Origin of the sequence: Leptotrichia massiliensis (assembly GCF_900104625.1) — a bacterium.
In the GTDB taxonomy this organism is placed as follows: Bacteria; Fusobacteriota; Fusobacteriia; order Fusobacteriales; family Leptotrichiaceae; genus Leptotrichia; species Leptotrichia massiliensis.
This window is the reverse complement of record NZ_FNVZ01000005.1, coordinates 1,432,665-1,548,007: the sequence shown is the minus strand read 5'-3', so window position 1 is coordinate 1,548,007 and position 115,343 is coordinate 1,432,665. Positions and strand designations below refer to the sequence as shown.

Annotated in this window: 120 protein-coding genes, 3 tRNA genes and 1 CRISPR repeat array (2 of these 124 cut by a window edge); of the genes, 87 read left to right on the top strand and 36 right to left on the bottom strand. The window is 29.1% G+C overall.

Annotation, left to right across the window (positions count from 1 at the left end; translation table 11 throughout):
* The 6 genes in view from BQ5344_RS11420 to cbiB are tightly spaced (at most 40 nt apart) and all read left to right on the top strand, a layout consistent with a single transcriptional unit that may run on beyond the window.
* Positions 1 to 641: the 3' portion of a polyprenyl synthetase family protein gene (locus BQ5344_RS11420; RefSeq protein ID WP_071125408.1), read on the top strand. The gene continues 250 nt to the left of window position 1, outside the view; only the last 641 of its 891 coding nucleotides appear in the window; its start codon lies beyond the left edge, outside the window; its stop codon occupies positions 639 to 641.
* Between the two features lie 40 nt (positions 642 to 681).
* Positions 682 to 1,614, top strand: coding sequence for a YeiH family protein (locus tag BQ5344_RS11415; protein ID WP_083378253.1), 933 nt, complete (start codon positions 682 to 684; stop codon positions 1,612 to 1,614).
* 35 nt (positions 1,615 to 1,649) lie between these two features.
* Positions 1,650 to 2,357 (top strand): hypothetical protein, encoded by a 708-nt coding sequence (locus BQ5344_RS11410; protein ID WP_071125406.1) that lies wholly within the window; start codon positions 1,650 to 1,652, stop codon positions 2,355 to 2,357.
* A gap of 22 nt (positions 2,358 to 2,379) precedes the next feature.
* Positions 2,380 to 3,159, top strand: a complete 780-nt coding sequence (locus tag BQ5344_RS11405) for a purine nucleoside phosphorylase YfiH/LACC1 family protein (RefSeq protein WP_071125405.1) — start codon at positions 2,380 to 2,382, stop codon at positions 3,157 to 3,159.
* Positions 3,160 to 3,190: 31 nt separating this feature from the next.
* A complete protein-coding gene (locus tag BQ5344_RS11400) occupies positions 3,191 to 3,751 on the top strand; it encodes a hypothetical protein (RefSeq protein ID WP_071125404.1) in 561 nt (186 codons plus the stop codon).
* A gap of 32 nt (positions 3,752 to 3,783) precedes the next feature.
* The gene (gene cbiB / locus BQ5344_RS11395) at positions 3,784 to 4,788 is read left to right on the top strand and encodes an adenosylcobinamide-phosphate synthase CbiB (RefSeq protein WP_071125403.1); all 1,005 of its coding nucleotides are present in this window, start codon (positions 3,784 to 3,786) and stop codon (positions 4,786 to 4,788) included.
* 6 nt (positions 4,789 to 4,794) lie between these two features.
* Here the strand turns inward: cbiB and BQ5344_RS11390 are convergent, their stop codons facing one another.
* From BQ5344_RS11390 to tpiA, 13 genes are all read right to left on the bottom strand, one after another.
* Positions 4,795 to 5,196: a hypothetical protein gene (locus tag BQ5344_RS11390; RefSeq protein ID WP_036069928.1), complete on the bottom strand. Its 402-nt coding sequence runs from the start codon at positions 5,194 to 5,196 to the stop codon at positions 4,795 to 4,797.
* A 42-nt stretch (positions 5,197 to 5,238) separates the two neighbouring features.
* Positions 5,239 to 5,607: an AtpZ/AtpI family protein gene (locus tag BQ5344_RS11385; RefSeq protein WP_071125402.1), complete on the bottom strand. Its 369-nt coding sequence runs from the start codon at positions 5,605 to 5,607 to the stop codon at positions 5,239 to 5,241.
* 46 nt (positions 5,608 to 5,653) lie between these two features.
* The gene (locus BQ5344_RS11380; protein WP_071125401.1) at positions 5,654 to 6,394 is read right to left on the bottom strand and encodes a class I SAM-dependent DNA methyltransferase; all 741 of its coding nucleotides are present in this window, start codon (positions 6,392 to 6,394) and stop codon (positions 5,654 to 5,656) included.
* A 134-nt stretch (positions 6,395 to 6,528) separates the two neighbouring features.
* A complete protein-coding gene (locus BQ5344_RS11375; RefSeq protein WP_083378252.1) occupies positions 6,529 to 7,164 on the bottom strand; it encodes a peptidylprolyl isomerase in 636 nt (211 codons plus the stop codon).
* Positions 7,165 to 7,249: 85 nt separating this feature from the next.
* Positions 7,250 to 7,609 (bottom strand): hypothetical protein, encoded by a 360-nt coding sequence (locus BQ5344_RS11370; protein ID WP_021768361.1) that lies wholly within the window; start codon positions 7,607 to 7,609, stop codon positions 7,250 to 7,252.
* 32 nt (positions 7,610 to 7,641) lie between these two features.
* The gene (locus BQ5344_RS11365) at positions 7,642 to 8,562 is read right to left on the bottom strand and encodes a manganese-dependent inorganic pyrophosphatase (RefSeq protein WP_071125400.1); all 921 of its coding nucleotides are present in this window, start codon (positions 8,560 to 8,562) and stop codon (positions 7,642 to 7,644) included.
* Between the two features lie 93 nt (positions 8,563 to 8,655).
* Positions 8,656 to 11,823 carry a UvrD-helicase domain-containing protein gene (locus BQ5344_RS11360; RefSeq protein ID WP_071125556.1) on the bottom strand — a complete coding sequence of 1,056 codons (3,168 nt, stop codon included), beginning with the start codon at positions 11,821 to 11,823 and terminating at the stop codon, positions 8,656 to 8,658.
* On the bottom strand, positions 11,816 to 14,686 hold the full coding sequence (locus BQ5344_RS11355; RefSeq protein WP_071125399.1) for a PD-(D/E)XK nuclease family protein: 2,871 nt from the start codon (positions 14,684 to 14,686) through the stop codon (positions 11,816 to 11,818). Before BQ5344_RS11355 ends, BQ5344_RS11360 begins: the two co-directional genes overlap by 8 nt.
* 308 nt (positions 14,687 to 14,994) lie before the next feature.
* Positions 14,995 to 15,369: direct repeats of the CRISPR family, unit length 36 nt; unit sequence GTTTTAGTCCCCTTCATTTTTGGGGTACTCTAAATC.
* 256 nt (positions 15,370 to 15,625) lie between these two features.
* Entirely contained in the window at positions 15,626 to 19,132 is a 3,507-nt protein-coding gene (cas13a, locus tag BQ5344_RS11350) for a type VI-A CRISPR-associated RNA-guided ribonuclease Cas13a (protein WP_071125398.1), read from the bottom strand.
* A gap of 29 nt (positions 19,133 to 19,161) precedes the next feature.
* Positions 19,162 to 19,578, bottom strand: coding sequence for a type II toxin-antitoxin system HicB family antitoxin (locus BQ5344_RS11345; RefSeq protein ID WP_071125397.1), 417 nt, complete (start codon positions 19,576 to 19,578; stop codon positions 19,162 to 19,164).
* Positions 19,579 to 20,005: 427 nt separating this feature from the next.
* Positions 20,006 to 20,188 carry a type II toxin-antitoxin system HicA family toxin gene (locus BQ5344_RS11340; protein ID WP_071125396.1) on the bottom strand — a complete coding sequence of 61 codons (183 nt, stop codon included), beginning with the start codon at positions 20,186 to 20,188 and terminating at the stop codon, positions 20,006 to 20,008.
* A gap of 239 nt (positions 20,189 to 20,427) precedes the next feature.
* The gene (secG, locus tag BQ5344_RS11335; RefSeq protein ID WP_026749337.1) at positions 20,428 to 20,634 is read right to left on the bottom strand and encodes a preprotein translocase subunit SecG; all 207 of its coding nucleotides are present in this window, start codon (positions 20,632 to 20,634) and stop codon (positions 20,428 to 20,430) included.
* Between the two features lie 65 nt (positions 20,635 to 20,699).
* Positions 20,700 to 21,467 carry a triose-phosphate isomerase gene (gene tpiA, locus BQ5344_RS11330; RefSeq protein ID WP_071125395.1) on the bottom strand — a complete coding sequence of 256 codons (768 nt, stop codon included), beginning with the start codon at positions 21,465 to 21,467 and terminating at the stop codon, positions 20,700 to 20,702.
* Positions 21,468 to 21,649: 182 nt separating this feature from the next.
* Here tpiA and BQ5344_RS11325 point away from each other — a divergent pair, with 182 nt between their 5' ends.
* From BQ5344_RS11325 to BQ5344_RS11300, 6 genes are all read left to right on the top strand, one after another.
* Positions 21,650 to 22,060: a magnetosome magnetite crystal formation protein family gene (locus tag BQ5344_RS11325; RefSeq protein ID WP_021768351.1), complete on the top strand. Its 411-nt coding sequence runs from the start codon at positions 21,650 to 21,652 to the stop codon at positions 22,058 to 22,060.
* Positions 22,061 to 22,174: 114 nt separating this feature from the next.
* A tRNA-Ser gene (locus BQ5344_RS11320) sits at positions 22,175 to 22,261 on the top strand.
* A gap of 18 nt (positions 22,262 to 22,279) precedes the next feature.
* Positions 22,280 to 22,373, top strand: a tRNA-Ser gene (locus BQ5344_RS11315).
* 39 nt (positions 22,374 to 22,412) lie between these two features.
* Positions 22,413 to 22,489, top strand: a tRNA-Arg gene (locus tag BQ5344_RS11310).
* Positions 22,490 to 22,687: 198 nt separating this feature from the next.
* Entirely contained in the window at positions 22,688 to 23,407 is a 720-nt protein-coding gene (locus BQ5344_RS11305; RefSeq protein WP_006804850.1) for a YebC/PmpR family DNA-binding transcriptional regulator, read from the top strand.
* Positions 23,408 to 23,598: 191 nt separating this feature from the next.
* Positions 23,599 to 24,327, top strand: coding sequence for a tRNA1(Val) (adenine(37)-N6)-methyltransferase (locus tag BQ5344_RS11300; protein WP_071125394.1), 729 nt, complete (start codon positions 23,599 to 23,601; stop codon positions 24,325 to 24,327).
* Between the two features lie 428 nt (positions 24,328 to 24,755).
* Here BQ5344_RS11300 and fucO read toward each other — a convergent pair whose 3' ends face one another.
* From fucO to BQ5344_RS11260, 8 genes are all read right to left on the bottom strand, one after another.
* On the bottom strand, positions 24,756 to 25,904 hold the full coding sequence (gene fucO / locus BQ5344_RS11295; protein WP_006804852.1) for a lactaldehyde reductase: 1,149 nt from the start codon (positions 25,902 to 25,904) through the stop codon (positions 24,756 to 24,758).
* 234 nt (positions 25,905 to 26,138) lie between these two features.
* Positions 26,139 to 27,407, bottom strand: a complete 1,269-nt coding sequence (gene murA, locus BQ5344_RS11290; RefSeq protein ID WP_021768347.1) for a UDP-N-acetylglucosamine 1-carboxyvinyltransferase — start codon at positions 27,405 to 27,407, stop codon at positions 26,139 to 26,141.
* Positions 27,400 to 27,996 (bottom strand): DUF1694 domain-containing protein, encoded by a 597-nt coding sequence (locus BQ5344_RS11285; RefSeq protein ID WP_071125393.1) that lies wholly within the window; start codon positions 27,994 to 27,996, stop codon positions 27,400 to 27,402. The genes murA and BQ5344_RS11285 overlap by 8 nt, the downstream gene beginning before the upstream one ends.
* Before the next feature lie 185 nt (positions 27,997 to 28,181).
* Positions 28,182 to 28,601 carry a hypothetical protein gene (locus BQ5344_RS11280; protein ID WP_021768345.1) on the bottom strand — a complete coding sequence of 140 codons (420 nt, stop codon included), beginning with the start codon at positions 28,599 to 28,601 and terminating at the stop codon, positions 28,182 to 28,184.
* A gap of 5 nt (positions 28,602 to 28,606) precedes the next feature.
* The gene (locus BQ5344_RS11275; protein WP_083378250.1) at positions 28,607 to 29,611 is read right to left on the bottom strand and encodes a tyrosine-type recombinase/integrase; all 1,005 of its coding nucleotides are present in this window, start codon (positions 29,609 to 29,611) and stop codon (positions 28,607 to 28,609) included.
* Positions 29,587 to 31,266 carry a DNA repair protein RecN gene (gene recN / locus BQ5344_RS11270; RefSeq protein ID WP_071125392.1) on the bottom strand — a complete coding sequence of 560 codons (1,680 nt, stop codon included), beginning with the start codon at positions 31,264 to 31,266 and terminating at the stop codon, positions 29,587 to 29,589. Before recN ends, BQ5344_RS11275 begins: the two co-directional genes overlap by 25 nt.
* A 61-nt stretch (positions 31,267 to 31,327) precedes the next feature.
* Positions 31,328 to 32,170, bottom strand: a complete 843-nt coding sequence (locus BQ5344_RS11265) for an NAD(+)/NADH kinase (RefSeq protein WP_071125391.1) — start codon at positions 32,168 to 32,170, stop codon at positions 31,328 to 31,330.
* 378 nt (positions 32,171 to 32,548) lie between these two features.
* Positions 32,549 to 33,028, bottom strand: coding sequence for a hypothetical protein (locus BQ5344_RS11260; RefSeq protein WP_021768614.1), 480 nt, complete (start codon positions 33,026 to 33,028; stop codon positions 32,549 to 32,551).
* 398 nt (positions 33,029 to 33,426) lie between these two features.
* Between BQ5344_RS11260 and efeO the strand changes: the two genes are divergently transcribed.
* The 12 genes from efeO (at position 33,427) to BQ5344_RS11200 (ending at position 53,747) form a co-directional block, all read left to right on the top strand.
* Positions 33,427 to 34,308: an iron uptake system protein EfeO gene (efeO, locus tag BQ5344_RS11255; protein ID WP_071125390.1), complete on the top strand. Its 882-nt coding sequence runs from the start codon at positions 33,427 to 33,429 to the stop codon at positions 34,306 to 34,308.
* 127 nt (positions 34,309 to 34,435) lie between these two features.
* Complete coding sequence (efeB, locus tag BQ5344_RS11250; RefSeq protein ID WP_071125389.1) at positions 34,436 to 35,674, top strand: iron uptake transporter deferrochelatase/peroxidase subunit; 1,239 nt, start codon at positions 34,436 to 34,438, stop codon at positions 35,672 to 35,674.
* The gene (locus BQ5344_RS11245; protein ID WP_071125388.1) at positions 35,652 to 37,349 is read left to right on the top strand and encodes an FTR1 family iron permease; all 1,698 of its coding nucleotides are present in this window, start codon (positions 35,652 to 35,654) and stop codon (positions 37,347 to 37,349) included. Before efeB ends, BQ5344_RS11245 begins: the two co-directional genes overlap by 23 nt.
* A 34-nt stretch (positions 37,350 to 37,383) precedes the next feature.
* Positions 37,384 to 38,097 carry a twin-arginine translocase subunit TatC gene (tatC, locus tag BQ5344_RS11240; RefSeq protein ID WP_071125387.1) on the top strand — a complete coding sequence of 238 codons (714 nt, stop codon included), beginning with the start codon at positions 37,384 to 37,386 and terminating at the stop codon, positions 38,095 to 38,097.
* Between the two features lie 2 nt (positions 38,098 to 38,099).
* Entirely contained in the window at positions 38,100 to 38,300 is a 201-nt protein-coding gene (locus BQ5344_RS11235) for a twin-arginine translocase TatA/TatE family subunit (RefSeq protein WP_021769740.1), read from the top strand.
* A gap of 934 nt (positions 38,301 to 39,234) precedes the next feature.
* The gene (locus tag BQ5344_RS11230; protein WP_071125386.1) at positions 39,235 to 43,632 is read left to right on the top strand and encodes a PolC-type DNA polymerase III; all 4,398 of its coding nucleotides are present in this window, start codon (positions 39,235 to 39,237) and stop codon (positions 43,630 to 43,632) included.
* Between the two features lie 267 nt (positions 43,633 to 43,899).
* Positions 43,900 to 45,570 (top strand): formate--tetrahydrofolate ligase, encoded by a 1,671-nt coding sequence (locus tag BQ5344_RS11225; protein ID WP_071125385.1) that lies wholly within the window; start codon positions 43,900 to 43,902, stop codon positions 45,568 to 45,570.
* 15 nt (positions 45,571 to 45,585) lie between these two features.
* A complete protein-coding gene (locus BQ5344_RS11220; protein WP_071125384.1) occupies positions 45,586 to 46,080 on the top strand; it encodes a pyridoxamine 5'-phosphate oxidase family protein in 495 nt (164 codons plus the stop codon).
* A gap of 36 nt (positions 46,081 to 46,116) precedes the next feature.
* On the top strand, positions 46,117 to 48,852 hold the full coding sequence (locus tag BQ5344_RS11215) for an nSTAND3 domain-containing NTPase (RefSeq protein WP_158663027.1): 2,736 nt from the start codon (positions 46,117 to 46,119) through the stop codon (positions 48,850 to 48,852).
* Positions 48,853 to 48,877: 25 nt separating this feature from the next.
* The gene (locus BQ5344_RS11210; protein WP_071125382.1) at positions 48,878 to 50,098 is read left to right on the top strand and encodes a MalY/PatB family protein; all 1,221 of its coding nucleotides are present in this window, start codon (positions 48,878 to 48,880) and stop codon (positions 50,096 to 50,098) included.
* Positions 50,099 to 50,278: 180 nt separating this feature from the next.
* A complete protein-coding gene (locus tag BQ5344_RS11205) occupies positions 50,279 to 51,928 on the top strand; it encodes a L,D-transpeptidase (RefSeq protein WP_071125381.1) in 1,650 nt (549 codons plus the stop codon).
* Positions 51,929 to 51,965: 37 nt separating this feature from the next.
* Complete coding sequence (locus BQ5344_RS11200) at positions 51,966 to 53,747, top strand: L,D-transpeptidase family protein (RefSeq protein ID WP_071125380.1); 1,782 nt, start codon at positions 51,966 to 51,968, stop codon at positions 53,745 to 53,747.
* 124 nt (positions 53,748 to 53,871) lie between these two features.
* Here the strand turns inward: BQ5344_RS11200 and BQ5344_RS11195 are convergent, their stop codons facing one another.
* From BQ5344_RS11195 to BQ5344_RS11160, 10 genes are all read right to left on the bottom strand, one after another.
* Positions 53,872 to 54,921: a site-specific integrase gene (locus BQ5344_RS11195; protein WP_071125379.1), complete on the bottom strand. Its 1,050-nt coding sequence runs from the start codon at positions 54,919 to 54,921 to the stop codon at positions 53,872 to 53,874.
* A gap of 11 nt (positions 54,922 to 54,932) precedes the next feature.
* A complete protein-coding gene (locus BQ5344_RS11190; RefSeq protein WP_205408004.1) occupies positions 54,933 to 55,112 on the bottom strand; it encodes a helix-turn-helix domain-containing protein in 180 nt (59 codons plus the stop codon).
* Complete coding sequence (locus tag BQ5344_RS11185) at positions 55,087 to 55,602, bottom strand: hypothetical protein (RefSeq protein WP_071125378.1); 516 nt, start codon at positions 55,600 to 55,602, stop codon at positions 55,087 to 55,089. Before BQ5344_RS11185 ends, BQ5344_RS11190 begins: the two co-directional genes overlap by 26 nt.
* A 60-nt stretch (positions 55,603 to 55,662) precedes the next feature.
* Positions 55,663 to 56,397, bottom strand: a complete 735-nt coding sequence (bet, locus tag BQ5344_RS11180) for a phage recombination protein Bet (RefSeq protein ID WP_071125377.1) — start codon at positions 56,395 to 56,397, stop codon at positions 55,663 to 55,665.
* Positions 56,398 to 56,409: 12 nt separating this feature from the next.
* Positions 56,410 to 57,330: a DUF1351 domain-containing protein gene (locus BQ5344_RS11175; RefSeq protein WP_071125376.1), complete on the bottom strand. Its 921-nt coding sequence runs from the start codon at positions 57,328 to 57,330 to the stop codon at positions 56,410 to 56,412.
* Between the two features lie 9 nt (positions 57,331 to 57,339).
* Positions 57,340 to 57,987, bottom strand: a complete 648-nt coding sequence (locus tag BQ5344_RS11170) for a YqaJ viral recombinase family protein (RefSeq protein WP_071125375.1) — start codon at positions 57,985 to 57,987, stop codon at positions 57,340 to 57,342.
* A 114-nt stretch (positions 57,988 to 58,101) separates the two neighbouring features.
* Positions 58,102 to 58,236 (bottom strand): hypothetical protein, encoded by a 135-nt coding sequence (locus BQ5344_RS12535; RefSeq protein WP_268872983.1) that lies wholly within the window; start codon positions 58,234 to 58,236, stop codon positions 58,102 to 58,104.
* A gap of 246 nt (positions 58,237 to 58,482) precedes the next feature.
* Complete coding sequence (locus tag BQ5344_RS11165; protein WP_071125374.1) at positions 58,483 to 58,731, bottom strand: hypothetical protein; 249 nt, start codon at positions 58,729 to 58,731, stop codon at positions 58,483 to 58,485.
* 273 nt (positions 58,732 to 59,004) lie between these two features.
* Positions 59,005 to 59,175 carry a hypothetical protein gene (locus BQ5344_RS12235; protein ID WP_158663025.1) on the bottom strand — a complete coding sequence of 57 codons (171 nt, stop codon included), beginning with the start codon at positions 59,173 to 59,175 and terminating at the stop codon, positions 59,005 to 59,007.
* Between the two features lies 1 nt (position 59,176).
* Positions 59,177 to 59,494, bottom strand: a complete 318-nt coding sequence (locus BQ5344_RS11160; protein WP_071125373.1) for a hypothetical protein — start codon at positions 59,492 to 59,494, stop codon at positions 59,177 to 59,179.
* A 171-nt stretch (positions 59,495 to 59,665) separates the two neighbouring features.
* Here BQ5344_RS11160 and BQ5344_RS11155 point away from each other — a divergent pair, with 171 nt between their 5' ends.
* From BQ5344_RS11155 to BQ5344_RS12230, 4 genes are all read left to right on the top strand, one after another.
* The gene (locus BQ5344_RS11155; RefSeq protein WP_235846155.1) at positions 59,666 to 60,100 is read left to right on the top strand and encodes a helix-turn-helix domain-containing protein; all 435 of its coding nucleotides are present in this window, start codon (positions 59,666 to 59,668) and stop codon (positions 60,098 to 60,100) included.
* A gap of 15 nt (positions 60,101 to 60,115) precedes the next feature.
* On the top strand, positions 60,116 to 60,901 hold the full coding sequence (locus BQ5344_RS11150; RefSeq protein WP_071125371.1) for a hypothetical protein: 786 nt from the start codon (positions 60,116 to 60,118) through the stop codon (positions 60,899 to 60,901).
* Between the two features lie 148 nt (positions 60,902 to 61,049).
* Positions 61,050 to 61,277, top strand: a complete 228-nt coding sequence (locus BQ5344_RS11145; RefSeq protein ID WP_071125370.1) for a hypothetical protein — start codon at positions 61,050 to 61,052, stop codon at positions 61,275 to 61,277.
* Positions 61,278 to 61,444: 167 nt separating this feature from the next.
* Positions 61,445 to 61,597 carry a hypothetical protein gene (locus BQ5344_RS12230; protein ID WP_158663024.1) on the top strand — a complete coding sequence of 51 codons (153 nt, stop codon included), beginning with the start codon at positions 61,445 to 61,447 and terminating at the stop codon, positions 61,595 to 61,597.
* Here the strand turns inward: BQ5344_RS12230 and BQ5344_RS11140 are convergent.
* Entirely contained in the window at positions 61,565 to 61,990 is a 426-nt protein-coding gene (locus BQ5344_RS11140) for a hypothetical protein (RefSeq protein ID WP_071125369.1), read from the bottom strand. The two genes, BQ5344_RS12230 and BQ5344_RS11140, sit on opposite strands and share 33 nt — an antisense overlap.
* A 74-nt stretch (positions 61,991 to 62,064) precedes the next feature.
* On the opposite strand from BQ5344_RS11140, the gene BQ5344_RS11135 reads away from it, so the two are divergent.
* From BQ5344_RS11135 to BQ5344_RS10965, 36 genes are all read left to right on the top strand, one after another.
* Complete coding sequence (locus BQ5344_RS11135) at positions 62,065 to 62,271, top strand: hypothetical protein (protein WP_071125368.1); 207 nt, start codon at positions 62,065 to 62,067, stop codon at positions 62,269 to 62,271.
* 88 nt (positions 62,272 to 62,359) lie between these two features.
* The gene (locus BQ5344_RS11130; RefSeq protein ID WP_071125367.1) at positions 62,360 to 63,166 is read left to right on the top strand and encodes a conserved phage C-terminal domain-containing protein; all 807 of its coding nucleotides are present in this window, start codon (positions 62,360 to 62,362) and stop codon (positions 63,164 to 63,166) included.
* Entirely contained in the window at positions 63,081 to 63,818 is a 738-nt protein-coding gene (locus BQ5344_RS11125; protein ID WP_071125366.1) for an ATP-binding protein, read from the top strand. Before BQ5344_RS11130 ends, BQ5344_RS11125 begins: the two co-directional genes overlap by 86 nt.
* Before the next feature lie 8 nt (positions 63,819 to 63,826).
* Positions 63,827 to 64,021 carry a hypothetical protein gene (locus BQ5344_RS11120; RefSeq protein WP_071125365.1) on the top strand — a complete coding sequence of 65 codons (195 nt, stop codon included), beginning with the start codon at positions 63,827 to 63,829 and terminating at the stop codon, positions 64,019 to 64,021.
* Positions 64,022 to 64,051: 30 nt separating this feature from the next.
* Positions 64,052 to 65,116: a nucleoside triphosphate pyrophosphohydrolase family protein gene (locus tag BQ5344_RS11115; RefSeq protein WP_071125364.1), complete on the top strand. Its 1,065-nt coding sequence runs from the start codon at positions 64,052 to 64,054 to the stop codon at positions 65,114 to 65,116.
* Positions 65,116 to 65,607, top strand: a complete 492-nt coding sequence (locus BQ5344_RS11110) for a Holliday junction resolvase RecU (protein WP_071125363.1) — start codon at positions 65,116 to 65,118, stop codon at positions 65,605 to 65,607. Before BQ5344_RS11115 ends, BQ5344_RS11110 begins: the two co-directional genes overlap by 1 nt.
* 9 nt (positions 65,608 to 65,616) lie before the next feature.
* Positions 65,617 to 65,895 (top strand): hypothetical protein, encoded by a 279-nt coding sequence (locus BQ5344_RS11105; protein WP_071125362.1) that lies wholly within the window; start codon positions 65,617 to 65,619, stop codon positions 65,893 to 65,895.
* A gap of 6 nt (positions 65,896 to 65,901) precedes the next feature.
* Positions 65,902 to 66,687 (top strand): putative HNHc nuclease, encoded by a 786-nt coding sequence (locus BQ5344_RS11100; RefSeq protein ID WP_083378248.1) that lies wholly within the window; start codon positions 65,902 to 65,904, stop codon positions 66,685 to 66,687.
* Positions 66,684 to 66,914, top strand: a complete 231-nt coding sequence (locus BQ5344_RS11095; protein ID WP_071125360.1) for a hypothetical protein — start codon at positions 66,684 to 66,686, stop codon at positions 66,912 to 66,914. Before BQ5344_RS11100 ends, BQ5344_RS11095 begins: the two co-directional genes overlap by 4 nt.
* Before the next feature lie 48 nt (positions 66,915 to 66,962).
* Entirely contained in the window at positions 66,963 to 67,187 is a 225-nt protein-coding gene (locus tag BQ5344_RS11090) for a hypothetical protein (protein WP_071125359.1), read from the top strand.
* A gap of 59 nt (positions 67,188 to 67,246) precedes the next feature.
* Positions 67,247 to 67,414 carry a hypothetical protein gene (locus BQ5344_RS12225; RefSeq protein ID WP_158663023.1) on the top strand — a complete coding sequence of 56 codons (168 nt, stop codon included), beginning with the start codon at positions 67,247 to 67,249 and terminating at the stop codon, positions 67,412 to 67,414.
* 164 nt (positions 67,415 to 67,578) lie between these two features.
* A complete protein-coding gene (locus tag BQ5344_RS11085) occupies positions 67,579 to 68,088 on the top strand; it encodes a ParB/Srx family N-terminal domain-containing protein (RefSeq protein ID WP_071125553.1) in 510 nt (169 codons plus the stop codon).
* Positions 68,069 to 68,737, top strand: a complete 669-nt coding sequence (locus BQ5344_RS11080) for a Mom family adenine methylcarbamoylation protein (RefSeq protein WP_071125358.1) — start codon at positions 68,069 to 68,071, stop codon at positions 68,735 to 68,737. Before BQ5344_RS11085 ends, BQ5344_RS11080 begins: the two co-directional genes overlap by 20 nt.
* Before the next feature lie 13 nt (positions 68,738 to 68,750).
* Positions 68,751 to 69,482 carry a hypothetical protein gene (locus BQ5344_RS11075; RefSeq protein ID WP_071125357.1) on the top strand — a complete coding sequence of 244 codons (732 nt, stop codon included), beginning with the start codon at positions 68,751 to 68,753 and terminating at the stop codon, positions 69,480 to 69,482.
* A complete protein-coding gene (locus tag BQ5344_RS11070) occupies positions 69,475 to 69,873 on the top strand; it encodes a hypothetical protein (protein WP_071125356.1) in 399 nt (132 codons plus the stop codon). The genes BQ5344_RS11075 and BQ5344_RS11070 overlap by 8 nt, the downstream gene beginning before the upstream one ends.
* A 3-nt stretch (positions 69,874 to 69,876) precedes the next feature.
* Positions 69,877 to 70,134, top strand: a complete 258-nt coding sequence (locus BQ5344_RS11065) for a hypothetical protein (protein WP_071125355.1) — start codon at positions 69,877 to 69,879, stop codon at positions 70,132 to 70,134.
* Between the two features lie 2 nt (positions 70,135 to 70,136).
* Positions 70,137 to 71,453, top strand: a complete 1,317-nt coding sequence (locus tag BQ5344_RS11060) for a PBSX family phage terminase large subunit (RefSeq protein WP_071125354.1) — start codon at positions 70,137 to 70,139, stop codon at positions 71,451 to 71,453.
* Between the two features lie 10 nt (positions 71,454 to 71,463).
* The gene (locus BQ5344_RS11055) at positions 71,464 to 72,711 is read left to right on the top strand and encodes a phage portal protein (protein ID WP_071125353.1); all 1,248 of its coding nucleotides are present in this window, start codon (positions 71,464 to 71,466) and stop codon (positions 72,709 to 72,711) included.
* Positions 72,712 to 72,714: 3 nt separating this feature from the next.
* Positions 72,715 to 73,449 (top strand): phage minor head protein, encoded by a 735-nt coding sequence (locus BQ5344_RS11050; RefSeq protein WP_071125352.1) that lies wholly within the window; start codon positions 72,715 to 72,717, stop codon positions 73,447 to 73,449.
* Positions 73,450 to 73,458: 9 nt separating this feature from the next.
* The gene (locus BQ5344_RS11045; protein WP_071125351.1) at positions 73,459 to 75,201 is read left to right on the top strand and encodes a phage major capsid protein; all 1,743 of its coding nucleotides are present in this window, start codon (positions 73,459 to 73,461) and stop codon (positions 75,199 to 75,201) included.
* Positions 75,202 to 75,211: 10 nt separating this feature from the next.
* Positions 75,212 to 75,784 (top strand): hypothetical protein, encoded by a 573-nt coding sequence (locus BQ5344_RS11040; RefSeq protein ID WP_071125350.1) that lies wholly within the window; start codon positions 75,212 to 75,214, stop codon positions 75,782 to 75,784.
* Positions 75,785 to 76,231 carry a hypothetical protein gene (locus BQ5344_RS11035; protein WP_071125349.1) on the top strand — a complete coding sequence of 149 codons (447 nt, stop codon included), beginning with the start codon at positions 75,785 to 75,787 and terminating at the stop codon, positions 76,229 to 76,231.
* An 8-nt stretch (positions 76,232 to 76,239) separates the two neighbouring features.
* On the top strand, positions 76,240 to 76,593 hold the full coding sequence (locus tag BQ5344_RS11030; RefSeq protein ID WP_071125348.1) for a hypothetical protein: 354 nt from the start codon (positions 76,240 to 76,242) through the stop codon (positions 76,591 to 76,593).
* Positions 76,580 to 77,089: a phage neck terminator protein gene (locus BQ5344_RS11025; RefSeq protein WP_071125347.1), complete on the top strand. Its 510-nt coding sequence runs from the start codon at positions 76,580 to 76,582 to the stop codon at positions 77,087 to 77,089. The genes BQ5344_RS11030 and BQ5344_RS11025 overlap by 14 nt, the downstream gene beginning before the upstream one ends.
* The gene (locus BQ5344_RS11020; protein ID WP_071125346.1) at positions 77,082 to 78,257 is read left to right on the top strand and encodes a hypothetical protein; all 1,176 of its coding nucleotides are present in this window, start codon (positions 77,082 to 77,084) and stop codon (positions 78,255 to 78,257) included. Before BQ5344_RS11025 ends, BQ5344_RS11020 begins: the two co-directional genes overlap by 8 nt.
* Before the next feature lie 14 nt (positions 78,258 to 78,271).
* The gene (locus BQ5344_RS11015) at positions 78,272 to 78,688 is read left to right on the top strand and encodes a hypothetical protein (protein ID WP_071125345.1); all 417 of its coding nucleotides are present in this window, start codon (positions 78,272 to 78,274) and stop codon (positions 78,686 to 78,688) included.
* A 22-nt stretch (positions 78,689 to 78,710) separates the two neighbouring features.
* Positions 78,711 to 79,055, top strand: a complete 345-nt coding sequence (locus tag BQ5344_RS11010; protein WP_071125344.1) for a hypothetical protein — start codon at positions 78,711 to 78,713, stop codon at positions 79,053 to 79,055.
* Between the two features lie 108 nt (positions 79,056 to 79,163).
* Positions 79,164 to 81,575, top strand: a complete 2,412-nt coding sequence (locus BQ5344_RS11005) for a phage tail tape measure protein (RefSeq protein ID WP_071125343.1) — start codon at positions 79,164 to 79,166, stop codon at positions 81,573 to 81,575.
* Positions 81,575 to 82,159, top strand: a complete 585-nt coding sequence (locus BQ5344_RS11000; protein WP_071125342.1) for a phage baseplate protein — start codon at positions 81,575 to 81,577, stop codon at positions 82,157 to 82,159. Before BQ5344_RS11005 ends, BQ5344_RS11000 begins: the two co-directional genes overlap by 1 nt.
* Positions 82,156 to 82,530: a phage baseplate plug family protein gene (locus tag BQ5344_RS10995; RefSeq protein WP_071125341.1), complete on the top strand. Its 375-nt coding sequence runs from the start codon at positions 82,156 to 82,158 to the stop codon at positions 82,528 to 82,530. The genes BQ5344_RS11000 and BQ5344_RS10995 overlap by 4 nt, the downstream gene beginning before the upstream one ends.
* A 1-nt stretch (position 82,531) precedes the next feature.
* The gene (locus BQ5344_RS10990; protein WP_071125340.1) at positions 82,532 to 83,566 is read left to right on the top strand and encodes a hypothetical protein; all 1,035 of its coding nucleotides are present in this window, start codon (positions 82,532 to 82,534) and stop codon (positions 83,564 to 83,566) included.
* Positions 83,514 to 83,984, top strand: coding sequence for a hypothetical protein (locus BQ5344_RS10985; RefSeq protein ID WP_071125339.1), 471 nt, complete (start codon positions 83,514 to 83,516; stop codon positions 83,982 to 83,984). Before BQ5344_RS10990 ends, BQ5344_RS10985 begins: the two co-directional genes overlap by 53 nt.
* 9 nt (positions 83,985 to 83,993) lie before the next feature.
* The gene (locus tag BQ5344_RS10980; protein ID WP_071125338.1) at positions 83,994 to 84,350 is read left to right on the top strand and encodes a contractile injection system sheath initiator; all 357 of its coding nucleotides are present in this window, start codon (positions 83,994 to 83,996) and stop codon (positions 84,348 to 84,350) included.
* A 1-nt stretch (position 84,351) separates the two neighbouring features.
* Entirely contained in the window at positions 84,352 to 85,470 is a 1,119-nt protein-coding gene (locus tag BQ5344_RS10975) for a baseplate J/gp47 family protein (RefSeq protein WP_071125337.1), read from the top strand.
* Positions 85,463 to 86,122 (top strand): hypothetical protein, encoded by a 660-nt coding sequence (locus BQ5344_RS10970; protein ID WP_071125336.1) that lies wholly within the window; start codon positions 85,463 to 85,465, stop codon positions 86,120 to 86,122. Before BQ5344_RS10975 ends, BQ5344_RS10970 begins: the two co-directional genes overlap by 8 nt.
* A 2-nt stretch (positions 86,123 to 86,124) precedes the next feature.
* Entirely contained in the window at positions 86,125 to 87,102 is a 978-nt protein-coding gene (locus BQ5344_RS10965) for a hypothetical protein (RefSeq protein ID WP_071125335.1), read from the top strand.
* A gap of 7 nt (positions 87,103 to 87,109) precedes the next feature.
* Here the strand turns inward: BQ5344_RS10965 and BQ5344_RS10960 are convergent, their stop codons facing one another.
* Positions 87,110 to 87,490, bottom strand: a complete 381-nt coding sequence (locus BQ5344_RS10960) for a hypothetical protein (protein WP_158663022.1) — start codon at positions 87,488 to 87,490, stop codon at positions 87,110 to 87,112.
* Between BQ5344_RS10960 and BQ5344_RS10955 the strand changes: the two genes are divergently transcribed.
* The 7 genes from BQ5344_RS10955 (at position 87,491) to BQ5344_RS10920 (ending at position 92,189) form a co-directional block, all read left to right on the top strand.
* Positions 87,491 to 88,426: a tyrosine-type recombinase/integrase gene (locus BQ5344_RS10955; protein WP_071125333.1), complete on the top strand. Its 936-nt coding sequence runs from the start codon at positions 87,491 to 87,493 to the stop codon at positions 88,424 to 88,426.
* Between the two features lie 243 nt (positions 88,427 to 88,669).
* Positions 88,670 to 89,248, top strand: coding sequence for a hypothetical protein (locus BQ5344_RS10950; RefSeq protein WP_071125332.1), 579 nt, complete (start codon positions 88,670 to 88,672; stop codon positions 89,246 to 89,248).
* Positions 89,249 to 89,785 (top strand): glycoside hydrolase family 108 protein, encoded by a 537-nt coding sequence (locus tag BQ5344_RS10945; RefSeq protein ID WP_071125331.1) that lies wholly within the window; start codon positions 89,249 to 89,251, stop codon positions 89,783 to 89,785.
* Between the two features lies 1 nt (position 89,786).
* Positions 89,787 to 90,368, top strand: a complete 582-nt coding sequence (locus BQ5344_RS10940) for an N-acetylmuramoyl-L-alanine amidase (protein ID WP_071125330.1) — start codon at positions 89,787 to 89,789, stop codon at positions 90,366 to 90,368.
* Between the two features lies 1 nt (position 90,369).
* A complete protein-coding gene (locus tag BQ5344_RS10935; RefSeq protein ID WP_071125329.1) occupies positions 90,370 to 90,768 on the top strand; it encodes a hypothetical protein in 399 nt (132 codons plus the stop codon).
* A 289-nt stretch (positions 90,769 to 91,057) separates the two neighbouring features.
* Entirely contained in the window at positions 91,058 to 91,603 is a 546-nt protein-coding gene (locus BQ5344_RS10925; protein WP_158663021.1) for a hypothetical protein, read from the top strand.
* Positions 91,604 to 91,988: 385 nt separating this feature from the next.
* Positions 91,989 to 92,189 carry a hypothetical protein gene (locus BQ5344_RS10920; protein WP_071125326.1) on the top strand — a complete coding sequence of 67 codons (201 nt, stop codon included), beginning with the start codon at positions 91,989 to 91,991 and terminating at the stop codon, positions 92,187 to 92,189.
* A gap of 69 nt (positions 92,190 to 92,258) precedes the next feature.
* Here BQ5344_RS10920 and BQ5344_RS12220 read toward each other — a convergent pair whose 3' ends face one another.
* Positions 92,259 to 92,411 (bottom strand): hypothetical protein, encoded by a 153-nt coding sequence (locus tag BQ5344_RS12220; protein ID WP_158663020.1) that lies wholly within the window; start codon positions 92,409 to 92,411, stop codon positions 92,259 to 92,261.
* Positions 92,412 to 92,783: 372 nt separating this feature from the next.
* Here BQ5344_RS12220 and BQ5344_RS10915 point away from each other — a divergent pair, with 372 nt between their 5' ends.
* Positions 92,784 to 93,503, top strand: coding sequence for a queuosine precursor transporter (locus tag BQ5344_RS10915; protein ID WP_083378245.1), 720 nt, complete (start codon positions 92,784 to 92,786; stop codon positions 93,501 to 93,503).
* A 15-nt stretch (positions 93,504 to 93,518) separates the two neighbouring features.
* Positions 93,519 to 94,223 (top strand): radical SAM protein, encoded by a 705-nt coding sequence (locus BQ5344_RS10910; RefSeq protein ID WP_071125325.1) that lies wholly within the window; start codon positions 93,519 to 93,521, stop codon positions 94,221 to 94,223.
* A 10-nt stretch (positions 94,224 to 94,233) separates the two neighbouring features.
* Here the strand turns inward: BQ5344_RS10910 and BQ5344_RS10905 are convergent, their stop codons facing one another.
* Both BQ5344_RS10905 and BQ5344_RS10900 read right to left on the bottom strand, forming a co-directional pair.
* Positions 94,234 to 94,617, bottom strand: coding sequence for a hypothetical protein (locus BQ5344_RS10905; protein ID WP_071125324.1), 384 nt, complete (start codon positions 94,615 to 94,617; stop codon positions 94,234 to 94,236).
* Between the two features lie 772 nt (positions 94,618 to 95,389).
* The gene (locus tag BQ5344_RS10900) at positions 95,390 to 96,682 is read right to left on the bottom strand and encodes an OmpP1/FadL family transporter (protein WP_071125323.1); all 1,293 of its coding nucleotides are present in this window, start codon (positions 96,680 to 96,682) and stop codon (positions 95,390 to 95,392) included.
* A gap of 662 nt (positions 96,683 to 97,344) precedes the next feature.
* Here BQ5344_RS10900 and BQ5344_RS10895 point away from each other — a divergent pair.
* The 14 genes from BQ5344_RS10895 to BQ5344_RS10835 all read left to right on the top strand — a co-directional run.
* Positions 97,345 to 98,562, top strand: coding sequence for an NRAMP family divalent metal transporter (locus BQ5344_RS10895; RefSeq protein ID WP_071125322.1), 1,218 nt, complete (start codon positions 97,345 to 97,347; stop codon positions 98,560 to 98,562).
* 21 nt (positions 98,563 to 98,583) lie between these two features.
* Positions 98,584 to 99,330, top strand: coding sequence for a 5-oxoprolinase subunit PxpB (gene pxpB / locus BQ5344_RS10890; protein ID WP_205408003.1), 747 nt, complete (start codon positions 98,584 to 98,586; stop codon positions 99,328 to 99,330).
* On the top strand, positions 99,330 to 100,334 hold the full coding sequence (locus BQ5344_RS10885; protein WP_021770007.1) for a 5-oxoprolinase subunit C family protein: 1,005 nt from the start codon (positions 99,330 to 99,332) through the stop codon (positions 100,332 to 100,334). Before pxpB ends, BQ5344_RS10885 begins: the two co-directional genes overlap by 1 nt.
* 95 nt (positions 100,335 to 100,429) lie before the next feature.
* A complete protein-coding gene (accB, locus tag BQ5344_RS10880) occupies positions 100,430 to 100,846 on the top strand; it encodes an acetyl-CoA carboxylase biotin carboxyl carrier protein (RefSeq protein WP_021770008.1) in 417 nt (138 codons plus the stop codon).
* A 276-nt stretch (positions 100,847 to 101,122) separates the two neighbouring features.
* A complete protein-coding gene (locus tag BQ5344_RS10875) occupies positions 101,123 to 105,721 on the top strand; it encodes a translocation/assembly module TamB domain-containing protein (protein ID WP_071125321.1) in 4,599 nt (1,532 codons plus the stop codon).
* A gap of 8 nt (positions 105,722 to 105,729) precedes the next feature.
* Positions 105,730 to 108,057, top strand: coding sequence for a BamA/OMP85 family outer membrane protein (locus BQ5344_RS10870; RefSeq protein WP_071125320.1), 2,328 nt, complete (start codon positions 105,730 to 105,732; stop codon positions 108,055 to 108,057).
* A gap of 118 nt (positions 108,058 to 108,175) precedes the next feature.
* A complete protein-coding gene (gene lpxD / locus BQ5344_RS10865) occupies positions 108,176 to 109,192 on the top strand; it encodes a UDP-3-O-(3-hydroxymyristoyl)glucosamine N-acyltransferase (protein ID WP_071125319.1) in 1,017 nt (338 codons plus the stop codon).
* Positions 109,193 to 109,318: 126 nt separating this feature from the next.
* Complete coding sequence (locus BQ5344_RS10860) at positions 109,319 to 109,963, top strand: DUF4878 domain-containing protein (protein ID WP_071125318.1); 645 nt, start codon at positions 109,319 to 109,321, stop codon at positions 109,961 to 109,963.
* Positions 109,964 to 110,140: 177 nt separating this feature from the next.
* Positions 110,141 to 110,305, top strand: a complete 165-nt coding sequence (locus tag BQ5344_RS12315) for a hypothetical protein (RefSeq protein WP_162840186.1) — start codon at positions 110,141 to 110,143, stop codon at positions 110,303 to 110,305.
* Positions 110,305 to 110,892, top strand: a complete 588-nt coding sequence (locus tag BQ5344_RS10855) for an N-acetyltransferase (protein ID WP_071125317.1) — start codon at positions 110,305 to 110,307, stop codon at positions 110,890 to 110,892. The genes BQ5344_RS12315 and BQ5344_RS10855 overlap by 1 nt, the downstream gene beginning before the upstream one ends.
* A gap of 235 nt (positions 110,893 to 111,127) precedes the next feature.
* Complete coding sequence (locus BQ5344_RS10850) at positions 111,128 to 112,066, top strand: Hsp33 family molecular chaperone HslO (RefSeq protein ID WP_071125316.1); 939 nt, start codon at positions 111,128 to 111,130, stop codon at positions 112,064 to 112,066.
* A 254-nt stretch (positions 112,067 to 112,320) separates the two neighbouring features.
* On the top strand, positions 112,321 to 113,247 hold the full coding sequence (locus BQ5344_RS10845; RefSeq protein WP_071125315.1) for a D-alanine--D-alanine ligase: 927 nt from the start codon (positions 112,321 to 112,323) through the stop codon (positions 113,245 to 113,247).
* 57 nt (positions 113,248 to 113,304) lie between these two features.
* Entirely contained in the window at positions 113,305 to 113,784 is a 480-nt protein-coding gene (locus BQ5344_RS10840; protein ID WP_071125314.1) for an S-ribosylhomocysteine lyase, read from the top strand.
* A gap of 63 nt (positions 113,785 to 113,847) precedes the next feature.
* Positions 113,848 to 115,343, top strand: partial view of an AIPR family protein gene (locus BQ5344_RS10835; protein ID WP_071125313.1) — the 5' portion only. 289 nt of this gene lie beyond the right edge of the window; only the first 1,496 of its 1,785 coding nucleotides appear in the window; the start codon lies at positions 113,848 to 113,850; the stop codon falls past the right edge of the window.

Sequence of the window (115,343 nt, the reverse complement as noted above, 5' to 3'; positions counted from 1 at the left end):
CACTCGTTCATGATGATTTGCCGGCGATGGACAATGATGATTACAGACGCGGTAAACTTACAGTTCATAAAAAATACAATGAAGCAATCGGAGTTCTTGTGGGAGATGTTCTTTTAACAGAAGCCTTTGGAATAATTGCAAATTCTAAAAGTTTAGGAGATAAAAATAAGGTTGAAATTATTTCAAAATTGTCTGAATATGCAGGATTTTTTGGAATGGTCGGAGGTCAGTTTGTGGATATGGAGTCTGAAAATAAGAAAGTGGAAATTGACACATTAAAGTATATTCACGCTCATAAGACTGGGAAATTGCTGACTGCTGCAATAGAATTGCCGATGATTGCTTTGGATATTGAAGGTAAAAAGCGTGAAAAAATGGTAGAATATTCAAAATTATTAGGAATTGCCTTTCAGATTAAGGATGATATTTTGGATATTGAAGGCAATTTTGAGGAAATTGGTAAAAAATCCAATGATGTCCAAAATGAAAAGACGACTTATCCTAGTATTTTTGGACTTGAAAAAAGCAAAAAATTACTTCAGGAATACTTGGAAAAAGCAAAAAAGATTATTGAAGATGAGTTTGAGGGCAATCAATTATTTTTGGAATTAACTGATTATTTTGGGAATAGAAAAAAATAATAAAAGACTTTTGACGATTTTTTAGAAATTAGGGGTGAAAATGAATAAAAAAATTATATTTTATGTGGGGTGCTTAATTGCGTTAATATTTCCATTAATTAAAAGTGTTCATGCGTTTGCTTCGGGAATATCTCTTCTTATGGGAATTATTCTAGCAAGTTTTAGTTTAATTCTGGTTCCGAAAAATTTAGGAAAAATACGAAAATTTACATTAAATTCAGCTGTTGTATTTTTTGGATTTGGACTTAGCATAAGCAAGGTTGTTGCTGTTGGTAGCAAAGGAATTTTTCAGACTGCAATCAGTTTAATTTTAGTGATAAGTATTGGTTTAATTTTGGCAAAAATTTTTAAAATGGAAAAAAAATTATCACAATTAATTGTGTTTGGAACTGCAATTTGTGGTGGAAGTGCCATTGCAGCAACTTCTCCAGTAATTGAGGCTTCTGATGAGGATATTGCCTTGTCTACGGGGATAGTATTTATTTTAAACACAGTTGCATTGTTTCTTTTTGCATTTTTTATAAATTATTTTAAGTTAAATGCTGAACAAACTGGAATATGGACTGCATTAAGCATACACGATACAAGTTCAGTAGTATCAGCTGCAGCTTTTCACAGCACAGAAGCCTTGAAAATAGCCACAATTATGAAACTTACAAGAACACTTTGGATTATTCCGATAGTTATTGTTCTTAGCTTTTTAAATAAATCTGAAAATAAGAAGATTAAATTTCCGATTTTTATATTATTTTTCATTTTAGCTTCAATTGTTGCAACAATAATAAATTTGCCAGCAATTTATAGTTTGCTTACTCAAATAGGAAAAATGATGCTGTCCCTTGCACTTTATATGATTGGAACTTCATTAAATATTCAGACTATTAAAAAAATGACTGGGAAAAATCTTTTGTATGGTGTTACTCTCTGGATTTTTTCGATAATTTCAGGGTATATGATAATGATGTTTTTGTAAAAAGATCAAAAATAATTACAAGGAAATGAGGTACTATGAAAATAAAAAAATTAGTGATGACATTATTAGTGACATTATCTTTACAAATGTTTGGGTTTGAGTCTAAATTGGACTACAATGTTACAAGAAGTGAAAACTATAAAATTTCTGAACAAAAAATGAAAAAAGAGTCTTTAGAAGTAAAAAAAGGTTTTGAAGCGGACAATAAAAAATACAAAAATAAAGTAAAAGCCATTATTAAAAACTTTATAGAAAATGCGATATCAAAGCAATCATTTAGTGGAGATGAAATATTCGGTGCTCAGGCAATGAAACAAATGATGGTTAGTATGTTAGAAAAAAGTATTGAGCATCAAAAAAATAAAATAGAAGAAATTAGATTTTTTAATGATGAAGAAGGACAAGTTACTCAAAAAGTAAAAGTTTTTGGTAGTAAAGAGAGTGATTCAAAATTTGAAAATGAATATGAAGTTTTTAAACTTATTTTAAAAAAACTACAATATAAAGATGCAGACGATATGATGGCTCAAATGAAAAAAATGGAGAAAAAAGAAGCTTTTTCTAAAATTATGGATGCTATAAGTAGAGTTATAGAAGATGAATTAAAAAAAGAAGAAAATTATATGGAAATGACTATAACTGTTGGTATGCATAAAGTAAATAATACTTGGCATGTAAAAAATCTAGATGAACAAATAAAGATGGTGGAAGCGGTGTTGTCAAATTTAGAAAACAGTATGTAAAAAATAGGTAAGGATGATAACTATGTTTATAGAAAAGAAAAATTATTTTTATATTGAAGAGTTTGAAAAATATGGTATTACAGCGGTCTATACAAAAAAAATCGCTGGAAATATGTCTGATTATTGCCCAATTGAAAATCAAATAGAAGGTATCCAGAAAAAAAATCGTGAAAAGTTGCTAGAAGAGTTGAATTTAACAGATAAACAAGAAGTGATGGCATTTCAGACACATTCTAACAATGTCAAAATTATTGATAAAGATACAACAAAATATTATTATGAAAAAGAGGAAGATATTGATGGATTTCTGACAAAAAGGAAAGATATTACAATTTTTACATTTTATGCGGATTGTTTGCCGATTTTTGTATACGATAAGGAAAATCAGGTTATAGGAGTGTGGCATTCAGGATGGCCGGGGACATTTAAAGAAATGATGAAGTCAGGGCTTTTAGAAATGCAGAAAAATTATGGGACGCAAGTTGAGAATGTAGTAATGGCATTAGGAATTGGAATTGGTCAGAAGGACTACGAAGTTGGAAATGAATTTTATGATAAGTTTGTCGAAAAATTTGGGAAAAGTAACAGAGAAATTGTGGAAAAATCATTTTGGTTTAATGATAAAACAGAAAAATATCATTTTGACAATACAAAATTTAATGAACTTATGGCACTCAAACTTGGGATAAAACAGAAAAATTTGATTGTAGCAACTGAAAGTACATTTGATGAGAAATTTCATTCTTATAGAAGGGAAGGCAAAAATGCTGGAAGGGCTACGGCTATGATTAGTTTTAAATAAAAAAACAACAAAAAAGAAAGGAAATGAAATTATGAGAAAAGTTTTATTTTTAATATTTTTAGTAGTGGGAACAATAGGTTTTTCTTCTAATTGTAATTGGTATGAAAACAATACAGGATATGCAAATAAAATGGTAGAATTAGTAAAAACTGCAAAATTAACAAATAAAATTTATTGTGATATAGAAAAAAATAAAATGGTATATGAAACAGTAGACAAAGAAAACGTAAGTTCTTTGGAAATCGGGTTAGTTTATAATAAAGGGGGAAGTAAAGCAGATATTACGTATATTGAAATTGCTGATTATATTGATAAATTTGAAAATGATGTAAACAAATTATACCCTTGGAAAAACTTAACAGAATTAGAATACAGCAATTCTCCAGAATATTATAAATATAGAATGTATATTTATAGTCCAGAAAATAAAGAAGAATTTATGGCTTACCTGATTGTTTATGATACAATAAATGGAGAATGGAAACGTTTTTACAGTAAAGATTTTTGGAATAAAAATGATGAAAATGATGCGGGAATGATAGAAATTATGGAAAAAATAGGGACAAAAGCAACAGACGATATAGCTTATTAAAAAAATAATTTTAAATAAAATAGGAGATAATAATGAATTTTTTAATAAAAATATGGATTGCATTTATTTTGGACTTGATTTTTGGAGATCCAGAAAAAATTACACATCCAGTCCAGATTATTGGTAAAATGATTACATTTTTAGAGAAAAAATTATATGGGAAAAAGGGAAGCTTTGTTGGTGGAGCAGTTTTAGGTATTTTAGTAGTTATAAGTACATTTTTAGTAATGTACGGATTTGTCAAATTAACAAAAATTGTAAAAGTTCTGCAGATTTTTGAAATTTATTTGATGTATACGATATTTTCAGTAAAATCATTGGCTCGTGAAGGAAAAAGGGTTTATAAGATTTTAAAATTAGGAAATCTGAAAGTGGCAAGGGAAAAATTGTCTTATTTGGTTTCAAGAGATACTGAAAAGATGGATAAAGTTATGATTATTAGAAGTACAATGGAAACAATTTCTGAAAATATGGTGGATGGCGTGATTGCACCGATGTTTTATATGTTTGTAGGTGGACTTCCACTTGCAATGGCCTATAAGGCAATAAATACACTTGATTCAATGGTTGGGTACAAAAATGAGAAATATGCAAAGTTTGGTACATTTTCAGCAAAATTAGACGATGTGGTAAACTTTATTCCAGCTAGAATTTCTGGGATTTTTATAACAGCAGCAAGCTATATTTTAAGATACAATTACAAAAATGCATGGAAAATATTTAAAAGAGATAGAAAAAATCATGCGAGTCCAAATTCAGGACATTCAGAAAGTGCAGTAGCGGGAGCATTGGGAGTTCAGTTTGGTGGAAAAGTTTCATATTTTGGGAAAGAAGTGGAAAAGCCCACAATAGGAGATAAGATAAAGGAATTTAGATTAGAAGATATTAAAAAAAATATATTATTGATGTATGTTACAAGTTTTGTAGCGATATTCTGTTTTTCTATAATACATTTACTTATAAACGGTATGTTTAATGGTGTTTTTAATTCAGTTGCATATTTTGTAACATATTTTTTTGTAAATATGCTGTTTTAAAGTAAATTATTTTTTTTGTATAAATAATTTTTTAGTCCAATGATATAAAAAATATGAAATTTTAAAATTTAATGCTCCAATTCCAGTTGCCAGAATATTTGTTAAAACATGATTTTCAAAATATTTCTGGCTTACTTTTCCAACAATAAACATTCCCACACAAAATATTATCATTCTTTTCAAATATTCAAAATTTCCACGCAATTTTCCCTTGTCTTGAAAATATAAAATGTTGTGTACTCCAGTCACAAGTAAATTTATATTTATAGTAGAAATTATGGCACCAATCAAGTACCCAAAATAAAGCTCGACACAGTTAAAAATTATTCCTAAAATAGAAAGTAGTATCATTGTAAAAATAGAAATGATGTATGCTTTTTTTATTTCTTCTGGCATCTTTTCAAACATTTTTCTTTTTTCCCTTTCTAAAATCATTTTTGAAATTTTTAGTTATTTTATGTTATTTACTTGTTTTATAAGCGACCAGTATCCAGAAATAGCTCCGATTATTAAGAAAATAATTAAAACAAGTGGTTGATCGGTTTTAAAAAGATATTTTTTCAAAAGCAAATAAAATCCTAACATAAGCAATATCGGTAATGCTAGAATATAAACCATATTTGTTGCAAGTGCAAAATACTTCATTAATTTGTTGTTTTTTCTATTTCGTAATTCTTTTTCGTTGTTATGTCTACCCAACTTCTTTTCTATTTCAAAAAGTCTCTGTTTTCGCTTTTCTTCTTCTAGTTGTGCAATTTTGACTTCTTCAGTTATTTCATTTTCTAAAGTTTCTTTTTCCTTTTCCTTTTCAAGTTCCATAAAATTACTTCCTTTTTAAATTTTTATCAATTTGATTTAACGATAATTACAATTTTTTTAGTACAAAAAATATTCTACTTTCTCCAAATTCAGGATTAGAAGCAGTATCAAATATTTCAAAACCATTATTTTGAACAGTTTCCACAATCCACTCAGGCTCATAAATAAATTTATGCTGAACTTCGTTATATTTTCTAAATAAATTATCATTTTCATTCTCACGGATAAATAAATCAATTTCGATCAAATGTTTATTTTCACTTAATTGCTCATGTCGCCAAATACTTGTATATTCAGGCTCTTCGTCTAGAAAAATATCATTTTCAAATATTTCCTCAAAAATATCCACCGTCACAGCATCAAAAATCAAATAACCATCTTTTTTCAAATTTTGGTTAGATTTTTCAATAAATTTTAAAAATTCTTTTTCATTTTTTAAATAATTTACTGTGTCAAAATTACAAATAATATAATCAACTTCTTGAATTTCATTCTTTTTATTTATATTATCATAATTTATAATATTTTCTTTTACTAATTTGTAATTATTTACTAAATTATTTTTTAATAATTTTTTTTCAGATATTTCCAACATTTTTTTGGATAAATCTACTCCAACTACAGAAAATCCATCTTTTAAGAACCGCCATAAAAATTCTCCAGTTCCACATCCCAAATCCAAGACAGTTCCTTTTTTTTTAATAAACATTTTCAAAAATTCATACCATTTATCGTAATCTACATGTTTCATAAAAATATCATAAATTTCGGCAAATTCCTTATGCATTGGTTTCCTCATTTCTTTAATTTAAGTTATGTAATATTATATCATTTTTACTGGGAGTTGTGAACTAAGTTTACAAGTTTTACAAGTAATACAAAAAAGAAAAACTCCCAACCATAAATTGAGAGTTTTTTTGCTTACTTATTTTCAGGTTTTTGTAGTTTAGATTCCCATTCAATAACTTCTTCTGGGAAATAATCTAGAAATTTATCAACTTTTTTTCCTTTAATGTCGATGTTTAATATTTTATCATCTTGTCGTAAAGTTCTTAATATACTTAAATCTTCACGATTTTTTGTTCCACCGATAATTGTGTGTTTTCCATTTAAGTTTGGCATTGCTTGCATAGTTATAAAAAATTGGCTGCTGTTTGTGTTTGGGCCTGAATTTGCCATTGCCAATATTCCTTCAACATCAAAAGTAAGCCACTTTGTAAATTCATCTGATAGAAAATACCCAGCAGTACCAGTTCCATTTCCAGAAGGATCCCCACCTTGAACAAGTGCATTTGGAACAACTCTAAAGAAAGTTAATCCATTGTAGAAATCATTTTTTGCTAAAAATACAAAGCTTGCAACGTTTTTGGGAGCAGCTTCAGGATATAGATAAAATGAAATCTCTCCTTTTGTTGTTTTTATTACTGCTTCCAATTGAAAACCTTGCATTGCCTTTTCAAATTTTTTTTCTTCTTTTGATTTTTTTCCTTTAGCATTTACAACAGTTGCCATTAACAACATCAAAATACTAACCAATATTACCATTTTTTTCTTCATAAACATTCCTCGCTTTACATTAAGTTATAATTTTAGTCAAAATATAAAAATTTATTACTCAAATAAATTGTACCAAATTATATAACTATTTATTGTACAATCGTTTTACGTGCATTATCATTTCTTCAATTTCCATTTTGCCATTAAAATCAAATTCCAGAATTCTAAAATCAATATCTTCAATTTCCATATTGTATTTTAAAAGCTCCTTTTCTTCCATAATATTATCATAAATAACAAGTACAGAAAATTGGTTTCCAAAGCCATCCACAAGCTCTAGCGTGTTAATTACACGATTTTTTTTCATATTAAGAGAATTTCTTATTATTTCATTCGCTGTCTTTTTACTTCTAACTTCCTTATAAAGTTCAGAAATTATTGGAGGCAGTTTTATTGCAAATAATATTTTTAATTCTTCTCTTTTCTTAAATTTTACTATTGCCATTTTTCAAATCCTTATTTTTTATTTTTATAAATTTACCCTTGAATTGCTTTTGTCAATGGCGGAATAATTTGTTTCTTTCTTGAAACAACACCTTTCAAAGTTACTAAGTTGCTGTCGACTTTTTCTCCAAATGCTTTTTCAATAATATCATTTCCATCTCCTGAAACTAGAGCCACAGAATCATTTGATAAAATATTTGTAATTGCAAACGTAAAGAATTTTAATCCTTCTTTTGTAATAATATTATCAATTTCAGCAAGTAATTTTTCTTTTCTTTCCAAAACTTCTGCTTCATTTACAGTATTAACTTGTGCAACACCGATTTTTGCACCATCAATTTCAAAGATTTTCATATCCATATTTAACAGTTCTGCTTCAGATTTATCTCCAAGTGCAGTTCCAGCCTTTAACATTTCAAGCCCATACTCATCCGCATTTACTCCAGCGATTTCAGCCAGTTCCTTACCAGCCTTCACATCACATTCTGTACAAGTTGGCGATTTGAACAATAATGTATCTGAAATAATGGCGCTTAACATAAGTCCCGCAGTTTCCTTACTTGGTACAAGATTGTTTTCCTTAAATAATTTTAAGATAATTGTCGCAGTACATCCAACAGGCTCTAATCTTGCATATAAAGGCTCATCCACATTGAAGTTTGAAATTCTGTGATGATCAATTAGTTCCAGAACTTTTGCTTCTTCAAATCCTTCAGCAGTTTGAGTTCTCTCATTGTGATCTACCAGAATTATTTCTTTTCCAGCCACATTTTCCACTAATTCAGGCTTTTCAACTTTAAAATAGTTCAAGGCATACTTAGTTTCCTCATTAATTTCCCCAAGTCTTACAGCCTTAACATCTTTTCCTAATTTATTTTTCAGTTCCGCATAAGTAATTGCTGAACAAATTGTATCTGTATCTGGATTTTTGTGTCCAAAAACTAATATTGACATATTTTTTCCTCCTAAATTTTAATCATTTCATATTATTATAACCTATTAATCTTATTTTTGAAATAGAAAAATCCGTTTTTTTCAAAAATCACTTTAAACTTCTAACAATTGAACATCAATTTCATAATCTGCCGAAACTTTTTTGCTTAAAATATCCCTATATTCATTAATCTGTTCCTGATATTTCTCATTTGTTTCAGGCTCAAATCCAGTCTTATAATCATAAATATAGATTTTCTTGTTATTTTCATCAATGTTAATTCTATCAATGATACGTTTTTTCCCTTCAGAATCATAAATTTCAAATTCTGTATAAACTTTGTATTTCTCATCATAAATATCGCTATTTTTTTCAATGAATTTTTCCATTCTGACAATTAATTCTTCTACAATCTTTTTCCCAAGCATATTTCCATATCGGCTCAAAAGTGCAGATTTTGCAATTAATTTATCATTTTCCAGATTATTTGAAATATGTTCAAAGTAGTAGTGCATTGCAAGCCCTTTTTTACGTTTAAACTCATTTTCCAATGTATTTGAAGATTTTTTTACAACAAATTTATCATCATCAAAATACGTTTCAAATAAATTATTGCTCACTTTTACATCTGAAGTATCTGTTGTTTCTTCAGGAATTTCCGATTCTACAATTTCACCTATTTCATATCTGTTTTCATCTTCATAAACATCAACCACTCTTTTCACTAAAGAATCAGCATATCGTTTGTCTTTTGTTATTTCAGCGTCAAATAATAATATCAGATTTTTTTTAGCACGAGTCAATGCAACATAATCATTGTTAATTTCTTCCATCATTTCTTTTTGAGAATTATTATCTCTCATTTCACTCAATTCATTCTCAAACATTTTTTTATTATAATCTGTAAAAAGCACAATAAATTTTTTTACAATATTAAATTTTTCATCAAAATCTAAATAGCTTTTAAAATTATCTTTATCTGTACGCCCCTTATTTGTTTCTCTTTTATAATAAAATACCGTATCAAATTCTAATCCTTTTGAAGCATGAATCGTCAGCAAATTTATCGCATTTATATCCTTGCTGCTAACCTGTTTCAAATTTTCCTTTTCTTCTTCGGCAAATGTTATAAATTCATATAAATTACTGTATTTTTTCAAAATGTTAAAAAATATAAAAATGTTTTTCAAATCACTGTTTGTTGAATAAAATTTTGTTATTTCAAATTTCTCAACAAGTTTTCTTGAAAAATTTTCTTTTTGATATTTATCATTTAAGTTTATTGACAAGACTTTCAAATCCCTAATTTTATTGATAATTTCCTCAAAAATTAGTCCATTTCTTTCTAAAGTATTAACTTTTTTATATTCTAAAAGTTTTTCTTTTATCTTATCATCTTTTTGAATATTAATAAACTCTTCAAAGCTATTTATTTTAGAATTTCCGGCAATATACTTCATAATCTCATTTTTATTTTCTAGCAGATATTTTACATGGCTATTTAATCCACCAACTAAGTCACTTCTCACAAATTCTAACAAATATTTAAAATTATCAAATGCAAAAAATTTAATTAGTTGATACATTGGAACAATAGGCTTGTACTCCAAAATAGTTGCCTTACTTTCAAGTGTATACGGAATTTTTGCCTCATTCAACGCTGTCGCAATTTCTTTTAAATGAATATTTTTACGACAGATAATTGCACTCTTTCCCAGATTTTTTATTTGACCATCTTTTATCATGTCAATAATTTTTGTATAAATTTTTTCTTTGTCTTCCTTTGTATCTTGAATAAAATATCCAAAATATCCTCTTTGATACTCTTCATCTTCCCTATAGCCAGAATCTGTATAATTCCAATTAGAATCATAGCCATTAAATATTTTATTAACATTCTCGATAATTTGCTTGTAACTTCTATACGATTTATCTAGAGTTTGAATATTTCCTTGAATCATTGTTTCTAATTTTTCAAATAATTCCTTTTCTCCACCACGCCAATTATAAATGCTCTGTTTTTCATCACCAACACAAATAATATTTTCCGAAGTATTCATCATTAATTTCAAAATTTTCCACTGCAAAATGCTCGTATCTTGAAATTCATCAATCATGATTGTGTCTATTTTCCCGCCGATTAATTCAAGAAATTCTTCTGTAACTTTATCATTTTCCACAAATTTTAGTTCTTTATTGAAAATAAATTCATACGTGTACACCAAAATATCGTTGTAAGTAAATCTTTTTGAAGAAATTTTGATTTTTTGAGCAATATTAAATATAATTTGAGCAATATTTTTTAATTTTTTGTCTAATGGCAGTACTTCCGTCAAATAGATGTATTTAGATAATCTTTCTTTAAGTTGCTCTTTACTTTTTTCAACACTTTCTCTCTCTGCTGACATATCTATTTTTTTAGTATCGTTTACAACCGCCTTTTTCCAATATGTCTCGTCCTCTTTAATCATTATTAATAGATCTTTATTTTGTTGAACCAATTCTAATTTTTCTTTTAATTTTTCATTTTCATTAAACTCTTGATTTTTTAAAACTTTTGTATATTCAAGAAAAAAAGTTTCATATTCTTTTTTATAGATGCTTTTACTTTCTTTTTTATTAGAGGCCTCTTCTAATGTTTCTACAATATCATCTAAACTATTTAAAAAATTATACGATACTTTTTCTGTATTTTCTTCTATTTTATTTAAGTCCCCTGCCAAAACAAATTTTGGATGCATTTCCAATATTTCTTCAATAATTTTTATATAGACTGCGATATTTTTTTTCTCTTTTTTTTCATCAAAAATAAATTTGAATTTTTGAAAAACTTCTTCATTTTCAATTATTTTTATCAAAACTTTTGAATAAAATTCATCTGTTTCCTTCTCAAAAATCTCATAATTGTAAATATTAAAATACGGTGCTATCGCATTTTTAAAGATTTGGTTAGTAAAACGGTCAATGGTAGAAATCCGAATGTCCTCTTTATTTTTTATCATTTCAAAATAAATATTTTGTAATTCTTTTTTATTCAAATTATCAAATTTATAAATTTCTTTTAAATTTTTTTCTAATTCTGTGCTATTTCCTTTATCAAAAGCGATTTGATATAAAAAATCAAAAATTCTCTCTTTAATTTCAGCTGTAGCTTTTTTTGTAAAAGTCATTACAACTATGTTTTTGTAATTAACACCTCGTATCAGATTAGCTATAAACTCTAGCGATAGTCTGTATGTTTTTCCAGTTCCTGCACTAGCTTTCAAAATTATATTATTCATCATCGCTTAATTCATCCTCCCCTCTACAAATATTTATGTATTCTTTGTAAAGATAATTTTTTTGGTTTTTGATATTACCTAAATCATAAAATTCTTCATTTCGATATTTATAAATCACATCTTCAACATCTTTTGAAGTTAGTATTTTATCATCCGATCTCTCGTCTGGCACTAACTTACCTTCCCAAGTATCTACAATAATTTTTTCAATATTTTCATTATTGTCATTTTCTAGCATTAATGAATAATAATCCAGCTGTTCCATTGCTTTATAAACTTTATCAGTTTTATAACCCTTTTGTCCATCTCTCAATTTCCCTGACTTATAATCAAATAAGTAATTTTTATTACTCGTTTTTATATGCAAATCTGTAACTCCATTAATAGACACATTTTCAAACAGTTCTTTTTCTGAAGATAATTTTATTCTTTCCTCAAAGTAAATTTCAATATCGTTTTCTGTTTCCAGTTTCTTAATTAATTCATCAAAATATTTTTCTGCTGATTTTAAAATTTCCTCAAACGACACTTTTTTATAAAACTCCAAATATTCTTTAGGAACTTTATAATCAAATGAATTAAGCACTTTTTCCAAAATTTCTGCCAGCTGGTTTCTATCAATTTTGAAAGTTTTATTCTCCAAGTCTGCTTTGTTTTTCATAACGACATTTTCATAAAAAGAGTGAATTATTGTTCCAAATATTTTAACATTTATTTCATCTTCAATCTCTTCAACTTCCTGCTCTCCAATTGATTTTTTCAGATAATATCCGTACTCACAGTCTCTCATTTCTTGAAATGAATAATACCCCAATTTCAATTTTTCATTTTTTATTTTATTAAGATCTTTTTCCAGTTTTGACGGAATAAAATCTCCAATTTCCCTTTTTTCCCATTTTTCTTTTCTATCTTTTAAAAAATATTTTTTTACAAAATAAAGTTCTTCAGCCTCGCTTATTTCACCTTTTATAACTCCAATTCCATACTTCAGTTTCAATTCCTCGATAACACTTGCTGAATCAATATTGTTTTCCAAGTCTTTAATATAGGCTAAATATACATTTTTTGCACTAAGTATATTTTGGTAAATTTTAAACATTCCAATCAGCTTCTTGTCATCACTTGTTGGAAGTCCCATTTTTGAACGTTGAATTTTTGAGAATAAAAAATTATTCATTTTTATTTTTGGAAATGAATCCTGTAAATTTAAAATAATTATATTTTCCTTGGTTGTTTCTGAAATATTTTCAAATGAGTTTATTGCAAATCTGTTTTCCAAATCTTCTTCTGCACTGTCCTCCAAATTCAGTCCAATCGATTTTTTATCCAAATATTTCAAAAATAATTTCAACAAATTGGCTGAAATATTTTCGTTAAAAAATTTATCCCACAAATTATCAAAGCTAAAATCTTCTAACACGAGCATTTCGGATAAAGCTTCAAAGTATTTATCTTTCACATTTTTATCTTCTTTTACTTTCCTTTCGTTATTTAGATAGATTTTTTCCAAATAATCGCTATATTCCGCCAATGTCGTGTATTCATAAATCTTTTCCAGCTCTTTGACAAATTCAATAATTTTACTGATAGCAGTCATTCTTTGCTTATAAATTTCTTTAAATTTCGCTTTTTGAGTTTCTTTTTCCAATTTTTTCAAATCTTCTTGATTAATTCGTTCCAATTCCTCTCGTGAAATGTATTTATAATCTTTTGAAACCAAATCTTGAAAAATCTGATAGCTTTCTTTCAAATTAAAAATATTAAGTAAATCATTGGATTTGTATGCGTCATAAAAGTCTTTCGTTCTAAACAGAAACAGTTTTTCCTTGTCTTTTCTATCGATTTCCCTCAGATTGTCTAGCAAATTGTAAATTAAATTCAGTATTTTGTATATTTTCGTATCTTTCATAGTTATTTCTAAATTTGAAGAAATTTTTTTCTGTTTTAAAAGCTGATAATCACTTTTTACCTCTTCAGAATTTTCCTTAGCCTCAAAAATTCTATAATTTTCTCTCGCATCTTCATTTTTCTTACTTGCCTTTTTACTATCCTTCTCAACTTGTTCTAATTTTTTCACTAATCCTAATAATTCTCCAAATTTACTGCTAAATTCATGAATTTCCACATTTATATTTTTTGACTCAAAAATCTCTCTTGCGGGCAATGAAAAACTGTCCTTTATTTTCAACTTTTCCTCATTAAAATCATTTTCCGAAAGCTGCAAAATATTTTCAACAGTAATCCCTCTATTTTCAATTTCTCCAATTAACTCCTTTTCAAATGGAGTAATTTTAACTTTATTCACAAAGCAAATTTTAGAAAATTTATTCAAAAAATTGTCCGAAATATTTTCTACATTTCTAAGCATATACGGCAAAATAAGCCCTTTCTGGTGCACAACTTTTTTCATCTCATTATCAATCTCAACCAAAGTTCCAAAAGTTTCAACTTGCCATTTCTCCAGCTCAATTTTTTCCAAATCAATCTTATATTCCTGCAATTCTGCAAATAAATTGTAGTAATTATAGGCAACATCAATAATATCATAATAATTATTAACCTTCATATCCCTTTTCAGCTTCTCAGTCAAAGCATTGTAAAACAGCACAACCTGTTTCTCTTCTTTTACCACAATTTTATCAGTAACAAATACATTCTCATAAAAATCATAACTATTCATCATCTTAAAATTCTGAAAAATCCCTAATTCCTGCTGTATTTCCTCATTCTGTAAAAATTCCCTTTTTATCTCAAAAAACGAAGCCATATTTTCAAAGACAAAAAGCGTATTTTCATTCTTTTCAAACTCTTTAAACAATATATTCTTTAAATCAGAGCCAATCCCTTTATAACTAATTTTCATAATATTCTTTCTCCTTAAATTGAAGATTTATTATTATTATAACATTTTTTCTAAAAAATTGTAAAAGCATACCAAAATCATCTAAAAAGTTAAAAAATCAATTTTTATAAACTTCTATATCTGTTTTTATTGTGCAACTTCTAAATTACAAAACAATTTTAGCACGTATTAAATACGGGAAAAATACTTATTTAAAAAATTTTTTATTGAAAAGTTAAACAAAAAAGAGCTGTAAAGCTCTTTATTAAAATCAATATTTTTATTTTGTTAACAAACTTAGACAACATTAAATTTAGAAACCTATATATATTTCAGTACTTTTCATTTTTGGGGTAGTCTAAATCAAGACTCGAGGATGTCAAATTGAATTCCTAGTGTTTTAGTCCCCTTCATTTTTGGGGTACTCTAAATCATTATAAAACAATATAATGGTAGAGTTGTTGAGTTTTAGTCCCCTTCATTTTTGGGGTACTCTAAATCAAATTAGCTCCTTACATGGAGAGAGATATTGAGTTTTAGTCCCCTTCATTTTTGGGGTACTCTAAATCAAAATATTTTAATAGAGAAAAATTTTTCTCGGGTTTTAGTCCCCTTCATTTTTGGGGTACTCTAAATCTTAAGGTCCTTTGATAATGTTAGTTCTTATTGTTTTAGTCCCCTTCATTTTTGGGGTACTCTAAATCCCATCGAATTATGGGATAATATTTTATATTTTATTTACTTGTTTATTTAGAGTGTGTCTGAAAAAATTAAATGTATTTTAATAGTTTCCAGACACACTCTAGCGATTTAGATTACCCCGTTAATTTATTTTATCATATTTTTTTGATAATGCAAACTAATATTCCAAAATTTTTGCTTCTTTTCTTATGATTTTTTCTCTGATACTTATTTCTCCGGATATGATTTTCTTTTTTGAACTAAATTACTTTACATTTTTTAGTTTTCAGATTTTTTTTCTTTCATTTTATACTCAAACATAACTTTCACAAGTTTACACAATTCTTTTGAATTTCTATAGGTTTTTATCGGTTCTTTCTTTTTATCATTATCTTTTAGTTTCAGTTTTTTCAAATGTACAACTTCTTCTGATTTTAAACTTTCTATTCTTATCTTTTTATCCTTTTCTATCTTAAATGTTACCACAAAACCATATTCTTTCAATATATCCACTATTGATTTCATAATTGCATTTTTAAGTTTTCTGTCATAAGAAAGTAGTTTTCTTAGATTTTCCAACATTTCTAAAAGTGAAATTTCAGCATTCGGAATATAGTTAAAATGTGCTATATAATTTCTTATATACAAATCTTTTTTCTCTTTTTTTAATTCTTTTACTTTTTTATCAGAATAGATACTTATTTTTTCTGTATCGTCTTTATATAATTCTTTATAAAAATTTATATACTTTTCAACAATCTGCCCATTTTTATATTTTACATTCTTGCTATTATCAAAATTAAATATTTCTTCAATATACTGATTTTCAGGAAATTCACCTTTTAATCTAAATCTTAGATCCCTTTCCCAAATTGAAGTATATCCTACAAGCCTATGAAGTATTCTTAATAGTAAACTTTGCAATAAATTTAATTCATTAAATTCAACTTTATTTTTCAAATGAGTATATTGCTGTATATTTCTGATTGCCTTCTCATATTTTTTATAATCTTCATCAGTAAATTTTTCATCTTTTCTAGGTCTTGCATATTTTCTATGTAAATTTTCCTGGGTTGTATGATTTTCTTCTATTTCATTTTTTTTCTTACTGTAATTTTTTAATTCTTCAATACTTATTTTGTACTTTGCCTCATCAGATATTTTCTCAAGTAAATTTAACATCCCGTATTTTTTTATATTATAAAAAGCTCTATGCTTTATAATATTTTCTCCATCAAAATATATTTTATTTGTGTCAAATTTCTTCAATTCTTTATTATCTTTTACCTTATTTCCATTAAAATCTAAAAACTTCCCAATTTCATCCGCTTCTAATTCAAAATCTTCTGTTACTCTATTATTATCTAAGTTTAAAAGATTTATAAGTTCAAGTTGATCTGAAAAAGCCTCTTCTTTATTTGCACTCTGATATTTTTCAAGACTTCCTTTCAAATTAGTCAATTCTTTATGATTAAGTAATTTTAGAATTAGATAAAACATATTCAATCTTTCAGTGTATTTTAATATCTTTCCTAATTTTATCTCTCTTACAAATTCATTTATTTCATATGGAATTTCAATATTATTATTTTGTTCATATTTTTTCAAGAATTTATCAAACTCTTGTTTTTTTTCTGCTAAAGAAGTATTTGTTTCTTCATCGCTTCCAATATATATAAGGCTTAATCTTCCGTTATTTGCTAAGTAAGTCATAAATCCTTTTAAAAATATTTTTTGTATAAAGTCAATATATGTATCTTTTTCCTCTTCATCCTGATTTCCAGCATTAATCATATAAAGGCTTTGTATATTTGCAAGATATTCTTTAGGAGTTTTTTCTTGAAGATTTTCAAATTTTTGAAGTTTATAAAATCCAGTTTTTAAATTTCTTTTATCATTTTTATTTAACTCAATTATTTCTTTGGTTATCTCAAAAAAATTCCCATTATTGCTCATAAAATAATTTAAAAATTCACCATAATAAATATTTTTTAAAAGATATATCTGAGCATCTGTAATTTCTTTAGTTTTATTATCATCATTTGTTTTCGGAGTTTTCCAATAAATACCTAGACTATTTTTTAAATCATCTATCCTGCTGTACAATTTTGTAAATGACGGAACAAATGGAATATTTTTATTAACAAACTCAAATCGTGTTCTATTTAAATAATTTAATATTTTATATTTTTCCAAATATCTAAATACATTTGCACTATTTAACTGCTTAAATATCTTCAATTTCAATTTTTTCTCATTTATTTCATCGTGAAACATTTTTTTTGAAATTTGAGAAGGAACTATATTTTTAAATGTAAATATATCTTTCCCTTCTAATTCCAAATTAAAATGCACAATCCCATGTCTAATACTGCTAATAGCTTCATCAATATTTGAAAAAAAATCTTCAATTTCCTTTTTGCTATTCATATTAAAATCATAACTATAGAACATTTTTAAATTTTTTTTCACTTCATTTTGTTTATTATTATCATATAATTTATCAATTTCTCCAGAAATATATTTTTCTTCGCCCTTATTATTTTTTACAGTCTTTCCTCTCATTCTTCCTGTAATATCATTCTCATTTTCAGTTTCAAGAATATTTCTCAATGAAAAATATGCAGTAGAAGAAACCCCAATTATATTTCGTAAAAATGCTTCATTTTGTCTATTCCCAACAATAAAATCACTTGTCGCAATTTCTCCATCCTGTAAATAAAAACTGTATTTTCCACAATTTCTTACATAAGTATCCAATTTATTTAGTAATTTATTTTCTATTAATTTTTTTAAACTCTGATATTCAAATATTCTTTTCACTTTATCATTACTTATATTACTTGGTTTTTTATACACATAATTTTTCAGAAGTTTACTCATTTCAATTTCTACAAAATGACAAAAAACATATTTTATATTTTCATCATTAAGTTTCTCTTTATTCAAATAATATTTATAAAATACTTGAGATTTTTTTAATTCGCTTACATTTGGAACTTTCTCAATTAATTCTTTCATATTATTTACATTCTGTATTTCTTCATAAATAATTGTTGCAAAATTTTCTTTATCATTTTTTCTTCCAATTATTTTGTGATAGCATTCCCTTATTTTATATTTTTCATGTTTTTTTGAATTTTCTATTAAAAAAAATAAATTCTCAATATCTTCTTTTTTGTATAATTTATCAAATGCTTCTTGTATATTATTTATATAATCATTACGTTTTGCTGAGTCTTTGTAATAATTGTAAAAAATGTTTCTTTTGCTTTTTCCTTCAACTTTTTTTATATTATTTTCATTAATCTTTTGATAATTAGCTTTATTTTCTTCAAGTGAATATTTTAAAGAATTTATCTTATCCAATTTTTTCTCAAAATCGTTTCTAAATATTTCTAATTCTTCAGAATTTATATCTTCATTTAACAGTATTTTCTTTAAAACCAAAAAATTATTTTTGTTTTTTAAATCATATTCTGAAATATCTTCTTCAGAATAATTTTTATTCTGTAATTGATTTTTTTCTCTCCTATCCTTTAAATACAGAATACCATCTTTTAAATACAATACTTTATTTGAAAAAAATTCTTTTAAATTTTCTCTTCTTATTCTATTTTCTTCTTCACTTGCATTATCAGGATTTTTTATATACGTATCAAGTCTTATAGTTAAAAGTTCTGACAATCTTTCATCAGTCTTATTTTCTTCACTCGTACTTTTTACCAATTTTCCTTCTTTAATATATTTTTTATGTGAAATTCCATCAATTTTTGTGATTTTCATATACAAAAAACCTCCTAATATTTTCTTTACTACTCAATACCTAATTCTTTTTTCAATGCTTTTTGTAAAATTTGTGAAAAATTCAGATTTTTTTCCTGTGCCAATATATCTAACCAAACAGGAATTGTTAAAGTTTTCTTTTTAAGTGCATTTGTAACTTTTGCCACTTCATACACTGGATCAACAGAAATAATATACAAATACTGATTTTCTTTCAATTTTATATCTTCTACTCTTGAAGGTTCAGGAAAATTTTTTCTTACATCCAGTAAATCAGCCAGATGCAAACCCAATGTTTCCCTTAAATTAGAAACAGCTCTCTCCATATTATCTCCAAATGTAGCATAATAATTTATACTTCCATCTTCAAACTTGTCAAAATCAACAAGACAACTATAATAAATTCCATCTTCCTTAGTTATCACTGCTGGATAAAATACATCCATTTTAATTATCTCCAATCTATATCACGTGTTAAACACGTATTTAAAAATATTTATAAAATTTTTTAGCATCTCTGCTAAAATAAAACAATTTTTTCAAATTTTTCTATTCCTTAATCACTCATTGTTAGTGATTCTTTTTTACTTGTACAATTTTTCATTTAATTTCTTCAATTTTTTTAAAATTACATTTTTTTAATACTCCTTACCTAATTACAAATTTTCCTTACTTTTGGGGTTCTCTAAATCCGATATATCCCGGACAAATAATTAAAATTGAGTTTTAGTCCCCTTCATTTTTGAGGTGCTCTAAATCATTTAAAGATGTTCATAATAAGAAATATTTTTGTTTTAGTCCCCTTCATTTTTGGGGTGCTCTAAATCCCATCCAAATTATGGGATAATAATTTTTGATGAAAGCAAGAAGGGACTAGAGTTTAATCCCGACTTGTTTTTCAATACTTTTTAATGTTCCTACAGGTATATCTTTTGAATATGGTACTGTGACCACACCTTTTACACCTGGGATCATCCATTGATAATGACTTCCTTTTATACGTACAACTTTTCCACCTAATTTTCTAAATCTTTTTTCGATTTTTCTATATGACATAAATATCATTCCCTTCTAAAATAACGTTAATAATAACTTCTAATAGAAAGTATTTGAAAATTAGGGAGAGTCGAAAAGTTTTACAAAAAATCATTTTCAACTTATAAATTCATTATAACACGTATTCAACACATTGTCAATAACTTTAAAAAAATTTTTTTAGAAAAAATCACAGCCAATGTTTTCAACTGTGATTTTTATATTTTTATAAAAAATCCAAAAAATTTACTTTTTAAAAATTATCTTACAATTTGGAATAAGATTGCAACAACTAGAAATAATGTTGCAACTACTTCTGTAAATTTTTCAATTCCTTCTTTTTCTTCATCCAATATGTTAGCAGAACTTTTTGCTAAACCTTGGCTTCTGTCTGGCTGTAGTAAAATTACGCTTATCATGATGATTGATAAAATTACTAGAGCTATAATTAATAAATTTTCTAACACGTTATTACTTCCTCCTATAATTTACAAAACAAGAGAATAGCCAATTAATTTTTATTGCAAAATAATTATTTAGCTGCTGTATCTCCGGCTTTTATTATTACAGCGAATTTTTCAGGAATTAAACTTGCTCCTCCTACTAATCCGCCGTCAATGTCTGTTTGAGCGATTAAGTCAGCTGCATTTGCATCGTTCATTGATCCACCATATTGAACTGTTACGTTTTCTGCAACTTCTTTTCCGTATAAATCAGTTAATAATCCTCTGATGAATGCATGAACTTCTTGAGCTTGTTCTGGAGTAGCAGTTTTACCTGTTCCAATTGCCCATACTGGTTCGTAAGCAAGTACAACGTTTGCCATTTCAGCGGCTGTTACGTCTTTTAATCCACCAGTAATTTGAGTTTTTACAACATCGTTAGTAGTTCCAGCTTCTCTTTCTTCCAAAGTTTCTCCGAAACATAAGATTGGTTTTAAATCGTGAGCCAATGCTGATTTTACTTTTTCATTGATGATTTCATCAGTTTCGTGATAATATTCTCTTCTTTCAGAATGTCCTAAAATTACATATTCTACACCTAAATCTTTTAACATCAATGGTGAAACTTCTCCAGTATATGCTCCGCTTTCTTTAGCGTTCATATTTTCAGCAGCGATTTTAATGTTGCTTCCTGCAGTTTCTCTAGTTGCTGTTTCTAGTGCAGTGAAAGGTGCTCCAATTACGATTCCTGCATTTTTCACATCTGCTACTAAAGGTTTTAATTCATTGAAGAATTGTGCAGCCTCTTTTGCAGTTTTGTTCATTTTCCAGTTTCCAGCTACTATTACTTTTCTCATAGTTTCTCCTCCATTATTTATTTAATATTTTACATTTTCTTTTATTTTATCACATATTGCTTTTTTTATCAATGCTAATACACGAATTTTTCAATTTGATTTTTTATATCTTTTATGTTAAAATTCTTTTAAGTAATTAAAGTAAATAAAATCTAAAAATATATTAAGATTAGGAGGAGTATATGGACAATAATATTGGTGAAAAAAAATCAATTGCAGGATTAAGAGCTTATGCTGCAGCTTTTCTTATAAATCTAAGCTTTTTTGCAGGATTTAGAATCGAAGCCGCTTCATTTCCAATAAAATTAAGTTTTTCAATGGGATTTAGCCTATTAATACCAATAATTGCATTAATTCTGGAGCAGGAGAATGGATTTGTAAGAGCCTATGCAAAACAGACATTGGCAGTAACAGTGCTATTGTTAATTTCGACATTTTTAAATATTATTATAGTAGTGGGAAATATCTTATTTTTCGTAATTTTTGTAATATTATCTGTTTTCCAAATTATCGCAACAGTATCATCAGTTTTGAAAAAAGAATTTAAAATTCCTTTTATAGAAAAAATTACGGATTTACTATTTGTAGACTAATAGAAATAAGGGGTGTAGGTTATTTTATACCCCTGTACACAAATTTTAATAAAATTTATGAAAAAGTTATTGACAAATTATAAAAATATATGATATACTAACTGAGTAACGTATGGGTGGATGTCCGAACGGCTAAGGGACCGGTCTTGAAAACCGGCGAAATCGCAAGATGTCTGGGTTCGAATCCCAGTTCACCCGCCATTTAAAATTTATATTTTTGGAGAAGTGGCAGAGAGGCCGAATGCGCTCCCCTGCTAAGGGAGTATCCGGGCTAAAACTTGGATCGAGGGTTCAAATCCCTCCTTCTCCGCCATTTTTTTTTAATAGACGAATTAATTCGATAAAAACAAATGCATCTGTAGCTCAATTGGATAGAGCGTCTGACTACGGATCAGAAGGTTATGGGTTCAACTCCTGTCAGGTGCGCCATTAAATAAATTAACTAAAAATAATAACGATAATCACTCTCAAAATTAAAGTTTTGAGTTTTTTTTTACAAATTTAAAATGAATAATTGCACTATTCAAACTTTAGAATAATTCATTATAAAAAATTCCTTTAATTTCCCCATTGATTAGACTTTTTTTTTATGATATAATTTTCATATAATTAATTTAGGAGGAAAAAATGGGAAGACATGGTACAATAGCAGGGCGTAAGGAAGCACAGGATAAAAAAAGAGCTGCATCATTCACAAAACTTGTTAGACTTATAACAGTGGCAGCAAGAGGCGGAGAAAATCCTGAATTTAACGTAGCCCTAAAACACGCAATCGAAAAAGCAAAAGCGATTAATATGCCTAACGACAATATTAACAGGGCAATCAAGAAAGGAGCAGGAACTGACGGTTCGACAGCTTTTGAAACGTTAAATTACGAAGGATACGGACCAGCAGGAGTTGCTATTATTGTAGAAGCTCTTACTGATAATAAAAATAGAACTGCTTCATCTGTAAAAGTAGCTTTTGATAGAAATGGCGGAAATCTTGGTGTTTCTGGATCAGTTTCGTATATGTTTGGAAGAAAAGGTGAGATTATTATTGAAAAAACTGATGATATTGATGAGGAAGCATTAATGGAAGTAGCACTTGAATCTGGAATGGAAGATATGGAAACTCTGGAAGACAGTTTTTACATCACAACTGAACCATCTAACTTTGATGCAGTAGCAGATGCTTTAAGAAATGCAGGATACACATTGCTGGAAGCAGATATTCAATATTTGCCTTCTATCGAAGTTGATACTCTTGGTGAAGAGGATTTGCAAAAACTTAAAAAATTAATTGACACTCTGGAAAATGACGATGATGTTCAAAAAGTTCATCATAACTATGCTGGAGAATTATAATAAATATTTATGAATTTACAAATTTTAATTGCGGGAATTATTTTCCGCATTTATTTTTTATTTATAAGGAAACTAAATTCATATTTTTTATTATAATAAATTACAATATTAAGATTTTACAAAATTTATTAAATATTCCCTATTTAAATGGGGAATAGTATTAGTATAAAAAGAAAAAGGAGTTACATTTTATGAAAAAAAACGGAGAAGAAACAGTTACCTCAATAAAAAATATGAAAGTTATTCAACGAAATGACTTTCAAAATTTTACACTTGATTCTGTCTTGCTTGCAGACTTTGTAAAAATTAATCGAAAAACTAAAAAAATCCTTGATATTGGGACTGGCTGTGGAATTATCGCTTTACTTCTGGCACAGCGGTCAAAAGCTCGAATTACAGGCATAGAATTACAAGAAACAATGGCAGAAATTGCCATAAGAAATATTAATGGCAATAAATTTGAAAATCAGGTTAAAATAATAAACGAAGATATAAAAAATTATAAAGATATTTTTAACCGTGACGAATTTGACACTATCGTTACAAATCCCCCATATTTTGAATTTACTGGCGATATTTCCCAAACAAACAATTTGGAACAACTGGCAAACGCAAGACATAATATTAATTTAACACTTGAAGAAATAATAAAAATTTCTTCTTACTTATTAAAAAATATGGGAAGTTTCTCAATTGTATTCCGAAGCGAACGTCTAGTAGAAGTTCTATCACTTTTACAAAAATATAATTTAGAGCCAAAACGAATGAAAAACTGCTATACAAAATGGAATGAAAACTCAAAAATTTGCCTTTTAGAAGCAATAAAAGATGCAAAGAAAGGATTTTCTATTGAAATGCCAATTTTTGTTTATGATGAAAATGGAAGAAGAAGTGAATATGTTGAGAATTTGTATAAATAAAAAAATTTTAGAATACATCTTTTAGTATTTAAAAAATTAAATTTAAATATTTTCCTATTTATATTTTTAACAGATTAAAAAATTGAAATTTAAACATAACAATCTTTATATTTAATGTAAAAATGTCGTGATTTTTTTGGAATGAAAATGATTGTTTGAGCGTTAGCGAGTTTCATTTTTATTTCAAAAAAATGCTTAGACAAGCCAGGGATGCAAGGGAAATGGCGACTGATTTCCCTTGCTTTATAAAAAGAAAAAACATAAAAGTTATAGAAAAAATATTTATTAATAATAAACACTTTTTCAAAATCTAAATAAAAATTATTTAGATGGATACTAAGGAGTAGATTTAATTTTTTGAAATTATCAAATACATTTATTATAAAATTTTATCACTATTTTAAATGGAATTTAGTATAATTCAAAAATTATAATAATTTCTTATATAATTCTTTTATGTCTTCTAAATTTGTATCTCGTGGATTTCCACCTGTACAAACGTCATTTAATGCAGATTCAGCAATAAAGTCTAAATCTTTTATATCCATAATTCCTTTTAAGTTGTTTGGAATTCCAACATCGCTTGCTAATTCTCTTACTTTATCAACTGCAGCTTTTCTATATTCTTCTGGTGACATTGTTCTTGTATGTTTTACACCAAATGCTTTTGCGATAGCTTTAAATTTTTCTCCAGTAAATTCAGCATTGTATTCCATTACAGTTGGAAGAATTATTGCATTTGCAATTCCATGTGGAGTACCATAAAATGCTCCTAGCGGATGTGCCATTGAATGTACAATTCCAAGTCCTACATTTGAGAATCCCATTCCAGCTAAATATGAAGCAAGTGCCATTTTTTCACGTCCTTCAGGTTCATTATTTACAGCGCTTCTCAAATATTTTGCAATTAATTCAATGGCTTTTAAATGAAACATATCAGTCATTTCCCAAGCAGCTTTTGTTGTAAATCCTTCAATTGCATGAGTTAAAGCATCTAGTCCAGTTGCAGCAGTAAGTTCTTTTGGCATGCTTGTCATCATTCCAGGATCAACAATTGCTACAATTGGTAAATCATGTGGATCAACGCATACAAATTTTCTGTCTTTTTCAACATCTGTGATTACATAGTTAATTGTAACTTCTGCAGCAGTTCCAGCTGTTGTCGCAACAGCGATAATTGGTACACATTTATTTTTAGTGTCTGCAACACCTTCAAGGCTTCTTACATCAGAAAATTCTGGATTGTTGATAATAATGGCAACTGCTTTTGCAGTATCCATTGGTGAACCTCCACCAATTGCGATAATGTAGTCAGCACCTGCAGATTTGTACTTTTCAACACCATCTTTTACATTTTCAATAGTTGGATTTGGCTGAATATCAGAAAAAACTTCATAAGCTAAATTTTCCTTATCCAGCAAATCTGTAATTTTTGATACTCCACCAAATTCTAAAAGCCCTTTATCTGTACATATAAGCGCTTTTTTGAATTTATTTTTCTTAACTTCCTCTGGGATATGGTTTATTGCTCCAAAACCATGATACGAAATTTCGTTCAAAATAATTCTTTGTGCCATTTTTTTACCTCTTTTCAATTTTTTTTAGTAAATATTTTCATTCTAATTATACTACACTTTTTTCATTTTTCAAGTCCAATATTATATTTATTTTAAATTGAAGTAAAATTTTGCTAAAATAACCATAATTTTTAAATTTGATTTTTATAAAATTTTTTCAAAAATATGTAACAAAGCAACAAAAAAAGTCCTCTAACTTTAAGGACTTTTAATAATTTAAAATATTATATTCTGTTAAACATCTAGTTTGATTCTTTCAATTTGAGCACCAACTGTATTTAATTTTAATTCTAGTTTGTCATATCCTCTGTCAATATGGTAAACTCTATTTACAATAGTTTCACCATCTGCTGCAAGTGCTGCTAAAACCAGTGCCGCTCCCGCTCTCAAGTCTGAAGACATTACTTCTGCACCTGTTAATGGAAGTCCTCCATTTATAAAGGCTATACCATGTTTTATAGTAATATCTGCTCCCATCCGATTAAATTCAGGCACATGCATAAATCTGTTTTCAAACACCGTTTCTTCCATTGAACTTCCACCATTTACAAGAGTTTGCAGCAACATCATTTGAGGTTGCATATCTGTTGGAAATCCAGGATGTGGCAATGTTTTTACTTTTGATGGCTTCAAGTCTTTTGCTTTTCCTATTACAGTTAAAATATCACCGTTTTGTTCAAATTTTACTCCCATAGTTTCCAATTCAGATTTAAATACTCCCAAATCTTCAAGTCTTGCATCTTGTATTTTCAAATCTCCTTCTGTAACTAATGAAGCTATTACATAAGTTCCAGCCTCGATTCTATCTGGCATGATTGAATATTCCACAGCGTGAAGTTCTTCAACACCTTCAATTTCGATATTAGGTGTACCAAGTCCTGTAATTTTAGCTCCCATTTTGTTTAGGAAGTTTCCTAAATCAACAATCTCAGGCTCTCTTGCTGCATTTGAAATAATAGTTTTTCCAGGTGTTTTTACTGCTGCCATCATAATATTCTGTGTAGCTCCAACACTCGGGAAACCTAAAGGTATTTCTGCACCTTTTAAATTATCTGATTTTGCATGAATGTATCCGTGAACTCTTGTAATTTCTGCACCTAACATTTCAAAACCTTTTAAATGTAAATCAACTGGACGTGAACCAATTGCACATCCTCCAGGTAATGAAACTACAGCTTCATCCAAGTTGGCAATCATAGGTCCCATTACTAAAAATGATGCTCTCATCTGTTTTACAATTTCATAACTTGCTTCATTTCTTTTAAAACCATTGTTTATTATTTTATAAGAGTTATCATCTAGTTTTTCAGTCTGCATTCCCAAATCTTCAAGTAATCTCATTGTAACTCTAATATCACGTAAATTTGGTACATTTTTTAAAATATATTCTCCCTTGGCAACAAGTGTTGCAATAATTATTGGTAGTGCTGCATTTTTTGCTCCACTTACTTTAATTATACCATTTAAAGGTGTTTTTCCTTTTATTCTAAATCCATCAACCACGTTTTTTTCCTCCTAATTTTTGACATATTGGACATCTTGATCCAAATAGTTTATCCATAAAAGTTAATTCCTTATAATTTTGAGCATATTCTGGCATTTCTTTTTTTATAATATCCATATGAAAATTGCAAATGGAATTTTCCATTGCCTCATAATATGCGTCTGACAAGTGTTTTAGATGAAACTTTTCTAATTTTGATGTTACCACAATTTCATCACCAGCTTCATGTATAATTGCATCTTTTGCTACTACTACAAGTGCGATTTGTCCTGAGCAGGCTAGATTGTCTATCATTTTATATGATATTTTTTTCTTTTTAGCTATTTCAATATATTTTTTTATATCATTAAAGTTTACATGACGTGAAATAACCATTTTAGCCGCATATTTATTATCCAAAGCTTTTTCTATTTCATAATAAATTCCTTTTTCCTTTATTTCATCAAAAGTAAGAGCTTTTATAATTCGTTCTTTGTATTCTCCAAGAAATAAATTTTTTTCAGCCTGTGCATTTACAGCCCTATCTGTTGCTTCTTCCATACTTTTCATAACGTCATCTGTATTATTTCTATTAACGCTAATAGCCATTTTATTTCTCCAATTCATTTAATATTCAATTTTTAAAAATTTATTACATTTTGTCATTATACTACTTTTTTTTACATTTCTCAACCATTTTTTCTAACTTTTATGTATTTTTAATAAAATAGTCTATAAATGCTATTTTCATTGGACTTATAAGCATGTTTTCAAAAATTTTTTGTATAAAAAAATTAAAAAATTAACATAGTTAATACAAAAACGATTTTAAATATAAGAAATATTTGAACAAATTTAGTTATTTTTGGTATTTCTTCTCTTCCTTCATCTTTTCTTATGGAAAAAAATAAAAGTGAAAAGAAAATAACATATAAAATAGCACCAGCAATAGAAATATTAAATGTATACAAATAAATTACTTCCAGTAAAAGAAAGGCATAAATTTTGAAAGTTGTTCTTTTGCTTGTAAAAAACATATTTATTAAATTATAGTTTGCGTATAGATAAAGCAGTATTAGCATGGTAATTCCCAAATATGGAGTTACTATATCCATTTTTTTTATTACTAAAAATACAAAATATGTAACGATTGTAATTAATAATACTCGCAATTTTTCATCTTTATGTCTTTTTAATTCACGATTGTCTCTCATTTTGTCTAATCATCTCCTAACTTTATGTTATCATAAATCATTTTTAGTTTGGACTTTTCCACATGTGTGTAAATTTCAGTTGTTGTAATGTTGGCGTGTCCTAATATTTCTTGGACAATACGCACATCTGCACCATTTCCAAGTAAAATTGTCGCAAGTGAATGTCTAAAAATATGAGGATAAACATTTTTTTCAATTTTTGCATTTTTTGCAATGGTTTTTAAATCTTTCCAAAACTTTTCCCGTCGAGTATTTGGAAAAATCTTAAAACTTTCGCTCGAATTTTTTAATTTTGGTCTGTAAGTAGCCAAATAGTTTTTTATTTCATTTTCAAGACTGTCATAAATTGGTATTATACGATATTTTGAACCTTTTCCAAGCACTTTTATAAATTCATAGTCCTGATTTTCCACATCTTTTATTTCCAGATTTAAGGTTTCTGAAATTCTTGCTCCAGTTGCAATGAGAATTTTGATAATGAGCTTGTTTTGCATTCCTTCAGGCGTATGAGGACAATTATCGACAATTTGTTTCATTTCCTTTAGTGTTAAAATTTCAGGAAGCCTTTGTTCACGTTTCAAAGTTTTTATCATTCCTGTCGGATCCTTTTCCACGTCTTTATTTAAATAACAAAATTTATAAAATGTCTTTAAGGCTGAAACTTTTCTCAATACCGAATTTCTTCTCAATTTTTCATTCAAATTTTCTATATATTCAAAAATATCCTTTTCTTCAATTTCAGAAAAATTTTTTTGAGCAAACTGAAAAAATTGTAGCAAATCACGATTGTATCCAGTAATAGTATTTTTGGAACTTCCTTTTTCAAATTCAAGAAAATCAAGAAATTCTCTAATTTGCGTTTTATTTTCACGTGATATTTTTTTCTTTTGAACTTTTCTTTTGCTTTTTGAATTATTTTCATTATTTTTTTCTTCTGTTTTGGAAATATGTTCAGTTAAATTTAAATTTTCTTTTGCCATATTTTTTAAATTAATACTTTTTTGTCCCATAGCCCCATTATCTCCTTAGCATGATTAACAGACGCTTCTGTAATGTTGTCTCCTGAAATAATTCTTGCAATTTCCCTTATTCTTTCTTCCGTATTTAATTCCCGTACTTTTGTTTCTGTAAAGTTATTTTCAATTTCCTTTTTGATGAAAAACTGCTGCTGTGCTTTTCCAGCAATTTGTGGAGAATGTGTTACACAGATAATTTGTGTATTTCTCGAAAGTTCCCGTAATTTTTCAGCAACTCTTCTGACAGTTTCTCCAGAAATTCCAGTATCAATTTCATCAAAAATCAGTACAGAAATATTATCAACTGTAGAAAATACGGTTTTAAGAGCTAGCATTATACGTGAAATTTCTCCGCCAGATGCTATTTTGGCAAGTGGCTTAAATGTTTCTCCAACATTTGTTGTAATCATAAATTCTGCATTATTTATTCCATGAGATGTAATTTCTTCTGTCTTTGTAATTTCCACTTTAAATTTTGCATTTTCCATATTTAAGTCGCTCAACTGAATATCAATCGTATTTTGAAGGCTTTCTGAAATTTCCATACGGATTTCACTAAGTTTTTCACTATCAATAAAATATTGATTCACTAGTTCTTTTTTTAGAAGTTTTAAATTTTTTAGTTCCTCATTTTCAAATTCAACAAGTGATAAATCTTTTTCGATTTTGTCCCGATGTTCCAAAATTTCTTTAATTGTAGAGCCATATTTTAATTTTAGCTTATTAATTGCATTAATTCTTTCCACAACTTTTTCCAGCCTGTCATCATCTATTTCAACATCTCCAGCTAGATTATCCACAGAATAGGAAATATCCTCAACTTCATACAAAACTGACTCAATTTTATCATACAGTTCACTATATGATTCAGACAAGTCTGAAAGTTGTTCGAGATTTCTTCTTGCTCTGCCAAGTGCTGTTAAAATCGAAAATTCACCTTCTTTTAGTAACTGTGATGTTTCATCTAACTTTTCACTAATTTTTCCAGCATTAAAAAGTATTTTGTACTCTTCTTCCAGTTCTTCATCCTCATTTTCTTCTAGTTCCAAACTTTCGATTTCATTAAATTGAAATTCTAAAATATCTTTTTTTTCAGCAATTTTGGCTTTTTCATCTTCAATATTTTTTATTTTTGCATTTAATGCTTTTATTTTATTTACATTTTCTCGTATTTTTCTAGAAAGTGCCCTTCCTTCATCATCTAAAAATCTGTCCAAAAGATGTAAATGATACTCATTATTTAGCAAAAACTGATGCTCATGTTGTCCGACTAAATCAATAATATTTACCATAAGTTCCTTTAGTCGAGATAAAGTCAGTCTTGCTCCATTTACTGTTATTTTTGATTTTGCATTTCTATCAAAATGTCTAGTTATAATAAGTTCATCATCATCAATCTCAAACCCAAGTTCATTCAACCTTTTCTTTTGGTTTTCATTTAATTCAAAAATACCTTCTGCAAAAAGGCTTTCTTCACCATTTCTAATCATATCAGTGTGACTTCTTTCACCAATTAATAGTGAAATTCCATCCAAAATAATTGATTTCCCAGCTCCTGTTTCTCCAGTTAATGCAATAAATTTTTCGTTAAATTCCAAATCCAAATTTTTTATTATTGCTAGATTATTTAATCTTAATTCCCTTAGCATTTTTTTCCTTTCACTATTTTATTTTTTATAACTTTATTTTTTGAATTATTCAGATTACTAATTATAATACAGAATCTCCCCATTTTAGTTTTTGTCTTAAGATACTGTAATAATCACTATTTGTAGGTTTTATTATTCGAATTTTTTTCTTTGATAATCTTGCAGATACTAGATCATTTGGCTGTATTTGAAGCCATTGATTTCCATCAATATTTAGATGAACGGCATCATCTCTTGAAGTTGCTTTAAAACTAAGTACTTCACAACCATTTACAATAATTGGACGAGCTGTTAGGCTTTGTGGAGCTAGTGGCGTTATTGAAAGAGCATTTAAACCAGGATGAACGATCGAACCACCTGCTGAAAGTGAATAGGCTGTTGAGCCTGTAGGAGTTGCTACTATTACGCCATCAGCTCTGTACTTGTTTACAAAAATATCATTTGAGTAAACTTCAACCTGTATTAAATGTGCTTCGTGTCCACCTTTAGTTATTACAAGTTCATTTAAAGCATAAAATATATTGTCTTGATACTTTACTTCAAGAAAAGTTCTTTCTTCTACTTTATAATTACCGTTTTCATAGTCTTGTAACATTTTAACTGCATCTTTTGGATTAACTTCCGCAAGATAGCCAAGAGATCCCATATTTATTGCAAGAACTGGAATATCACTTGTAATTGCCTCTTTTGCAGAAATTAGCATTGTTCCATCTCCGCCAAGCGAAATTATTAAGTCAGCTTTCTCCACACCAAAAACTTCTTGAATATCATTTTTTTCCAAATAATCATAAAAATCTTTTAACAATTTTTCATTACCGTATCCATTTTTTATAATTCGTACTTTTTTTACTTTATTTTTTTTATTTAGATTATCATTATTTCCTTTTTTTTCGAAATTTTCCATAATAAAACCTCTTTTTCTATGATTAAAATATTTAAAATTAAATATCAAAAATCAACATTTCAAATTTTTATCTTTGTGAATTATTGTAACATTTTTAAAGATTTTTTTCCATTAATTCTTAAAAAATATTTTTTATTAGATTTATTGAATGTTTTTCTAAATTTTTTAAAACTAATTTAATCAAAAATACCTTCTACATATAAATAAAAAATTATGAGCCAGTACTATAAAAATAAGAACTCATAATTTTATTTAATTTTATAATTTTGAATTTTAAAAAGTAGTAGTCTAATTTTAATAATGTTTGAGAATATGTTAAAATTATATTATACCTTTTGTTTAATAATAGACAAATCTTAAATAAAAAAATTTTTTTAGTTATTTAGAATAAAAATATTCATTTTGTTTATAATTTTTGTGAGAAGGTTTGTAATAAGCTAATTTTTCTCCAAAAAATGTACTTTTCCCTTTTTTCAAATCATTTAAAAGTGATTTTGGATAATTTTTCCCTAAAACATGAATTGTTTTGATTTCAGCATTATTAGGGATTTGAGGATAATCCCAATTTATTTTTTTATCTGGATTTACTTCCATACAAGTTGCATAAATATTTATGTGATCAAGAGTGGAATCCTTATAAAACGTTCTGTAAGTTGAGATAAGGCATTGTTGATTTTTGAGATAGTTCATACTTCCATTTTTCATATCTTGTTCTATATTTTCTGGCAGTTTTTCAAATGGAATTGTTTTTGTAAATAAAATACTATCAGCTTTAAATGATGTACTTTTAGCAAAAATATTAAATGAAACCAAAAATACGCAAAGGATAAATAAAAGTTGTACACTATTTTTCTTCATAATCTCTCTCCTTATTTTATTTATATAAAATTTATTTTAATTTTAAAAAGTATATACATATTTTATCATTTAGTATTCATTTTTTCAATATATTTTCCTTTTATTATCATGTGTGTTATAGAAGGTTTCTAATGTTTTTATAATATATACTCAAACCTATTTAAAATTAAACTTATAAATTTAGGGATTGAGTAAAATAGTTATAACTTTTTCTTTCGGTTTTAAATCCATTTTATTATATAATCAAACTTTTTTAGTTTGAGCAATGTAACTTTAATTTTTTTAAGTCTAGTGTTCAAATAAATCAAAAAATTTTGAAAATCAAATAATTTTGCTTTACAAATAAAAGAATAAAAAGTATAATTATATCATAAATATAAACTAGGAGGAATTTTTTTATGAAAAAAATGGGAATTTTACTAATCATTGGAGCATTAGTGGTGGTAAGCTGCGGGAAAGACGCTGGAGCAAAGGAAACTGGGAAAACTGGAACGACAGCAGGGCAAACTGCTGAACAAGGAAAAGCTGATTTGAGCAAAGAAACTGCTGAATATAAGAAATATGTTGAAGGTCAGATTGACATGCTTTTAAAGGATACAGAAAACTTTGCAAAATTATTGAAGGAAGGGAAATTGGATGAAGCTAAAAAAGTTTATCCATTAATCCGTATGGCTTATGAAAGATCTGAACCTATTGCTGAAAGTTTTGGAGAATCTGATATTAAGATAGATTATCGTCTTGTAGACTTTAAGGAAGAATTTAAAAATGAAGAAGGATGGAAAGGTTTTCATAGAATTGAAAAAATATTATGGGAGCAAAACACTACAAAAGGAACTGAAAAATACGCAGACGATCTTGTAAACGACATTAAGGAGCTAAAGGCAAAAATTGCCACAATTGAAGTAACGCCTGATTTAATGGTTACAGGAGCGATTGACTTGTTAAATGAAGTTTCGACTCAAAAAATTACTGGAGAAGAAGAAGTGTTCTCGCACACTGATTTATACGACTTTAGAGCAAACATCGAAGGAGCTCAGAAAATTTTTGAATTATTCAGACCTAAATTAGAACAAAAAGATGCTAAGCTCGTAACAACTTTAGATACTGAATTTAAAGCTGTAAATGCTCTTCTTGATAAATATATGACTGATGATAAGCATTACAAATTATATACAGAATTGAAGCCTGAGGATACAAAAGCACTAGCAGAAGCAGTTACAAAACTGGGAGAACCTTTATCACAAATGGGAATTGTAATAGATGCAACTCCTAAGAAATAATATACTTATTCGGTAACTAATATGTTTAAGTATTATTAGATAGGGAGTTAATTCCCCCTTGTTAAAATTAACATTTAGATTATCGAATACATCTTAAAATAACTTACAGTATAAAAGAGGTAAAATAATGAGTGACGAAAATGATAAAAAATGGTTTGACAAAAAAATATCACGTCGTGATTTTTTGAAAAAAGCTGGAATGGTAGGAGCTGGAGCCGCAATTGGAGCAAGTGGAGCTAGTGCGATTTTTGCCAACATGTTCAGCGGTAAAGCAAATCAGGTTGTTGGAAATGAAAAGATTTCGTTTTATGGGGAACATCAGTCAGGAATTGCTACTCCTGTTCAAAAAAACGTCTATTTTGCGGTATTAGATTTACATTCTACGGATAGGGAAGAAATAAAGCAGATGTTTAAGGACTGGACAGATTATTCTGAAAAACTTATGAAAGGTGAACTTGTAGCTCCAGAACTTGCAAATCATTTAGTTCCTCCACTGGATACAGGAGAAACAGTGGGATTAAATCCATACCGTTTGACAATAACTTTTGGAATAAGTCCATCTTTTTTGGATAAATTGAAGATGGATAATAAGAAAATGGAAGAATTTAAGGATTTGCCACATTTTCCGAGAGACCAAATAAAGGACAAGTATAAAGGCGGAGATATTTGTATTCAGGCTTGTGCAGATGATGCACAGGTAGCATTTCACGCTGTGAGAAATCTTGTTCGTAAAGGTCGTGCCTTAATTACTTTAAAATGGACTCAAGCTGGTTTTTTACCAATTGGTAATGGAAAAGAAACTCCAAGAAATCTTTTTGGATTTAAAGATGGAACGGAAAATCCGAAAAATGATAATGATTTTAAAAATGTTGTTTGGTATGATAAAGATAATTGGCTGAAAAATGGGACTTTTCTTATTGTAAGACGTATTCAAATGCATCTTGAAACGTGGGATAGAACTAATTTGCAGGAGCAGGAAAATACGTTTGGAAGGTATAAGGAAAGCGGGGCTCCTTTTGGAGAAACAGATGAATTTGCAACAATTGACATAAATAAAAAAGGTCCAGACGGAAAACCAATTCTTCCTATTGATTCACATGTTTATCTTGCCAAAAAAGCTGACGTTAAAATAGCACGCCGTGCCTTTTCTTATTCTAATGGAATAGATGAAGTGAGCGGACAGTTTGACGCAGGACTGCTATTTATATGTTTCCAAAAACATCCTGATCAGTTTATAAAGATTCAGAACAGCTTAGGAAATGAAGATAAACTGAATGAATACATTACTCACATTGGAACAGGAATTTTTGCGTGTTTTGGAGGGATAAAGAAAGGAGAATACATTGGGCAGAAATTATTTGAATAAAATAAATATATTGCTATTTTTGTGTTTTATATTATTCTTCACAAATGTTATCGCAAAGGAAAGTTATAGCAGCCTTTATATAAAAATAACAGATACGACGACTGCAATAAGAAACAATAATCAAAATGAAGCAAAAAAACTTTTTTCCGAAGTAAGAGATGAATTTAAAAAGGTGAAAAATGCTGATTCAGTAAAAGGAAAAAAAGTACAGGAACTTTTAAACAAAGAAAAGTCCACATTGTCAGAAGAGGATCTGAGAGAAGTTACAACAGCACTATTAGCTTTTGAAAAAGAGCAGAATCCTGTTGACGATAATGAGGAAAAGAAAAAATTTCAGTCAAGAATGAATCCTGCTTTAGATGTCCTGGAAAAGGCAATTCAATCTAAAGATGTGGAACTTATGAAAAAAGAATATCTGAAATTTAATGGCGTATGGACAAGAAATGAAAGTTTTATAAGAAGTAGAAGCATTGCTTATTATGGAAAAGTAGAAACTGCAATGTCGTTTTTGAGAAGCTCTATGGAAATGGAGCCATTTGATTATGACAACACAATCAATTCTTTTAATGACTTGAAATCAACAATACGAGACTATTTAGATGGAAAGAAGATAGAAAATAATGTTTCAAGCACAATTACACTAAAAGAAGCTGTAGATATGTTGAAAGATGCGTTGGAAGCCTTTAAAAATGGAAATAAATCTAAAGGTCAGTCAAAAGTGAAAGAGTTTATTCAGGTATGGCCTACGGTTGAAGGCGATGTAAGTACGAGAAATTCGGCTTTATATACAAAAGTGGAAACGCAGACTCCAATAATCATGGTAAAAGGTAGCGAAAAAGAGTATCAGGAACAATTACAAGGATTAATTACAGAATTATCACAAATTGATACAAAAGCACAATATACGTTTATTGATGCAATGTTTATACTTCTTCGTGAAGGTGTGGAAGCACTTCTTATCGTTCTGGCATTGGTAAGCAGTCTAAAAGCTGCAAATCAGAAAAAAGGATTACGTTGGGTGTACGCAGGAGCTGCTGCTGGAATTTTGGCAAGTGTGGTAATAGCATTTGCTCTTCAGGCTTTATTTCCTGCCGTATCTTCAGGAACAAACCGTGAAATTCTGGAAGGATTTGTAGGAATTTTTGCGGTTATAATGATGATTGGGATTGGATTTTGGCTGCATAGTAAATCATCCTTGAAATCTTGGCAAGATTATATTGACAGAAAAATGGATATTGTATTAAGTACAGGAAGTTTTATTTCAATGTTTGTACTTAGTTTTCTTGCGGTATTTAGAGAAGGGGCAGAAACAATATTGTTTTATGTAGGAATTTTACCATTAATTTCATTGCAGAATTTGATTATCGGTATTGTAAGTGCGATATTGATATTAATTATAATTGCACTTGTTTTAATATACGCTTCTTCAAAAATAAAAATACATCAAGTGTTTTTTGTACTTACGTGGACAATTTATTTCCTTGCATTTAAAATGCTTGGAACAAGTATTCACATGCTGCAAGTTGTTGGGATTTTACCGTTGCACGTAGTTCATTTTATACCTACAATGGAAATTTTGGGAATTTATGCAAATATGGAAGTATTTATTAGTCAATTAATTTTAATTGTGATTATCGTGATTGCCGCATTGATAAAAAAGAGAAAAGATAAATAACATTTTAAAAGATAAAGTATCGGAAAGGAATAGAATGGCTAAAATTGACGAACAGACGCTTGTAGAACATTTGAGCGAATTTAGGAAAAGACTCATTGTTACAATTATATTTTTTATTGCGGCTTTTTTAGTAAGTTTGCTATTTTGCTCCGATATTTACAAATTACTGACAGCTTCATTCAAGCAGAAGCTCACAGTTCTTGGGCCTAATGATATTTTGAGCATTTATTTAATGCTGGCTGGAATATGTGCTTTTAGTTTGACATTGCCTTTTACAAGTTATCAGCTATGGGCTTTTATCCGTCCTGCTCTTAAGGAAAAGGAAGCTAAGGCAATTTTATCTTATGTGCCTGCAACTTTTATATTATTTGTTACAGGACTTTCTTTTGGATTTTTTATAGTAACACCTGCGTTATTAAATGTTTTACTGTCTTTTGGCAATGATTTGTTTAATATTCAGCTTACAGCAAATAATTATTTAACATTTGTATTACATACATCATTACCGCTTGCTGTAATATTTGAATTGCCTGTTGCTGTAGCATTTCTAACATCGCTGCATATCTTAACGCCGCAATATTTGATAAAAAATAGGCGATATGGCTATTTTATTTTGCTGGTAGTCGCAGTCGTTCTGACGCCAGCTGATTTTATAAGCGATTTAACGATGGCGGCACCATTGATCTTACTTTATGAAGTGAGTATTTCTGTTTGTAAATATGTCTATAAAAGAAGGAGGGATGATTAAAAATGGGAATTTTTAGAGATATAGGAGCGCCAGGACTAATAGTTCTTATACTTGGGGCATTACTTATTTTCGGACCAAAAAGACTGCCTGAACTGGGAGAATCCATCGGAAAAATGATTCGAGAATTTAAAAAGTCAGTTTCTGGAATTGAGTCAGAAAGTGATGAAACTAAAAATATAGAGGATAAAAAAGAAGATAAATAAAAAATTATTTTTAAAATAAATTAATTAATATAATTTTATAACCAATTTTTTCATTTTACCCAATATAAGGGCATTATTACTGTGTCCTTATATTTTTTTATTTGAGAAAATTGTGTTGCTAAAATTTTGTAAAAATTATATAATAAAGTTACTTTGTAAATTAATTTATTTTCTAAATTTTTTTTTAGATTATTTTAGTTAATAAAGATTTTTCTATTAATTTATATTTTTTTACGTAAAGGGAATTAGTCACCATCCCCTTTTATTTCGCAATATTAGTTATTTCAATTTCTTCAAATTATAACATCTGAAGATTTTGGCGAAAGTGCTACGCACTAATCTCAGCTTGTCTAAGCATTTTTTGAAAACAAAATCGAAACTCGTTGCGTAAAACTTCGCTCACTTTCGCAAATACAGACTAAATTTAATTGTATAAAATAAATTTGCTATAAAAGTTATGGCGAAAGAAACACATAAATGTGTTTAGTCGATTTTATTTCCAAAAAATCACGACACTTTTTAGTTTAATTATAATGGTTAATTTAACTAAAACAAAAATTAGTAAAAATTTTGTCAAAAAAATATTTGTTATGATTTTTCGAGATTTTAATTTTTCAGTAAAAGACAACTTGTTTGAGCTTTTCTATCATATTTAAATTGATAAAACTTTGCGAGATTAAAATAACTTTTGTTAAAAGCGAGTTTTGTCTTTTGCTGTAAAATTGAAATTCGGTAGCGGGAGTGCAGAGGTATGGCGTCTGATACCTCTGCGTTAAAAAAAACTAATATTAAATAAAATACGAAAAAACATTTATTAATCAAAAAAATCTAAAAAAATTTAGAAAATAACTTAGTGAAAAGATTTGAGAGTAGAAGTTGATTTAAAGTTATTTGATAAAAAATAGAAAAAGAAATAGGGGGAATAGATAGAAAAATGAGTACGAAGTATTTGAAGGTTAAGCCATCAGAAGATTTTTTTAGAAAATATGGAATTAAAAATTTTGAGATTGAGTACGTTAATCTTTTTTCTAGGAAAAAGGAGATGGAGATATTTATAAAGGTAAGCAGTCTGGTTGCACATAGTGAGATACAGGACTTGAGGCAGCTGCTTTATAAGAGTTTTGAGAATGGGTTGAAATTGAAGATTAAGATGGATGTTAATCCTGAGCTGATACAGAAGGATGTTGTTGGGTTTGTAAAATTTGCGATTGAGAATTATAAGCATGAGAGCAAGAGGTATCAGTATATTTTTGCAAGTTATGAAGTGGAAAGTCTTGAAAATACGGTGTTTATAAAATTACCATCGCACCATTTGATAGAAGAGGCAAAAAGAACTGAGGCAAAGGAAGAACTTACAAGAAAAATTTATGAATGTATGGACAATTCGATAAAAATTGAGTTTGTAAATGGGGATTTTGAGGAAGTGAAGGCTAAAATTAAGGCTCAAAATGAGTTAAATTCGGTAAAGGCAAGCGAACTCCCAAAGTATGAAAATGTTAGTATGAGCAATGGTAATGGAAATCATTACGGAGGAAACGGAAATTTTAATAACGGAAATAACGGAAACGGTTATTCAAATGGCGGGAATGCTAATGGAGGCAACAATAAAGGTAATTACAAATGGAAAAAAATTCCTGATATAGATGCAATGCCATTTTCTACACTTGATATTTTGAACAATGGTGATGATGTAGCACTAGAAGGAAAAATTTTTAATGTAGATATGAAGGAAACTAAGAATGGGAAGTTAATGTGTGATTTTATGATTACAGATTATACAGATTCTGTTAGTTGTAGAATATTCTTTAATACAGATGAGGATATTCAGGTAAAACTTGGGGAGTGGGTAAAGGTTACTGGAAGTTTTGAGGCAGATATGTATAGTGGGGAAAAATATGTCAGAACTCAAAGAGTGGAAGCTATTGAATCTAAAGATATAAAAAAAGAAGATAATGCTACGAAAAAAAGAATAGAACTTCATGCACATACGAATATGAGTGAAATGAGCGGAGTTATGTCGATTAAGGATTATGCAAAAAGAGCTAAAGAATTTGGGCATAGTGGGATTGCTGTGACAGATTACGGAGTAGTGCATTCATTTCCGTTTGCGTTTAAGGAAGCAAATGAGGATTTTAAAGTTATTTTTGGGATGGAGGCGTATGTAGTCGATGATGAGCAAGACTTGATTACAAATCCTAAGGACAAGATGATTGAAGATGAAATTTATGTTGTATTCGATATTGAAACCACAGGATTTGATCCGTTTAATGACAAGATAATTGAAATTGGGGCTGTAAAAATGCGTGGAAGGGAGATTATTGGAGAATTTTCTGAATTTGTAAATCCTGAAATTCCAATTCCGCCAAAAATAACAGAACTTACAACAATTACTGATGAAATGGTTGCAAATGCTGAAAAAATAGAAACTGTACTTCCAAGATTTCTAGAATTTTGTACTGATACGACAGTAGTCGCCCACAATGCGAAATTTGACGTGGGATTTATCAAGCAAAAAACTATTGAGCAAGGGCTTGAGTATTCTCCGAGCGTAATTGATACATTGCCTTTGGCTAGAACATTGCTTCCTGATTCGAGAGGATATGGACTTGCTAATCTAGTAAAATATTTCCGGATTACGCTTGAAACACACCATAGGGCTGTTGATGATGCAAAGGCTACTGCGGAAGTTTTTCAGAAATTTTTAAATATGATTTTAAGTAAAGGGATTTTGAAATTGATTGAGATTAATACGGATTTACAGCCGAATATTCAAAATTCTGAAACATTGAACACGATGATTTTGGTAAAAAATCAGCCTGGGCTTCGTGACCTGTACGAGCTTGTATCACGTTCCAACATAGAATTTTTTGGAATGAGAAGACCTAGAATACCAAAAACTTTGTTAAACAGCATGAGGGAAAATCTTTTAATTGCAAGTTCGGCTTCGGCTTCTGAAAGAAATAAGGGGGAACTTGTAAATCTTTATTTACGTGGGGCAGAAAAAGACGACATTGAGGAAAAAGCGAGATTTTATGATTATATCGAGATTCACCCACATACAAACTATGCTGACATGGTGAAAAGAACGAGCAAGGAAATTGAAAGTTACGATATAATAAAGGAAATGAACAAGTATTTTTATGAACTTGGAAAAAGTCAGAATAAAATTGTAGTTGCGACAGGAGATACCCATTATCTTGAAGAGCGTGAAGCAATTAACAGGAATGTTCTTCTTTTAGGAAGTGGAACAATGTGGAAAACTGAAACTTCGGAGGGAGTTAGAGGATATGAGTTTTTCAACAGAAAATTGTATTTTAAAACTACTGAAGAAATGTTGGAGGCGTTTGATTATCTGGGAGAAGAAGTGGCTCAGGAAGTCGTTGTGGAAAATACGCATAAAATAAGCGATATGATAGAACAGGTGCGTCCAATTCCAACTGGATTCTATCCGCCGAAAATTGATGGGGCAGAAGATGAAGTAAGGGAAATGACTTACAAGAAACTTGAGGAACTTTATGGGGAAAATATTGATGAAAGCCTGAAGGAAAGAGTGGAAAAGGAGCTTAATTCGATTATTCAAAATGGATTTGCGGTGCTTTATCTGATTGCACAGAAACTTGTGCATAAATCGGTGGACGCAGGTTATCTTGTAGGTTCACGTGGTTCGGTTGGATCTTCAATAGTTGCCTATCTTATGGGAATTACCGAAGTGAACGGACTTTATCCACATTACAGATGTCCTAAATGTAAGCATACGGAATTTATGAACGAGGAAGGAAGTGGAGTTGACTATCCTGACAAAAATTGCCCAGAATGTGGTACAAAGTATATAAAAGATGGACATGCCATCCCATTTGAAGTGTTTATGGGATTTAATGGGGATAAAGTGCCAGATATTGACTTGAACTTTTCTGGAGAATATCAAGGGGAGATTCATAAATATACAGAAGAGCTGTTTGGAAGTGACAATGTCTTTCGTGCTGGAACGATTTCTACACTTGCTGAAAAGAATGCTTTTGGGTATGTGAAAAAGTATCTTGAAGAAGTCGAAGGAACGCCTGAAATAAAGGAGAGAAAAGCAGAAGTTATGAGAATCGCAAAAGGCTGTGAAGGGGCTAGAAAAACAACTGGACAGCATCCTGGTGGAATGATAGTCGTTCCAAAGGACAAGTCAATTTACGATTTCTGTCCAATCCAGCGCCCAGCAAATGATATGAAATCAGCTTCCAAGACAACCCATTTTGATTATCACGTAATGGACGAACAGCTTGTAAAACTGGATATACTGGGACACGACGATCCGACAACGCTTAGAATTTTACAGGATTTGACAGGGGTTGATATTTATACGATTCCGCTTGATGATAAGGAAGTAATGAGTTTATTCAGCGGGACAGAAGCACTTGGTGTAACTCCAGATGAAATCGGCTCTCCGACAGGTACATCAGGAATACCTGAATTTGGAACATCTTTCGTAAAACAGATGTTAGTTGACACACGTCCAAAAACTTTTGCAGAATTAGTCAGAATTTCTGGACTTTCACACGGAACGGACGTTTGGCTGAATAATGCACAGGATTACGTAAGAAGTGGAATTGCAACCTTGAGTCAGATTATCACGGTGCGGGATGACATTATGAATAAGCTGATTGACGATGGACTTGATAAATCATTAGCCTTTTCCATAATGGAATTTGTCAGAAAAGGACAGCCTACTAAAAATCGTGAAAAGTGGCAGGAATATTCTAAAACAATGAAAGAACACGGTGTAGAGCAGTGGTATATTGATTCATGCGAAAAAATAAAATATATGTTCCCGAAAGGGCATGCGGTTGCTTACGTAATGATGGCAGTAAGAATCGCTTATTTTAAAGTGCATTATCCAATCGAATTTTACACAGCTTTCCTAAATAGAAAAGTTGGAGATTTTAAAATGACAGCAATGTTCAGACCAGTAGAAGAATTGAAACGTGCAAAAATGGAAATGGACAGAAAAGGAAACTTAAACGCTAAAGAAAAGCAAGAATTATTTTTATATGAAATTTTAATTGAAATGCACTACCGTAAAATCGAACTGGAACAAATTGACATCTATAAATCAGAAGCAAAACTTTTCACAATACAGGATGGCAAAATTAGAATGCCATTAATCGCAATGGATGGACTAGGAGATGCTGTTGCTGAAAATATTGTTTCTGAACGAAAAGTTGACTTTTTATCAATCGAAGATTTGGTAAAACGTACAAAATTGAATAAAACGATTGTGGAACTGATGAAAGAATATGGATGTTTAAAGGATTTGTCAGCAACAAATCAGCAGACATTATTTTAGAAAATAATACAAAATTATCTCTATTTTCAATATTGACAATTATAAAAAGATATAATATGATGTATTTACGAGAAGATGATGTTATTTAGAATTGTAAATTGGTTTAGAAAAATAGTTTCACTTGTAGAAGTTAAGAACTAATATGAATTTCTAAAGAAAAAGTTATAAAAAATGAACAAATTATAAATGAATATCGGAAAAGTCTTTTAATTAACATGACTTTTTCGATTTTTATATAAATAATAAAAAATACAGGAGGATGTTAGGATGACGGATATTGAAATTGCTCAAAATGCGAAATTGAAAAAAATCGGTGAGATTGCAGAAAGTATTGGACTTACAGAGGATGATTTTGAGACGTACGGGAAGTATAAGGCTAAGGTTAGTTTGGAAGTATTGAAGAAAAATGCAGGGAAAAAAGATGGGAAATTGATTTTGATGACGGCTGTTACTCCTACGCCTCCGGGGGAAGGGAAGTCTACTGTTACTGTTGGATTGACTCAGGCGTTGAACAAGTTTGGGTATAAATCGATTGCGGCACTTAGGGAGCCGTCTTTGGGACCTGTGTTTGGTATGAAAGGTGGAGCTGCCGGTGGTGGAATGTCGCAAGTGGTGCCTATGGAAGAGATAAATTTACATTTTACAGGGGATATTCATGCAATTTCGGCTGCACATAACTTGATTTCTGCGTGTATTGACAATCATATACATTTTGGAAATGAACTTGATATTGATGTGAATAATATTACTTTTAAACGTGTGCTTGATATGAATGACAGAAATTTGAGAAGTATTGTTGTTGGGCTTGGACCAAAAGTGAATGGCGTGCCTCGTGAAAATTCGTTTCAGATAACAGTTGCTTCAGAAATTATGGCGATTTTCTGTCTTGCTGACTCTATTACTGACTTGAAGGAAAGAATTGGGGAAATAGTTTTTGCGTACAACAGAAAAGGAGAAATGCTCAAAGTTAAGCAGCTTAATATTCAAGGAGCAGTAGCGGCACTACTAAAAGATGCGATAAAGCCTAATTTGGTACAGACTTTGGAAAACACGCCTGTATTTATTCATGGTGGGCCTTTTGCAAATATTGCACATGGATGTAATTCGTTGCTGGCTACAAAAATGGCATTGAAATTGTCTGACTATGTGGTTACGGAAGCTGGATTTGCGGCTGATTTGGGGGCTGAGAAATTTTTGGATATAAAAGCTAGGCTTGGGAACTTGGAGCCAAATGTTATTGTAATCGTTGCGACAGTTCGTGCGTTAAAGCATCACGGCGGAGACAAGGATTTGAAGTCGGAAAATATTGAAACATTGACAAAAGGGCTTGTAAACCTTGAAAAACATATTGAAAGCATGCAAAAGTACAATTTGCCAGTTGTTGTGGCAATTAACAAATTTATAACTGATACTGATGCTGAAATTCAAGTGATAAAAGACTTCTGTGCAAAAATGGACGTGGAAGTTGCTAACTGCGAAATCTGGGAAAAAGGTGGAGAAGGTGGAAAAGAGCTTGTGGAAAAAGTTATGAACGCCATTGAAAAGAATGAAAAATCAGATAAAAAATACACTCCACTTTATGATTTGAACTTGTCAATTCAGGAAAAAATTGAAAAAATTGCAAAAGAAATTTACGGAGCAGATGGAGTGAACTTTGCACCAAAAGCACTTAACAATATTAAAAAATACGTAGAAAACGGCTACGACAAATTGCCAATATGTATCTCAAAAACACAAAAATCATTGTCAGACAACCCAAATCTGCTAGGACGACCAACAGGCTTCACAATTACAATCAATGAAGTAAGACTATCAGCTGGAGCAGGATTCTTAGTAGCAATGGCTGGAGAAATTATAGATATGCCGGGATTACCGAGAAAGCCAGCGGCAGAGTTAATTGACATTGATGAAAATGGAGTAATTTCAGGATTATTTTAGAAAAAGGATACAAAAATGGGAAATACAAAAGTAAAAATGCGAAGACGGGACAGAGAAATTACAGACAATGAAAAAATAAAAGAAATTATAAAAGCCTGTGACTGTTGCCGTCTTGGCTTAAATGACAAGGGAAAAGTCTACATTGTACCACTAAATTTTGGCTTTACCGAAGAAAATGGAAACTATACATTTTACTTTCACGGTGCAAGAACAGGGAGAAAACTTGATATAATAAAACAAAATAACTACGTAGGATTTGAACTTGACACAAATCACAAAATTTACACAAAAGGTGATAAAGCCTGTGATTACACTACGAGATTCCAAAGTGTGATTGGAAATGGGAAAGTTGAGATTATTGAAGATTCACAGGAAAAAATGAAGGCACTGCTCGAATTGATGAAACATAATACTGGAAAAACAGAATGGGAGTTTGACGAGCAAATGTTGAAAGCGGTTTGTGTGTTTAAACTTGTGGTTGAGGAGATGAGTTGTAAGCAGCATGAGTGAGTAAAACTTTATATAAGAGATTGAAAGGAATAAAAAGTGGAGAACTTTAATTTAAATAATTTAAGTAGTTATGATTTTGAATTATTGTGTCGAGATATTATGAAGAAAAAGTTAGGGCTAGATACAGAACTTTTTACATTTAAAGCTGGAAAAGATCGTGGAATTGATATTTGTAGTTTAGAAATTGATAGTCCTAAAGTAATGATACAAGCTAAACATTATATAGGATCAAAATTTTCAGATTTAAAAAAAGTAATGAATAATGAAAAAGAAAAGGTTCAAAATATTAATCCCAAAAATTATTATTTGATAACAAGTTTAAAACTTAGTAAAAATAATAAAATAGAAATAATTGAAATTATAGGTGAGAATTTCATGAAAGATATTTCTCACATAATATCTTATGAAGATATAAATAGGTTTTTAGATGACCCTCAAAATATAGATATTTTAAAAAAACATTATAAACTATGGCTTTTTTCTACTAATGTATTTGAGCTAATACAAAGTAGAGATATTTTATTTGATGAAGAAATGTTTATGTGTGAAATTGAAGAGGAGAGTCGTAAATTTGTAAAAACAGATTTTTATGAAAAAATATTAAAAATATTAAATAAAGAAAATTTAGTAATAATTACTGGTAATCCTGGAACTGGAAAAACTACTTTATCTAAGATGTTAGTATTAAATTATATAGCAGAAGGCTATAAAATAAAAATTTCAAGTATTAATGATATTTCAAAAATAAAACAAAGTTTATCGTTAAATAAAGAAGAAAAACAATTAATTTTATTAGATGATTTTTTAGGACAGCATTATTTGGAATTAGATAATAAAAAAATTAAAGAAGTGTATTCAACAGTAAAAAATATTAAAAAAAATTATAAAAATACAAAAATGATTTTAAATAGCAGAATAATAATTTTAAATGAAGCTAAGGAAGAAGAAAATAAATTTAATGATTTTATAACTGAAGAAGAAAACAAAAGAATTTTAGTAGATACCAATGAAATTTCTTATTTAGATAAAGCTAAAATTTTATACAATCATTTATATTTTTCTGGAATGGGAAATGATTTTTTTGAAGAAATAAAAAGAGATGAAAATTATTTTAAAATTATAGAACATAAAAATTATAACCCTCGGATTATTGAATATATGACAATAAATAATAGATTTAAAGAACCTAAAAAATATATAAAAGAGTTTTTGAAAAATTTAGAAAATCCGAGTCAAATTTGGAAAAGTCAGTTTAAAAAAATGAATGAAGAAGATAGAATTTTTTTGTTTACATTATATTCTCTTACAAATTATGGTATAGAAGAAAGAATATTAAAAGATGCAGTCAATAAAAGATTAACAGCTCGAAATAAAGACACTACTTTAAATTTTTTCGAGAAATCATTGAAAAAATTAATAGATTCGCTAATAACAGTAAAATTACATGATAACAGGACTTTAATATCAGTTTTAAATCCTTCTGTTAACGATTTTTTTAAAAATGAATTAAAAAATAACTTAAATGAATGTTCTGATATTATTGAAAATTCAATGTATATAGAGCAGGTGTTAAAAATTTTGACATTTGAAGAAGTAAAAAATACCTCAAAAATAAAAGAACTTATAGAAGAAATATTAATGAATAAGGAATTCTTGGAATTAAAAACAATCTATGATGATAATAATTTTATAGAAGAAGAATATTTAAGAAAAATTATAGAGTATGAAGTAAAAAATAAAGATATAGAAAAAAAGGTAAAAAGACTTATAGTTAAATATAAAAAATTTTTATTTGATTATGAGCTGATAGGAGAAAAATTTTTTGCACTTTATAAATTTTATAATTTAAAAAAAGAATTTTTACTAGTAATTCATAGAGAAAAAGATGAATTTAAAAGATTTTTATTAGATGATATAGAATTAGAAGAGTATATTCAAATTTTAGATTTTCTAAAAAGAGAAAAAATTAATATAGAATTTATAGATATAAAAGATATTATGTTGTCTCATATTGAAAATGAATTAGGAGAAAAAATAGAACAATACATAGAAGAAGAAAGAGAAGAGATTTGGGATTTATTGGATAAAATTTATAACTATAACTGGAATAACGAAGAGCTCCAAAATATTCTAAAAAATAAAGAAGTACAGATTTATTTGAAAAATCAAGAAAAAGAGATTATCTTAAAAATACAAAATGATTTAGAAAAAATAATAAAAAACAATAAAGAAATAGAAGAATTAATTTCAGATGATGATTATAAAAATATGGAAATTTCAATTTCAGATTCTCAAGAAGAATGTATAAAAAATTTAATAGAACATATAAACGAGGTTTGGGGTATAAAAATATCAAAGGATGAAATAGAAGAAAGTATAGCTTACTGTTATAATTTATTTAAAGAATATAGTATAGAGAAAAATGAAATAGAGAATGTATATTGTAGTAATTTTGAGAACTTAAAAAAAATAGATCAGTCTCATTTAGAAGATATTTTTAATTTTTCTTATGAAATATTTAAAGAAAATCAGAAAAATATAATTTTAGAAAAATTTCTTGAAGAACAATTTTATAATTTTAATATAGAAATTGAAGACTTGAAATGTCTAAAATTAATAATCAAAGAATTCAACATAATATTTGAAAAAAAAGATATAAAAAAAGTGGAGATTAGTAAATTCGAAGAATTGTTTAATAAAATATTTAGACAAGAGTTAGAACATAATCAGGAAAAAGAAAAAATTATAGAATTATTTGAAAAAAACTTATAAATTCTAGAATATGAAAGGTTAGAAAATGTCAAAAAAATATGATTTTGAAACAATCCTAAGCAGAAAAGGGCAAGGCTCGTACAAATGGGAGCAGATGTATGAAGTGCTTCCAGAGCTGGAAGACGATATTGTTCCGTTTTCTGTGGCGGATATGGAGTTAAAGATTGCTACTGAGATAACGGGAGGACTGAAAAAGTATATTGATGAAGCGGTTTTGGGGTATTCGGGGACTTATCCGAAATATTATAAGGCTGTTATAGGATGGATGGAGAGAAGGCACGGTTTTAAGGTGAAAAAAGACTGGATTTTGTGTACTCCTGGAGTGGTTTCAGCTATATATGTCGCGATTAAGGCTTTTGCGAAGGAAAATGAAGGTGTGATTACATTTACGCCTGTTTATTATCCGTTTTATAGTGCAATTACTTCAAATAAGAGAAAATTGGTGGATTGTGGATTAGTTGAGAGTAAAAATGAGAATGGCGAAGTCAAGTATTCTATTGATTTTGAAAAATTTGAAGAGTTTGCAAAAGATAAAAATAATAAAATATTGCTTTTGTGCAGTCCTCATAATCCCCTTGGGATTGTGTGGAGCAGGGAAGAATTGGAAAAGATTGGGAAAATTGCGGTTGAGAATGATTTGATTGTGATTTCTGATGAGATTCATTTTGATATTGTGATGGCTGGGCATAAACATACGGTTTTTCAGACTTTATCAGAGGAACTTGCTGAAATTACAATAACGTGTACTGCCCCTACAAAGAGTTTTAATCTAGCTGGATCAGGAATCTCAAATATAATTATCAAAAATGAGAAACTACGTAAAAAATTCAAGGCAGAGATGGAAAAAATGTCGATGCATGTTTTTTCAACATTAGCATATAAGGCATGTGAATTGGCTTATACAGAGTCAGAAGAATGGTTAGATGAATTTTTACTGTTAATTGATAAAAATCAGAAATTGGTAAATAAATTTTTTGAAGAAAGATTTGTAGATTTGAAGGCATCACTAATACAAGGGACTTATTTGCAATGGCTAGATTTTCGGGCATTGGGGCTTAAAAATACAGAACTCAAGGAATTTATGAATAAAAAATCAAAAATATTTTTTAGTGAGGGATATACATTTGGAAAGGCTGGAGATGGATTTGAGAGGGTAAATCTGGCTGTGCCAACGAAATATCTGAAGAAAATGCTGGAAAGGCTTTATGAAGTGTTAAAGGCAGAATTTCCACAATTTTGTAAATAGAATTTGATTTTATATTTTACTTTTTTAGGGATATTATGGTATAATATACGAGAAAACTAAAATTTTCTACTTAAAAAAATTTTAAAAAAGGATGGAGAGATATTAAAATGAAAAAAGTGAGTAACTTTTGGATTGACGAGTGGAAATGTTTTAAAAAGGATGAATATAGGAGGGGAAATTGTGACAAAAAAATTGGATAGTATTATGGAAGCTGGAAAAGAAAAAATTAAAAAATGGAAGAAAATGGAAATAGCAGCACTAGCATTGATTAATACAGTTGTAGCATTTAATGCAAGTGCAGAGCCATTAAATTTACCAAAGGAATATTCTGAAAATATTACGGTAAAAGGGCAGGAAAAAGATGTATTTGATTATGATTTTAATAGCGATGGAATAAATGAAAAAGTCGTTGTAACTTATAATGTAGTCGATAATTTGATAGGAGCAGTTGTTTCAATTTACACAAATCAAGGTGGGAAAGAAATATTAACTTATCAAATAGCTTTTGATAAAAAATTTAATGTTATGGAACTTCAAGCAATGCAACAAATGTTTGATAAAGTGAAGGAATATTATCCTGAATATTCTAAAAATATTCAACCAAATGAAACAAGATATATTACAATTTATGGAGATAATAAAAATAGTGACATAACTTTTGATAAAATGAAGTTTACTAATCATTCGCCAGATAATACGAATAATTTTTTATTTATAAAAAAAGGATCAAGTTTATTAGAAGCACCAAATGGGAATGCTGTGGCACATCTTAGCTTTAGTGAAAAACCTGAAATATTATTTGATATGGTATCAGACGCTGCAAATAACCAAACAAAATGGTATTTTACAGAATTTACAAAAAGAGCCAGTACAAATGTAAGCAGAAAAACTAATAAAGATAAGGATGGAAAGGTTGTTGCCGAAAATCCTACAACTGTTAAAGGGTTCATAGCTGGAAACGAAGATATGGTTTCGCCAAGAGGATTCTATTGGGATAAAATGATAAAAAAAATTGAGATTGTAAATAAATTCATTGATACAGCAATTAAAGGGAAAGAGGCATTATATATTATTACAGAATACAAACCTTTATCGCGTGATAAACCAAGTGAAAAGGATAAATTTGGAAATAAAAATAATCAAAGTATCATAGGTTATGCAAATTCTAAAAAAGAAGGCGAAATTATTAATATTCCTGACCAGACAATTTTTAAAATAATTGGTGAAGAAAATAATATGTTAAAAATTGAAACACCATTTTATGGAGGACCTTACTTTATTGAGAAAAAAGAAGGAACCTATAAACAAGTAGAAAATATAAAAGATGAAGTAAATAAATTTATTGCGATTGATCCACATAGTCAAACTGAAGCACTTTTCCAAAGAAATCCTGAAACTGGGAAATATGAAGTAGTTACATATTCGTATGTAACGACAGGAAAAGATGGGTGGGGTTCTTATGAAACGCCACATGGAGCATTCCTAGTAGCTTTCACAAGACCGTATATGACATTTACAAGACACGCAAGAGAAGGGGATAAAACTCTTCCTGGAAGATCAGACTTAACTATCGGAGGAAGTGCTAGATATGCAGTAAGATTCAGTGGTGGAGGTTATATGCATGGAATTCCTGTAGGACTTAATTTCAGAGGATCAACATTGAATACAGGAACGGCTCATAAAATAGGAACATACAAAGATTCTCACAAATGTGTAAGACACTTTGATGATCAGATTGAATTTATTGTTGGATGGATAAATGCAGACAGTAAAATCAAGGATAGAGATAACACGATACCTGAAGAGCCTGTAATAGCAGTAGTTTTATAAGATAACCTTAAAATAAACAATAAGGAGAAATAAATTTATGATAAATAAAATAAATTTACAAAAAATAAAATTTTCAATAGTAGCATTGATAATACTTTCTGTAATATCAACTAATACTTTTTCAGCACCAAAAGAAGCAAAAAAATTAGAATGGAAGCAGATTTCGCTCGAACCTGACTTAGATGGAGATGGAGTTAAGGATAAAATAGATGTGGATTATGCAGTAGAAGGAAATAATGTGTATTTAAAATTTACTCCATATGTATTTAATGAAAAAGCTAAATTTACAAAAGGAAAAAGTGTAGAAAAAACAATAACTAAATCTGAATTTGAAGCAAAACTTGATACCTTTATAAAAGGATTTATAGCCGAATATCCTAAAAAAGGCGGAGTACCGTCTGCACAAAATCAAAAAACACAGACTCCAAAACCAGAGAAAAAACAAGAAATAGTATTACCAGCAAAAGAGACTAAAACTAACGAAACAGACAAAAAACCTGTTTCGCAAAAAAAAAATACAGAGGATTCTAAAGGAAATCAGAAAAACAGCCCAGCCGTAGAAAATAATAAGCCAGAAGAAATTTTAAAACAATCTAATATGGAAAAGGCTCAAAATTCTGTAATTGAAAAAAAAGAAGATGAACCTAAAGAAAAAGAAATAAAAGAGACAGTAGAAGAACGTAAAAATACAAATTCATTGAGAGGGCAGTATTCATATGTTAAGGAATTTAATAGTCAAAGACCAAAAAATTTGACATTTAATTTTCAATATGATAAGCATTCTCCAAGAGAAATGGATGAGTTTGTATTTGTAAAAACAGCGACAAGCATAAGAAAAGAACCAAATTCTAATGCTAAAGCCATAAAGTCAGCAGCATATTCTCATAAATACAGAACAACAGGAATTGTTAAAACTAATACTGGAAATAAATCAGATGAATGGTATGAAGTATTTTTTGATAATCAGCTTGGGTATATTCCAAAATCAGCTGTTGAAAAACGTGAATTTGACTGGAACGATATGATGAAAAAAGTTGATAAAACAAATAAATTTATAAAAAATGCAGTTTCATCAAATAAAAAATTATACGTTTTAGATAACTATATACCTCTTGGCGGAAGCAAGTCAGGAAATAGAGATAAATTTGGAAACCGTCCAAATCAAAGTGAATATGGATACACTGATAAGAGTTTTAAAGACTACATAAACATTCCAGATAGAACAATTATGGTTATAGAAGAGGAGACAGATAAATACATAAAAGTAAAAATAGATGCTTATGATAATGGCGTTTATTATTTAAAGCCTGCTGCAAGAAAATATTTAAAAGATGCGGGAATTAACGGAGAAATAACAAGATTTATCTATGTTGACAGAGGCAGTCAGAATGAAATGGTTATAGAAAAAGCTGGAGATAACTGGAATGTAGTAACTTCTTCATTCGTAACAACTGGAAAAGATGCTGGAAACTCATTTGCTACACCTTACGGAACTTTTTTAATCGCTTATTCTAAACCTGTAATGCAATATACAGGCTCAGATAATAAGACAGTTGTAGGAGATGCAAAAAATGCCGTAAGATTTAGTGGTGGAGGTTACATGCACAGTATACCATCGGTTTTTGAACCAAAAAACACAAGAGAACAAAGAAAAGCTGCAACAGCTAAAAAAATAGGAACTTATCCAGAATCTCATAAATGTATAAGACATTATGATGATCAGATTAAGTTTATCTATGAATGGTTAGGAAATTCGACACCTGGACATTCAGAAGGATTTAGAGTGCCTAGTGTTCCTACAGTTATGTTAGTTAAATAATAAATTAAAAATTAATTCAGATGTTTGGGATATTCCATTAAAAATGAATATCCCTTTTATTTTAGAGAACTATACAACTTTTTTATTTTACTAAAAGGGGTAAAAAAGGGGCAGAATTGAATTTTTAAATTTTGTTCAAAATATCTATCATTCTTTTATTTTCTTCTTCATACAAGTGAGCATAGGTATTTAATGTCATTTTGATGTCCTCGTGTCCAAGCCTTTTGGAAATGGCTAAAATATTTACACCTTTCTGAATTAAAAAACTTGCGTGAGAGTGCCTTAAATCGTGCATTCTTATTTTTTTAACTTTAGATAGCTCTATATATTCAAGAAACCTTTTTCTAGCATATCCTCTTCCAAAATCAAACAATCTTTGGCTGTTTGCTGGCTTATAAATTCTATTTATTTGTTTTTTTAATAATTCAAGTGTTTTATTTGTAAGTGCAATTTTACGAATGCTACTCTCTGTTTTTGTCTTTGTTATAATATCTCCATTAAAACTTCTTGAAACTGTTTTATTAATATTTAATTTCTTATTTTCAAAATCCACATCTTTAATATTCAAAGCTATTGCTTCGCCAACTCTCATACCTGTCCAGAATAGCAGTGAAAAAAACACAACATCCTGTATATCCTCTATAATTGATATAAACTTTTGAAACTCTTCCAAACTCCAAATGGAAAACTCCCTAGTATTTTTTCTTGAACCAATCGTTTTTACTTTAGACATAGGATTAGATTCAAGATTGTAATATTTTACTGCAAAATTAAAAACACATTTCGCTTGGCTTTCAATAATTCTAAGGGTATTTTTGGAAAGGTTTTTTCCCAGAAGTTCATTTTGAAAGTTCCTGATGTGGTTTGTATTTATCTCGTTCATCAAAATATTTCCAAAAGTAGGCAGTATATAATTATTCATTAACTGTATTTTTCTAATAATTGTACTGTCTTTTACTTTTAGTCTGCAATCTTCCAAGTAAATTTCCCACATAGTTTTAAATGTTATATTTGAATTTGAAGCAAGTTTGTTTAAAAATTCTTGTTCCCACAATACTGCTTCTTTTTTTGTATTAAAACCGCTTTTCCTTTTTCTAATTGCTTTTCCTGTGGAATCAACAGTTCTTATTTCAACTTTCCATTTTTTATCATTCTTTTCTTTATAAACGGACATACGAATACCTCCTAAGCAATTTTGTAGCGTTCATTGAAATATTCAATTGCCACTTTTCCACGTTGCACACGTATTCCTTTTTGTTTCAATTCTTCATTTAACTCCCTAATCACTTTATATGCTTGGCTTAAACTTACTTCTAGTATTTTCATAATATCACTAGCATTATAAAAATATTTTTTTATCTTCATTATCCCTCTTTTCGTGCCATTCAAGGCTACATTTTTTCATATATTCTGCATATTCTTGTGCTTCTTCTTTTGTTTCGAAGTAATTGCCTGACTTATATATAGCGTCATCTCCTTCCACAAAAGTCTCAACTGTCTGTTCGACTTCAAAAAGAAAGTCGATGTAATAAAAATATCCTCCTCGTTCCGCTCTCCAACGTTTCTTAATACCATATTTTTCATTTATTACTCTTACTTTTTCTTTCAAAAGTTCTATATCAGAAGTTGGTACAGCGAATGGGAGATTGTCATATTTTTTTACAACTCCTAAAGTATAAAGTTGTTTATTTCTAATATCCCATCCAGGATATTCAAAACTTTTGGAATACTCTGTATTTACTCCTCTTTTTAAAACTTCTGTATTTTGTGATAATTTGCATATTATATAATCAATTCCGTCTTCTGTGATTAGTGTATCTATTATTTTTAATTCTAATACATCTTCTTTTTCCATTTTAATCCTCCTAATTATTTTGTTACAAAAAGTACCCTTTTCAATTAACCCTCTCTTTTATTAAAACGGGTCTCCGCTATCTTCATTTTCCGTAACTTCAACTGCATCTTCTATATCATCTTTGTTGTAAGTTTCGTTTTCATCAACTTCAACATGGACTGGGGTATCATCTAATTCGCTCGTATTTACTCCGCTTTCTTCTGCTTCGTACATTCCGCTTAATTCTTCAATAAATGCTTCTCTTAATGCTTGTGCTTTTGCTACTTTTGTTATCATTGTGACTGGTCGATTTTTCCAGTTTGTGTTTGGTGTTCCGTCTTTTTTAGTTCCTATATATTCATCAAAATTCACTTCAGCAGTAACAGGGTTATCCCAATCTTTTCGATAAACAGTACACCAAGCCCCAACCAATTCTTCTTTATCTTTTCTAAATATAGAGCCTTCACGTTTTATTAATTCTCCAGTTTCTTTATTTTCCACATATATCCCAACTTTTTTACCATTATATTGTGGATGTTGTATTGCCCTTTTTTCGATAGCGTCCTTTGCAACAACCACTGTTGCAGGGTCTTTATCAGTATATTTGATTAAATAGGCGTCCTTGACAAAAGGATTTAAATTTCTTGCCTTACACAGTTTCATAAAATACATAATTTCCTGATCTGTTACATTTCCCTGTCCACTTACCAAATATCTTTTTACAAGATTATTGCTTAACTTTACTTCGTCATTTCCTACTCTAAATACCATTAATCTATCATCATTTTTGTGTTTTTCGTTTCCTAGTCTTCCCATTTCTATATCCTCCTAAATTTGTTTGCTTTCTATTTTTATATATTCCAATCCGTAACTATCCACCAATTTTTTAAAGTCTTTCAGAAATTGGCTTGGAACTTTTGGAAATCTTAATGTAATATCGTAATACTTACTGTTTACAGCTGTTTTTTGAGTTTCCTTTATTTCATCGTTTTGTTGTTGTGCAGCCTTGATTGCTTCTTCTTTTTCTCGTTCTTTTTTTGCTTCAAGTTCAGCCAGTTCTCTTTGTTTTTCTTCTTCGGCTTTCTGTTTTAAATTTTCCTCAGTTTTTTGAGTTTCGTTTCTCTTTTTCTCGATCTCCTTAACTATTTCTGAATATTCTGAGTTCATTAAAAATTGTACAGCTTCAAAAACTATTTTAAATTCAATTCCCTTATTAGCTTTTTCTAATTCATTTTCGATAAACTGCTTCTTGTTTACCAAATTTTCTAGTTGCTCGGATAATTCAGATTCTATTTTATTCATAGTAAAAGTTTTATTTTTCCATTTCGGATTCTGCACAACGAACTGCTTTAAATTTTCATTTGTTACGAACATTCCGTTAATTTTTTTCTGTATTTCTTTTTGTTTTTCTTCCCATTGTTTTTCTTCAAATTCATCAATCTGTGTTTTAATGTTATTTGACAATGTTTTTACTTCTTTTTCCGAATCTTTTAATTTTTGAATAAAAGCGTTAATATCTTTTAGTCCTTCTTCTTGAACTCTTTTTCTAAATTCAGCAAGATTTTTTTCAAGTTTATTTAATTTTGTTCTTTCTGTTGCGGCTTCTTTTAAGCTATCCTCTGTTACAATCCAATTTTTGTAATGTTCTGTAACATTTGACATATATGTATCCAGCTGTTCAATATTACTTTCAACTTGTGCTGGAGTAATTTTTTTAATTACCAATTCCAATGTTTGTGTTTCACTCATCTTATCCTCCTATACTGCTAATTTTATTGTCAACGGCGGTTTAATGTCATTGACTATGAAACTGTTAAATTCAATTTCTTTTTGCTTTATCAACTCAATATCTTCTTCGTCACGTTCAATGAAATATTGCTTAATTTCGTGTTTATTATCTGCAAAAGCTAATTTTATATCAGCATACAATATCGAATATTTCCATCCAGTTACATACAGATAATGCTGGATTTGCAGATAATATTCAATCGGAATATCATTTTGCCATTTATCCTTGTAAATTTGATATGAATGGCACGTTGCCGTCTTAATTTCCAGAACTCCCATTTCTCCCATTTCGTTTTTTAGGGTTCCGTCAAGATTAGCACTCATAAAACTAAATTTAAGACTTTCAAGCGTTTTTTCAAGTTTACCCACAATGTAACTAGGGTTATTGATTTTAAAGTGTTCTATAAGCAGATTTTCGCTCAATTTGCCACGTTGTACTGCCTCGTTATCACTTAAATCTTCCTGTTCACGCCTGCCTGTTTTTTCTTCCCATAAAGTTACGGGATTTTTGTATTCATTATAACCCATTATGACACTCACATCGCTTCCTCCAATGTGCTTTCGCCTTATGTTGTGCCATTCTTCTTCGTTTTTATAACTTATTTCTTTATATTGCATATTTCTCCTTTAAAATCTTTAAATCTATTAGGCATATACCACAGCAACATAGCCACCAAAAATGGAGATACCACATTGCCTCCTGCTATCCAATGCCCTTTAACTCTAATTACTTCAATCTGAATCCAAATTGATGTCAGTATCAAAATCATCCATTTTGTTGCATTCGCTGTTGTTAGCATTTTCTTCCTCCAGTTCCTTGATTTCTTCCTTATCCATTTCTTTTTCCAGTTGTTCTCTTATGCTCATATCTCCTCTCTTTCTATATTGTAATTTACTATTTTAAATTTATTTTTATTTGTTATCTTTTTAAATTTAACTTTGATTATATTTCTATCTTTTGTTTCCAATTCCAGTGTTCTTTTATTCCTGTCAAGTGTATAAGACTCAACAGAATAATATTTTCTGAAAATTGATTTTACTTTTTTGCAATCTGTATTAATTCAGTTGCTTTTAAGCTGTTCAATTCTTTTATTAATTTTTCATTCGTTTTAATCACTCTCCTAATTCTTTTATTTTTAGTTTAAATTCCTTAATTTTTTGTAATACATCTTCTTTTCCATAAAAACAAGAAACTTCACAGTCTGAATATCGAACAGGTTTAAAGTATTTCTGTTTTTTCTTAAATCCTCTTAGCCAGAATCCATAATTTGTAAGTTCGATTGTAACTGATACTTGAGGATTATTTCCTCTAAGTTTTCTAAATTCCTCTATTGCTTGCTTTTCTTCTTTTTTATATTCCATTTAGCCTCCTAATTTTAGATTTTTAACAGCATTATAGATAAGTTTAATTTGATATATTGATATGCTTTTTTTGTTACCAGACTTGCTTTTAAAGGCTGTAAAAATCTTGTTTATTAATATCTTATCCAAACCCACAACAGTAATTGTTATAAGCTTGGTAAAACATCAATTACTTTTTAAATAATTTTTTGATTCTGTTTTTCAGTTTTTTGTTTTCTCTTTCCTTTAAAACCTTTTTGTTGTTTTCGTTTACTATTTGTAACGCTTCAAATTTCATCTTTCTACCTCCATTTTGTAATTGTTTTTCTTAGCCATATCCATTAAATTGGTATATGGTATATAAATATTTTTTATTCCCAAAGTTTTTATAAGATACATTTTTATGGGATAAAAATGTTTTCTTTGCATTATAAACTTATCGTTTTTGTATAAAGTGTATTTCATTTCACATCTCTCCTAAACTAAATTTTCGTTTTCTTCCTACAATTACACATTTTATATTCGATACATTGTGAATCATATCGGATTTTTTCATAATCTTTACCAAATCTTCGTTTCCATATTCTGATGGGCTTAATTCGTATTCATCGTATATTCCGTCGTATTCAAAACCTTTTATTTCGTCTTCTGTTATGTCAGGAATTTTCTTTTTCAGCTCTTTGAAACCACTATCATAGTATTCCATTTTGGCTATGCCTTGTTGTGGGTAACCAAAGCAATTTTCTTTTGCCCATTTTTCAATTATTTTTTCTTTTTCAGTCATTTTTTATCATCTCCTTTTCATCCGTTTTAATCGGATTAATTTAATAAAAAAAATTAAAGAGCCTATTTATTTATCTTACAAATATATTATATCCGATAAAATCGGAAATGTCAAGTTTTTTTTGATAAATTTTGAAAAAATAAAGTATAATATATTAAAGAGCCTTATAGAATGGAGAAAATTATGGAAACTTTAGGTATAACTTTAAAAAAATTAAGAGAGAGTAGAAATTTAACAATTGCTGAACTTGCAACTAAAGCAGGACTAGGAAGAGGAACAATAGGAGATATTGAAACAGGAAAAAATAAGTCTACAATTGCTACAGTAGATACATTATCTAAAGCATTAGGCTTGAATAAAAAAGAAAGAGAACAAATATTTGCTAGTATGTTACCTAGAGATATTGGAAAAAGATTGCTAGGTGATGATAGCGATGAATTTTTAGATGGACTTTTGGAACTTTTAAAATTAGTGGAAGTTGAGGAACAAAAAAGTATTTTAAATCTTATAACAGAGAAAGTAGAATATTTGAGTTTGAAAAATGGAAATTATAAACAAGTTGAAGGGTTAATTAATGAAGTAAAAGAAAAAATAGAAGAATTATAGATTGGAGTGATTTTATTGAAAAAGGAATGGTATAAAACTTGGTGGGGAATAATATTATGTGTTTTATTCTTTTATATTTTAGTACCTTATTTGGTGTGGACTAAAACAAATTGGAATAAAAATATAAAAATAGGAATAACAGTTGTTTGTATTTTATTGTTTATATATGGAGCGTCAATATCAGTTTCAGAGGGAATATCTGATAAGAATTTAACAAATGAGGCTGTTCAGGCATTGAATAATAACGATGTTGATAAATCATTATCAATACTTGAAAAAATTAAAAAAAATGAAGAGGGAATAAATTTAAGAATTGAATTAAAAAAAGCAAAGAAAATAGATTTCCTTTATGAGCTGGGAAAATTAACAGAAAATGAATACAATGCTTTGAAAAATAATAACTTAAATAAACAGTATTCAAAAAATGAACTTGTTAATAAATACATAGTTAAGGAATTAAAAAATATAGAAAATAAAAGAAATGAAGCATTAAAAATGATTGAAAAACAAAAGATAGCTGAAGCAAAAAGAAAATTTGAAATAAGAACTCAAGATTTATTGAAAAGAGCCCAATTTTCTTTGGAAGATTATTTAAAAAAACATTATTTAAAGGATCCAAATAGTTATCAGCATATAAATACAGAAGCAATAAAAACAACTGGAGATGATGATACTATAACAATAAATCAAAAATTTATAGCAAATAATTCATTTGGTGGAAAAGTTAGAATGTTTTGTATAGCAGTACAAAATATTAATACAGAGGAATTTACAAATTTACAATGTGGTAACAGTAACTAACAATATTTTGATATACGAAAAGATAATAAATTTTAAGAGCTTAAAAAAGGCTCTTTTTTTGTACAAAAATAACGTAATATTTATTTTTTTAAAAAACAACTTGACATTTCCGATTTTATCGGATAAAATGAATTAGAGGTGAGTAGAAATGAAAGAAAAGGAAAAAATAGCAACAGATATTTATTCAAAAATAAATATTACTCTTAAAAGAGAAAAGCTATCACAGAAAGTTATAGCTAGCAAAATAAATATGACTCCGCAAACTTTCTCTGATAATATGACAAGATTGGCGAATGGTAGTTTCCCTAAATTAGATTTTTTAATAGATATTCAACGTGAATTAAAAATTGATTTAGGGTTAAATTTTAACCATTAATTCCGATTTAATCGTAATTAATTGATTTTTTTGCTGTTAATAATTTTTCTTAACAGTTCAATGATTTCTTTTAATTTTTTATCATTATTTTCCATAAATAATCACTCCTTTCTTTGAAAAGATATGATTATTTTATTTGATGATAATGAAGAGAGAGGAGGTGTGAAGTGAATAGAATTGATAAATGGGTAATATTGAATTGGATAATACCAAGCATTACAGCAGGGATAGTATCATACTATATAGCAAAACATTTTAATATTATTCACGGGATATTGGTGTTGATATTAAGGGATATGAAAAAATTTTTTGGCATATAAAGTCAATACTGTAGTAATAAAAGCAACAATTAAAGGACAAAATACAGAACGCATAAATTCCAAAAGAAATTTTATCCAAAAATCTTTTTTGATATTTTTAACGTTTTGACAATAATCTTGAATAAATTTTTTGCCATAATCAGTAAGATAATAAATATCCAGTTTATGCCAAGTATTTATTTTATTAATATCTTGAATAATTTCATATTCCGAAATTATATATTTATTACTTTCAAAAGGTGCATAAATTTCAAAATCTTCCTCTTCCATTTCTTTTAATCTTAAATTAGTGGAATATTTTTCTTGAGGGAATTTTTTTAGAATATCATATTTATGGACTTTGTTGTTTTTATAGATATATTTTAATATTTTTATATCAATATCACTTAACATAGTTAATCTCCTTTAGTTTTATTAATATTATTATAACTCAAAAGGAGGTAAAAATGAAATAAAGGAGGTGTGAGATGCTATTAATTATTTCAGAAATATTAATAATATTTTTTCTAGTGCATTTTATTGCAAAATTAACAAAAAAGAATAAAGAATTGAAGAAAAAGATATTCAGCCTAAAAGTTGGAGCAGCATTAAAAGATTTTTATTTAGATAGAAACAAAAACGAAAAGAAAAGAGTAAAAACATTTAGATATAAAAATTATCAAGTTAAAAAGTAAATGAAAAAAGCACTCTCAAAAGTGCTTGAATAAAAGTATTGTAATTTGATTATATCAAATTTGTTAAGTTAAGTAAAGAGGTGTAAAAATGAGATTTATAACAACCCTTAATAATCAGAAATGTATGGAATGGAAAATAAACGCAACACAAGGCATTTTATTTTCTTTGCTTTATGAAGCAAATAACTGGGCTGTTGAAGAAATAATTGAAAATAAAACTTACTATTTTGTATCAAGAAACTTGATTATGGAAGAATTGCCTATGTTTTTTGAAAAAAGTGATACAGTTTATAGAAATTTAAAGATTTTACAAGAAAAAGGGCTTATTGAATATATCAAAAAAGGTAAAAAAGATTTAATAAGAATTACAGCAAAAGGTAAAAGTTGGAATTTCATAAAGCAAAAAGATAATTCGGAAAAAAATCCGAGCAATCTCGGAAAAAAATCCGAAAAAGAGCCAAAAAAATCGGAAAAAAATCCGACAAATAAAGATACTATATCTTATAAAGATAATAATATTATTAATAATAATAATATATATACTTCGGTAATTGAATATTTAAATGAAAAAACAGAACGTACAGGAAAAGAAAAATACAATCCAGAATCTTCTAAGACACAACGACTTATAAAAGCAAGGCGAAATGAAGGCTACGAACTGGAAGATTTTAAAAAAGTTATTGATAATATGTGTTTGGCTTGGAAAGGTACAGAATGGGAAGTATATTTAAGACCACAAACTTTATTTGGAAATAAGTTTGAAGATTATTTAAAACGAAAACAATTTATAAAAACAGGAGGAAATGATAATGCAAACAATAGCAGAAATGGTAAAGCAAAAGACAATAAAACTACAAACAAGCAAAGAAAACCAAACTACGACCTTGAATTTTAGCAAAACAGTTAATGTTTATAAATTCCCTAAAGAAAAGAGTGTTGGATTCCGACGATTGTTAAAATTGCCTGTATATTATGATAAATGTACTTTTGAAAATGCAAAAGTGTTATGTCAAGAAGAGGCAGAAATAAAAAAACAAATCCAAGATTATTGTAAAAAGTTTGACAAAGCACTAAAACACGGCATAGGTATATATATGTACGGTAAAGTAGGAGCTGGAAAAACATATTACAGTTTATGCGTATTCAACGAACTTGAAAAACGAGGATATAGAGTTTTAAGAACTTCGATAAAACAGATAATGAAACAAATATGGGAGGGATTTAAGGATTCAAAAATTGAAATTGAAATGTACAAGGCATTTAAGGAGTCTGATTTGATTATCATAGATGATATGGGTAAGGAACATATCAATGAAGGCTGGGGGAAAAGTAATTTGTTTGAAGTATTTAATTTTTTTGAAGAAAGTCAAAAATGTTTGATAATATCGACTAACTTAGATACCGAACAAATGCAGGAATATACAGATACATTAGGGTCTGCAGCTGTATACGACAGACTTAAAAAGAATTGTCAAGGCATTAAATTTAACTGGGAAAGTCGAAGAGCGGATGTAAACAAAGAAATTTTTGAAGAAATATTTGGATAGGAGGATAAATGCAAAAATTACAGGAAGAAAAGAAAAGGCTGGAAAGCAACAATGAAATTCTGAAAGAACAAAACAAAATTTTGAATGAACAGATGATGAAAAAATCTGAAAAGATAAAACAAAATGGTGTTCAGATAGAGGGAAACAGCAAGAGAATTAGGCAAATTGAGAAAATATTGAAAATTAAGATGAAAGAAAAATAAACAAAATATATAAAATCAGGAGGAAATAAAATGTTAGGAAATAACGTAGTAGACTATATGATAAACAGCTGTAAAGGAGCATACAATTTAGAAAATGCAAAATTAATTAAAAAGAACGTGGAAGACAAGAAAGTTCAGTTTGTGTTCAAGAGAAGTGATTTAAAATTAAATATTGAATTTGCAAATGATAAGATTTCAGGAATTATATATAATAATTTCTTAACTGATTCACAAAGAGAAAATGTAACAGAATCTGAATATTGCACAAGATTAAATGAAATGCTTGAAATTACGGATATTGATGATATGAATAAACTTGATGAAATTTCAAGAAATATTATCAAAAAAATAAATTCAGAAAAATTGTTTGGAGAAAATTCAAAGGAATTATTATTGAATAGGGAAGATAGAGAAAAACTTGTAAAAATAAAAAGATTTTTCGGAGCAGAGCCGCAGCTGCTGAAATTGTATGAAGAAATCGAAGAGTTACAGGAAGCTCACAAAAATTGGCGTAAATCATTTTATAAAGACAACAGCAATATGATTGAAGAAATAGCCGACTGTTTTGTTATAGCTTTACAAATCAATAAAGTGAAAATGATTAAAAACGTTATTAAAGGCTTAGTTGACAACACTAAGATATTCAAGACTGAAATGATTGAAAAAATCATAAGAATGGTTAAGTTTAAAATCAATCGTACAGTTGAAAGAATTGAGAAAGGACAATACGGAACATACAAGATTGAATATAAAACCACTAAAGCGACACAGAAAGGCGTGAGCGAAGAAAAAAACGAACAGCCAATAAATTCCCCAGCGAAATCATTTAGCGTTGCAGAAAGCAAGAAACAGAGCCGTGAGGAAAAGGAGAAAACAAAAAAGGAAAACAAGGTTTTTGAATTTGTGAAAAAGAATGAGCCATATTATTACCAAGCACGTGATATTCAGCTAAATACCAAGATACAGGCTAAGGAATGTACAAGAATTGTTGAAAAATTTATTGATGAGGGCAAAATAATGATTACAAAAAGAGGAAAAGATGGAATATACGGAGCAACGCTTGCAACTGTTCAGGAAGCAGAGGTAGTTGAGTAATGGCAACAAACGCAGGGAAAAAATTTGAGGAAGATTTCAAAAATAGTGTTAATACTGATGAAATCTTTTTACAAAGGCTAAAAGACGGAACAACGGGAACTGTGAACGGGCAAATGGTTAGATTTAAAAACAAGAACTTATGTGATTTTTTACTTTTCAAGGACGGCTTGCTTGTCCTTGTTGAGTTAAAATCCTTTTTAGGAAAATCAATGCCATTTTCTAACATTAAAGATACAGTTGATGAACAGCAGACGTTTTTATATAACTTGAGATTGGAAGCAAGAAAAAACAATGTGAAAGCTTATATGATTTTAAATTTCAGGGAATTAAATGAGACTTATGCAATAGATATTCATAATTTTGACGAATTTTACAAAATGACGAATAAAAAAAGTATCAGCATAAATGAAGTAAGACAGATTGGAAAACAGTTGTTTCAACATAAAAAAATAAAAAGTTTTAGATATGTGATAGATGATTTATTCAGTTAGGAGGGAATAATGGCAAAAATAAATCATACTAAAGAAATTGAGGAAATTTTTAGGGAATATCCTGAATTAAAAAATGCAGATGATGTAGATACCCATTTGCTTGTTAAAATTTGCGAAAAACATAACTGGAATATAAATGACATAAAAGAGAAAATATCAGTTGTAACTCTTTGCAAAAGAAGACAGGATATTCAAAAAAGAAAAGAATTTGCTCCCAATGATGAAGTCTGGGAAAAAAGACAAAAACTTGGCTCAATATTAAAAGCAAGGTATGGTAAGAAAGGTTGATCTAAAATGTCTAAGAGAATGTCAAGGGAAAATCAAAAACTAATATACTGGTTTATAGATTGTTACGCCTATAAATTAAAAGGCGTAGATATTAACTGGAAAAGTAGCAAGGAAAAACCAAATATTTCTGATTATTTTCTTTACAAGGCAAAGGAAGACTTGAAAAAACTTTATATTAAGCATAGCGGAATTAATTTGAAAGGTTACAAGCCTTTTAAAAATATAGAAGAAAAATTAAGAATCAGACTGAACGAAGTTTTAGATAAGAATTATACTAAGGAAACCAAGATAAATATTGTAACAAATGATTTGATAGATTTTGTCCGGGAAGAAATGCAAAGATTTTTATTAACTCTTACAGGCACATTCAGTCTAAAACTTGATATGATGAGTAATAATGGAGCAATAGCCTTTACTAATTATTTATTTGATTATTTTCTCCAAAATGATATAGCAATGTGGGAAGAAATGCAAATGCTATATAAACAGCAGAATGAGGAAAAATATATTTATGCGAAATTAAAATATAAACGTTGTGCAGTATGCAATAGAACTCCAGTTGATTTTGAACATTGGCAGTCGGCTGGAAGTTTGGGAGGTTATGCTAATGATAAAGGACAAGGAAGATATATTTCACTTTGTAGGCAACATCATACCGAAAAGCATAATATTGGAGTAGAAGCATTTGAAAGAAAATACAACGTAAGGGGTATTTATTTAGACAATGAACAGATAAAGGAACTGAAAAAGGTTTATAAAAATCATTTTAATGCGTTTAAGGAGGAGATATGATAAAAATATATTTATTAGTTGCAACAATTTTTTTAGAAATTTTATTTATATGGTTTGAATTAGATGAACTACAAAATTGGTACAAAGCAATCGAAGATCAAATGTTTAAAGATTTTAGTACTAGAGAAACTCAAAGAAAATATGCGAGAAAAAAAGCAATCAAAAGTATAGTTAAAATACTATCAATAGGCTTTTTAGCAATAGGTGGAATTTCGTTTTTAAAATAGTTCAGTCACAGAAAGTCATTTTTATTAGAAAAAAATTAGGAGGATAAAATGTTAGATATAATTATGAGAGCAATAAATGTACTACTTACTGTAACAACAGTTTTGATATTAATATGGTTCATTTTTAGCTCAGTAATAAAATTTAAAAAGAATATAGCAATATTAAAATTTAGAATAACAAGCATAATAGCATTTTTAATTGGTATGTCAATAAATTTATTTGTAATTTATTGTTTAATTTGGCTTATTAATTTTTTTGCAATTAGAGTATAAAAAACAATCAAAATAGTTGAAAATATGAATAAAATAAGGTATAATAAAGGAGTGATGGAATGCTTACTAAAGAGCAGATAGAAGAAATAAAAAAAGATAGAAATTTGTTATTTTTTATAATAGATATTTTAAAATTAAAAAAGAATAACAAAAAGACAGAAGCAAGAGCGATAATAGAAAATGGAAAAGTAGTAAGAAAACTTTTTTTGAAAGATAGAATAGAATAAGTTGGCAAAAACTTAGAACTTGTGAGCCGATTTATAGATAAACTATAGAAATATAGTCTATTTATAAGTCGGCTTTTTTTGTTTAATTTTCCTCTTGATTTTATATATAGTGTAGCCTTTTAGGTGGTTGGGATTTGGTGGGATTCAGAAAATGGAGTGATTTTATGAAAATAGAGAAAATAAACATTAATTTTATAAAGGAATATGAGAATAACGCAAAGCAACACGATATAGAGCATATAGAGAAAATAAAAAATTCTATTAAAAATTTTGATTTTATGCTTCCGCTGTTAATAGATGAGGATAATATGCTGTTAGCAGGACACGGACGGCTATGTGCCTTGAAAGAATTAGGATATAGCGAAGTAGAAGTAATAAGGCATTCTCACTTATCTGAGGAACAGAAAAGAGCTTATATAATAGCAGACAATCAATTGACACTTGCAACCGATTTTGACAGGGATAAAATTCAAAAAGAACTAATGGAATTAAAAAACTTGGATTTTGATATTTCTATTTTAGGTTTTGAAGAAAAGGAATTAGAGGATTTGGTAAAAGAGATTGATTTTCAACCAGTATCTGAAGAGGAACAGCCAAGACTTGATAAACTTGATCCAAAATATATAACTTGTCCACATTGCGGGGAGGTGTTCGATGCAAGAGAACAGGAATGATTTAAAAATAGACTGGTGTGATTTTAAAGCAGCGGAATATGCCTGTAAGAACTGGCATTATTCAAAATGTATGCCAGCAGGTAAGACAGTTAAAGTTGGCGCTTGGGAAAATGGGAAATATATAGGATGTGTTATTTTCTCAAGAGGTGCAAATGTAAATTTGGGAACACAATTTGGATTGAAACAAGATAGGATTTGTGAACTCACAAGAGTTGCATTAACTAATCATAAGCATTTCGTAAGTGAAATATTGGCTAAGGCAATTAAATTTCTTAAAAATAAATGTCCAGACTTGTATGTGATTATTTCCTATGCTGATACGGAACAAAATCATAAAGGCGGAATATATCAGGCGACAAACTGGATTTATTTAGGAAGAACAGTTGGAGAAAGATATTTTATATTAAATGGCAAAAAGACGCATCCAAAATCAATTCATAGTAAATATGGTAAAGGCTCTCAAAGTTTGACATTTTTGAAAAAGATAGATTCAAATGCAAGTGAATATTATACAAAAGGAAAACATAAATATGCCTTTCCATTAAATAAAAGAGTAAAAAAGGAATTGGAAAAAATAAAACAAGAATATCCAAAACGATTTGATGAGGGTGTTGTAATAAGAAAATATGAAAAACTAGATTTGAATTAAAGGACAAGGAGAAATGACAAATGACATAAAAGAACTGATTAAGTACGAATATGAGAATGGAACAAGCATAAGGGCATTGGCTGAAAAATATAATCAAAAAGTAGGAACTATCAAAAGTTGGATTAGTAGAGAAAAGTGGGTTAAAAAAAAAGAAAATAGTGCAACCATCAAGAAGAAAAATGCAACCGCAAAACGCAACCAGTTGCAAAAGGTTGCAAACAATAAAGAAACACAAATAAAATCAGACATAATTAACGATGTTCCAAAAGATGAAGTAATGAAAAAATATGATATTTCAGAAGTTACATACTACAGAAAAGCCAGAAGTATAAGACAAATGAGATTAGAAGCAACCGAAAAACAGGCACAGAAGATTATAGATGAAGTCTATTATGATTTGCCTGACTTTTTAAGAAATATAGCAATAGCAAAAAGGAATACAGCGATAAGGATTATACAAATAATCAATAAAAAAGAAAATTCTGAAAAAGAGGTTGCAGCACTCGAAAAGAAATTAAGTTTAATTGTAAAAACAGAAAAGGAAATAATGCGGACTGGAAAACTATTAACTAACTATGAACTTCTTGAAGTTGAGGCACAGTTAGTAAACGAGGGAATACAGTCTGAAAAAGTTGAAATTGAAAAATTGAAACTTGAAGATGAAACAGTACAAGATGCAAAAATAGAATTCAATTTTAAAGAAGACAACGCAATAGAAGAAATGGAGGATAAAGAAAATGAGTAACCAAAATGAAAATCAAAATACTACTACTCAAATGCCAAATGAGGAAACAAAAGTAAATGAAAAAGTTGAAAAATTATTAGATGAATTTGCTGAAAAATATTTAGACGGATTTAGCTTTGATAAAAATGTAACTCTTAAAATTAGTGGAGAAGAAATGAGATTTGGATTGGGAACAAATAACATTTTATATGATATAGATTTAAATGAAGAAGAGTTTAATAAAAAAGTAGATTTTTTACACAACATCAAAACACAAGATACATCAGGTGTTAAATTCCAGTATAGAGTGATAACTAAAAAAGGTGAAAATTTTGTAGTTAAATATAAATCGGATAGTGAAATTGTGGGAGATGGAAAAGTAAAAAGAACTAGAGAGAAGTTTGAGGTGTAGAAAATGGCAAGAAAAACAGAAGTAGAAGAAAAAACAGAAGTAGTTGAAATTCCCTCAAATAAAATTACTAAAGCAATGCTTGATGAAAGAATTGAAAGAGGGGATTTTAGATTAGTCAAAGGCTTTAGGTTTAGAGATGGTGGAAAAGAATTGAAAGTTGATTATAAAGATGTAGATAGGAATTATTTTATAAATGACAATCCTTTAATAAATCATTTCAAGGAACTGCATCCACATCAAGAATTTATAATTCTGGAGTAATGATGAAAGTTGAGTTAGATATTAATAATCATTTTAAAAGATTTATAACAGAAAGCACAGCGGATATTTATTTTCTTATTGGTAGTTATGGAAGTGGTAAAAGTTACAATGTAGCAACCAGGCTTATTATTAATAGCTTTAGAGAGAAAAGAAGAATATTAGGAATAAGAAAAGTATATAGAGATATAAGAGATAGTGTATTTGCTGATTTAGTCGATGTTATAAATGAACTTGAATTGAATGATTATTTTATTATTAAAACAGGACGGCTAGAAATAGAAAATAAAATAACAGGAACTAAATTTATTTTCAGGGGATTAGATGAAGTTGGACGTTTAAAATCAATAAAAGGTATTACAGATATATGGATAGAAGAGGCAAATCAATGCAACAGGAATGATTTTAAGCAATTAAGATATAGACTTAGAACGCCAAATATAAAAATGAATATGTATATAAGTACAAATCCAGCAGAGCCTGATAGTTCTATTAACTGGACATATTGGTTTTTAACAGAATATTTAAAAGTATCTGAGGAAGTATTATATGAAAAAAAAGAATTTATAAAAAAAATAAAGGATTCTGAAACAGGATATATTCAAAGAATTTATGTCAATCATTCAACTTATAAGGAAAATAAATTTCTCCCCAAAAGTGCGATTGCAGAACTTAATATGGAAAAAGATCCGTATTTAGTAGAAATTGCACAGAAAGGGCGATTTGGCTATCACGGTGATTTTGTTTATAACAATATAGAAAAAGCAAGTAATGAATATGTTGATGAACAAGTTGCACGATTAGGGATTGAATGGCATATTGCTGGAATGGATTTTGGATTTGAAATTTCATACACAGCTGTAATAAGAGCGGCCATTGATTATGATAATAATATCCTTTATGTTTATGATGAGTTTTATAACAAAGGAATGACAAATGCTCAGATATTACAGGAAGATTTTTTGTATGATATTGCTGAAGAAGGGATAATAATATTTGCTGATTATGCAGAACCAAAAACAATTCAAGAATTTAAGATGAATGGAATATTGATGAAAAAAGCGGATAAAATGGTTGGTAATGTGTTAGGACGTATTGGTAAACTTCAATCCTTTAATGAAATTGTGATTGCTGATAGGTGTTTAAATACTTATAGGGAATTAAAAAATTTAAAATATAAAAAAGATGAAAATGGTGTAGCAATCATAGGGGATAAAAAGAAAATGTTTAACTTTGACCCACATACTAAAGACGCATTGGATTATGCTTTGTCCAGATATAAACAGCGAGATTTGAAAAGCAGATACAGAAATAAATTGTAGGAGGTGAAAAATGTTTGGTTTTTTTAAAAAAGTTTTTAAGAGAAATGTAAATAAATCGTTTGATTTTAATGATTTTCTTCAATATTATAAATCATTCAATCTTAGTCCCTACAATATTAACGTCAACAAATTATTAACGCAATTGCCAGAAAATCCATTTATAAGTTCAGCATTGGACAAAATGCAACAAGGATTTTATGCAATAGACTGGAGCGTATTTGAAGGGGAGAAAAAGGAAAAACAGGAAAAGAAAGAAAATATAGTTTACAGAAGTTTGACAAGTCCCAACATTACAATGGATACGAATGACTTTTTATATTATTGTTATTTGTATTGGACTATTTATGGAGAGTTTTTAATCCATAAGCAAAAACTTTTCAACAAATATGATTTATGGGTATATGCTCCGAGCGAGTACACAATAGAATTTTATGACAATATTTTGCTTGGAATAAAAAACATAGAAATAAATGGAATAAAGTATTCCGGAAAAGATTTGGAAAACTTTGCCTATAAGCGAATACCAAATCTATACAGCAAAAAAAGAGGACTAAACCGTATAACATCATTAGTATTATTACACGATTATTTTTGTCTTATAAGTCGTTGGAATAACAGTATATTGAAAAATAGTGGAAAAAGACAATTTTTAATATTGTTAGATCAGCTGGCAACAGGAGAAACTGTTGAAAAGGTTCAGGATAGAATAATGGAAAGTAGTGGCTCTGACGCAATAGGAAAACCAATAGTATTAACTGGATTTGATGAAAATTCAAAAATACAAATGTTGGATTTTGCACCAACTGATTTTGATTATATGAATGCTTTAGTTGAAATAAGGAATATAACATCAAATGTTTTAAATGTTCCTGATTTGCTTATAGGTGGTAAGGATAATGCAAAATACAATAATATGAAAGAAGCAAAAGAAGCACTTTATACGGAAAATATTATTCCAGCCTGTAAACAAATAAAAGCTACTATAAATCGGTTGTTTTCAAATGATTTTAAAAATTCTGAAAGAATTGACTTTATTACTGAAGATATTGAAGTTTTAAAAGATAACAAATTAGAATTGATAAATACTTTAAATGCTTCTGAAATTCACACCGTTAATGAAAAAAGGGAAAAATTGGATTTGGATTCTATTCCAAATGGTAATGTTATTTTAATAAAAGGTATGCCAGTAACTTTTGATGAAGTTATAAATGGAGAAAAAGAACCAATTGACAATAATTCAAGTACGGAGGATTTATAGGAAATGGCTAAGAAAGTGAATAAAAAAGAAATGCTAAGACAGGCAAAAGCATTGAGAACTGTTAGAGGACGAGTAACTAAGTATATCAAGAATAAAACAGATTTAGCTTTTAATGATTTGGCTGATAGTGTTGAAGCAAATGTGGAAACAATAACAATTGATTTTAAAACTTTCAAAAAAAATATTGGAAAAATATTAATTGAAACTCATAAACGAGCAACTGAAGAGTCAATAAATGCAGTAGATGAAATGTATGGGCTAAGTAAAAAAGTACCAAATTTCAATGATATTGTAGACAAAAGATTGAATGATTTTAATAAAAAAAAGGCTGCTGAAACAGTAACTAAAATTGATGAAGTAACAAAAAATAAAATAAATAAAATAATAACTGAGCGACAGGCGGAAGGCTTGAATGCTAAGGCTATAGCTAAGGAGGTTAAGGACAATGTAAAAGGAATGACCAAAGACAGAAGTTTGACAATAGCAAGAACAGAAACATCTAAAGCAAGTGGTTACTCTATGCACGAATTAGCAAAGGAAACTTTGGTAAATACTAAGGTTTGGATACACGTAGGTGGTGGGAAACATCACAGGGAAAATCATTTGGCAATGGATGGGGAGGAAAAGCCTATTGACAAACCTTTTTCAAATGATTTGATGTATGCTCACGAAAGTGGTGCCAAGGCTAAAGAGGTTATAAATTGTTATTGTATAACAACATATAAATTTAAAGTATAGGAGGTAATAATGCCAAAAGGGATATTCCAAAAGGATGTTGGAACAATTATAGAAAAGTCTGATATGGAAAAAGGAATTATTGAGGGAATACTCACAAAAGGAAAAGTTTTGGATAGTTACGGAGATTTCTTTTTGGAAGAATCCATTAATAATTTTAAGACAAAAGATAATTCAAAAACAGCCTTTCTATTACATCAGCACAAAAAAGACAGTGAATTGGGAGTAATGGAGTTATGGGCTGAAAATGGAGATTTAAAATTTAGAGCTAAACTGGATTTAGAAAAAGATGATAATGGAAATTATCTTAATAAAGAGGCTGCAAAAATATATTCACTTATGAAATTAGGTGCAAAATATGATATGTCAGTCGGTGGTAGAATTCTAAAAGGCGAAATGGGATATGTTGAAACTGAAAAAGGACAGGTTAGAGCATATCTTATAAAAGAATTTGAAGTTTGGGAAGGCTCAATGGTTATCAAAGGAGCAGTACCAGGAAGTAGTGTATCAACATTTAAAAATTTTAAGGAGGAAAATATGGATAGAGAAGAATTAATGAAACTTTTTGTAGAATATGAAAAAAATGTGCAGAAACAAATAGATGTGATTAATGAAACTTTGAAAAAAGAAAATATAAGTGCTGAGGTAAAAAAGCAGCTTGAAACTGTTAAAGAGGATTTTGAAAAATCATTGGAAGATTACAAAGAGGGATTTGAAAAATCAATTGAGGACAAATTAAATGAATTTGCTAGAGAGTTCAAATCAATAAAGGAAACTGAAAAAGAATTGACAGAAGCGGACTTGGAAAAAGAAATTGTAGGATTTATGAAGTCGGTTAATACGGATTCCAAAGGCACAGTTAAAACTTTTTTAGATTACTTGGAAATTGAAAAAGCAACAAATACTAAAACAAGTGGAGTAGCTCCAGCAGTATTGCAACAATTAAGCAGAACAATTTTAAGAAGAGCTCAAGATGTTAAAAATATATGGGCATACGTTTCTAAAATGTCAATGTCTGAATATTCTATAAAAGTACCTAGAGAAACAATAGGAACTACGGAAGTTAAATTTATTGGAGAAACAGCAAACAGAACTGAAACTAATATCAATCTTTTGGATAATGTTGAATTAGAATTACACCAAATCTATGCTTTGCCAATTTTCTCAAATAAATTAATCGCAACAGATGTAGTTGGATTTGTGGCATTGGTATTAGAAAGAGTTGCTGAGAACTTTACTAAAAAGATTTCTGAAAAAATAATGTTTGGAACAGGAACTGGAGAGCCATTTGGAATATTGATAGATTCAAATGTAACGGCAAGGGCATTGACTTTTACAGGAGCTAATGGAGATTATGACACAATAGCAAAAGCAAAATATAAATTAAAACAAGAATATGCTGACAGGGCCGTAATTGTAATGAATAGAGAATCAGCACCAAACTTTTTCTTGTTGAAAGATACAACAGGAAGACCTTTATTTTTAGAGGCATACGGAGAAGCAAAACAAGATAGATTAGGGAATTTGCCAATTATTTATGATGATACTTTACCAGTATTCGATACTGCAAATACTGGAGATGTAGTTGTATTAATTGCTGATTTATCAAAATATTTAGGTGTAACACATACAAATTATAATATCAAGATTGCTGACAATATTACAAATAAAGGATTTACAGGATATTACTTTGAAACAATGGTTGGTGGAAATGTGATGTTGCCTGAAGCCTTTGTGCCAATAAAGAAAGCATAGGAGAAAACTAATGAAAGCAATAATTACATTAGGACAATATGAAAAATTAACAGGAGTAACGGTGGAGCAGGAACAGTCTGGCTTCATCGAAACTCTTATAAAAGCAGCGTCTGATATGATTGAAAGTTATATTGGTTATGATTTGGAAAAACAGGATAGGAAAGAAATAATCCAAAAGAAAATAAATATCAGTAGATTATGGGTTGCCTATCCTCCAATGAATGAAATAAAATCTATAACTATAAATGATAAAGCAATATCAGAAGACGACTATATGAATACAACAAAGAAAATAGAGTTTACAGATATGTTCTGTTCCTGTAACTGTGGATGTTCATTTTCATTTAAAGACAAAATTGTTCTTAACTACAATTCAGGATTTATTTTTGGAGAAAATGGGACAGTTCCAAATGATTTACAGTATTATGTAGCAATGCTTGTTAAGTCAATGTTTTTGCTTAGTCAGGATGATGAAGCACAAAAATATTCAAGTTATAAAATTGATGACATTGCTTATAATTACAAGGATAATGAAACTTTTATGAAACATATAGTACCAATATTGAAAAGGTTGTTGATTTAAATGGGTGTAGAAATAAAACTTAATTTAAAAGAATTTGAAAAAATGAAAGAAATACTTGAATACTTAACAAGCCATACAATAAAAGTTGGTTTTATAGGTGGAGAAAGTAATAATGGAACAAAAGTATCTGAGTATGCTTTTTATGTTGAATTTGGCTGTGGTAAGGGTAATGTTCCACGTCCATTTTTTAGAAATGCTACCAAAGATATTGAGGATTATTTAAATAAAACTTTAAAGCCTGTGATAATGCAGGCAATAACAAATGGATCAGATGGAACAACTGTACTAAATACAATAGGAGTTGAAACCGTAAGACTTATACAGCAAAGTATAAATAAAGGCGGTTATGCTGCAAATAAAGATAGTACATTAAAAAGAAAAAAAGGAAGTAAACCACTTGTAGATACAGGAACTATGATTTCTTCAGTAAGATTTGAAATAGAGTAGGTGAATTTATGGATAGTGTAAAAATACCAAGCCGTTTTTTTAAGGAATTGACATTATCAAGAACCGCACCTGAATGGGTGAATGGGGAACTTATACCCGAAACAATAGGAAAAAAATTTAAAGGAGCATTATTTGATTTAAAAAATTCCGATTATATTAAATTCCAATCACAAGGAACTACACTTGGATTTGAAGATAGAAAACTTTATACAACTGAAAATATCAAGATAGATATAAAAGATGAAGTTATAGACCATTTGGGAAATAAATTTAGGGTTGTAGGGAAAAAAGATTATAGACAGAATGGACACGCAAATTTGATAATTTGTTATTTGGAAAGGTTAAAAGATGGACAAGATTGAAGATTTTAGAAAATTGTTGAATAGTTTTAGTGATAACAAATGGCAAATAATCAATGGAGATATATTGGCTCAAACTCCAAACTATCCATATATTGAAATGTTTATAATAAATTACAGTCCAGACTTTCATAATCAAAGTGTAGAAGTTGTAGAAAAAGAAAACAAAACTTTAGTAGAACAGAATATAAAAACACATAATGCAACACTTCAGCTTAATTGTAGACACAAAAGTTTGACAGAATCCGTTGCATTAGCTAATGAACTATTTAAAATTATTAACTATGTAAAAAGAGAAATAATTAATAATAATGGTTTTGGAATAAAAGATATGTCAAATATAAAAAGTCTAAATGACTTTGAGGGTGGAAAATGGAATTACTGTTATTCATTTGATGTTGAAATTTCCTTTGATGTTATTGAGGATAGAATAATTGAATCAATTGAAACAGTAAAAACAGATATAAAAAATAAACAGGAGGTAATAAGAAATGAGTAACATTTTATCACAGAATATTAATGACGTTAATGTTACTGTAGTAAGAGAATACATAAGTAATTATAATGTGGACTTGGCTGTTCACAGACTGGTAACCGTTGAAAAGAATATACCGCTTACTAAATTAGAGCCTAAAACGGCTTTAAAAACAATGGTATCTCCAACCAATGAGGGTGGATTGGGATTGGAAAGTACAGATAATATTTATAAAATGGTTGAAAAATATTTGTCGCAAACAATTGAAAGCGGAGGGACAACAATTGCTTCAGACCATTTTTGGATACAAGGGATTAAATTTAATCCGCAGTCAGATGATTTGACACTTGCATTGACGGATAAACTGGAAAATTCAAAAGACGATGCAGACAATTATTTTTGGATTTTTGACATTCAAAACAAATCATTTAATGAATGGCTAGCGTCGTTTGTAACTAGAAATTATAACTTTGCTCTTATTGAAAAAGGAGAGGAAACGGTAAGTGATTTGGAAAAAACAGATAGATTATTTGCCATTGCTAATCCAAAAGTAAATGTAAAAATAAATGATACAGAAACGCAAGAATATTTAAACCCAAAAGGAACATTGGTGTCAGCATTAGGTGGTGGAATATTTACCAGACTGGCGACAGAGGGATTTGGAATGCGTATTAAACATAAGACATTACAAGGAATAAGAACATATAATACACCATTATATTTAAATAATGTTCCTTTGACAAATGTAAAATTAAATACTTATAAATCCAACAACATAGCAACATATGAAAAGGCTTGGGGCGATGGAATGGTATCAAGTTCAAGAACTTTGGGCGGAGATTTATTTGCAGACGAAAGAATTGCAATAGACTACATAATATTTACTAATACAGGTTCAATTCATAAGTTGTGGAACTCGCAAATTGGAGTACCTTATGATGACAAAGGTATTTCAATTATAGAAAGTAAATTAAATGATAATATGAAAGCGGTAGGACAAAAAGGTTGGTTGGCTTCAAGAAGTGCAAAGTCAAACGATTACGCTTATACTGTAAAAGTTCCAGAACGTATAAATGTGCCAAATCAAAATGTGGCTGACAGAGTTCTGAATGATACATCAATAGACTTTACACTTGCAGGACAGATTGAAAACTTGAATTTAAGACTAAATTGGAAAACAACATTAGTATAGGGAGGTAATGGAAAATGAAAGATGTAAACAAGGTTAGCATAACCTTAACATCTCCAACTGGGAGAACAAGAGTAATAACAGCTGTTTCAATAAATCCAGCACAAAATAATCCTAATTTTGCACATTCAGATGCAGATATGAATGGAGATGTAGTAACAATATTGACAAGATCCACAGCTTCAGCTTATGAAGTAGTAGTTAGACAGAATAGTGGACATTTTAACTTTTTAAATAACTTTATACAGGACTGTATGGATGAAAGTTCTTTGGGAACTGGATTATTTAAAAATACATCTAAAAAAGGAAGTCCAGAAGTACACGTACTTGGTGGAGTTTCAGTAGCACAAAAAGAAAGTGGGCAACATGATAATTCAAATGTAGACGCAACATTCTCAATATTAGTTGAGAATGTGGAAAGACGTTCAATATAAAATATTTATAGGAGGATAAAAAATGCCAAGTTTAAAATTAAAAAACATATATATGAAAGATGAAACAGGTAAGGGATATAAAAAATATGATGAAGTAATAGTTGAGTATCAGGATAATGGAGATGATGAAAAATTTGCAAAAATAGTATCGGCTTATACAGAGGGAAGAGCAGATGTATTGGATACTTATGACGCATTAGCTGAAGATATGATAATTTCCCCAGAGCAATTTAAAGAACATAAGAATTTTGGGAAAAATGCGGCTGCTATTACACAGAGGTTACTCCCTTTTTTGTTGAAATTTGGCAACGAAGATATGATCGAGTCAAACAAAGAGCTAGAGATAGAAGAAATAGATGGGCAATAATTTTTGAAAATAAAATGGGAAGTATAAATGAAATTCTAAATATGGATAACGATACATTTTTGGAAATGAAAATTGCAAGAGAAGATTGGATAAAGGAGGTTAAAAAAAATGGCAAATGATATGATTATAAATATTAAATCTACGGCTGATAAAAGTGGAATTGACGCTGTTGATAAAGCTGTTGAGGATTTAACCTCTTCTTCAAAAAAAGCGGGTAAAAGCGTTGATGAACTTGGAAATGAAGTGAAAAAAGCAGGTAGAGGTAAATCAGAACTTGACAAAGTGAAAGATGGTTTAGGTGGAGTTGGAAAAGGAGCAAAGGACGCTAAAAAAGGTGTTGATGTTTTAGCCGGAGGATTTAAAAGTTTAATGGCATCAATGCTTCCTGTTTTAAGTGCGGCTGCAGTTGTAGGTTTTGTAAAGAAGTCGTTGGAAGTGTTCGGAGAATTTGAAAAAGGTATGAATGCAATTTTTACTTTATTACCTAAAAAATCAGCGGAAGCTGAAAAAGCAATGGGAACTAGAGTGAGAAATATGGCTAAAACGTATGGTATTGAAATGGCGGACGCAACAGATGCTGTGTATAATGCTTTATCTGCTGGAGTATCCGAAGATAATGTTTTCAAGTTTGTTGAAACAGGAGTAAAGGCAAGTAAGGCTGGTATGGCAAGTTTGAGTGACGCAACAGCAACACTTAACACTATAATGAATAACTACAGAAATGATAATTTAGATGTAATGAATGTTTCTGATTTATTATTTGCTACGATAAAAAAAGGGGTAACATCATTTCCAGAATTAGCAAGTAGTATTGGAGATGTACTGCCAACAACAGCGGCAGCTAATGTATCATTTCAACAAGTTGCGGCCACAATGGCAACGTTGACAGCTACAATGGGTAAAGGTTCAACTGCTAAAGCTGGAACATCAATGAGAGCAATGTTTGAAGAATTAAATAACTCAGGAAGTAAAACGTACAAAATGTTTAAACAGTTGAATGGTGGAGTTGATTTTAAAACGTTTATGAAAAATGGTGGAAACGTATCAGATGCACTGGGAATGATTGAGAAAAAAGCACAATCAACTGGGAAAACAGTGGCTGATATGTTTACTTCTGTTGAGTCAAAAAAGGCTGTAAATATTCTTACTTCAAATAAAAAAGTTTTTGATGAAAATTTAGAAGAATTTAAGAATGTAGCTGGAGCAACTGATGAAGCCTATAAAAAAATGAACAGAGGTTGGGCCGCTGCTTCAGGAAGATTAAAGGCTGGATTTCAAGATACAATGATTAGTTTTGGAGATGCAATTGCACCAGTAGCAGAATTGATAGGAACAGGATTAATCGGAGCATTAAATCTTGTAACCCCATCTATTGATTTGCTTGGGCAAGGAATAGATAAGGTTCTTGAACCAATTAGAAATTTACAAGAGGCTTGGGGATTTTTAAACAATAAATTTGAAAATCAAAATCAAGCACAAGAAGCATTAAAAGAACTTTCGCCAGAAGTGCGAAATCTTATTGAACCATTATCACAAGTTAAGTCGAAATTTGATGAAATTTCATCAGCGTTTGGTTCGGCATTTTCAGAAGCATTACCTAAACTACAAGAAGCCTTTGGAGGAGTTTTTGACGCTTTTATGTCAAGTTTTGTAGAACCTATACAAGAAAAAGTAAATGAAGTATTCAGCAATCTTTTTGGGGATTTTAATATTGATGATATTAATTTTGGGGAAGTATTTCAATCTATGTTTGACGGAATAATCACATATGTTGAAATTATTAAACCAGTAGTAGAGGGATTGGGAACTTTGTTTAATTCAACATTTTCAATAATAATGGATGTCGCTGGAATGGCTGGGCAGTTTGTTATTGATACACTTTCTAAAATGGGAATTTCGAGTGAAGATTTAAAAAGTTTTTTCCAAGATTTAGGTACAATAGCAGGTGCTGTATTCGGTGGAATAGGAAAAGTATTGCAAACTGCTTGGAGTGTAATTAAACCAATATTAGAAAAAGCGATAGGTTTAGTATCTGATTTAGTTGGTTGGATAGGAAAGGTAAGTTTTGACGGAATCTCAAAAGGTGCAAGTGCATTGGCTGGATTCTTAGGTGGAGGAAATAAGCCAAAAAAGGCATTGGGAGATGATAATTTTTCAGGTGGAACAACAACCATATCTGAACAAGGAAAAGAATTATTTGCCACACCTAGCGGAATGCTTGGAGTATCGCCAAATTCAAGAGCTGAAATGATGTTGCCAAAAGGAACTCAAATATTTAGTAATAAGAAAACACAAAAAATAATAAATATGGCAAAAAATATATTTAATAATAAAGGTTCTGAGCAAAAAATAGTTAATGGCGAAAATAAAATTGCAATAGAAATGCCCATAAATATTGCAAATGTTACTCAAGAACAGGTAGAAAAACTTAACAAACTAAGGCCAATTATTATGTCAATAGTTGAAAATGTTTTAAGTGATAAAGAAAGCGAAAGAAGCTACAAATGGGGTGATATTTAATGGATTTAAATAGTTATGTAGGACAATTTGATAGTTATAAAAATCAAATTAAAGACTATGGTAGACAGGCTAAAAGTAAGCTGGATGATTATATTGGTAAATATCTCAATAAATATAAAAAAGGAGTATATTTGAATGATATTCCACTTGATTGGGTTAAAATTTCTGAAAATCAAAAGGGAAGTTTAAAGGAATATCCGTTAGATCCATCTTCTGTTCCAGACCAAATTCAAACGAATTTACGAATTGGTAATCAAGAGTTTAGTTTAGATATTATGTTTAACTTCAATAATAAAGAAAAAAAGGAACTTTATCAAAAAATAAAAGAACTTTTTAGAAAAAAAGAACAAGTAAAAATAATAACTAAAGATGAGATATTTGAAAATTTACTTATAACTGGAATATCAAGAGACGTTAATTCAGATAATTATAGTTTTAAATTGAATATTGTGCAATACCAAACAGCTAAAATAGTTTCAACTGGAGAAGTTGCGGGAAGTGAAGCCACACAGGTAAATCAAACAACAACGGTAGGTACACAAGGGGTAACTTCAAGCAATGTTTCAGGAGGCTACTTAAAATGAGAATAAATATAGACAAAACATTATTTCCGTTAAAATTCACACTTAGGATATTAGATAAAAATTTTAAATTGTTATTTAAGGAACATAGAATGCTTATAAATGACGATGAATTGAATCCGATATACAAAAGTCGTATTTATTTGGATATTTTTGATGAGGATGAAAATTTATTGCTAAAAAATGAAAAACTTGTTTTTGGAGTTCCTGTTGGACTTTATCTTTCAAGAGATAGAAGTAATAATAGAAATTTATCATTTCCTTATGCTTATATTTTCCCATTTTCCGAAGATAAGATTGAAAGAGAAGTGAGTTATGAAAACTTAAATAACACGGTATTTATAGAATTTATTGAGTTGGAAGAAGAGGAATAATATGGCTGAAAACAGAATGATAATAGGAGAATTATTTAATGAAAGTGCATTAATAACAATAAGAACTTCTGGAAAAGATATAGAAGTACCATATCAATATTGGAATCCAAATGATGGCACTCAAACCGAAGAAATAAGAGGTTATGATATTTCAGTTGATTATAAAGATAGTGAAAACAATGAGCTGAGTAGTGGAGAAATAGTTATATTTAATTTGGCACAATCAGATATAGATTTAATAAGGGAAAAAGATACTATAAATGTCAAAATGGGATATGGAAAGGATATAGGCGAGGTATTTACTGGAACAATAACGGAAGTTGTGCAAATAGATTATCAGTTGAAAATCAAGTTTATAGAAGCACATATAGCATTTAACGACAGAATAGCATTAGGATTAGAACCTACAAAAGCGAGTAAAGTTATAAAACAGCTTGCTGATAGTATAGGTTTTAGCGTAAAAAAGTGCCAATTAAAAATAGATAAGGAATACAGGGGCGGTTTTTATATGTCGCCTTTTGATGTTCCTTTGAGGCGAATAATACAAGTTGTTAATGATTGTGATAGTAAAATTAATATAAAGTATGATGAACTGTATATTTATTCAAAAGAAAATGATGATACAGAAAAAATCGTATTGAATAGACAAAGCGGTTTGATTGATGAACCTAAGAAGTATGTTAAGCCTGAAAAATCAGCGTCAAAAAATAGAGGGAAAAAAACTAACAAAAGTGAGAATAAAAAAAGCAGTAAGAAAGGAAAGAAAAAAACTAAAGCTACAAAAACTAAAAGTACAAGTAGTGAAAATAAAAAGGTTGAATATGATTATACCGTGAAATGTTTATTGATACATTATTTGAAAAAAACAGATAATGTGATTATCGAAAGTCAGACATTTAATGGGAAAGCCAAAATAGTGGCATTGTCAATTAAAAATTTTGAAATGGAACTTAAAGTAAAAGTATTAAATGAGGTGAAAAAAAATGGAAGTAATACCAACAACAACACTAGGAAAAATAACAAGAAGCTACGGTGATGGTTTTTATGCAATACAACCTATAGGAACAATTAAAGGAGTTGCTTTTGCTCCTATTCCGAGAGTTCCGATGTGTCAGCTTGGAAATTTTGACATCAATCAAATTTTTCCGTTTAAAGTTGGCGATATAGTTCCTATTGCTTTTTTGTCTTTTTCTCAATCAAACTATTTAGAAGCAGAAGAAGATAAAGACTTAGATAGCGATACAACAAATGATTTTTCAGACTGCATAGCATTTCCTTTTGTTATTCCAACCTCTGCTAATCCAATAAGTGCTGAAACAGTTACTATAAATGCAGATATAGAGCAAAGTGGGAAACTTGCTAATGATGAAACAATAAGCAACGGAATAGCATTGACAACCCATATTCATAGTGGAATTACAAAAGGTGGAGATAAAACAGAAAAGCCTGAATAGGAGTGAAAAATGGATTTAAGACTAGGAAACATAAATCACGGAGAACTAGAAATTAGCAATAATGATTTATCAGTAGTTTTGGATAAAAATATAGAAATAATGCAACAAATAGCCGTTATGTTAAAGATAAGGGCTGGGGAACTAGAATATGATACTAATTATGGATTGAATTGGCTGTATTTTGAAACTGGAAATAAAGAATTGGTAGAAGAGGATATTAGAAATAAAATATCAACCTATTTCAAGGAAGTTGAAAGGATTAACTCCATAACTTCCAAATTCAATGATAAAGACAGAAGAAAATTAGACGTATCTATTTCATTAAATATTAACAGTCGGACATATTCGTTAGATTTGGAGGTGTAAAATGGCAAGAATAGAAATACCAAGTTTAAATGAAATAATAGAAACTATGAGTTCTGGAATAAAAGAAAGTAATGTTGATTTTTCAGGAGATAAAAGAACAATTTGGTATATGATGATAGGTTACCCAGTTGGAAGATTGGCTCAACAAAAATTATATAAAATACAATATTTGGCGGATAAAGCAAATATATATAAAGCTGAAAATGAAGAATTAGACGATATTTTAAATGGAAATTTCAATTTTCCTAGAAAACAGCCTAGTTTTTCAAAAGCATTCGTAACTTTGAATGCTGTAAATGGAACGACAGTAGATATTGGAGAATTAGGAGTTAAGACAGTTAGTGGCATTGAATTTTTTAATATAAACACAGCAACAGCAACTAATAATACGATCACATTAGAATTTGAATGTGAAACAGCTGGAAGTATTGGAAACATTGCAAGTAATGAAATAACTAAATTTATAACTACTGTTTCAGGAATATTGTCAATAAATTCTAATACAGCAGGAGAAGGGGGACAAGACAGGGAAAATGATATTAAATATAGGGATAGATGGTTTAATTCGAGATTTAGAAGTTATTGGAATATTGATGGTATAAAATCAGCATTAATGGATTTGGACGGCGTAGAAAGTGTTTATGTTAATGAAAATCATGAGCCAATAACTGTAAATGGAATTGAACAGAAAAGTGTAATTATAGTTGTTGACGGCGGTATAAATTCACAAATAGCACAGACAATATTTGAAAAGAAAGACCAAGCAATAAAATCAGTAGGGGATATAAAAGGGATAGCCAAAGATACTTCAGGAGTTGAAAGGGAAATTTATTTTTATAGACCTAAAATAATAAAGATAGATGCAAAATATACATCTATTCCAGCAAATTATGCAACTGATAATAAAGCAAAAATAGATAATTTGATTAATAACTATATAAAATCTAAAGGGGTAAATGGTTTTATAAGTGCCTATGAATGTTTTATAGAAAGCATAAGGCCAAATATACCAGAAATTGATTTAAAACATTTAGATTTATCATTCAAACTTGCTTCTGATAGTGAATATTCAACAAATTTACAGCTAAAAATTAGGGAAAAAGGTGAGTTGAATGTATAACAACTATAAATATTTAACAAGTAAGATTCCATATATTTTGCAAGCCACAGAAATAAATCAATTATTTATTCAAAGTATTGCTAAAGTTTTTGACTTGATAGATAAATATATTGATATGCTTGACAATTATTGGTTAATTGATAAAGCAAAAGGCGAATTTTTAGATGATTTGGGAGCTTTAGTTGAAGAAAAAAGAAACAATGATGTAGATGATAATTATAGAAAAAGAATCAAATTAAAATTTCAAGCGTTGGATATAGTGCCTACTCTTGATAATATTCTAAATTTAATTAAAAGTTTTACAGGATTATTTCCTGAAATTCGTGAAGGCTGGAAAGTTGACGGTGAAGCTGGACGATATGATATAGATTTTATAGCTGAAAAAAATTATAACTTTTCATTGATAGATGTAATAGACTTAGAAAGTATCATAGGTGGAGGTATAAAAATAAACACGAGAAAATGCCTAGAAAATTATAACCAAGCGTATTACTCAGGAGATATATTTGCTGGAGATGTTTTATTTCCATTGCATTATACAAGAAAAGCAGATTGTAATTTCAATTTTGATGATATACCGTATTCAAAAGAAATAAATGCTGGAGATAAAATTTACTTATCAGATGATCTAATAAATTTTGAAAGGAGATAAAAATGTCAAAAAAATTCACAAATGTGATAGATAGAGGAAGAACAGTTGCCAATAAATATAATATTGTAAATAATAGTGACGGCACAGCAATAATTACTGATATTCCTAATAATATTAATGTAGCTGGAACTCCATTGGATAAGAATTTATTTAATCCAATGCAGGAGGGACTTAATTTTACTGTCGGAACAGTCCATGCAGTAGAAAATAGCACAGATGTTTACGAATTAGACATAGAGGGATTAAAGGGAACAAATAATTTGAATGGGTTAGAATTGTTTGACGGATTAACATTTAATATTAAAATAACTGAAGCAAATACAACAAATGTAGTTATGTTAAGAATTTCTGGAGATAAATATAATTTAACAAAGGAAGATGGGGAAACAGTTATTAATTTAACCGTTGGAGAATTACAAAAGAATAGATACTACAAAGTTATTTTTGACGGTGTAAGATTTGTAATTCCACTTGAAATGGTGGAATATAATCAATTTTTAGGGACAAATTTTGGTGGATTATTAGGGACAGTAGGAACTAAAAAAGTGGGAGTGGCATATTATGATGTCGCAAATAAACAAATGGTAGTGCCAAAAATAGAAAATGATTTGACTTATTATGAAAGTACAAAATTTATTCCTATTTCAGACTATCAAACTGCAAACAAATTGGAAAATTTATCCAGTGTTGAAAGCTATGCGATAGATTCAAGGCTCACGGTCGGAGTAATTCACAAAATTGGAAATATTTGTATTCTGACTGTAGATTCCAACGAAGTTTACAACGGTCGGAATTACGGAGAAGTGCTTTTTAATATCCCTGAAAAATTTCGTCCAAAGTTCTTAACTCCAGTCAGCGTTGGAATAATTAATTCTGCCAGTGGTGGAGCGGCTCACATAGAAACAAACGGTAATGTAGTGTGGCGTGGGGCACGAACAAGCTCCGCGTTATATATCAATGCGGTATATTTAGCTAAATAAACTTAGTTTAAACAATATAACTGACTGAAAATATTATGCTGGCAGAATTGACTGTTGCACCTTTCCATTTACCAATTCCGCTAGGTTCAATATATACCGTTCCGTTCGAAGTATTGTACTGAGAAGCATTAACTGAAAGGAAAGTCTTGGGCTTAAAACCATCTGGAATTTGAAATATTACAGTATTATCATTAATGTTTTTGAGAGCATTACCACTATCAAATATTATAGTTACTATATTCCCAACTTTTTCTACAATATTACATGTAGTTCTTCCAGCACCAATTGCTTCTGCATGAACGTAAAGTTTCGCTTGTTGGACTTTGGATAAATTTTCCAATTTACTCAAAAAAGCTATACTTAAAATAAAAGTATAGGAGTGATTCAAATGAACAAAAATTGGGAAATCTACAAGGAATATCTGAACAGTTGTATAGTGAGAAATGAAAGTGTAAAAAACACAACATATAGGACTTACACAAACAGTATGAAACAATTTGTTGAGTATTTACGACGATATGAAAATAATTGTTATTTATTGAACAGAAAAAATTCCAAAAACATGGTGGTTATTTTAGAACGATACATAAGATACTGCAGGGAAGTAAAAGGAAACAATGCAAGTACTATCAACAACAAAATAACAGCAATAAGTAGCTTCTATATATGGGCTGTTAAAAGAGATTTAGTGGAGGTGCATCCGTTTCGGGATAAACTAGACAGATTAAAAGTTACAGATGTGGAAAAGAGGAGAAAAAGCTATTATTTAAACAGTAAGGAAATAGTGGAAATACAAGTGAAAATGAAATTGTCTGAAAAATATGATTTGCAAGATCAGATAATATTCAATCTTATTATTGATACTGGATGTCGAATATCGGCATTACATTCAATTAAAATGAGTAATTTAGATTTAGAAAATGGGATAATAAATGGAATTGTAGAAAAAGAACAAAAAATTGTGGAATTTGTGATATTTGAAAACACGTTAAATTTGATAAAGGAGTGGTTGAAATGTAGGAAAGGCAACATAGAATACTTATTTGTTACTAAATACAACGGAGTATTTAAGCAAATGAGCAAATCAACTATACGTGATCGAGTTAGAAAAATAGGAAAACTTGTAGGAATAGATAATTTATATCCTCACACGTTAAGGAAAACTAGTATTAATTTATTGGCGGAAGTCGGTGGAATTGAATTAGCAAGTGAATTTGCAAATCATTCTGGGATTGATGTTACAAAGAAACATTACATCAAGAAAACTACTGCAAAAGATAGGAAAAATAAATTGCTAGAAATTCGCAAAAAAGCGGGATTTTAGCATAAAAATTGAAAGAAATTTGGGAATTATCAAGAATTGTTATTACGTTTTAAAAAAATTTACGCCGATTTTTAGGGACTTTGAAGTAATTTTATTTTGGGCCAACTTTTGTTTTTTATCAAATTACCGAAGTCGGTAAAACGTTCAAAGTTAAGAAAATTAACAAATGAATTTTTAAAATCTGTAAAAATTCCCAAACTATCACAGAATTAAAATCATAAAAAAGAAATGGAGTGATAAAAAATGACAACAGTAATATTTATTTACTTGATAGCAACAATGGAAAATATCGCACAGCCAGTAACTACTGGACTTGAGCATTTTAAGGAAAATCCGACAACGTTTTATCCTGACTGGAATGAGGAAACAATGAAATATTCTACCGTGTTACTTGTAAATCCAGTTGTGGATATTGAAACTGGAGAATTGAGGGAAATGACTGAATTTGAAAAAGTTAAGGCTGGAAAAAGAATACTAGATGATGGAAGTTATCTTGATGAATCAAACAAAACTATCGTAACAGTAGCTAAACCGAATGAGTACAGTAAATGGGATAAAGATACTAAGAGTTGGGTTGAGGATAATGCTGAGAAATTACAGTATTTAAAAGATACAAGATATAAAAAACAGCAAGAGTATATCAAATTCAAAAAAGAATTGGAAAATAAGGAAGAGGAAAAAGAGGAATTTGAAAATATAGGCTTTGACATAACCGAAACAGAGGAAAGGATAACAGAGATAAAGTCCGAAATGGATTTATTGAAAACTGAAATAGCAAAATTAACAAAAGAAATTAAAAAAGTAGAAAAGGAAGTGGCATAGATGAATAGATTTGACAAAATTTTCAACTTTATGTTGGCTGTCGAGGGTGGTTATACTAACGATAAGAATGATAAGGGTGGAGAAACAACATGGGGAGTTACAAAAGAGGAAGCAAGAAGAAACGGATACAATGGCTCTATGAAAAATTTAACACAAGATTTTGCAAAAAGAATACTGGAAAAGGATTATTATCTAAAAAATTGTTTGAATGAAGTAAGAAATGATAAGGTTGCACTTTCAATATGTGACTGGAGTTTTAACTCGGGAAAATGGGCAACTAAAAAAGCACAAGTGACATTAAATAAATTTTTTGGTTATGATCTAGTTGTAGATGGTATTTTTGGAATCAAAACTATAAAAGCTTTAAATGAAGTAGAAGAGCAGGGAAAATCTGAAGAATTTTTAAAAAATTATCATAATTTACAAAGAAAATTTTATCACTCTGTTGTGGAATACAATCCAACACAAAAAGATTTTTTAAAAGGATGGCTAAATCGTGTTGATAAAAAAGAAAAATACTTAAAGGAGATGGTGTAAGATGAAAAAACTTTGTATAATAATTGGACACGGCGGAAACGATTGCGGAGCAATTAACCCTCATACAAAAGAGACTGAGCTTGCTTATAATACCGAACTTGCTGATATGCTTATGGAAACATTAAAAAATGAGTATGAAGTCGTAAAATATAACAGGGGATATAACAAGGTTGAAAATATTGGGATAGTCAACGGCTACAAATCAGACTTGATTTTATCACTGCATTGTAATTCATTTGATGGAATTGCTTCAGGAACAGAGGCACTTTACTGGCATTCAAGTGAAAAATCTAAAAAATTAGCAGAGCTATTAAGTAAAAATATTTCTGAAACTTTTGGAATCCACAACAGAGGAGCGAAACCAAGAGTTACAAATGAAATTAAGAAACGGAATCCTATTAAATTCAAAGATATGGAAACAAGGGGAAGTTATTTGCTTTATAAGACAAATGCACCTTGTAATATTATTGAGCCATTTTTTATAGACAATGATGGAGATTTAAGAATTGGTAAAGAGAAAAAACGGGAATATGTGGAAGCGATAAAAAAATCTATAAAAGAATATTTTGAAGGAGTGATGTAAAATGAACGTGATAACAACAGTATTAAATCAATTTGGAGGAAATGTAATAAATCTAGTGGCAGTAGCATTAGCTGGATTTGTAGTAAAGGGAATTTCAACATATCTTGTAAAAGGATACAGATATCTGCTTAAAAAGAAAATGGCAAGATACGTAACACAGTTTATACCAAACGGGATTGCATTCGGAGAACTGCTGAAGGGAGTCAAGCCCAATGAGGAAAGGCTGGTGCAGGCTGTATTGACAGTTCAGAACTTGGTTTTAAAAATGTTTCCTGAAAGACTGAGACCAACAGTCGATAAGCTGTTTGATGAAAAAGCGATTGCAAGAGAGATAGAAAGACAGCTTAACGAGGACAAGCAAGAGGGTTTAGTGAAGCCGACAGCAGTAGAAGAAGAATAAGAGCTACTGTCGGAGAGAAAATAGAAAAAGTAACTGAACAGGCAACGGAAAAAGCAATTGACAAAGTGATTGAAAAAGTAGTGGAGAGTGGAAAACTCTCTGCTACCGACAACAATAAACTGAATTTCAATGTGATTGATTATAAGCGTGACTACAGTCGAAGTAATATATATGCTGATATAAATTACCGGGATAATTTCAGAGGAGACAGAGAATTGCTTGCCAGAGCTGGGTTCGTTTATTATTTTGGCAGAAAGTAGGAATAGCAATGCAGTTAAAGGAGCTTATATTGTACATAGAAAACCATGGGATTTCAATAGTATTCATGTGTCTGACAATAATTATACTTTACCGTTCTGTAGTTCCTTTCATGAAAGAAGCTCTTGAAACACAGAAAGAAATGAAGAAGTTTATGCAGAGTATGAACATGAATACTATGAGAGGAAAAGGGCTTGAGATGGTATTAAACTTTACATCTCAAGGGCTAAGATGGAGTTTGCAAAAAAGAATAATACAGTATATAATAGACAATAATATCAGTCTTAACTGGATTATAATATTAAGAGAAATAGATTTGAAGATTGAGGAAAAAAAACATGAAATATATACGGATTTAAGAGATATAATTGACAAAGCTGTATTAAAAGTGTTTATGACAATTTTAGATGAAGAACTTACTGAAACTAAAAATCTTATAATTGCTCTACTTGAAGACTTAAAAGAGCATGGCAAACATGATAAATCACTCTATGTAACGGCAGAAAGAAGTGTAGAAACACATTTTGAACATTTTGAAAATAGAATGTATAACAAAATAAAAGATTTATTGAATTAGGGTACTTTGTGTATCCTATTTTTTTGTTTTCAAAAAAAGTAATTATTTTATAAAAAATGCTTGCTTTTTTTATAAAAGTATGGTACTATATATGTGTAGGAAGGAGGTGGAAATATATGATAGGTAAAATAAAAAAATTGAAGATTAAAAAGCTTGAGGTCGAATTCAATTTCTTAATCTTCAAAATCAAAATTTATTTTGAATAGGCTCTGGGGCTTTAAGCCCTATCCTATAACCTATTATATCACAAAATGAAAAAAGAAATCAAATTAAAAAAAAGAAAAATTACTTTTGAAGTAAAAAAAACGACTTTAAAAGAAAAGATAAATTTCTTTATAGCAATAATCATAATAGCTATAATAATTTATCTAGTAAGGAGATAAGTATGACAAAGCCAAGGAGTTTAAAAAAGGGGGAAAGTCCAACTTGGAACGTTGGAAGAAAGGCGACAGGATTAAAGAGAAATAGAGCCTTAACTATAAGGTTTACAGAAACTGAATTTGAATTTATAAACAAAAAACTTAACGAAATTGGCGGAAGTAAATCTGAAGCTTTGTTGAAAATTTTAGGATTTGAAGAGCGATAACTATGAAAAACTAGAAATTTTGAATACATCATGTCTAATAAAATATAAAATAAGAGCCACACAAGGCTCTTATTCTTTTTCTGTATTTTTAATAGCTGTTTCAATTTTAACTTTCAGAATTTTCAAATCCTGAAGTCTCATTTCTTCCAGCTCAATTATTTTAATTTTCTTCAAATTTTGAATATCTTTTTCATCTAAGTTTTTGATTTTTAAATTTTTCATTTATCACTCCTTGATTTTTTAGTAAGGATTTGATAAAATAAACTTACAAAAGATTATGTTATTCTCTATTGATATTTGTGGTATTGATAGAGAATTTTTATTTTATCAATTAGGGGGCAAAAAAGGGGCAAATTTTTTTAAAATTATTATTTTCTTGCATTTTTTGCTAAATGCTTGTATAATAAAAGCCAGTAAAAATAACTATAAATAATAGTAATAAAAAATATAATGATGTTTGGGAAAATCCATCTCTAAAAAAAACCTTTTGGAAACACATATTATTCAAAAGGATAGTGTGTGTTTTTTATTTGTCTAAAAAAATAGGGAAAATTTTAATTAAGCAAAAAATAAAAATTATAAGGAGGAAAAATTTTGGAATTTTTTAGAAACTTTCAGTTTGGAGTAAATGAATTAATGTGGTTAGGATATTTGCTACTTAATTTTACAGCGGTTATCTTGGCTTATAGATTTTGGGGAAAGGCAGGATTGCTTTCAATTGTACCGCTTTCAATAGTTATTGCAAATATTCAGGTTGGGAAGATGATGACCTTGTTTGGTGTCGATACGACAATGGGAAATATTGCATTTGGCGGAATTTATTTAGCATCAGATATTCTTTCTGAAAATGAAGGGAAAAAGTATGCTAGAAAAGTGGTTTCATTGGGATTTGCCTCAATGCTGTTTACAACTTTTATTATGCAAATTGTCTTAAAAATACAGGTAGCGCCGTCTGACACTATGCAAGGGGCTTTAAGTCAAGTATTTGGGTTTATGCCGAGATTAGCAGTTGCGAGCGTAACTGGATTTGCAGCTTCACAGGCATTTGACATCTGGTCTTATCAGGCAATCAGAAAATTGCGTCCAGACTTTAAAGATATTTGGATTAGAAATAATGCAAGCACAATGTTAAGTCAAATACTTGATAATATAGTATTCTCGTTTATGGCATTTTTAGGAGTTTATTCAATGAAAGAAATAATTATAATTATATTTTCAACTTATTTCCTAAAAGTAGTAATTGCATTATTGGATACACCGTTTGTATATATTGCGACAATTTGGAAAAATAACGGAAAAGTAAGTGAAGATTAATGAAAAGGAATAAAAATGATAAGATATAGTGTAATAAAAGAAAAAAATCCTAGAGAAATAGTACTTTTAAAAGGATTCAGCTGTGCATATGGAAAATGTGCATTTTGTAATTATATTTTGGACAATACAGATGATGAAGAGGAAATGAACAGAGTAAATTTGGAGGCGATTAATCAGATTACTGGTGAAAAAGGAGTTTTACAGGTTATAAACTCTGGCTCTGTTTTTGAACTGAATGATTTTACGCTTTCTAAAATTAAGGAAGTTTGTTGTGAGAAAAATATAAAAATATTGTATTTTGAAGCGTATTTTGGGTATATAAACAGACTTAATGAAATTAGGGAATATTTTAGTGAGCAGGAAGTGCGGTTTGCTATTGGAATGGAAACTTTTGATAATGAATTTAGAACAAAAGTGCTTACAAAAAATTTTATTACAAATGATAAAGTTTTGGAAAAAATAAAAAAAGAATATAAGATGGGACTTTTTATGATTTGTATAAAAGGGCAGACAAAAGAAATGATTTTACGAGATATAGAACTTGCTCAGGAGTATTTTGATGAAATAGCCTTAAGTGTATTTGTGAATAATGATACAAAAGTGGAGCGGGATGAAGAACTTGTAAAATGGTTCTTGACAGAAATTTATCCAAAGTTAAATAAAAAGAAGAATATTGAAATTTTAGTGGACAATAAAGATTTTGGAGTATATGTACAATAAAAAAGGGGTATTATTCCCCTTTATTTTTTGAAACTCCAATTCCATTTTCAAACATATCAATTTCATTTTCCAGTTCCTTTAAATCACTTCGGACATAATGCTCATTGTCAGTTCCAAGTCTAAAAGTACGAACCAGCGGATTATTTTTATGATTTACTTCAAACATATATTCTTCCACAATCATCTTTTTTCGATTGTTAGTCAAATCATCTTCAAAATCTATAACAAGTGTCACATTCAAATCAGAAAGTTCACTAATATCAATTCCTTTTTCATTCACTAAATAGTTCAAAATACTTTGTTTTATTACAAATTCCAGTTCTTCTTCAATTATTTCACGTGGTTTTTCAATATTTTGGGTTAAGTACAAAATAGCCTTATCTAAAAAAATCATCTTTTTTCCTTCTTTCTTTATTTAATTATATAAATTTTTTCTAAATATTCAATTAAGTTATTTTCTAAATTTTTTTAATTATTTTAGTTAATAATGGTTTTTCCTTTATTTTTATGTTTTTTATCTTTTTAAAGCAAGGGAAATCAATCGCCATTTCCCTTGCAACCCTGGCTCGTCTAAGCATTTTTTCGAAATGAAATTGAAACTCGCTTTTTAATAAAAGTTATTATCAACTCTTAAACTAATTATAACTTAAATGTTTTGAAAAAGCTCAAACAATCAATTTCATTCCAAAAAAATCACGACACTTTTTAGTTTAATTGTAATGGTTAATTTAACTAAAACAAAAATCTCGGAAATTTATAACAAATATTATTTTTAAAAAATTTTGATTAATTTTCATTAAAAAAGTTTAAATTATAACAAAATAAACTTTTTTAATTTTAATAAATCGACGGAGCTTTTATTTGTTCAACTACGACTGTTTGACGACTATAAGGAGGAGTTTCGGAGTTGGGCAAATAAAAGTCGTAGTCTAGCCATAGGTGCAGGATTTGCGGCAATGAGCAATCCTGCGAAAATATAAAGAGAAGGAACATAATAAAAATAGTAAAAATCGTTATTAACAAAAAAACTGAAGAAAATTTAGAAAATAACTTAATTGTTGATTTTAAAAAAATAGGTTTTAAATAGATTATACAATAAAAAAACTTTAAAAACAAATTTTTTTAGTTTGTCTTTAAAGTTTTATAAAATTGATAAATTTTTTAAATTAGAATTTATGTGTGTAACCAACTGTAAATACATTTATATTTTTGTCATATTTTACTTTTGATTTATCAATATAAATTCCTGGAAGTGAAGTTTGTTCACGTTTTCCATTGGCAGCATTGTAGTTTACATGGGCAATTCCGAATTTCCATTCTGAAGCTTCTGTTGGTTTATAAGTTATTCCTGTTGCGTAAATCTGGGAGTTTATTGCAAATTCTACATCAGAGAATGATTCTCTTTTGGCTCCTGTATTTGCGTAATTGAATCCAGCGTGCCAAGTGAATTTGTCGTTTATTCTGTAATCTACTCCGAAGTTTAGTTCATATCCGTCGTTGTACTTGAATCTATCCATTTTTGCGGCTTTGTTAAAGTAATGTGTATATCCGCTGGAAAGAGTCCATTTATTTATATCCTTTGATACTCCTAAAGCCAATACTCCTGGTAAATCACGTCTTGAATGTACACCGTCTGCATATTCAGGATAAAAGAATGAAATTCCAAGAGAACGTCTTGCAAGTAACATTTTGTTGTCTTCTTGTGCTTTTGATTTAAATTTTAATTTTACAGGAGTTTCGTATTTTATGGCAAAGTTTAATGTGTCAGTTGGTTTGTAGTCAAATCCAATAACTGCTCCAATACCCTTGGCATTACGTTTTGAATTCATTGATAAATAGTTTTTGCTAAGTCCAATTGCTGAACCTACACGAGTATTGTAGTCATATTGAGCTTCTCCATCAAGTTTTCTGTGAGCATAAACATATTTTAATCCTCCTGACATAGAGAAATTATCATTAATTTTATATGCTCCTCCAAGCATTAGCTGATAGTAACGGTTTTGTCCAGTAAAACGATTTTTTACAACAGTTGCTCCAAGTTTACCACCTGTTAAGTTATTAAAAGTTTCACCAGCGAGTTCAATTCCTGCTACACCGCTTTTATAACGAAGAGTAGCTCCCCCTGCAATAACACTTAAGTTTCCAAAAAGAGAGTAGTTATCTTTTTTGTGTAAAAGGTTAAATGATGGTGCTCCTGCATATCTGTCTGATTTAAATTTTTTTCCTTTTAATGTCATTGATTCTTCAATTAATGAATTTTGTAAATTTGCATTAATATAAGTTCCATCGTCTAAAAATACAGTTCCTGCTGGATTGTAAAATACACCTTCTATAGAAATTTGTCCAGTTTGAGATGGATTTTGAAAGTATGATGCTGAGTTATTTGATAAATAGTCAATACTTGCTGCATTTGCAAAAATTGTAAATAAAATTGACATAATTGCTATTTTTAATTTCATAAAAGTTCTCCTTTTTGTATTAATAATTTATTTTTATACTTTAAATTATAATAATAAAAATCTAAGTACATAATAATATAACATGCGTTATATAAAAAGTCAACAAAATTATTTAGTATATAAGTTATATAAATATATTCTATTTTTTTACGTTGAATTTATAAAAATTAGTCAAATTTAAGATTAAAAGAATAGTTGTAATTTATAATACTAAACCCTGTTAAACATAGGAATAAATTTTTATAATAGGGTTGTATAATAGCTAATTCATATTTATTCAACTAAATTGATTTTTATTATTTTTTGTATATTTATTATAGAATTTTTAAGATTTTAACTATTTGCAAATACTAGTTTTATATCCTTTATTAAAAAAGTTTATAATTAAGTTCGTTATTTAAATGGGATTTAGTATAAGTTTATTTTTAAATGGATTTTATACATAAATAAAATTTTTTGTAAAATAAATTAAGCATTATAAAAAAATATCGAAACATAAAAAAAATATATGATTAAACCTTTGACAATATATAATTTATATACTATAATTATAGCATAGATAAGTATTCTAAAACCAATTTCACAATAAAAACTTAAATTTTAGAACGAATCAATGTGAAAATTAGGTTGAAGGAAAAATTTTAGTAAAGGTGGTAAAGACTATGAGTAAAAACAATGTAGAGAAAAAGTCAAAAAATAGCAGTGTACTACTGGGAGCAGCATTTATTATGGCAACATCTGCTATTGGACCAGGATTTTTAGTACAAACAGCTAAATTTACGAATGATGTGAAGGCAAATTTTGGATTTGTAATATTGGTATCTGTTTTACTTGCGATGATCGTGCAGCTTAATGTGTGGCGTGTTTTGTGTGTGAGCGAACTGCGTGGACAGGATGTGGCAAATAAATTACTTCCAGGACTTGGATATTTTGTAGCGTTTCTTGTAGCGTTAGGTGGACTTGTGTTTAATATTGGAAATGTAGGTGGAAGTGCGTTAGGTTTTAATGCTTTGCTTGGTATTCCTAAAATGGCTGGATATTTTATTTCTGGTGGTGTTGCGATAACAATATTTTTATTAAAAAATGCAACAAAAGCTATGGATATGCTTACAAAAGTGCTTGGTGGATGTATGATAGTTGTAATATTTATTGTTATTTTAATTGTTAAACCGCCAATAGGGTTGGCTGTTAAAGATACTTTTGTCCCAAGTGAAAGTATTTCAAACTTGATTCCTGCAATTTTGACATTACTTGGTGGTACTGTTGGAGGATACATTACTTTTTCAGGAGCACATAGATTGATTGATGCAAAAATCACAAAAGAAGAGAATCTGGCTGAAATAAATAGAAGCTCAATTATGGGAATAGGAATTGCAACACTTGTAAGGGTTCTATTATTTTTAGCAGTGTTGGGAGTAGTGATTAAGGGTGTAACTTTGGCGGCTGAAAATCCTGCAGCAGATGCATTTCGTAAAGGAGCTGGAGAAATTGGATATAGATTTTTTGGTTTAGTTCTGTTAAGTGCGGCAATCACTTCAATAGTTGGAGCAGCATATACTTCAGTATCTTTTTTAAAAACATTTAATAAAAATATTGAAAAACATGAAAAATGGGTAATAATAGGATTTATTATAATTTCAACAATTATAATGGCAATTGCGGGAAATCCTACAACATTGTTAATTTTGGCAGGTTCATTAAATGGACTTATTTTACCTGTAACTTTGGGAATTTGTTTGATTGCTTCACAAAAAAAATCAATTATGGGAGAAAATTATAAACATCCGAAAGTACTTTTAATATTGGGAATTATCGTTGTATTAATTACAGCATATTTAGGAATAGCCTCGTTAGGAAATTTAGCAAAATTATTTAGTTAAAAACAGAAAGAAGGTATAGGAATGACAGGAAAACAGGTGCAAGAAGTAAAAATACTTCCCGAAGGAGATTCAGCTATTTTAATTGAATTTCCAAAAGCTATATCGCCTGAAATTAATAGAAAAATTACATCACTTGCGTATTTGATAAAGGAACAACATATAGAAGGGGTAATGGATATGATACCAGCATTTTGTTCACTTCTTATACATTATGACCCACGTGTTATTACATATGCAAAATTATTGAATAGAGTGAATAAAATAATGAAATTAAACGTAGATACAAAGGTAAAAACTAAAAAAATATATGAAATACCAGTTTGCTATGGTGGAGAGTACGGACCTGATTTGGAGTTTGTAGCAAAAAACGCAGATATTTCGGTTGAGGAAGTTATAAAAATCCATAGTTCAAAAGATTATTTGATTTATATGCTTGGATTTTTACCGGGATTTTCCTATTTAGGTGGACTTGATGAGAAAATTCATACTCCGCGTCTGGCTAATCCAAGAATAAAAATTCCTGCTGGAAGCGTGGGAATTGGTGGGGCTCAAACTGGAATTTATCCCCTGGAATCACCAGGAGGCTGGCAATTAATAGGTAAAACCCCAGTAAAAACATATAATCCTGACAGGAAAGTTCCAATTTTATTTGAAGCAGGAGATTACATACGTTTTGTACCAATTTCACAAGAAGAATTTGAAAAAATTGAAAAAGAAGTAAATGAGGATAAGTATGAGTGTGTTGTGTATATAGAGGAGGTGAAATAATGGGTTTTAGAGTTTTAAAAGGCGGACTTTTAACAACTGTTCAGGACATTGGAAGAACAGGGTATCAGAGTCAAGGTTTTGGAACATCTGGAGTTATGGATGTACGTTCCTTTAAAATTGCAAATATGCTTATTGACAATCCTGAAAATGAGGCTGTTCTTGAATTTACAATGATTGGACCGACACTTGAATTTACAAGCGAAACAATAATTGCAATAACAGGTGGTGATTTTCAGCCATTAATTAATAAAAAGCCTGCCCCAATGTACACTGCAATCTATATTAACAAAGGCGATGTGCTTGAATTTCAAGGTGCAAGAACAGGTGTAAGAGGTTATATAGCTTTTTCGTGCTACTTAAATATACCAGTAATAATGGGAAGTCGTTCTACAAATATGAAATGCAGGATTGGTGGATTTAAAGGACGTAATTTAAAAGAAGGAGATTATATTTCTTTTAGAATAAGAAGGCGGTATTTGCCATATTTTCTTTCAAGAACGCTTGATCTGGATGAATTTAATCAGGAAGATGAAGTGCTTCGTGTAATAATGGGACCGCAAGATAATCTTTTTACAAAAGAAGGGAAAAAAACATTTTTAAACAGTGAATTTACAATTACAAATGATTTTGATAGAATGGGTTGTAGAATAGAAGGGCCTTATATTGCACATAAAGAATCGGCTGACATAATATCAGATGGAATAGCATTAGGAGCAATACAAGTTCCTGCGCATGGAAAACCAATTATTTTACTAGCAGATAGACAGACAACAGGAGGATATCCCAAAATAGCGACAGTTGTAACAGTGGATTTGCCAAAATTGGTACAAAGAAAAGCAGATCATAAAATTCGTTTCAAAGCAATCAGTGTAGAAGAAGCACAAAATCTTTTAATTGAAGAAATGAATGAATTTACACAATTTAGAAAAAAAATTCATGCACCTTGTAAGGAAGTGCTGGATGTGAGATTTGTGTCCAAAAGACTTGAGACTTTATTTGATTAATTTATTGTTTAAAAGTTAAAAATTTAGCTCAATATCCTGTTTTATTTATTATTTTGTTAAACGAATTGAGCGTATTTTCAGAAAGGAAAATAAAAATGGATTTAGAACAAATTGAAAAATTAGTAGAAATTATAGAAAAATCAACGCTTAAAGAAATTACAGTTGAAGAAGGAAATTTAAAAATCAATTTAAAGCGTGAAAATAATATAGAAATTCAAAGTATTTCAAAAAATATAGAAAAAAAAGTCGAAATTGTGGAAGAGCCAGATGAGGAAAGTTTTATCACTTCACCAATAGTAGGAACTTTTTATTCAGCAGCTTCTCCAGAAACTCCAGCTTTCGTGCGAGTAGGCGATACTGTAAAAAAAGGGCAACCAGTATGTATTGTAGAAGCAATGAAACTAATGAATGAAATAAACTGTGATTTTGACTGTGAAATAGAAGCTGTACTCGTGAGCAATGAACAGAAAGTGGAATACGGTCAGCCGTTATTTAGAGTAAAAAAAATATAATTTTAGAATAAGAATATTATAAAAAAGTAACAATTTTAGAGTTATCTTTAAGTTTGAGATAGCTCTTTTGTTTTTTAATAAAATTAAAAAAACAAAACTCTAAGTTAAAAAAACACATATAATAATAGATTTTTATGTAAAATTGTGGTAAAATAAAAAGGATAGTTTCTTTTGATTATAAAAATTAGAAAGAAATGTTAAAAAAAATGGAAAATTAGGACAATGAAAATAATTATCCTTTTCAAAATACTAGAAGAGGAGGTAAAAAAACGTGAGATGAAATACATAAAGAAATCTTTAATTATATTTATTTTTCTTCTATTGTCTTTATTTGCATTAAAGTTTTATATCTCTACCAAAAACTTTAAGGGTATGCTGACTTCGATTTTGAAAAGTAGCGGATTAAATGTTGAGTTTAAAGATGTTAAACTGATAGGATTTAATAAACTTCAGGTTAATGATCTTAAAGTTAAAGATATGGCTGGAAATGTTGTTATTGACGGGAAAAAAACTACTGCGGGAATAAGTCTTCTTATGCCAACACGGCTTAATAGGATTGATATTTACAATGGAACTGTAAATTTGGAGCGTAGAAAAGATAATGATTTTAATATTTTTCACGTTATAAAGCCACAACCGAAAAAACCAAAAACATTTGATCCTACGAGTAGAATTGGAAAGCTTCATATTCATAATGCAACTTTAAATTATACAGATATAAGTTTTAATAAAAAAATATCAAAAAAACTGACAAAAGTAAATGGACGGCTGGAAGCTACAAAATCTCGTGGTTTTTCACTTTTTGCAAAAGGTTTGGGAAATAAAAATGAAGATGGAACAGTGGAAACATTAAAGATTGAATTAAAACAGCTTATCAAGTCAAAACAGTCGATTTATTCGATGTTTGATAAGATGAAGAACAGTGATGAGAGAAGAAAGGAATTTCGTCTGAATTTTGGTTTTGAAAATGTTGCAATAACAGAGGAACTGGGGCAGTATGTGCCACTTGATATGATTAGTGCAAAATCTGGAATATTAAATGGTGTACTGAAACTGGAAAATGATAAAGCTAAAAAGACAATGAACGCTTTAGGAAATCTGAAAATCCGAAATGGAAAACTAAAATATGTTGACTTGGATGGCGATATTGAAGGGGTAAATGCCTTAATTGATTTGAAAAAAGACAAAATTACGGTAAATGCTGACACAAAATTAAGCGAAAGTCCAGTATCTCTAGTATTAAACTATCTCGTTCAAGATCAGAAGATAAATTTAAAACTTGTTACTGAGAATTTACCTTTTGAAGAAGTTGCAAGATATAAGATAATTAAAGATAGTAAGTTTACAGCACAAGGTAATGTTACTGGAAATCTTGAAGTAAATGTTAATACCAAAAGTAAGAAAGCTACACTTGATGGAAAATTTTCTTCAGATAACATAAAAATTTCAAACTATAATTTTCAGAATATAAAAACTGCTATGAAAATTGCTGATGAAAAATTGACTTTAACTGATACATCATTTGTATTTAATGAAAATTTTTCAGGATTTAAAGTGAATGAAGATATTAAAGTTTCAAAATTTGTGTATGATTTGAAAAAGAAAACTGGAACAGGAGATTATGTTTTAAATAATCTAGGATCAGATTTTAGTATCAAGAAAGTTACTGGAAGGGCTGATATATCTTCTAAAAATATTGTAACAGGAACAGTAAGATCCAATGTTTTAAATGGAAGATATACAGTAAATCCACATACACAGACAGTTGTGGTAAATGCCAATAGTAGTGGTTATTTCACTGTAAATTATGGTGGAAAGACTTATACAGTTAATCCTGATGTTAGTAATTTAATTGTGAAGTTTAATGAAAAAAATATGCTTCGTTCAGGACAAATTAATGCGAAAATAAAGGATTTGTCAATGCCGTTTGTAAATACTATTAATGCCAATGTAAAAATTCATAACGGGAATTACAATATAAGTGGAACAGCTGGGATAAAAGGTGGTGGAATAGTAAATATTTCGGGAACTACAAGTTCGAATATGAAACATTCTTATTCATTGAAATTACCTAAAAATATAGATATTGCAAAATTGTTAAGAGCAAATGGTTATAATTTCAAAGGATTAGATAAAGCGAAATTGCCTGCAACACTTACAGCTAGAATTAGTGGAAGTGGAGATAAAATTTCTGGATCATATCAACTTTACAGTCCGTATGGAGAATATATTGGAGAATATGAAAATCTTCATGCAAGTGGAAAAATCAATGATTTGGCAAATATGGATATAACAGTTAATACAAATATGGATGAACTGTGGTTTGGTTACCAGCGACTTAAAAATGTCAGTGGAAACTTGAGAATAAAAGATAACGTTGTAAATATTACAAGTATCCAAAATGAAAATTTGAATGCTAGTGGAAAATTTGATATGAAAACTGGGAAAATCAATGTAAATGCAGGATTAAGAGATTATATGATTTATAATACTGCAGGGCCTAAGGTTAATTTGAAAGTTGGAACATTGGATGCTAATTTATCAGGAACAATTGACAAACTTTCAGGAGAAATAACAATGCCATCTGCAATAACATCAATAAATTCAAATTATGTAGGTGACACAAATGCATATCTTAGAATAAAGGATGGGGTTGTAAATTTCGAAAATGTAACTTTACGTGAAAATAGCCTGTATGGAACATATGATTTGAAAACTGGAATTTCAGATATTGGACTTAGTTTAAACGAACCTGATATTCCAAAACTTTTGGAAATGAAGGAATTGACTTTTGGAACAAAATCAAATCTTAGTTTAAAAGGAGATTTGAATAATTTTAATCTGGCAGGACAAGTAATTCTTGGGAATATGAGTTTTAAAACTTATAAAATTCCGCAGATTGTTGCAGAACTTGAATATTCTAATGGAAATGTAGACAAGTTATTCAAATATGGGACATTCGATTTGCAAAAACTTAGATTTGTTGGAGATAATGAAGAAACATTATTTGAAACACAGACTAAATTTGATTTGGCAAATGTAGATATTGATTATAAGTTGGAAAAACAGAAGTTTTCGCTTGATTCAGTGCAGGATTTGAAAAATAAGGGATACAGTGGAGATATAGACATCGGATTTATGTATCGTGGAAATTTTGAGAACTTTACAACAGGTCTTCAAATACAGTCAGATGAAATAAAACTTAGTGGTTTTCCAGTGAATAAAGTGGATATTGATTTACAAGCCAATGAAAAAGCTTTAAACATTGGGCAGTTTTATTTGGAATATGAACACAATCCATTGTTGTTAAACGGATATATTCAATTTACACCTATACAGTATAATGTTTCGATGCTTGCTAAAGACTTTAATTTGGACTTCTTAGGAGTTAATAAAGATGTTGAGCAGGCGAGAGGGATTGCAAATATAGATGCAATTTTCTCAAATAATTCTACAACAGGGCATATTTTACTAGATAATTTTAATTATAAGACAAAAGATAAATTAACACTTGTGGATAATGTAAATGCCAATATTGATTTACAAAATAATAAATTTGTTGTAAATCGTCTTGATGGTGGATACAATGGAGGAACTTTTAAAGTGACAGGAGATTTAGATGTTCCAACGATTCCTGCTGATTTTATGCAGACAAAACGTCTAGAATTAGGAAAATTTGAATTAAATGCTGCACTTAATAAAGTTGGACTTCATTACGGAAAAGGAATTGACTTTGCACTTACAGGAAACTTGATATTTACAGAAAATAGATTGTTTGGAGATTTGGTTGTAGATGATGCCGAAATAAGAGAATTACCAGACTTTAATTCAAAATCTGAAACAGAAAACTTATCAGAGGAAGCTAAAACTAAGAAAGCTCAAGATAAGACAATTGTTGAGGGAATTGTAGAAGAAGTTATTGATAAAATATTAAAACAGTATACAGTTAGTTTGAATGTAATAGCTGGAAATAATGTTAAACTAAAAATTCCAAATGTAAGTATTGTACGAAATATAAAAGGAACGATAAGAGGTTCTTCAGAAGTTTCATATTCTGGTGGTGAAGTTGGAATAGATGGAGATTACTCTATTACAAGAGGATCATTTTCTGTAAATGGAAATGATTTCAAAATAGATGGTGCACAAATAAGATTTGCTCCATCTACTAACGGTGCAGCGAGCTCCGTATCGGATCCATTTGTAATATTTGATGCAAGTACAGTAATAAACGGAGATAGAATAGAAATAAATGTAAGTGGAAATGTAAGTAAACCTGATATTAAATTTTCATCATCATCAGGGAAATCAAAAGAAGAAATTGTGTCATTGCTCGCATTTAATACTGTAGTTGGAAATGGCGAAAAAAAAGGAGGAGCTACTGAAGAAAATTCAGCTGACGGATTAGTAGTTGCAGGTTCTCTTGTTAATAGTGCATTAAATGAGTTGATTTTTTCGTCAGTAACTGGTAAAATTAGTGAGGCACTTGGAATATCAAAATTTTCTGTTTCAACAAATGTGGATCATTCAAACAGAACAGGAGAATATAGTGCTGCAACAACAGTTACACTTCAGGATAATATTTATAAAGACAAGTTATTCTGGAATGCTTCATTTAAATTTCCATACCAGACTTCAAAATCTGAGGAAAAAAAACCAATGGGATATAACGCATGGTTAAGCTATAGTGTTACAAACAACTTAGATTTACGGCTTGGAGGAGAGAGTATTAATAGAAGTAGAGCCAGCACTAATATGAGCAATGGAGCAAGAGTAAATTATTATTTTGGAATTGATTTTTCAACTAGAGATAATACATTCGGAGATATTTTAAGAAAAATATTTAGGAAGAAAAAACTTGATACATTAAAAAAATAGGAGGAAAAATGTCAAAACAAAAAGTAAAAAATAAAATTTATGCTTTGATTATTGCGGTAACATTATTTGTATCTGTAAATAATTTGTCGCAAGCTGAAGAAAAAAGCGGGATAATTGGAAAAGAGTTAGCCGATAGCAGTACAACAACAAGTACTACTGGAACTGAAGAGCAAAATGATGAGATATCAGATGTTAAAATTAGATATAGTCAAGACGAAATTGATATGGCTAATCAATTATCAGAAAAAGTGAAGAAAAAAAGAAAAAAAGAAAAAAGAAAAGAAGCAAGAAGAAATCGAAAAAATAACAACATCTTTGAAGCTCAGGAACAGGCAAGAGAAGATTTAACAATTGGAGCAATTCAATTTACAAAATTGAATGAAATTACACCAGATGTTTTAATACCTGAAATGCCTGTAAAAACAGGAGATACTTATTCAAATAAAACTTTAAGTGATATTTATTTAGCACTTAAAAGATTGGGATATGTAGCAGAAGCTAATGTTATTCCAAGAATTCGTGGAAATGTGGTAAATATAGAAGTTCAAGTTGCAGAAGTAGAAAATGCTGGAACAGTTCTGCAAAGACAAAGAATGCAAGAAGAAATGCAAAAAGAAACAGAATATACAGTAGCAAATGTAGATATTGAAGGTACAAACAAACGTGATAAGGCAGAACATTTAAAAGATTTACCAATTAAAGCAGGAGATATTTTTATACCGCAAAGAGCAGTGGATGGAGCACAAAAAATATTCAAATCAGGATATTTTGCAACAGTTGAACCAAAAATTGACAGAAAAGCTGATAATACAGTTTCTATAGTTTACCAAGTTCAAGAAAATCCAGATGTACAAAGTATAAATTTTGAAGGAAATACTCTTTATAAAGATGAAGAGCTAGAAAAAGCATTAGGTATAAAAAGAGGAGAAATCTTAAATGGTAATTTATTGAATCCAGACGATAATGGAATTCTTAAATTGTATGCTAAAGATGGATACTCTTTAGCGAGAGTTGAAACAATAAATGTTTCAAATGAAGGAGTTGTAAATATCGGATTGACAGAAGGAGTTGTTGATTCTGTTACATTTGAAAAAGCACCAGAAAAAAATGATAACGAAAGACAATCCTCAAAACGTTCGACTTTAAGAACAAAACCTTATGTATTTGAAAGATATCAAGAATTAAAACCAGGGCAAATTTTCCAAGAGAAAAATATTGAAAGTACAGTAAAAGAACTTTATAGAACAGGAATGTTTACTAAGATAGTACCGTCAATTGAAGGAAAAGAAAATGATCCAAATGCAAGAGTTATAAAATTACTTGTGGAAGAACGTCCAACTACGTCAATTAATGGAACTATTTCTTACGGAACTTCAGTTGGATTAGTAGGAGAACTTAAATTATCAGATTCAAACTTCTTAGGAAGAGGACAAGATGCTTCACTTACACTTTCAGCTTCAAATAAAGGAGATAAGACATTTGAACTTAGCTGGTTTGATCCTTGGTTAAAAGGAACTGAGCAAGTTCAACTTGGAGGAGCAGTTTATTGGACTCAATCAGTAGATGACAATGCTGAAGCTGATGAAGTAGAAAAAGTTAAGAAATACGGAACTCGTTGGACAATTGGTAAGGGTCTTAATAAAGATATTGGAGTAAGTTTCTCTGCAAGATATGATAATTATAAAGAATTGTTTGGAAATAAAAAAGTAAATGATAAATATAAATTGTTTGCAATGGGACCAACAATTACTTTAGATACAAGAGATAATAAGTTCAGCCCTACAAAAGGATTGTATGCAACAATGTCGTATGAAAGAGGAGAACTTATAAAAGATCCTAGAAAATACGATCAGTTTGAAACAGATTTAAGAGCTTACCATCCAACATTCTTTGGTGAAAAAAATGTAATGGCGTATAGAGCAGCTTGGGGAACAACAGGAAGTGGAACTCCAGAAGCATTAAGATTTAGCATAGGTGGAGCTGAATCTGTACGTGGATATGATTATAGTGCGTTTGATGGATTTGATAAATTCCATGCAACTATTGAAAATAGAACAAAAATTAACGATACATTGCAGTTAGTAGCATTCTTTGATATAGGAAATGCTTGGCAAAAAGATTCAAGAGATCCAATTACAGGTAAAAAAATCTATAAACCAAACAGAAAAGATGCTCATGACTTTAAAGATCTTAAAAAAGGTTATGGAGTTGGGGTAAGATTGAATACTCCAATTGGGCCATTAAGATTTGATTATGGTTGGCCAATGGATCCTGAGAAAAAAGGTGAGAAAAAAGATAAAGGTAAATTCTACTTTAGCTTTGGACAATCATTCTAGTTTTTTCAGACTAACTAAAATATAAACTAAAAATAATTATAGGGGGTGATTAATTTCATCCCTATAATTTTATAAAAATTTCATAACTGTTAACAATCAAAGCAAGGAGAGGTTCAAAATGTATGATATAAAAGAAATTGCAAAATTGATAAATGGAGAAATAAAAGGAAATACTGAGTTAAGTTTTACAAGAATTGCTCCGTTTTTTCATTCAAATGAGAAAGAATTAACGTTTGCGGCAGATGAAAAGATGTTAAAAAATATGGATAAATGTAGTGCAGGAGCTGTGATTATTCCTAATTTGCCAAATTTACCTGCAAATAAGACTTTTATTGTTGTAAAAGGTAATCCTAGAGAGTTAATGCCGATATTGCTAAATTATTTTAAGCCTAAATTACAACCGTTTGAAAATCAGATAGAAAATTCTGCAAAAATTGATGAAAGTGCAAATGTATCAAAAATAAACACTTATATTGGACATAATGTAAAAATTGGAAAAAATGTTGTTATCTATCCAAATGTTTCAATTTTTGAAGGAACTGAAATAGGTGATGACTGTATAATTTATTCAAATGTAACAATACGGGAATTTACAAAAGTTGGAAGAGGTACAATCTTGCAGCCGGGAGCTGTGATAGGATCTGACGGGTTTGGATTTGTAAAAATTAACGGAAACAATGTAAAAATTGAGCAAATTGGACACGTAATATTGGGAGAAGAAGTTGAAATTGGAGCAAATTCGTGTGTTGACAGAGGAGCAATTGGAGATACAATTATAAAAAAAGGTACAAAAATTGATAATCTTGTTCATATTGCCCATAATGACATAATTGGAGAAAATTGTCTGATTGTGGCTCAGACTGGTATTTCTGGAAGTGTGGAAGTGGGAGATAATTCGACTCTTGCAGGACAGGTTGGAGTGGCAGGACACTTGAAAATTGGAAGCAATGTAGTGATTGCCGCAAAATCTGGAGTAACTAATGATGTGCCGGATGGTAAGCAAATGTCAGGTTATCCGCTTCGTGAACATATAGAAGACTTGAGAATAAAAATGGCGATGGGAAAAGTTCCTGAACTTGTAAAAAGAATAAAAAAGCTGGAAAAAGAATTGGAAAAAACGGAAGCAAAAAAATAAAAATATAAAATTTTGCACATCAAAGTTGTGAAATTTGAAAACTTCCTTGACTTATTAATTCAAATGATGTAGAATAAATAACAGATAATAAAAAATATTATAAATAGAGAGAGAAGGGAGTTATAGATGAAAAAAATACTTTTAGGTATCTTTATGCTTTTGTGCATAGTTAGCTGTGGGTCAGGACCTGACAAAACAGTGTCAAAATTTATTGAGAGTGTAAAAGCTGAAAAAATGAAAGAGGCGGCAAAATATGCGATTGATGATAGTTTTGAGGGGAACTTGGATGTTAAGTATAACAATAAAATTCAAGAATTACTTTTCAAGACATTATTAAAAAATCTTGAATATAAAATTGTCAAGACAGAAAAACAAGATAATGAAACAACAATTGTAACAGTAGAAGTAACAAATGTGGATGTTGAAAAAATATTTTTACAAGTTTTCAAAAAAATGACACAAGAAACTTTTTCAGGAAACGGTTCTCATTTAATGTCAGTTGATGACAGATTTAAAGAAGAACTTGAAGCAAAAGATAAACCAAAATCAAAAAATGTCACAAAATTTGTAGTTAAGAAAACAGCTAATGGAGAAAAAATAGTTTTAACAGCAGAAAATATTGATGTGTTACTTGGTAAATTAAACACAACATTATCAAACTTAAACACACTTGGTGGAGCTGAAGAAGAAACAGCGGTAGAATTACCAGAGACAGGACCATCAACTGGATTAACACAAAAACCCGAAGAACTTAGAAATCAAAATAAATAAATAAAATAATTTAATTATTAAATAAAACAATCATTCTTTTACTTTTATAAGTGAGTCTGGTTGTTTTTTATTTACAAAAATTTTTTTATATTAATTAAAATAGAATTAAAAAAAGTTGATTTTTAAAGATTTTTATTGTATAATTGTAGTGTAAAAATAAAAAAGGGAGGAATAAAAATGGCTACATCAAGTTTTTTAAGATTGCCAGAGTTTAAGACTGATAAGGAGATAGATGGTTTAATAAAAGCATTGGAGAATGACAGAAAACCGAATTTAACAGATATTAAAGTGACGAAAATAACCGATGAGAAAAGAATCAAGAAAATATTAGGGATGAAATAATGGAAACATTGAGGTTATCAATAAGTGATTTGTTAAAATATAATACGGAAGAATATTTACAAGATAAAGTTTTAAGCAAATTTAAAAGTAGGGGAAATACGGATATAGAAATTTTTTTACATAATAAAGCTACATTTTTTGAAAAAAATTCAATTTCAACAACACATTTAATTTTTAATAATGATAATCTATTATTGGGATGTTTTGCTGTTTCAAATAAAAGTTTGATTTTATTTAAAGAAAGAGTTGATAAATTAAGTAACAGTAGAAGAAAAAAATTAATGCAAAGTGGACAAATACTTGAAAATGGGCATATAATTGTAAATAGTTATTTAATTGGGCAATTAGGGAAAAATTATAATTTATCTAGTAAAAAACATATAAGAGGAAAAGATTTGCTTACGTCTGCATTTAATGTAGTATTAGAAGCAAAGGAATTGATAAATGCAAAATATGTTTGGCTGGAATGTAGAAATTCAGAGAAACTTATAGATTTTTATAAAAAATTTGGCTTTGAGAAGATAGATAATTTTATTTCTAAAGATGGGTTGGTTGTTATGATGATGAAATTGGATAGGCAAAATTGATTTGGATGAAAAATACTGCTGTTGATTTAAAGAGTGGTATTTTTTTTGGTTAAAATTTTTGAATTTTGATGAAAAATGAATTATCTTGTTTTTTTGTATAGAATGTGATATTCTAGTAATGTAATTTTTAAAAATGTACTTGAATTAAATTGAAATCGGATTGATGAAATTAAGCAAATTTGGATTTAAGTAGAATAATTATAATTTTAAAATAAAGAAGGATGTTAGAAAAAATATGGGAAAATCAGAAATAATTAGAGGGACAAGCAAATGTGCCAGGTTTTTTGTTTGTGATACTACAGAACTTGTAAAAGAGGCCAAGAAAGTACATGGACTTGATCCGATAGCGACAACTGTTTTTGGGAAACTATTGACAGCGACAGCTATGATGGGGAAAGATTTGAAAAATGAGAAGGATTTAGTGACAGTTAAAGTAAATGGAGATGGACCTTATGGAAATATGCTTGCAACTGGGAATATGAAAGGGGAAGTAAAAGGTTATATTGGAAATCCTGAAGAAAAGTTTCATCAGATAATTGATGAAAATGGAAATTTTATAAAAGATGAGACTGGGCAAGTGAGATTTATTGGAAATGGGACGATGCAAGTTATAAAGGACTTGGGGCTGCGTGATCCGTTTTCTGGCGTTACAAAAATAAATGAAGAGGATATTGCAGATATAATTGCTCATTATTTTCTTTTGTCAGAACAGATAAAATCAGTTATTGCACTCGGTGTAAAACTGGATGAAAATGGAGAAGTAAAAAGGGCTGGAGGTTATTTGATACAGCTGTTGCCAGGTGTGGAAGACGGATTTATTGATAAACTGGAAAATAAATTACAGCAGATTAGGACGATTACTGAACTTCTGGAAGGTGGAATGAGCCTTGAGCAGATTGTGGAACTGCTTTATGAGGATATTTCGGTATTTGAGGAAGAGACAGATGTTGATGGTGCTCATAAAAAGGTTTATGTGGAAGATTTTGAAATTTTGGAAAAATCAGAGCTGGAATATAGATGTAATTGCACTAAAGACAAGTTTTACAAGGGATTAATCACGCTTGGAAAAGAAGAAATTGATAAAATTCTGGAAGAGGAAGGTAAAATTCAGGTAGAATGCCATTTTTGCGGTAAAAAATATGATTTTGGAAAAGAAGATTTTAAAAATTTATAAAATAGATTTGCTTGGAATTATGTTTATACTGTTTTAGGTAATTGTAGAATTAATAATGCAGAAATCAAACTGAATACAGTGTTTTTAATCTAAAATATAAAAGTTTTATTGTAAAAATATTGGAAAAAAATGATAAAAATTAGATTTATAAAAACATTGTAGTTGTTAGAAATTTTAAATTTTTATAAAAAGCAAACAGTTATTTGATTATGATGCAGATTTATTATAATAAAAAAACTGGAAAGGAAGAGAAAATGTCAAAATTAAGAGTAGGAGTAATACGTGGGGGAGTTTCAACTGAAAGAGAAGTTTCTTTAAAGACAGGAAGTGAAATTGTAGCAAATTTGAATAGAGATAAATATGAGGTTTTTGATATTGTGATTGATTCAGAAATGGAAGTTTTTGAAAAAGTAAAAGATTTGAATCTGGATTTTGTTTATATTGCTTTACACGGTATATTTGGAGAAGATGGGAGAATACAGGCGATTTTGCAAAGTCTGGGAGTGGCTTACAGCGGGCCTGGAGTGATGTCAAGTGCAGTTTGTATGGATAAGGAATTTTCAAAAAGAATTGTGGCTGGATATGGAGTTAGAATTGCAAAATGGAAAAGTGTACGTGTAGGCGAAACTGTTGACTTTGAAACAATAAAAAAAGAATTGGGAAATCGTGTTGTAGTAAAGCCAAATAACGGTGGTTCAAGCATTGGAGTAAGTTTTGTGGAAAATCAGGAAGAACTTGAAAAAGGGCTGGAACTTGTTTTTGGAATGGATAAGGAGGCATTGATTGAAGAAGTTCTGCATGGTGTGGAAATAAGCGTACCTGTGATTGATGGGGAAGTTTTTCCAACACTAAGAATTGAGGCTCTTGCAGGAGATTACTTTGACTATGAATCAAAATATGCAAAAGGCGGAGCAAATGAATATGTGTTTGAATTTCCTGAAAAAGTGCAGGCTGAAATTAATAAATTTGCAAAAGACAGTTATTACGGGCTAAAATGTGAAGGATTTGCAAGAATAGACTTTATGGTGGTAAATGAAGAAACGCCATATTTTATGGAAGTAAACACATCGCCTGGAATGACATCTGCAAGTCTATTGCCAAAAAGTACAGCTTCAAAAGGTTATGATTATTCACAGACATTGGACTTATTAATAGAATCTTCAATAAAAGTGGAAAGATAAATAACTTAAAAATTTGAAAAATATAGAAAATAAAAATATAAAAAGGAAGTGGAAAGTATGGAAAGAATAGCAAGTTTTACAGTGGATCACATCAGATTAAACAGAGGAATTTATGTCTCAAGAATAGACGAAGTTAATGGAAATTATTTAACAAGTTTTGATATAAGAATGAAATTGCCAAACAGGGAGCCAGTAATAAACATTGCTGAACTTCATACAATGGAGCATTTGGGAGCAACTTTTTTGAGAAATCATCCAACTTGGAAAGATGAAATCGTATATTTTGGGCCTATGGGATGCAGAACAGGATTTTATCTTATCTTAAAAGGAAAACTGGAATCAAAGGACATTGTTGATTTAATGAAGGAACTTTACAAATTTATGGCAGAATTTAAAGGAGCAATCCCAGGAGCAACTGCAATTGAATGTGGAAACTATTTGGATCAAAACTTGGCGATGGCTAATTTTGAGTCGAAAAGATTTTTGGAAGAAACTTTGGAGAATTTGACGGAAGCGAATTTGGTTTATCCTGAATAGAAATAATATGAGATAAGTAGAGTATTTTTAAAATAAAAAGAATTAAAAGAGCAGGGAGTGACAATGGATAACAATTTTTTTAAACAAATTAAAGAAGATATCGAAAAGTATCAAGAAGATTTCAAAAATATTAGAAATATAAAAAAGGATGAATGGGCATTTAATTATTGGGTACTAGATAAACTTTTTTATGAAGAAGAAGAATTAATCGAAGAAAAAATAATAGAGTATAATGACATGGGAATAGACGCGTATGAATTTTATGAAGATACAAAAGAGTTATTTTTGATACAAAATAAATATTATACAGATAAAACTAAATTAAATATAAATTATGTAAAAAATGATTTTTTATTAAGAGGTATAACGGCTTTAGAAAATGGAACATATAATAGATCTGAAGAGTTACAAAATATATTTGATAAATATAAAAATGACCCAGAATTTACTGTCTATTTAGAGCTTTATGTAACAAACGATTTGGTATCAGTAGAAATAGAAGAATATATAAAAAAATTTAATAAAAGAAATTCTAAATACATTTCTAAAGTATATTACTTAAAAGATATAAAAGAAAAATATTATGGAGAAAGTGAACAAAATAGAAAAGAATTAAAAGTTCAAATAAAAACTGTAAATAAAGGTACAGCATTGAATATAAATCCAGAAGCCTACAATTTAAAAAATATTATAAATGCTAAGTATGTGTTAACACCAGTTTCAAATATATTTGAAATATATAAAAAATCTAAAAATGAAGGATATCCAATATTTGATAAAAATATAAGAGAATATTTAGGAAATAATAAAATTAATAAAAAAATCTATAATACACTTATGGATGAGAAAGATAGAAATAATTTTTTCTACTATAATAATGGAATAACAATAATATGCGATAAAATTGGTACTTTTAAATCTTTAAAAGATAAAAATAAATTATTACAAAGTATTGAAATTAAAAATCCACAAATAGTAAATGGATGTCAAACGGTGAACTCTATATATGAAGCTTTAAAAAATAGTAATGAAATGAATGTAGAAGAAGAATATAAAAATACATTTGTTATGGTAAAAATTTTAGAAATTGATAGAAATAATTTTGAAGAAGAAGAATTATACAATGATATAGTGAAATATAACAATTCACAAAATTCTATTAATGAAAAAAATTTTATAGCAAATAATGAAATTTTTAGAAGATTACAGGTAGAATTTGAAAAAAAAGGTTTTTTACTTTTAATTAAACAAAGTGATAAAGAATCATTTAAAAGGAAATATAAAACAATTTCTAAATTAATAGATTCAAATAATCAAAACATTAAAAAATTTAAATTAAAAGAAATTAAAAAACTGAATGATCTACATATTAATTTGGAGAAATTATTACAAGTAATAAATGCTTTTGTAGAAAGTGGTTATAATGCATATACTGAAAAGAAAAATATGTTAAAATTAGATAAAAAAGAATACAATAGAGCAGTAGATTTTATAAAACAAACAACAAATGATGATATATTGAATTTATATTTATTATATAAAAAATTAGAAGAAGTAAA

What these genes read in the sequence shown, in the direction of transcription:
- BQ5344_RS11030 (WP_071125348.1), top strand. Translation starts at nt 76,240, where the DNA reads ATGGATAGTGTAAAAATACCAAGCCGTTTTTTTAAGGAATTGACATTA.
- BQ5344_RS11300 (WP_071125394.1), top strand. Translation starts at nt 23,599, where the DNA reads ATGAAAAAAAACGGAGAAGAAACAGTTACCTCAATAAAAAATATGAAA.
- BQ5344_RS11195 (WP_071125379.1), bottom strand. Translation starts at nt 54,921, where the DNA reads ATGTCCGTTTATAAAGAAAAGAATGATAAAAAATGGAAAGTTGAAATA.
- BQ5344_RS11090 (WP_071125359.1), top strand. Translation starts at nt 66,963, where the DNA reads ATGTTAGATATAATTATGAGAGCAATAAATGTACTACTTACTGTAACA.
- BQ5344_RS11070 (WP_071125356.1), top strand. Translation starts at nt 69,475, where the DNA reads ATGAGTAACCAAAATGAAAATCAAAATACTACTACTCAAATGCCAAAT.
- pxpB (WP_205408003.1), top strand. Translation starts at nt 98,584, where the DNA reads ATGACAGGAAAACAGGTGCAAGAAGTAAAAATACTTCCCGAAGGAGAT.
- recN (WP_071125392.1), bottom strand. Translation starts at nt 31,266, where the DNA reads ATGCTAAGGGAATTAAGATTAAATAATCTAGCAATAATAAAAAATTTG.
- BQ5344_RS10905 (WP_071125324.1), bottom strand. Translation starts at nt 94,617, where the DNA reads ATGATTTTTTTAGATAAGGCTATTTTGTACTTAACCCAAAATATTGAA.
- fucO (WP_006804852.1), bottom strand. Translation starts at nt 25,904, where the DNA reads ATGGCACAAAGAATTATTTTGAACGAAATTTCGTATCATGGTTTTGGA.
- BQ5344_RS11135 (WP_071125368.1), top strand. Translation starts at nt 62,065, where the DNA reads ATGCTATTAATTATTTCAGAAATATTAATAATATTTTTTCTAGTGCAT.
- BQ5344_RS11370 (WP_021768361.1), bottom strand. Translation starts at nt 7,609, where the DNA reads ATGGCAATAGTAAAATTTAAGAAAAGAGAAGAATTAAAAATATTATTT.
- BQ5344_RS11110 (WP_071125363.1), top strand. Translation starts at nt 65,116, where the DNA reads ATGGCAACAAACGCAGGGAAAAAATTTGAGGAAGATTTCAAAAATAGT.
- BQ5344_RS11275 (WP_083378250.1), bottom strand. Translation starts at nt 29,611, where the DNA reads ATGGGACAAAAAAGTATTAATTTAAAAAATATGGCAAAAGAAAATTTA.
- BQ5344_RS11160 (WP_071125373.1), bottom strand. Translation starts at nt 59,494, where the DNA reads ATGACTGAAAAAGAAAAAATAATTGAAAAATGGGCAAAAGAAAATTGC.
- BQ5344_RS11080 (WP_071125358.1), top strand. Translation starts at nt 68,069, where the DNA reads ATGCAAGAGAACAGGAATGATTTAAAAATAGACTGGTGTGATTTTAAA.
- BQ5344_RS11175 (WP_071125376.1), bottom strand. Translation starts at nt 57,330, where the DNA reads ATGAGTGAAACACAAACATTGGAATTGGTAATTAAAAAAATTACTCCA.
- BQ5344_RS10920 (WP_071125326.1), top strand. Translation starts at nt 91,989, where the DNA reads ATGACAAAGCCAAGGAGTTTAAAAAAGGGGGAAAGTCCAACTTGGAAC.
- BQ5344_RS11325 (WP_021768351.1), top strand. Translation starts at nt 21,650, where the DNA reads ATGGACAATAATATTGGTGAAAAAAAATCAATTGCAGGATTAAGAGCT.
- BQ5344_RS11120 (WP_071125365.1), top strand. Translation starts at nt 63,827, where the DNA reads ATGCAAAAATTACAGGAAGAAAAGAAAAGGCTGGAAAGCAACAATGAA.
- BQ5344_RS11040 (WP_071125350.1), top strand. Translation starts at nt 75,212, where the DNA reads ATGAAAGCAATAATTACATTAGGACAATATGAAAAATTAACAGGAGTA.
- BQ5344_RS10910 (WP_071125325.1), top strand. Translation starts at nt 93,519, where the DNA reads ATGATAAGATATAGTGTAATAAAAGAAAAAAATCCTAGAGAAATAGTA.
- BQ5344_RS10965 (WP_071125335.1), top strand. Translation starts at nt 86,125, where the DNA reads ATGTCAAAAAAATTCACAAATGTGATAGATAGAGGAAGAACAGTTGCC.
- lpxD (WP_071125319.1), top strand. Translation starts at nt 108,176, where the DNA reads ATGTATGATATAAAAGAAATTGCAAAATTGATAAATGGAGAAATAAAA.
- BQ5344_RS10895 (WP_071125322.1), top strand. Translation starts at nt 97,345, where the DNA reads ATGAGTAAAAACAATGTAGAGAAAAAGTCAAAAAATAGCAGTGTACTA.
- BQ5344_RS10945 (WP_071125331.1), top strand. Translation starts at nt 89,249, where the DNA reads ATGAATAGATTTGACAAAATTTTCAACTTTATGTTGGCTGTCGAGGGT.
- BQ5344_RS12235 (WP_158663025.1), bottom strand. Translation starts at nt 59,175, where the DNA reads ATGAAATACACTTTATACAAAAACGATAAGTTTATAATGCAAAGAAAA.
- bet (WP_071125377.1), bottom strand. Translation starts at nt 56,397, where the DNA reads ATGGGAAGACTAGGAAACGAAAAACACAAAAATGATGATAGATTAATG.
- BQ5344_RS11390 (WP_036069928.1), bottom strand. Translation starts at nt 5,196, where the DNA reads ATGTTTGAAAAGATGCCAGAAGAAATAAAAAAAGCATACATCATTTCT.
- efeO (WP_071125390.1), top strand. Translation starts at nt 33,427, where the DNA reads ATGAAAAAAATGGGAATTTTACTAATCATTGGAGCATTAGTGGTGGTA.
- BQ5344_RS11190 (WP_205408004.1), bottom strand. Translation starts at nt 55,112, where the DNA reads ATGAAGATAAAAAAATATTTTTATAATGCTAGTGATATTATGAAAATA.
- BQ5344_RS11125 (WP_071125366.1), top strand. Translation starts at nt 63,081, where the DNA reads ATGCAAACAATAGCAGAAATGGTAAAGCAAAAGACAATAAAACTACAA.
- BQ5344_RS11170 (WP_071125375.1), bottom strand. Translation starts at nt 57,987, where the DNA reads ATGCAATATAAAGAAATAAGTTATAAAAACGAAGAAGAATGGCACAAC.
- BQ5344_RS11380 (WP_071125401.1), bottom strand. Translation starts at nt 6,394, where the DNA reads ATGCATAAGGAATTTGCCGAAATTTATGATATTTTTATGAAACATGTA.
- BQ5344_RS11020 (WP_071125346.1), top strand. Translation starts at nt 77,082, where the DNA reads ATGAGTAACATTTTATCACAGAATATTAATGACGTTAATGTTACTGTA.
- BQ5344_RS11405 (WP_071125405.1), top strand. Translation starts at nt 2,380, where the DNA reads ATGTTTATAGAAAAGAAAAATTATTTTTATATTGAAGAGTTTGAAAAA.
- tpiA (WP_071125395.1), bottom strand. Translation starts at nt 21,467, where the DNA reads ATGAGAAAAGTAATAGTAGCTGGAAACTGGAAAATGAACAAAACTGCA.
- BQ5344_RS10940 (WP_071125330.1), top strand. Translation starts at nt 89,787, where the DNA reads ATGAAAAAACTTTGTATAATAATTGGACACGGCGGAAACGATTGCGGA.
- tatC (WP_071125387.1), top strand. Translation starts at nt 37,384, where the DNA reads ATGGCTAAAATTGACGAACAGACGCTTGTAGAACATTTGAGCGAATTT.
- BQ5344_RS11045 (WP_071125351.1), top strand. Translation starts at nt 73,459, where the DNA reads ATGCCAAAAGGGATATTCCAAAAGGATGTTGGAACAATTATAGAAAAG.
- BQ5344_RS12535 (WP_268872983.1), bottom strand. Translation starts at nt 58,236, where the DNA reads ATGAGCATAAGAGAACAACTGGAAAAAGAAATGGATAAGGAAGAAATC.
- BQ5344_RS10980 (WP_071125338.1), top strand. Translation starts at nt 83,994, where the DNA reads ATGGATTTAAGACTAGGAAACATAAATCACGGAGAACTAGAAATTAGC.
- BQ5344_RS11145 (WP_071125370.1), top strand. Translation starts at nt 61,050, where the DNA reads ATGAAAGAAAAGGAAAAAATAGCAACAGATATTTATTCAAAAATAAAT.
- BQ5344_RS11360 (WP_071125556.1), bottom strand. Translation starts at nt 11,823, where the DNA reads ATGAATAATATAATTTTGAAAGCTAGTGCAGGAACTGGAAAAACATAC.
- BQ5344_RS11355 (WP_071125399.1), bottom strand. Translation starts at nt 14,686, where the DNA reads ATGAAAATTAGTTATAAAGGGATTGGCTCTGATTTAAAGAATATATTG.
- BQ5344_RS10885 (WP_021770007.1), top strand. Translation starts at nt 99,330, where the DNA reads ATGGGTTTTAGAGTTTTAAAAGGCGGACTTTTAACAACTGTTCAGGAC.
- BQ5344_RS11235 (WP_021769740.1), top strand. Translation starts at nt 38,100, where the DNA reads ATGGGAATTTTTAGAGATATAGGAGCGCCAGGACTAATAGTTCTTATA.
- BQ5344_RS11025 (WP_071125347.1), top strand. Translation starts at nt 76,580, where the DNA reads ATGGACAAGATTGAAGATTTTAGAAAATTGTTGAATAGTTTTAGTGAT.
- BQ5344_RS10935 (WP_071125329.1), top strand. Translation starts at nt 90,370, where the DNA reads ATGAACGTGATAACAACAGTATTAAATCAATTTGGAGGAAATGTAATA.
- BQ5344_RS11140 (WP_071125369.1), bottom strand. Translation starts at nt 61,990, where the DNA reads ATGTTAAGTGATATTGATATAAAAATATTAAAATATATCTATAAAAAC.
- cas13a (WP_071125398.1), bottom strand. Translation starts at nt 19,132, where the DNA reads ATGAAAATCACAAAAATTGATGGAATTTCACATAAAAAATATATTAAA.
- BQ5344_RS10990 (WP_071125340.1), top strand. Translation starts at nt 82,532, where the DNA reads ATGGCTGAAAACAGAATGATAATAGGAGAATTATTTAATGAAAGTGCA.
- BQ5344_RS10900 (WP_071125323.1), bottom strand. Translation starts at nt 96,682, where the DNA reads ATGAAATTAAAAATAGCAATTATGTCAATTTTATTTACAATTTTTGCA.
- BQ5344_RS10845 (WP_071125315.1), top strand. Translation starts at nt 112,321, where the DNA reads ATGTCAAAATTAAGAGTAGGAGTAATACGTGGGGGAGTTTCAACTGAA.
- BQ5344_RS11220 (WP_071125384.1), top strand. Translation starts at nt 45,586, where the DNA reads ATGGGAAATACAAAAGTAAAAATGCGAAGACGGGACAGAGAAATTACA.
- BQ5344_RS11375 (WP_083378252.1), bottom strand. Translation starts at nt 7,164, where the DNA reads ATGAAGAAAAAAATGGTAATATTGGTTAGTATTTTGATGTTGTTAATG.
- BQ5344_RS10955 (WP_071125333.1), top strand. Translation starts at nt 87,491, where the DNA reads ATGAACAAAAATTGGGAAATCTACAAGGAATATCTGAACAGTTGTATA.
- efeB (WP_071125389.1), top strand. Translation starts at nt 34,436, where the DNA reads ATGAGTGACGAAAATGATAAAAAATGGTTTGACAAAAAAATATCACGT.
- BQ5344_RS11035 (WP_071125349.1), top strand. Translation starts at nt 75,785, where the DNA reads ATGGGTGTAGAAATAAAACTTAATTTAAAAGAATTTGAAAAAATGAAA.
- BQ5344_RS11400 (WP_071125404.1), top strand. Translation starts at nt 3,191, where the DNA reads ATGAGAAAAGTTTTATTTTTAATATTTTTAGTAGTGGGAACAATAGGT.
- BQ5344_RS11075 (WP_071125357.1), top strand. Translation starts at nt 68,751, where the DNA reads ATGACAAATGACATAAAAGAACTGATTAAGTACGAATATGAGAATGGA.
- BQ5344_RS11115 (WP_071125364.1), top strand. Translation starts at nt 64,052, where the DNA reads ATGTTAGGAAATAACGTAGTAGACTATATGATAAACAGCTGTAAAGGA.
- BQ5344_RS11225 (WP_071125385.1), top strand. Translation starts at nt 43,900, where the DNA reads ATGACGGATATTGAAATTGCTCAAAATGCGAAATTGAAAAAAATCGGT.
- BQ5344_RS11410 (WP_071125406.1), top strand. Translation starts at nt 1,650, where the DNA reads ATGAAAATAAAAAAATTAGTGATGACATTATTAGTGACATTATCTTTA.
- BQ5344_RS11345 (WP_071125397.1), bottom strand. Translation starts at nt 19,578, where the DNA reads ATGGATGTATTTTATCCAGCAGTGATAACTAAGGAAGATGGAATTTAT.
- BQ5344_RS11230 (WP_071125386.1), top strand. Translation starts at nt 39,235, where the DNA reads ATGAGTACGAAGTATTTGAAGGTTAAGCCATCAGAAGATTTTTTTAGA.
- BQ5344_RS11010 (WP_071125344.1), top strand. Translation starts at nt 78,711, where the DNA reads ATGCCAAGTTTAAAATTAAAAAACATATATATGAAAGATGAAACAGGT.
- BQ5344_RS12220 (WP_158663020.1), bottom strand. Translation starts at nt 92,411, where the DNA reads ATGAAAAATTTAAAAATCAAAAACTTAGATGAAAAAGATATTCAAAAT.
- accB (WP_021770008.1), top strand. Translation starts at nt 100,430, where the DNA reads ATGGATTTAGAACAAATTGAAAAATTAGTAGAAATTATAGAAAAATCA.
- BQ5344_RS11100 (WP_083378248.1), top strand. Translation starts at nt 65,902, where the DNA reads ATGTCTAAGAGAATGTCAAGGGAAAATCAAAAACTAATATACTGGTTT.
- BQ5344_RS11105 (WP_071125362.1), top strand. Translation starts at nt 65,617, where the DNA reads ATGGCAAAAATAAATCATACTAAAGAAATTGAGGAAATTTTTAGGGAA.
- BQ5344_RS11340 (WP_071125396.1), bottom strand. Translation starts at nt 20,188, where the DNA reads ATGTCATATAGAAAAATCGAAAAAAGATTTAGAAAATTAGGTGGAAAA.
- BQ5344_RS11065 (WP_071125355.1), top strand. Translation starts at nt 69,877, where the DNA reads ATGGCAAGAAAAACAGAAGTAGAAGAAAAAACAGAAGTAGTTGAAATT.
- BQ5344_RS10840 (WP_071125314.1), top strand. Translation starts at nt 113,305, where the DNA reads ATGGAAAGAATAGCAAGTTTTACAGTGGATCACATCAGATTAAACAGA.
- BQ5344_RS11055 (WP_071125353.1), top strand. Translation starts at nt 71,464, where the DNA reads ATGTTTGGTTTTTTTAAAAAAGTTTTTAAGAGAAATGTAAATAAATCG.
- BQ5344_RS10875 (WP_071125321.1), top strand. Translation starts at nt 101,123, where the DNA reads ATGAAATACATAAAGAAATCTTTAATTATATTTATTTTTCTTCTATTG.
- BQ5344_RS10870 (WP_071125320.1), top strand. Translation starts at nt 105,730, where the DNA reads ATGTCAAAACAAAAAGTAAAAAATAAAATTTATGCTTTGATTATTGCG.
- BQ5344_RS11200 (WP_071125380.1), top strand. Translation starts at nt 51,966, where the DNA reads ATGATAAATAAAATAAATTTACAAAAAATAAAATTTTCAATAGTAGCA.
- BQ5344_RS11165 (WP_071125374.1), bottom strand. Translation starts at nt 58,731, where the DNA reads ATGGAATATAAAAAAGAAGAAAAGCAAGCAATAGAGGAATTTAGAAAA.
- BQ5344_RS11265 (WP_071125391.1), bottom strand. Translation starts at nt 32,170, where the DNA reads ATGGAAAATTTCGAAAAAAAAGGAAATAATGATAATCTAAATAAAAAA.
- BQ5344_RS10855 (WP_071125317.1), top strand. Translation starts at nt 110,305, where the DNA reads ATGGAAACATTGAGGTTATCAATAAGTGATTTGTTAAAATATAATACG.
- BQ5344_RS11005 (WP_071125343.1), top strand. Translation starts at nt 79,164, where the DNA reads ATGGCAAATGATATGATTATAAATATTAAATCTACGGCTGATAAAAGT.
- BQ5344_RS11385 (WP_071125402.1), bottom strand. Translation starts at nt 5,607, where the DNA reads ATGGAACTTGAAAAGGAAAAGGAAAAAGAAACTTTAGAAAATGAAATA.
- BQ5344_RS11365 (WP_071125400.1), bottom strand. Translation starts at nt 8,562, where the DNA reads ATGTCAATATTAGTTTTTGGACACAAAAATCCAGATACAGATACAATT.
- BQ5344_RS10975 (WP_071125337.1), top strand. Translation starts at nt 84,352, where the DNA reads ATGGCAAGAATAGAAATACCAAGTTTAAATGAAATAATAGAAACTATG.
- BQ5344_RS11060 (WP_071125354.1), top strand. Translation starts at nt 70,137, where the DNA reads ATGAAAGTTGAGTTAGATATTAATAATCATTTTAAAAGATTTATAACA.
- BQ5344_RS12315 (WP_162840186.1), top strand. Translation starts at nt 110,141, where the DNA reads ATGGCTACATCAAGTTTTTTAAGATTGCCAGAGTTTAAGACTGATAAG.
- BQ5344_RS10995 (WP_071125341.1), top strand. Translation starts at nt 82,156, where the DNA reads ATGAGAATAAATATAGACAAAACATTATTTCCGTTAAAATTCACACTT.
- BQ5344_RS11185 (WP_071125378.1), bottom strand. Translation starts at nt 55,602, where the DNA reads ATGGAAAAAGAAGATGTATTAGAATTAAAAATAATAGATACACTAATC.
- BQ5344_RS11155 (WP_235846155.1), top strand. Translation starts at nt 59,666, where the DNA reads ATGGAGAAAATTATGGAAACTTTAGGTATAACTTTAAAAAAATTAAGA.
- BQ5344_RS10970 (WP_071125336.1), top strand. Translation starts at nt 85,463, where the DNA reads ATGTATAACAACTATAAATATTTAACAAGTAAGATTCCATATATTTTG.
- BQ5344_RS11050 (WP_071125352.1), top strand. Translation starts at nt 72,715, where the DNA reads ATGGCTAAGAAAGTGAATAAAAAAGAAATGCTAAGACAGGCAAAAGCA.
- BQ5344_RS10985 (WP_071125339.1), top strand. Translation starts at nt 83,514, where the DNA reads ATGGAAGTAATACCAACAACAACACTAGGAAAAATAACAAGAAGCTAC.
- BQ5344_RS11210 (WP_071125382.1), top strand. Translation starts at nt 48,878, where the DNA reads ATGTCAAAAAAATATGATTTTGAAACAATCCTAAGCAGAAAAGGGCAA.
- BQ5344_RS11415 (WP_083378253.1), top strand. Translation starts at nt 682, where the DNA reads ATGAATAAAAAAATTATATTTTATGTGGGGTGCTTAATTGCGTTAATA.
- BQ5344_RS11285 (WP_071125393.1), bottom strand. Translation starts at nt 27,996, where the DNA reads ATGGCTATTAGCGTTAATAGAAATAATACAGATGACGTTATGAAAAGT.
- BQ5344_RS11260 (WP_021768614.1), bottom strand. Translation starts at nt 33,028, where the DNA reads ATGAAGAAAAATAGTGTACAACTTTTATTTATCCTTTGCGTATTTTTG.
- BQ5344_RS10950 (WP_071125332.1), top strand. Translation starts at nt 88,670, where the DNA reads ATGACAACAGTAATATTTATTTACTTGATAGCAACAATGGAAAATATC.
- BQ5344_RS11085 (WP_071125553.1), top strand. Translation starts at nt 67,579, where the DNA reads ATGAAAATAGAGAAAATAAACATTAATTTTATAAAGGAATATGAGAAT.
- BQ5344_RS11130 (WP_071125367.1), top strand. Translation starts at nt 62,360, where the DNA reads ATGAGATTTATAACAACCCTTAATAATCAGAAATGTATGGAATGGAAA.
- BQ5344_RS11095 (WP_071125360.1), top strand. Translation starts at nt 66,684, where the DNA reads ATGATAAAAATATATTTATTAGTTGCAACAATTTTTTTAGAAATTTTA.
- BQ5344_RS10860 (WP_071125318.1), top strand. Translation starts at nt 109,319, where the DNA reads ATGAAAAAAATACTTTTAGGTATCTTTATGCTTTTGTGCATAGTTAGC.
- cbiB (WP_071125403.1), top strand. Translation starts at nt 3,784, where the DNA reads ATGAATTTTTTAATAAAAATATGGATTGCATTTATTTTGGACTTGATT.
- BQ5344_RS11015 (WP_071125345.1), top strand. Translation starts at nt 78,272, where the DNA reads ATGAAAGATGTAAACAAGGTTAGCATAACCTTAACATCTCCAACTGGG.
- BQ5344_RS12225 (WP_158663023.1), top strand. Translation starts at nt 67,247, where the DNA reads ATGCTTACTAAAGAGCAGATAGAAGAAATAAAAAAAGATAGAAATTTG.
- BQ5344_RS11280 (WP_021768345.1), bottom strand. Translation starts at nt 28,601, where the DNA reads ATGAGAGACAATCGTGAATTAAAAAGACATAAAGATGAAAAATTGCGA.
- BQ5344_RS10850 (WP_071125316.1), top strand. Translation starts at nt 111,128, where the DNA reads ATGGGAAAATCAGAAATAATTAGAGGGACAAGCAAATGTGCCAGGTTT.
- BQ5344_RS11305 (WP_006804850.1), top strand. Translation starts at nt 22,688, where the DNA reads ATGGGAAGACATGGTACAATAGCAGGGCGTAAGGAAGCACAGGATAAA.
- BQ5344_RS11000 (WP_071125342.1), top strand. Translation starts at nt 81,575, where the DNA reads ATGGATTTAAATAGTTATGTAGGACAATTTGATAGTTATAAAAATCAA.